At 64.3% G+C, this 111,887-nt stretch carries 105 protein-coding genes, 2 tRNA genes and 2 riboswitches (2 of these 109 only partly in view); of the genes, 36 read left to right on the forward strand and 71 right to left on the reverse strand.

Translation table 11 applies throughout. From position 1 onward, the window contains the following. From rnhB to rpsB, 15 genes are all read right to left on the reverse strand, one after another. Positions 1–92, reverse strand: partial view of a ribonuclease HII gene (gene rnhB / locus ACUJB0_RS04130; RefSeq protein ID WP_444844130.1) — the 5' portion only. The gene continues 550 nt to the left of window position 1, outside the view; only the first 92 of its 642 coding nucleotides appear in the window; it begins with the start codon at positions 90–92; its stop codon lies off the left edge, out of view. A 20-nt stretch (positions 93–112) separates the two neighbouring features. Beyond that, positions 113–1,291, reverse strand: a complete 1,179-nt coding sequence (lpxB, locus tag ACUJB0_RS04135; RefSeq protein WP_444844131.1) for a lipid-A-disaccharide synthase — start codon at positions 1,289–1,291, stop codon at positions 113–115. Further along, the gene (gene lpxA / locus ACUJB0_RS04140; RefSeq protein WP_117011316.1) at positions 1,275–2,063 is read right to left on the reverse strand and encodes an acyl-ACP--UDP-N-acetylglucosamine O-acyltransferase; all 789 of its coding nucleotides are present in this window, start codon (positions 2,061–2,063) and stop codon (positions 1,275–1,277) included. The genes lpxB and lpxA overlap by 17 nt, the downstream gene beginning before the upstream one ends. Before the next feature lie 2 nt (positions 2,064–2,065). Next, positions 2,066–2,578: a 3-hydroxyacyl-ACP dehydratase FabZ gene (fabZ, locus tag ACUJB0_RS04145; RefSeq protein ID WP_117011317.1), complete on the reverse strand. Its 513-nt coding sequence runs from the start codon at positions 2,576–2,578 to the stop codon at positions 2,066–2,068. Positions 2,579–2,582: 4 nt separating this feature from the next. Beyond that, positions 2,583–3,638, reverse strand: coding sequence for a UDP-3-O-(3-hydroxymyristoyl)glucosamine N-acyltransferase (gene lpxD / locus ACUJB0_RS04150; RefSeq protein ID WP_444844132.1), 1,056 nt, complete (start codon positions 3,636–3,638; stop codon positions 2,583–2,585). A gap of 24 nt (positions 3,639–3,662) precedes the next feature. After that, complete coding sequence (locus tag ACUJB0_RS04155) at positions 3,663–4,187, reverse strand: OmpH/Skp family outer membrane protein (protein WP_161084810.1); 525 nt, start codon at positions 4,185–4,187, stop codon at positions 3,663–3,665. A gap of 48 nt (positions 4,188–4,235) precedes the next feature. Next, entirely contained in the window at positions 4,236–6,572 is a 2,337-nt protein-coding gene (bamA, locus tag ACUJB0_RS04160) for an outer membrane protein assembly factor BamA (protein WP_444844133.1), read from the reverse strand. Between the two features lie 53 nt (positions 6,573–6,625). Then, on the reverse strand, positions 6,626–8,017 hold the full coding sequence (rseP, locus tag ACUJB0_RS04165; RefSeq protein WP_444844134.1) for an RIP metalloprotease RseP: 1,392 nt from the start codon (positions 8,015–8,017) through the stop codon (positions 6,626–6,628). Then, complete coding sequence (ispC, locus tag ACUJB0_RS04170; RefSeq protein WP_444844135.1) at positions 8,014–9,207, reverse strand: 1-deoxy-D-xylulose-5-phosphate reductoisomerase; 1,194 nt, start codon at positions 9,205–9,207, stop codon at positions 8,014–8,016. Before ispC ends, rseP begins: the two co-directional genes overlap by 4 nt. A gap of 10 nt (positions 9,208–9,217) precedes the next feature. Then, positions 9,218–10,057 carry a phosphatidate cytidylyltransferase gene (locus ACUJB0_RS04175; RefSeq protein ID WP_444844136.1) on the reverse strand — a complete coding sequence of 280 codons (840 nt, stop codon included), beginning with the start codon at positions 10,055–10,057 and terminating at the stop codon, positions 9,218–9,220. Then, a complete protein-coding gene (gene uppS, locus ACUJB0_RS04180) occupies positions 10,057–10,809 on the reverse strand; it encodes a polyprenyl diphosphate synthase (RefSeq protein WP_444844137.1) in 753 nt (250 codons plus the stop codon). The genes ACUJB0_RS04175 and uppS overlap by 1 nt, the downstream gene beginning before the upstream one ends. A gap of 109 nt (positions 10,810–10,918) precedes the next feature. Beyond that, a complete protein-coding gene (gene frr, locus ACUJB0_RS04185) occupies positions 10,919–11,479 on the reverse strand; it encodes a ribosome recycling factor (protein WP_161084804.1) in 561 nt (186 codons plus the stop codon). Between the two features lie 27 nt (positions 11,480–11,506). After that, positions 11,507–12,223, reverse strand: a complete 717-nt coding sequence (gene pyrH / locus ACUJB0_RS04190; RefSeq protein ID WP_161091779.1) for a UMP kinase — start codon at positions 12,221–12,223, stop codon at positions 11,507–11,509. Positions 12,224–12,376: 153 nt separating this feature from the next. Further along, complete coding sequence (tsf, locus tag ACUJB0_RS04195) at positions 12,377–13,288, reverse strand: translation elongation factor Ts (protein ID WP_444844138.1); 912 nt, start codon at positions 13,286–13,288, stop codon at positions 12,377–12,379. 117 nt (positions 13,289–13,405) lie between these two features. After that, on the reverse strand, positions 13,406–14,158 hold the full coding sequence (gene rpsB, locus ACUJB0_RS04200) for a 30S ribosomal protein S2 (RefSeq protein ID WP_161084803.1): 753 nt from the start codon (positions 14,156–14,158) through the stop codon (positions 13,406–13,408). 387 nt (positions 14,159–14,545) lie between these two features. Between rpsB and ACUJB0_RS04205 the strand changes: the two genes are divergently transcribed. From ACUJB0_RS04205 to ACUJB0_RS04235, 7 genes are all read left to right on the forward strand, one after another. Next, on the forward strand, positions 14,546–15,364 hold the full coding sequence (locus ACUJB0_RS04205) for an MHFG family PEP-CTERM protein (RefSeq protein WP_444844139.1): 819 nt from the start codon (positions 14,546–14,548) through the stop codon (positions 15,362–15,364). 173 nt (positions 15,365–15,537) lie between these two features. After that, positions 15,538–16,377, forward strand: coding sequence for a type I methionyl aminopeptidase (gene map / locus ACUJB0_RS04210; RefSeq protein ID WP_444844140.1), 840 nt, complete (start codon positions 15,538–15,540; stop codon positions 16,375–16,377). A gap of 22 nt (positions 16,378–16,399) precedes the next feature. Continuing rightward, on the forward strand, positions 16,400–18,967 hold the full coding sequence (locus ACUJB0_RS04215) for a [protein-PII] uridylyltransferase (RefSeq protein WP_444844141.1): 2,568 nt from the start codon (positions 16,400–16,402) through the stop codon (positions 18,965–18,967). 31 nt (positions 18,968–18,998) lie between these two features. Beyond that, entirely contained in the window at positions 18,999–19,748 is a 750-nt protein-coding gene (locus ACUJB0_RS04220; protein WP_008449305.1) for a pseudouridine synthase, read from the forward strand. A 226-nt stretch (positions 19,749–19,974) separates the two neighbouring features. Next, the gene (locus tag ACUJB0_RS04225; protein WP_444844142.1) at positions 19,975–20,646 is read left to right on the forward strand and encodes a flagellar brake protein; all 672 of its coding nucleotides are present in this window, start codon (positions 19,975–19,977) and stop codon (positions 20,644–20,646) included. A gap of 66 nt (positions 20,647–20,712) precedes the next feature. Further along, positions 20,713–24,123: a hybrid sensor histidine kinase/response regulator gene (locus ACUJB0_RS04230; protein WP_444844143.1), complete on the forward strand. Its 3,411-nt coding sequence runs from the start codon at positions 20,713–20,715 to the stop codon at positions 24,121–24,123. Beyond that, positions 24,107–25,060 (forward strand): response regulator, encoded by a 954-nt coding sequence (locus ACUJB0_RS04235; RefSeq protein WP_444844144.1) that lies wholly within the window; start codon positions 24,107–24,109, stop codon positions 25,058–25,060. Before ACUJB0_RS04230 ends, ACUJB0_RS04235 begins: the two co-directional genes overlap by 17 nt. On the opposite strand, the gene ACUJB0_RS04240 is transcribed toward ACUJB0_RS04235, so the two are convergent. The 8 genes from ACUJB0_RS04240 to ACUJB0_RS04275 form a co-directional block, all read right to left on the reverse strand. After that, complete coding sequence (locus ACUJB0_RS04240) at positions 25,002–25,610, reverse strand: trimeric intracellular cation channel family protein (RefSeq protein ID WP_444844145.1); 609 nt, start codon at positions 25,608–25,610, stop codon at positions 25,002–25,004. The genes ACUJB0_RS04235 and ACUJB0_RS04240 overlap by 59 nt on opposite strands. Before the next feature lie 80 nt (positions 25,611–25,690). Then, positions 25,691–26,389, reverse strand: a complete 699-nt coding sequence (urtE, locus tag ACUJB0_RS04245) for an urea ABC transporter ATP-binding subunit UrtE (protein ID WP_444844146.1) — start codon at positions 26,387–26,389, stop codon at positions 25,691–25,693. A gap of 5 nt (positions 26,390–26,394) precedes the next feature. Then, positions 26,395–27,204: an urea ABC transporter ATP-binding protein UrtD gene (urtD, locus tag ACUJB0_RS04250; protein ID WP_444844147.1), complete on the reverse strand. Its 810-nt coding sequence runs from the start codon at positions 27,202–27,204 to the stop codon at positions 26,395–26,397. Then, the gene (urtC, locus tag ACUJB0_RS04255) at positions 27,201–28,283 is read right to left on the reverse strand and encodes an urea ABC transporter permease subunit UrtC (protein ID WP_444844148.1); all 1,083 of its coding nucleotides are present in this window, start codon (positions 28,281–28,283) and stop codon (positions 27,201–27,203) included. The genes urtD and urtC overlap by 4 nt, the downstream gene beginning before the upstream one ends. Beyond that, a complete protein-coding gene (gene urtB / locus ACUJB0_RS04260; protein ID WP_444844149.1) occupies positions 28,280–29,854 on the reverse strand; it encodes an urea ABC transporter permease subunit UrtB in 1,575 nt (524 codons plus the stop codon). Before urtB ends, urtC begins: the two co-directional genes overlap by 4 nt. Before the next feature lie 66 nt (positions 29,855–29,920). Then, positions 29,921–31,120, reverse strand: a complete 1,200-nt coding sequence (urtA, locus tag ACUJB0_RS04265) for an urea ABC transporter substrate-binding protein (RefSeq protein ID WP_444844226.1) — start codon at positions 31,118–31,120, stop codon at positions 29,921–29,923. Positions 31,121–31,199: 79 nt separating this feature from the next. Beyond that, positions 31,200–32,321: a porin gene (locus ACUJB0_RS04270; protein WP_444844150.1), complete on the reverse strand. Its 1,122-nt coding sequence runs from the start codon at positions 32,319–32,321 to the stop codon at positions 31,200–31,202. A gap of 128 nt (positions 32,322–32,449) precedes the next feature. After that, positions 32,450–33,817, reverse strand: a complete 1,368-nt coding sequence (locus ACUJB0_RS04275) for a S41 family peptidase (RefSeq protein WP_444844151.1) — start codon at positions 33,815–33,817, stop codon at positions 32,450–32,452. A 118-nt stretch (positions 33,818–33,935) separates the two neighbouring features. On the opposite strand from ACUJB0_RS04275, the gene ACUJB0_RS04280 reads away from it, so the two are divergent. Both ACUJB0_RS04280 and ACUJB0_RS04285 read left to right on the forward strand, forming a co-directional pair. Next, the gene (locus tag ACUJB0_RS04280) at positions 33,936–34,163 is read left to right on the forward strand and encodes a hypothetical protein (protein ID WP_161084789.1); all 228 of its coding nucleotides are present in this window, start codon (positions 33,936–33,938) and stop codon (positions 34,161–34,163) included. Positions 34,164–34,251: 88 nt separating this feature from the next. Beyond that, entirely contained in the window at positions 34,252–35,358 is a 1,107-nt protein-coding gene (locus tag ACUJB0_RS04285) for a DNA topoisomerase IB (protein WP_444844152.1), read from the forward strand. Here the strand turns inward: ACUJB0_RS04285 and ACUJB0_RS04290 are convergent. Beyond that, positions 35,335–36,360, reverse strand: coding sequence for a hypothetical protein (locus tag ACUJB0_RS04290; RefSeq protein WP_444844153.1), 1,026 nt, complete (start codon positions 36,358–36,360; stop codon positions 35,335–35,337). The two genes, ACUJB0_RS04285 and ACUJB0_RS04290, sit on opposite strands and share 24 nt — an antisense overlap. A gap of 116 nt (positions 36,361–36,476) precedes the next feature. On the opposite strand from ACUJB0_RS04290, the gene ACUJB0_RS04295 reads away from it, so the two are divergent. Further along, complete coding sequence (locus ACUJB0_RS04295) at positions 36,477–36,899, forward strand: hypothetical protein (protein WP_444844154.1); 423 nt, start codon at positions 36,477–36,479, stop codon at positions 36,897–36,899. Here the strand turns inward: ACUJB0_RS04295 and ACUJB0_RS04300 are convergent. From ACUJB0_RS04300 to ACUJB0_RS04330, 7 genes are all read right to left on the reverse strand, one after another. Beyond that, positions 36,896–37,861, reverse strand: a complete 966-nt coding sequence (locus tag ACUJB0_RS04300) for an ion channel (RefSeq protein WP_444844155.1) — start codon at positions 37,859–37,861, stop codon at positions 36,896–36,898. The two genes, ACUJB0_RS04295 and ACUJB0_RS04300, sit on opposite strands and share 4 nt — an antisense overlap. A 12-nt stretch (positions 37,862–37,873) precedes the next feature. After that, positions 37,874–38,410: a peptide deformylase gene (def, locus tag ACUJB0_RS04305; RefSeq protein WP_161084784.1), complete on the reverse strand. Its 537-nt coding sequence runs from the start codon at positions 38,408–38,410 to the stop codon at positions 37,874–37,876. Beyond that, on the reverse strand, positions 38,407–39,306 hold the full coding sequence (galU, locus tag ACUJB0_RS04310) for a UTP--glucose-1-phosphate uridylyltransferase GalU (protein WP_444844156.1): 900 nt from the start codon (positions 39,304–39,306) through the stop codon (positions 38,407–38,409). The genes def and galU overlap by 4 nt, the downstream gene beginning before the upstream one ends. Positions 39,307–39,320: 14 nt before the next feature. Further along, positions 39,321–41,657, reverse strand: a complete 2,337-nt coding sequence (gene ligA, locus ACUJB0_RS04315; RefSeq protein ID WP_444844157.1) for an NAD-dependent DNA ligase LigA — start codon at positions 41,655–41,657, stop codon at positions 39,321–39,323. Between the two features lie 12 nt (positions 41,658–41,669). After that, positions 41,670–42,806, reverse strand: coding sequence for a cell division protein ZipA C-terminal FtsZ-binding domain-containing protein (locus tag ACUJB0_RS04320; RefSeq protein WP_444844158.1), 1,137 nt, complete (start codon positions 42,804–42,806; stop codon positions 41,670–41,672). Beyond that, a complete protein-coding gene (smc, locus tag ACUJB0_RS04325) occupies positions 42,803–46,330 on the reverse strand; it encodes a chromosome segregation protein SMC (protein WP_444844159.1) in 3,528 nt (1,175 codons plus the stop codon). Before smc ends, ACUJB0_RS04320 begins: the two co-directional genes overlap by 4 nt. Before the next feature lie 93 nt (positions 46,331–46,423). After that, positions 46,424–47,008 carry a phosphatase PAP2 family protein gene (locus ACUJB0_RS04330; protein WP_444844160.1) on the reverse strand — a complete coding sequence of 195 codons (585 nt, stop codon included), beginning with the start codon at positions 47,006–47,008 and terminating at the stop codon, positions 46,424–46,426. Positions 47,009–47,198: 190 nt separating this feature from the next. On the opposite strand from ACUJB0_RS04330, the gene ACUJB0_RS04335 reads away from it, so the two are divergent. Together ACUJB0_RS04335 and ACUJB0_RS04340 are read left to right on the forward strand one after the other, a co-directional pair. Then, on the forward strand, positions 47,199–47,822 hold the full coding sequence (locus ACUJB0_RS04335; protein WP_444844161.1) for a glutathione S-transferase family protein: 624 nt from the start codon (positions 47,199–47,201) through the stop codon (positions 47,820–47,822). Positions 47,823–47,846: 24 nt separating this feature from the next. After that, positions 47,847–48,503, forward strand: coding sequence for a LysE family translocator (locus tag ACUJB0_RS04340; protein WP_444844162.1), 657 nt, complete (start codon positions 47,847–47,849; stop codon positions 48,501–48,503). A 39-nt stretch (positions 48,504–48,542) separates the two neighbouring features. Here the strand turns inward: ACUJB0_RS04340 and ACUJB0_RS04345 are convergent, their stop codons facing one another. Continuing rightward, positions 48,543–51,236 carry a DUF1631 family protein gene (locus ACUJB0_RS04345; protein WP_444844163.1) on the reverse strand — a complete coding sequence of 898 codons (2,694 nt, stop codon included), beginning with the start codon at positions 51,234–51,236 and terminating at the stop codon, positions 48,543–48,545. 217 nt (positions 51,237–51,453) lie between these two features. Between ACUJB0_RS04345 and ACUJB0_RS04350 the strand changes: the two genes are divergently transcribed. Both ACUJB0_RS04350 and ACUJB0_RS04355 read left to right on the forward strand, forming a co-directional pair. Next, positions 51,454–53,235, forward strand: a complete 1,782-nt coding sequence (locus ACUJB0_RS04350) for a methyl-accepting chemotaxis protein (RefSeq protein WP_444844164.1) — start codon at positions 51,454–51,456, stop codon at positions 53,233–53,235. 157 nt (positions 53,236–53,392) lie between these two features. After that, entirely contained in the window at positions 53,393–53,590 is a 198-nt protein-coding gene (locus tag ACUJB0_RS04355) for a hypothetical protein (RefSeq protein ID WP_161086552.1), read from the forward strand. A gap of 48 nt (positions 53,591–53,638) precedes the next feature. Here ACUJB0_RS04355 and ACUJB0_RS04360 read toward each other — a convergent pair whose 3' ends face one another. Beyond that, positions 53,639–54,199 (reverse strand): ATP-dependent Clp protease proteolytic subunit, encoded by a 561-nt coding sequence (locus ACUJB0_RS04360; protein ID WP_444844165.1) that lies wholly within the window; start codon positions 54,197–54,199, stop codon positions 53,639–53,641. Positions 54,200–54,330: 131 nt separating this feature from the next. Further along, positions 54,331–54,417: riboswitch (glycine riboswitch) on the forward strand. Positions 54,418–54,446: 29 nt separating this feature from the next. Continuing rightward, positions 54,447–54,564: riboswitch (glycine riboswitch) on the forward strand. Between the two features lie 79 nt (positions 54,565–54,643). Between ACUJB0_RS04360 and gcvT the strand changes: the two genes are divergently transcribed. From gcvT to gcvP, 3 genes are all read left to right on the forward strand, one after another. Then, complete coding sequence (gene gcvT, locus ACUJB0_RS04365) at positions 54,644–55,765, forward strand: glycine cleavage system aminomethyltransferase GcvT (protein WP_444844166.1); 1,122 nt, start codon at positions 54,644–54,646, stop codon at positions 55,763–55,765. 35 nt (positions 55,766–55,800) lie between these two features. Beyond that, complete coding sequence (gcvH, locus tag ACUJB0_RS04370) at positions 55,801–56,181, forward strand: glycine cleavage system protein GcvH (protein ID WP_117011360.1); 381 nt, start codon at positions 55,801–55,803, stop codon at positions 56,179–56,181. A 101-nt stretch (positions 56,182–56,282) separates the two neighbouring features. After that, positions 56,283–59,177, forward strand: a complete 2,895-nt coding sequence (gene gcvP, locus ACUJB0_RS04375; protein ID WP_444844167.1) for an aminomethyl-transferring glycine dehydrogenase — start codon at positions 56,283–56,285, stop codon at positions 59,175–59,177. A gap of 84 nt (positions 59,178–59,261) precedes the next feature. On the opposite strand, the gene ACUJB0_RS04380 is transcribed toward gcvP, so the two are convergent. From ACUJB0_RS04380 to ACUJB0_RS04395, 4 genes are read right to left on the reverse strand one after another with little or no spacing between them, the layout of a single operon-like run. Then, complete coding sequence (locus ACUJB0_RS04380; protein ID WP_444844168.1) at positions 59,262–59,639, reverse strand: hypothetical protein; 378 nt, start codon at positions 59,637–59,639, stop codon at positions 59,262–59,264. 27 nt (positions 59,640–59,666) lie between these two features. After that, positions 59,667–60,011, reverse strand: coding sequence for a Fic/DOC family protein (locus ACUJB0_RS04385; protein ID WP_444844227.1), 345 nt, complete (start codon positions 60,009–60,011; stop codon positions 59,667–59,669). Beyond that, complete coding sequence (locus ACUJB0_RS04390; protein WP_444844169.1) at positions 59,945–60,133, reverse strand: hypothetical protein; 189 nt, start codon at positions 60,131–60,133, stop codon at positions 59,945–59,947. The genes ACUJB0_RS04385 and ACUJB0_RS04390 overlap by 67 nt, the downstream gene beginning before the upstream one ends. Beyond that, the gene (locus ACUJB0_RS04395; RefSeq protein WP_444844170.1) at positions 60,123–60,425 is read right to left on the reverse strand and encodes a YhfG family protein; all 303 of its coding nucleotides are present in this window, start codon (positions 60,423–60,425) and stop codon (positions 60,123–60,125) included. The genes ACUJB0_RS04390 and ACUJB0_RS04395 overlap by 11 nt, the downstream gene beginning before the upstream one ends. 104 nt (positions 60,426–60,529) lie before the next feature. On the opposite strand from ACUJB0_RS04395, the gene ACUJB0_RS04400 reads away from it, so the two are divergent. From ACUJB0_RS04400 to ACUJB0_RS04410, 3 genes are all read left to right on the forward strand, one after another. After that, entirely contained in the window at positions 60,530–60,862 is a 333-nt protein-coding gene (locus ACUJB0_RS04400; protein WP_444844171.1) for an ArsR/SmtB family transcription factor, read from the forward strand. 8 nt (positions 60,863–60,870) lie between these two features. Then, on the forward strand, positions 60,871–61,128 hold the full coding sequence (locus ACUJB0_RS04405; protein WP_147330529.1) for a hypothetical protein: 258 nt from the start codon (positions 60,871–60,873) through the stop codon (positions 61,126–61,128). Between the two features lie 68 nt (positions 61,129–61,196). Continuing rightward, a complete protein-coding gene (locus ACUJB0_RS04410) occupies positions 61,197–61,586 on the forward strand; it encodes a hypothetical protein (RefSeq protein ID WP_444844172.1) in 390 nt (129 codons plus the stop codon). A gap of 5 nt (positions 61,587–61,591) precedes the next feature. Here ACUJB0_RS04410 and ACUJB0_RS04415 read toward each other — a convergent pair whose 3' ends face one another. After that, entirely contained in the window at positions 61,592–63,223 is a 1,632-nt protein-coding gene (locus tag ACUJB0_RS04415; protein ID WP_444844173.1) for a methyl-accepting chemotaxis protein, read from the reverse strand. Positions 63,224–63,232: 9 nt separating this feature from the next. Beyond that, positions 63,233–63,670 (reverse strand): cache domain-containing protein, encoded by a 438-nt coding sequence (locus ACUJB0_RS04420; protein ID WP_444844174.1) that lies wholly within the window; start codon positions 63,668–63,670, stop codon positions 63,233–63,235. A gap of 88 nt (positions 63,671–63,758) precedes the next feature. Here ACUJB0_RS04420 and ACUJB0_RS04425 point away from each other — a divergent pair, with 88 nt between their 5' ends. Both ACUJB0_RS04425 and ACUJB0_RS04430 read left to right on the forward strand, forming a co-directional pair. Beyond that, positions 63,759–64,088 carry a hypothetical protein gene (locus ACUJB0_RS04425; protein WP_444844175.1) on the forward strand — a complete coding sequence of 110 codons (330 nt, stop codon included), beginning with the start codon at positions 63,759–63,761 and terminating at the stop codon, positions 64,086–64,088. 53 nt (positions 64,089–64,141) lie between these two features. Next, a complete protein-coding gene (locus tag ACUJB0_RS04430; RefSeq protein WP_444844176.1) occupies positions 64,142–64,552 on the forward strand; it encodes a cupin domain-containing protein in 411 nt (136 codons plus the stop codon). Between the two features lie 3 nt (positions 64,553–64,555). Here the strand turns inward: ACUJB0_RS04430 and ACUJB0_RS04435 are convergent, their stop codons facing one another. The 3 genes from ACUJB0_RS04435 to ACUJB0_RS04445 are packed head-to-tail and all read right to left on the reverse strand — an operon-like array spanning position 64,556 to position 67,250. Continuing rightward, positions 64,556–65,983: a hypothetical protein gene (locus ACUJB0_RS04435; protein ID WP_444844177.1), complete on the reverse strand. Its 1,428-nt coding sequence runs from the start codon at positions 65,981–65,983 to the stop codon at positions 64,556–64,558. Further along, the gene (locus tag ACUJB0_RS04440) at positions 65,980–66,855 is read right to left on the reverse strand and encodes an ABC transporter ATP-binding protein (protein WP_444844178.1); all 876 of its coding nucleotides are present in this window, start codon (positions 66,853–66,855) and stop codon (positions 65,980–65,982) included. The genes ACUJB0_RS04435 and ACUJB0_RS04440 overlap by 4 nt, the downstream gene beginning before the upstream one ends. Continuing rightward, a complete protein-coding gene (locus tag ACUJB0_RS04445) occupies positions 66,852–67,250 on the reverse strand; it encodes a GntR family transcriptional regulator (protein ID WP_161086567.1) in 399 nt (132 codons plus the stop codon). Before ACUJB0_RS04445 ends, ACUJB0_RS04440 begins: the two co-directional genes overlap by 4 nt. 127 nt (positions 67,251–67,377) lie before the next feature. Between ACUJB0_RS04445 and xth the strand changes: the two genes are divergently transcribed. Genes xth through ACUJB0_RS04460 form a run of 3 tightly spaced genes read left to right on the forward strand, consistent with a single transcriptional unit; the run spans position 67,378 to position 69,958 of the window. After that, positions 67,378–68,163 carry an exodeoxyribonuclease III gene (gene xth / locus ACUJB0_RS04450; RefSeq protein ID WP_444844179.1) on the forward strand — a complete coding sequence of 262 codons (786 nt, stop codon included), beginning with the start codon at positions 67,378–67,380 and terminating at the stop codon, positions 68,161–68,163. After that, a complete protein-coding gene (locus ACUJB0_RS04455) occupies positions 68,160–68,927 on the forward strand; it encodes a histidine phosphatase family protein (protein WP_161086568.1) in 768 nt (255 codons plus the stop codon). The genes xth and ACUJB0_RS04455 overlap by 4 nt, the downstream gene beginning before the upstream one ends. After that, positions 68,924–69,958 (forward strand): ADP-dependent NAD(P)H-hydrate dehydratase, encoded by a 1,035-nt coding sequence (locus ACUJB0_RS04460; RefSeq protein ID WP_444844180.1) that lies wholly within the window; start codon positions 68,924–68,926, stop codon positions 69,956–69,958. The genes ACUJB0_RS04455 and ACUJB0_RS04460 overlap by 4 nt, the downstream gene beginning before the upstream one ends. 13 nt (positions 69,959–69,971) lie before the next feature. Here ACUJB0_RS04460 and ACUJB0_RS04465 read toward each other — a convergent pair whose 3' ends face one another. The 9 genes from ACUJB0_RS04465 to ACUJB0_RS04505 all read right to left on the reverse strand — a co-directional run bounded on the left by ACUJB0_RS04465 (position 69,972) and on the right by ACUJB0_RS04505 (position 81,812). Continuing rightward, complete coding sequence (locus tag ACUJB0_RS04465; RefSeq protein WP_444844181.1) at positions 69,972–71,639, reverse strand: peptide chain release factor 3; 1,668 nt, start codon at positions 71,637–71,639, stop codon at positions 69,972–69,974. 81 nt (positions 71,640–71,720) lie between these two features. Next, positions 71,721–76,388, reverse strand: coding sequence for a PilC/PilY family type IV pilus protein (locus tag ACUJB0_RS04470; protein WP_444844182.1), 4,668 nt, complete (start codon positions 76,386–76,388; stop codon positions 71,721–71,723). Positions 76,389–76,417: 29 nt separating this feature from the next. Further along, positions 76,418–76,993, reverse strand: a complete 576-nt coding sequence (locus ACUJB0_RS04475) for a pilus assembly PilX family protein (protein WP_444844183.1) — start codon at positions 76,991–76,993, stop codon at positions 76,418–76,420. Further along, complete coding sequence (locus ACUJB0_RS04480) at positions 76,993–78,180, reverse strand: PilW family protein (protein ID WP_444844184.1); 1,188 nt, start codon at positions 78,178–78,180, stop codon at positions 76,993–76,995. Before ACUJB0_RS04480 ends, ACUJB0_RS04475 begins: the two co-directional genes overlap by 1 nt. A gap of 3 nt (positions 78,181–78,183) precedes the next feature. Continuing rightward, complete coding sequence (locus ACUJB0_RS04485) at positions 78,184–78,600, reverse strand: type IV pilus modification PilV family protein (RefSeq protein ID WP_444844185.1); 417 nt, start codon at positions 78,598–78,600, stop codon at positions 78,184–78,186. An 8-nt stretch (positions 78,601–78,608) separates the two neighbouring features. Beyond that, positions 78,609–79,250 (reverse strand): prepilin-type N-terminal cleavage/methylation domain-containing protein, encoded by a 642-nt coding sequence (locus ACUJB0_RS04490; protein WP_444844186.1) that lies wholly within the window; start codon positions 79,248–79,250, stop codon positions 78,609–78,611. After that, positions 79,238–79,663 (reverse strand): type IV pilin protein, encoded by a 426-nt coding sequence (locus ACUJB0_RS04495; RefSeq protein ID WP_444844187.1) that lies wholly within the window; start codon positions 79,661–79,663, stop codon positions 79,238–79,240. The genes ACUJB0_RS04490 and ACUJB0_RS04495 overlap by 13 nt, the downstream gene beginning before the upstream one ends. Before the next feature lie 98 nt (positions 79,664–79,761). Next, positions 79,762–81,132: a sensor histidine kinase gene (locus tag ACUJB0_RS04500; RefSeq protein WP_444844188.1), complete on the reverse strand. Its 1,371-nt coding sequence runs from the start codon at positions 81,130–81,132 to the stop codon at positions 79,762–79,764. Further along, a complete protein-coding gene (locus tag ACUJB0_RS04505) occupies positions 81,129–81,812 on the reverse strand; it encodes a response regulator transcription factor (protein ID WP_161085811.1) in 684 nt (227 codons plus the stop codon). The genes ACUJB0_RS04500 and ACUJB0_RS04505 overlap by 4 nt, the downstream gene beginning before the upstream one ends. A gap of 218 nt (positions 81,813–82,030) precedes the next feature. Between ACUJB0_RS04505 and ACUJB0_RS04510 the strand changes: the two genes are divergently transcribed. Further along, positions 82,031–82,837, forward strand: coding sequence for a Crp/Fnr family transcriptional regulator (locus ACUJB0_RS04510; protein WP_161085810.1), 807 nt, complete (start codon positions 82,031–82,033; stop codon positions 82,835–82,837). On the opposite strand, the gene ACUJB0_RS04515 is transcribed toward ACUJB0_RS04510, so the two are convergent. The 12 genes from ACUJB0_RS04515 to ACUJB0_RS04570 form a co-directional block, all read right to left on the reverse strand. Then, the gene (locus ACUJB0_RS04515; protein WP_444844189.1) at positions 82,734–84,284 is read right to left on the reverse strand and encodes a CHASE3 domain-containing protein; all 1,551 of its coding nucleotides are present in this window, start codon (positions 84,282–84,284) and stop codon (positions 82,734–82,736) included. The genes ACUJB0_RS04510 and ACUJB0_RS04515 overlap by 104 nt on opposite strands. A gap of 126 nt (positions 84,285–84,410) precedes the next feature. Then, complete coding sequence (locus ACUJB0_RS04520) at positions 84,411–85,043, reverse strand: response regulator (RefSeq protein ID WP_161085808.1); 633 nt, start codon at positions 85,041–85,043, stop codon at positions 84,411–84,413. Positions 85,044–85,184: 141 nt separating this feature from the next. Continuing rightward, entirely contained in the window at positions 85,185–85,601 is a 417-nt protein-coding gene (locus tag ACUJB0_RS04525; RefSeq protein ID WP_444844190.1) for a MerR family transcriptional regulator, read from the reverse strand. 17 nt (positions 85,602–85,618) lie between these two features. Next, positions 85,619–85,966: an integration host factor subunit alpha gene (locus ACUJB0_RS04530; RefSeq protein WP_019919772.1), complete on the reverse strand. Its 348-nt coding sequence runs from the start codon at positions 85,964–85,966 to the stop codon at positions 85,619–85,621. A gap of 141 nt (positions 85,967–86,107) precedes the next feature. Then, entirely contained in the window at positions 86,108–88,534 is a 2,427-nt protein-coding gene (gene pheT / locus ACUJB0_RS04535; RefSeq protein ID WP_444844191.1) for a phenylalanine--tRNA ligase subunit beta, read from the reverse strand. Positions 88,535–88,601: 67 nt separating this feature from the next. Continuing rightward, on the reverse strand, positions 88,602–89,621 hold the full coding sequence (gene pheS / locus ACUJB0_RS04540) for a phenylalanine--tRNA ligase subunit alpha (protein ID WP_161085805.1): 1,020 nt from the start codon (positions 89,619–89,621) through the stop codon (positions 88,602–88,604). Between the two features lie 104 nt (positions 89,622–89,725). Then, positions 89,726–90,085, reverse strand: a complete 360-nt coding sequence (gene rplT / locus ACUJB0_RS04545) for a 50S ribosomal protein L20 (RefSeq protein WP_008449404.1) — start codon at positions 90,083–90,085, stop codon at positions 89,726–89,728. A gap of 21 nt (positions 90,086–90,106) precedes the next feature. Continuing rightward, positions 90,107–90,304: a 50S ribosomal protein L35 gene (rpmI, locus tag ACUJB0_RS04550; RefSeq protein WP_008449407.1), complete on the reverse strand. Its 198-nt coding sequence runs from the start codon at positions 90,302–90,304 to the stop codon at positions 90,107–90,109. A gap of 211 nt (positions 90,305–90,515) precedes the next feature. Further along, a complete protein-coding gene (infC, locus tag ACUJB0_RS04555) occupies positions 90,516–91,055 on the reverse strand; it encodes a translation initiation factor IF-3 (protein ID WP_071658961.1) in 540 nt (179 codons plus the stop codon). A 19-nt stretch (positions 91,056–91,074) separates the two neighbouring features. Continuing rightward, complete coding sequence (gene thrS / locus ACUJB0_RS04560; protein WP_444844192.1) at positions 91,075–92,982, reverse strand: threonine--tRNA ligase; 1,908 nt, start codon at positions 92,980–92,982, stop codon at positions 91,075–91,077. 197 nt (positions 92,983–93,179) lie between these two features. After that, a tRNA-Val gene (locus tag ACUJB0_RS04565) sits at positions 93,180–93,256 on the reverse strand. A 46-nt stretch (positions 93,257–93,302) separates the two neighbouring features. After that, positions 93,303–93,379, reverse strand: a tRNA-Val gene (locus tag ACUJB0_RS04570). Between the two features lie 141 nt (positions 93,380–93,520). Here ACUJB0_RS04570 and ACUJB0_RS04575 point away from each other — a divergent pair. Both ACUJB0_RS04575 and ACUJB0_RS04580 read left to right on the forward strand, forming a co-directional pair. Then, on the forward strand, positions 93,521–94,474 hold the full coding sequence (locus ACUJB0_RS04575; RefSeq protein WP_444844193.1) for a cation diffusion facilitator family transporter: 954 nt from the start codon (positions 93,521–93,523) through the stop codon (positions 94,472–94,474). A 287-nt stretch (positions 94,475–94,761) separates the two neighbouring features. Further along, the gene (locus ACUJB0_RS04580) at positions 94,762–95,403 is read left to right on the forward strand and encodes a CatA-like O-acetyltransferase (RefSeq protein WP_444844194.1); all 642 of its coding nucleotides are present in this window, start codon (positions 94,762–94,764) and stop codon (positions 95,401–95,403) included. A gap of 178 nt (positions 95,404–95,581) precedes the next feature. Here ACUJB0_RS04580 and ACUJB0_RS04585 read toward each other — a convergent pair whose 3' ends face one another. Next, positions 95,582–96,445, reverse strand: coding sequence for a LysR family transcriptional regulator (locus tag ACUJB0_RS04585; protein ID WP_444844195.1), 864 nt, complete (start codon positions 96,443–96,445; stop codon positions 95,582–95,584). Positions 96,446–96,538: 93 nt separating this feature from the next. Between ACUJB0_RS04585 and gstA the strand changes: the two genes are divergently transcribed. Beyond that, positions 96,539–97,138 (forward strand): glutathione transferase GstA, encoded by a 600-nt coding sequence (gene gstA / locus ACUJB0_RS04590; RefSeq protein ID WP_444844196.1) that lies wholly within the window; start codon positions 96,539–96,541, stop codon positions 97,136–97,138. On the opposite strand, the gene ACUJB0_RS04595 is transcribed toward gstA, so the two are convergent. From ACUJB0_RS04595 to ACUJB0_RS04605, 3 genes are read right to left on the reverse strand one after another with little or no spacing between them, the layout of a single operon-like run. Further along, positions 97,135–99,387: a RelA/SpoT family protein gene (locus ACUJB0_RS04595; protein ID WP_444844197.1), complete on the reverse strand. Its 2,253-nt coding sequence runs from the start codon at positions 99,385–99,387 to the stop codon at positions 97,135–97,137. The two genes, gstA and ACUJB0_RS04595, sit on opposite strands and share 4 nt — an antisense overlap. Before the next feature lie 7 nt (positions 99,388–99,394). Continuing rightward, the gene (locus ACUJB0_RS04600) at positions 99,395–99,745 is read right to left on the reverse strand and encodes a RidA family protein (RefSeq protein ID WP_161085797.1); all 351 of its coding nucleotides are present in this window, start codon (positions 99,743–99,745) and stop codon (positions 99,395–99,397) included. 18 nt (positions 99,746–99,763) lie between these two features. Beyond that, entirely contained in the window at positions 99,764–100,642 is an 879-nt protein-coding gene (locus ACUJB0_RS04605; protein WP_444844198.1) for an alpha/beta fold hydrolase, read from the reverse strand. A gap of 134 nt (positions 100,643–100,776) precedes the next feature. On the opposite strand from ACUJB0_RS04605, the gene ACUJB0_RS04610 reads away from it, so the two are divergent. The 3 genes from ACUJB0_RS04610 to ACUJB0_RS04620 all read left to right on the forward strand — a co-directional run bounded on the left by ACUJB0_RS04610 (position 100,777) and on the right by ACUJB0_RS04620 (position 103,685). After that, on the forward strand, positions 100,777–101,571 hold the full coding sequence (locus ACUJB0_RS04610) for a 3-hydroxybutyrate dehydrogenase (RefSeq protein ID WP_444844199.1): 795 nt from the start codon (positions 100,777–100,779) through the stop codon (positions 101,569–101,571). 49 nt (positions 101,572–101,620) lie between these two features. Continuing rightward, entirely contained in the window at positions 101,621–102,979 is a 1,359-nt protein-coding gene (locus ACUJB0_RS04615) for a dicarboxylate/amino acid:cation symporter (protein WP_175001261.1), read from the forward strand. A gap of 73 nt (positions 102,980–103,052) precedes the next feature. Continuing rightward, complete coding sequence (locus ACUJB0_RS04620; protein WP_444844200.1) at positions 103,053–103,685, forward strand: M949_RS01915 family surface polysaccharide biosynthesis protein; 633 nt, start codon at positions 103,053–103,055, stop codon at positions 103,683–103,685. A 12-nt stretch (positions 103,686–103,697) separates the two neighbouring features. On the opposite strand, the gene ACUJB0_RS04625 is transcribed toward ACUJB0_RS04620, so the two are convergent. From ACUJB0_RS04625 to ACUJB0_RS04635, 3 genes are all read right to left on the reverse strand, one after another. Further along, positions 103,698–106,100 carry a DUF3857 domain-containing protein gene (locus tag ACUJB0_RS04625; RefSeq protein ID WP_444844201.1) on the reverse strand — a complete coding sequence of 801 codons (2,403 nt, stop codon included), beginning with the start codon at positions 106,098–106,100 and terminating at the stop codon, positions 103,698–103,700. 124 nt (positions 106,101–106,224) lie between these two features. Further along, positions 106,225–106,875 (reverse strand): CoA transferase subunit B, encoded by a 651-nt coding sequence (locus tag ACUJB0_RS04630; RefSeq protein ID WP_161091501.1) that lies wholly within the window; start codon positions 106,873–106,875, stop codon positions 106,225–106,227. A 21-nt stretch (positions 106,876–106,896) separates the two neighbouring features. Beyond that, positions 106,897–107,595, reverse strand: a complete 699-nt coding sequence (locus ACUJB0_RS04635; protein WP_176360930.1) for a CoA transferase subunit A — start codon at positions 107,593–107,595, stop codon at positions 106,897–106,899. Between the two features lie 141 nt (positions 107,596–107,736). Between ACUJB0_RS04635 and ACUJB0_RS04640 the strand changes: the two genes are divergently transcribed. Further along, on the forward strand, positions 107,737–108,297 hold the full coding sequence (locus ACUJB0_RS04640; RefSeq protein ID WP_444844202.1) for a LuxR C-terminal-related transcriptional regulator: 561 nt from the start codon (positions 107,737–107,739) through the stop codon (positions 108,295–108,297). Here the strand turns inward: ACUJB0_RS04640 and ACUJB0_RS04645 are convergent, their stop codons facing one another. Further along, complete coding sequence (locus ACUJB0_RS04645) at positions 108,298–109,074, reverse strand: SDR family oxidoreductase (protein ID WP_444844203.1); 777 nt, start codon at positions 109,072–109,074, stop codon at positions 108,298–108,300. A gap of 252 nt (positions 109,075–109,326) precedes the next feature. On the opposite strand from ACUJB0_RS04645, the gene ACUJB0_RS04650 reads away from it, so the two are divergent. The 3 genes in view from ACUJB0_RS04650 to ACUJB0_RS04660 are tightly spaced (at most 23 nt apart) and all read left to right on the forward strand, a layout consistent with a single transcriptional unit that may run on beyond the window. Next, positions 109,327–110,955, forward strand: coding sequence for an electron transfer flavoprotein-ubiquinone oxidoreductase (locus ACUJB0_RS04650; protein ID WP_161091504.1), 1,629 nt, complete (start codon positions 109,327–109,329; stop codon positions 110,953–110,955). Positions 110,956–110,970: 15 nt separating this feature from the next. After that, the gene (locus tag ACUJB0_RS04655; RefSeq protein WP_444844204.1) at positions 110,971–111,213 is read left to right on the forward strand and encodes a hypothetical protein; all 243 of its coding nucleotides are present in this window, start codon (positions 110,971–110,973) and stop codon (positions 111,211–111,213) included. Positions 111,214–111,236: 23 nt separating this feature from the next. Next, a protein-coding gene (locus ACUJB0_RS04660; RefSeq protein ID WP_444844205.1) for a flagellin N-terminal helical domain-containing protein crosses the window boundary here: on the forward strand, positions 111,237–111,887 show its 5' portion. Its footprint extends 255 nt past the window's final position; only the first 651 of its 906 coding nucleotides appear in the window; the start codon lies at positions 111,237–111,239; the stop codon falls past the right edge of the window.

Here is a 111,887-nt window from a genome sequence, read left to right on the forward strand (position 1 = left end):
AGCGGGCCACGGCCCGCCTCGTCGACGCCGCAAATGATTTCATCGGGCGAGTCGGGCAGGAAGTCGAACAGGCCGGGGGTTGGGTTTTTCACGTTGATTCTCGATGATACGGTTAAGCTTTGATGACCTTGAGCACAGCGGCCGCGCTCTCCACCGCGCTGTTGCGCAGCAGGCTGTGATGCATGTCGGTGAAACGCTCGACCAGCCGCTGGCGGTGCGGGGCGTCGCTCAGCTGCTTCCACATGGCTTGCGCCAGCGCTTCGGAATTGGCGGCGTTCTGCAGCAGCTCAGGCACCAGGAACTCGCGCGCCAGGATGTTCGGCATGCCGATCCACGGCTGGTAGTTGAAGTGGCGCAGGATCTGCCATTCCAATTCCGCCATCCGATAGGCTATCACCATCGGCTTCTTGAACAGCGCCACCTCCAGCGACGCCGTGCCCGACGCCACCAGCACCGCGTCCGCCGCGGCGATCGCGGTGTGCGACTGGCCGTCGAGCAGCTGCACTTCAACGTCCTGCAGGCCGGCCTGCGCCACCAGTTCGAGGAAGTACTTGCGCTGCCGTTCCCCCGCCATCGGCGCCACGAAACGCAGCGTACGGTCGCGCTGCTTGAGCAGGCGCGCCGCGCCGATGAAGGCCACCGTGTTGTACTTGATCTCGGACATGCGGCTGCCCGGCATGATGGCCACCACGTTGGCGTCCTCCGGCATGCCCAGCGCGCGCCGCGCGCCCGCCACGTCCGGCGCCATCGGGATGACTTCCGCCAGCGGATGGCCGACGTAACTCACCGGCACGCCGGCCTGGCGGTAAATCTCCTCTTCGAAAGGAAACACCACCAGCATGTGCGACACAGCCCGGATGATCTTCTTGATGCGTCCACCGCGCCAGGCCCAGATCTGCGGCCCGATGTAGTGTATGGTCGGAATCCCGGCCGCCTTGAGCTGCTCTTCCAGCCCGAGGTTAAAGCCCGGATAGTCGGCGCCAATGAAGGCGGCCGGCCGCTCGGCCAGCAGTTGGTCGCGCAGCTGGTTCTGGATCCCCTTGATCTCGCGGTAGCGCGGGATCACGGCCAGCAGGCCGCGCACGGTCAGCTTGTCCATCGGCCAGTGCGACTCGAAACCTTGCGCCATCATGTGCTCGCCGCCGATGCCATGGAAGCGCGCATCCGGCAGGTGCGGACGCAGGCCGGACAGCAGCCGCGCCGCCAGCAGGTCGCCCGACGGCTCGCCCGCCACCAGCGCCACCGACAATGGCGAAGGCGCGGCGGCCGTCAGGTCAGCGGACGATGCCACGGCTGGCGATGTTGAGGAATTCGCGCATGGAGCGGATCTGCTCCGCCGCAGCCGGCATCGCATCCTCTTCGGCCTGCAATGCGACCTTGGCCTCTTCCAGCGTCAGGCCGGAGCGGTAGATCAGCTTATACGCGGTGCGGATGCCGTTGATCTGCTCGCGCGTAAAGCCGCGCCGCTTCAGGCCCTCGATGTTGACGCCGTGCGCCTGCGCCGGATTGCCGTTCAACAGAACGAACGGCGGCACGTCCTGCGTCAGCGAGGTGCTCATGCCGACGAAGGCGTGCGCGCCGATCTTGCAGAACTGGTGCACGTTGGCGAAGCCGCTCATGATCACCCAGTCGCCGATTTCGACGTGGCCGGCGATCTGCGCGTTGTTCGAGAAGATCGTGTTGCTGCCGATCTGGCAGTCGTGCGCCAGGTGGACGTAGGCCGAGATCCAGTTGTCGTTGCCCAGCGAGGTCACGCCCTTGTCCTGCACCGTGCCGGTGTTGAAGGTGCAGAACTCGCGGATGGTGTTGCGGTCGCCGATGGTCAGGCGGGTAGGCTCGCCGTTCCACTTCTTGTCCTGCGGCGCGGCGCCGATCGACGAGAACTGGAAGAACTTGTTGTCGCTGCCGATGGTGGTGTTGCCCTCGATGACCACGTGCGGACCGACCACGGTGCGCGCGCCGATCACCACGTTCGGGCCGATCACCGAATACGGCCCGACTTCGACGGATTCGTCGAGCTGCGCTTTCGGATCGACGATGGCGGTGGCGTGAATCTTGGCCATGATTACTTCCCGGCTGGCTGGCTGGCGTCGGCCGCGCTGCGGATGGTGCACATCAGTTCCGCCTCGACCGCGGTCTGGCCGTCGACCGTGCCGACCGCCTTGTACTTCCAGATGCCGCGCGCGACGCGCAGGATCTCGACGTTCATCACCAGCTGGTCGCCCGGCTCCACCGGACGCTTGAAGCGCGCGTTGTCGATGCCGACGAAGTACACCACCGAATTCTCGTCCGGCTTGATGTCCATGGTCAGGAAGGACAGGATGGCGGCGGTTTGCGCCATCGCCTCGATCATCAGCACGCCCGGCATGACTGGCTTGTGCGGGAAGTGGCCGTTGAAGAATTCCTCATTGACGGTGACGTTCTTGATCGCCGTGATGGTCTTGCCCGACTCCCAGTCCAGCACGCGGTCCACCAGCAGCATGGGGTAGCGGTGCGGCAGGTACTGCTTGATGGCGTGGATATCCAGGCACTTCTTGGTGCAGGTGGATTCGGAGGTGACAGGGGTGGTTGTGGTCATGATTTTAGTTCTCGTCTTGATTCGTCAATGTTTTAATTGTTTTTTCCAGCGCGCGGATTTTATCGCGCATCGTCGACAGATTGCGGACGATGGCGGCAGATTTTTCCCACTCGCTGTTTTTGGCCAGCGGATAAAAGCCCGTGTACTGCCCCGGTTCCAGGATCGAGCGCGATACCATGCTGCCCGAACCCACGTGCACCTTGTCGACGATGGTCAAGTGGCCCAGCACCATGGCGGCGCCGCCAAAGGTGCAGTACTTGCCGATCTTCGCGCTGCCCGCCACGCCGACGCAGCCGGCCATCGCCGTGTGCGCGCCGATGTGGCAGTTGTGGCCGATCTGGATCTGGTTGTCCAGCTTTACGCCGTCCTCCAGGATCGTGTCGGCCAGCGCGCCGCGGTCGATGGTGGTGTTGGCGCCGATGTCCACATCGTCGCCGATCACCACCCGCCCGGTCTGCGGAATCTTGATGTAGACGCCGCCCTCGTTGGCGAATCCGAAGCCGTCGGTGCCGATCACGGCGCCGGAATGGATGATGCCGCGCTTGCCGATCACGCAGCGCGCCTGGAAGGTCACGTTGGCGAACAAATGCGTGTCCTCGCCGATGACCGCGTCGCGGCCGATGTAGCAGCCGGCGTCGATCACGGCGCGCGCGCCGATCGTGGCGCCGCTCTCGATCACCACGCGCGCGCCCACGTGGGCGCTGGCGTCGATGCGGGCGTCGTCCGCCACCACCGCGCTGGCGTGCACGCCGGGCGCCGGCACGATGGCCGTCAACGATTCGAAATACTGCGCCGCGCGGGCGAAATACACGTACGGATTATTGGTGACGATGCGCGCGCCGCCATAGCCGGCGGCGATAAAAGCGTCATCGGCGGCCGACACGATCAGTGCCGCCGCCTGGCTTTGCAGCGCTTGCGCGCGCAGTTTGCTATTGCTGAGAAAGCTGATGTGCGAAACGCCGGCGTCCGTCAGTGGCGCGATCCCGGTCACTTCCAGGTTCGCGTCCCCCACCAACTGCCCGCCGAGGCGTTCGACCAATTCCCCTAGTCGAGTGCCCATCGGGTGATCCAATCTTGATGTGTTTTACTTGTCTTTGTCCAGCGCGGCCAGCACTTTGTCGGTGATGTCGATGCGCGGGCTGGCCCAGACCGCATCCTGCAGCACGATGTCGAAGCCTTCCACCGCCGCCATCTGCTTGATGATCTTGGTGGCTTTTTCCGAGATCGCCTGGCGTTCCTCGTTGGTGCGCTGGTTCAGGTCTTCACGGAACTCGCGCTGGCGGCGCTGGTATTCCTTATCCAGCTCGAACACGTCGCGCTGGCGCTTGACGCGGTCGGTCTCGGCCAGCGCCGGCGCATCCTTCTCCAGCTTTTCCGACGCCGCCTTCAGGCGCGCGGCCATATCCTGCATGGCTTTCTCGCGGCTCTTGAACTCCTCCTGCAGCTTTTCGCCGGCCAGCTTGGCCAGCTTGGATTCGTTGTAGATGCGCTCAGGACTGAGCCAGGCGATGCGCGAGGCCGAGGTCTGGGCCTGCACCGGCGCCAATGCACACCAGCCCAGTGCAAGCACGGCGAGGGATTTGGTCAGGGTAGCGGACACAGTCTTCAACTTATTTCTCCGAGGTAAATATTAATACTCAATGGCATCAGGTCCGCCTTAGAAGCCGGTACCCATCTGGAACTGGAAGCGTTCCAGGCGGTCGCCCGGCTTGGCGTTCAAAGGCTTAGCATAACTCAAGCGCAGCGGACCGACCGGAGAAATCCAGCTGATGCCCAGGCCCGACGAGTAGCGCAGCTCGGAAGCGCGCATCTTCTGGCCTTCCTGGTAGACCTGGCCGCTGTCGACGAAACCGAACCAGCGCAGGCTGCGGTCCTGGCCCGAGCCGGGGAACGGCAGCTGCAGCTCGGCGCTGCCCAGCAGGCGCGAGGCGCCGCCCAGCGCATCGCCGTACACCTGGTCGACCGCGCCCAGCGAGGAGCTCAGGTAGCCGCGCACCGAACCGATGCCGCCGCCGTAGAAGTTCTTGAAGACCGGGTAGCTGCTGTCGCGCAGGCCGTGGCCGTAGTCGATCTCGCCGCGCAACGCCAGCGTGACCTTGGAGAACAGCGGCTTGTACCACTGGTGCTCGTACACCGCGCGGTAGTACTTCTGGCGGCCGATCAAATCCAGCTCCAGGTTGGCGCGCTGGTAGCGGCCCACGGTCGGCGTCAGCGCGGAGTCGCGGCTGTCGCGCGCCCACGCCGCCGTCAGCGGCACGGCGTTGGTGGTGGCGGTGCCGATGCCGTTGGTGTTGCCGGTGATGGTGGTGACGTAGTCCTTGAAGCGCACCGGCGAGGTGGCGTCGGTGGTGATGCGCGAGCGCTCCACGCCGATACCGAAGAACACCGTGTCCACTTCCGAGAACGGCACGCCGTAGCTGATGCGGCCACCCTGCTGGCGGATGGTGTAGCTGCCGATGTTGAGCGCCGGCGGCTGCTGCGTGCGCAGGTAGATTTCGTACGAGCGCGATACGCCGTCGTCGGTGTAGTAAGGGTCGGTCTGCGAGAACGACAGCGTGCGGCTGTACTTCGAGGTGTTGAACTCGATGCCGACGGTGGTGCCCGAACCGGCGAAGTTGGCCTGCTGGACCGCCGCCTGGAAGGTGAACTTCTCGGACTGCGAGAACGCGCCGCCGATCTGGAAGTTACCGGTCGGGCGTTCGACCACGGTCAGGTTGACGTCCACCTGGTCGGAGGTGCCCTGCGCTTCCGGCGTGTCGATGGTCACGTCCTTGAAGTAGCCCAGGCGGTCGACGCGGTCGCGCGAATACTTGATCTTGTTGGCGTCGTACCACGACGATTCGAACTGGCGGAACTCGCGGCGGATCACTTCGTCGCGGGTGGTGGTGTTGCCGGCGATGTTCATGTGGCGCACGTAGGCGCGCTTGCCCGGATCGATGAAGAAGGTAAACGCCACTTCGCGTTTCTTCTGGTCGATCTCCGGATTGGCGTTGACGTTGGCGAAGGCGTAGCCGAAGGTGCCCAGGCGGTCCGAAATCAGCTTGTTGGTGGCGGTCAGGCGCTCGCCCGAATAGGTTTCACCTGGGCGAAGCAGCACCAGCGAACGCAGTTCCTCTTCGCGGCCGAAGGTCTCGCCCTCGAACTTGATGCCGGAGACCTTGTACTTCTCGCCCTCGGTGATGTTGATCGTGATGTAGATGTCCTTCTTGTCCGGCGTGATCGAGACCTGGGTCGAGTCGATCTGCATCTCGATGTAGCCGCGGTTCAGGTAGTAGGACTTGAGCGACTCGATATCGCCGGTCAGCTTGGTCTTGGAATACTGGTCGGCCTTGGTGTACCAGCTGAACCAGCCGCCGGTGTTCAGTGCCAGCTGGTCCTTCAGTTCCTTGTCCGAGAAGACCTTGTTGCCGACGATGTTGATTTGCTTGATCTTGGCGACATCGCCCTCGTCCACCGCGAAGGTGATGTTGACGCGGTTACGCTCGATCGGCGTGACGGTGGTGACGATCTTCACGCCATACAGGCCGTGCGACAGGTACTGGCGCTTGAGCTCCTGCTCGGCGCGGTCGACCGAGGCCTTCTCGAAGGTCTTGGTCTCGCCGACGCCGATGTCCTTCAGCGCCTTGACCAGCATGTCTTTTTCAAATTCCTTGGTGCCGGTGAACTCCACCTTGGCGATGGCCGGGCGTTCCTCGACCAGCACCACCAGCACATTGCCGTCCGCTTCGAGCTTGACGTCCTTGAAGAAACCGGTGGCGTACAGCGCCTTGATGGCGGCGATCGATTTGTCGTCGTTGAAGGTCTCGCCCACACGCACCGGCAGGTAGCTGAAGACCGTACCGGCTTCCGTACGCTGGATCCCTTCGACGCGGATATCTTTGATGACGAAGGGCTCGATGGCCATGGCACTGCCGGCGCACAGCGCCAGGACAGCGGCGCCGATCAGGCTGCGGCGAAAGGAAGATGAAGTAATACGGTCAGAATATAATTTCATTGGGGTTATTCAATGGCTAAATCAACGAACTACTCATATACAAAGCGAACCTGCTACAGCAGCCGCGCGACGTCGTTAAACACCGCCAGCAGCATCAGCGTCAGTAACAAGCCTATGCCAAGGCGCTGAGCAATCTCTCCAAAACGCTCCGGCACAGAACGCCCAGTTAAAACTTCCAGCGAATAATACAGCAAATGCCCCCCATCTAGAACCGGAATCGGTAGCAAATTCATCACCCCTAAACTGATGCTGATGAAGGCGATGAAGCTCAGGTAGCTGGCCGCGCCCATGCGCGCGGTCTGCCCGGCGTAATCGGCGATGGTGATCGGGCCGGTGACGTTCTTCAGCGAGACCTCGCCGGTGATCATTTTGCCGATCATCTTGACCGACATGACGCTGGTGTCCCAGACCCGCGCCACCGCCTTGCCGACCGCCGCAACCGGGGACGATGGCACGGTGATCATATCCGGCTGCAGCGCGATGTAAGCGCCGATCTTACCGACTGTTACAGTTCCCTTACCGCTCTTTGCCTGCTCGGGCTGGGGCACCATGGCCAGCACCAGCGGCTGGCCGGCGCGGCGCACCGCCACCTGCACCGTCTTGCCGGCGGCTTTGCCGATAACCTCGATGAAGGCGATGCCGTCGGCCACCGGCACGCCGTCCACCGACAGCAGCAGGTCGCCCTTTTGCAGGCCGGCGCGCGCGGCGGGTCCGCCCGCGATCGCTTCCAGCACCACCGGCGCCGGACGGGACACGCCCAGACCCAGCTTGCCCGGCACGTCGCTGTCCAGGTCCTGTGCCGCCAGCACGGCGGCCGGCAGCACGGCGTTGAAGCGGCCCTGCCCCGCGCGTTCGACGGCGATGCGGGCTTCGGTCTTGTTGATGGCGGCCTGCATCAGGTTCCAGCGCAACTCCGACCAGACGGCCACCGGTTGTTCGTTGACAGCGGTGACCACGTCGCCGCTGCGCAAGCCGGCGCGCCACGCGGCCGATGGCGCCGCATTGCTTGCGCTGGCGGTGGCGATCTCCGTGGCGCGCACGCTGATTTTGCTGGTCGGCTCTTCCACGCCGTACAGGTACAGGCCCGCGTATAGCAGGATGGCGAGCAGGAAGTTGGCCAGCGGGCCGGCGGCCACGATGGCGATGCGCTTCCACACGTTCTGGCGCGTGAACTCGCGCTTCAGGTCTTCGGCCGGCAGGTCGCCCAGGTCACCCTCGCGGGCGTCCAGCATTTTCACGTAGCCGCCCAAAGGCAGCGCCGATACCGCCCATTCGGTCTGGTCGCGGCCGAAACGGCGCGACCACACCACCTTGCCCATGCCGACCGAGAAGCGCAGCACCTTCACCCCGCACCAGCGCGCCACCAGATAATGTCCCAGTTCGTGGAAGATGATCAGGGAGCCCAGGCAGACGGCGAAGGCCAGCGCGGTTTGGAGGAAGTTCATTTTGCCAGTCCGGCGATATAGGCTTCAGCGGCGGCGCGGGCGGCGGCATCCTGCGCCATCACGGCGGCGATGCTGTCGGCGTCGCCGTGCGGCAGCGCCTCCATCACGTGCGCGATCACGCGGTCGATCTGGCGGAAGCCGATCTTCAAATCGAGGAAGGCCTGCACCGCGATCTCGTTGGCCGCGTTCAGCAGCGCCGGCGCGGTGCCGCCGGCCTTGAGCGCGTCGAAGGCCAGCGCCAGGCAGGGGAAGCGTTTGAAGTCGGGACGCTCGAACTGCAGCGTGGCGATCTGCGTCAGGTCCAGCTGCGCCACGCCGGAGGCGATGCGCTCCGGGTAGGCCAGCGCGTGGGCGATCGGCGTGCGCATGTCGGGGTTGCCCAGCTGCGCCAGCACGGAGCCGTCCATGTACGACACCATCGAATGGATCACCGATTGCGGATGGATGACCACCTCGATGCGCTCGGCCGGCGCGCCGAACAGCCAGTGCGCCTCGATCACTTCCAGGCCCTTGTTCATCATCGTGGCCGAATCGACCGAGATCTTGCGGCCCATCGACCAATTGGGGTGCTTGCAGGCCTGCTCCGGCGTCACCGCGTCCAGCGTGGCGACGTCGCGCGTCAGGAACGGGCCACCGGATGCGGTCAGCAGGATCTTGGCGATGCCGGCCGCCTCGTCGCGCACCGCCGGCATGCGGCCGCCGAACTGCGGCATGCACTGGAAGATCGCATTGTGCTCGCTGTCGATCGGCAGCAGCACCGCACCGGCCTGCTGGGCGGCGTCGATGAACAGCTGGCCGGACATCACCAGCGCTTCCTTGTTGGCCAGCAGGACCTTCTTGCCGGCGCGGGCCGCGGCCAGCGTGGGCGCCAGGCCGGCCGCGCCGACGATGGCCGCCATCACGCTGTCGACTTCGGGCGCGCTGGCGATGCCGCACAGGGCCGCCTCGCCATATTCCACTTCGGTGTTGACGCCGGCGGCGCGCAGCAATGCGCTCAGCTGGCTGGCGCCGGCCGCCGTGCCGACCACCGCGCGCGCGGGACGGAACTGGATGCACTGGGCCGCCAGTTCGTCGACGCGGCTATGCGCCGACAGCGCGTACACGCCGTAGCGCTCGGGATGGCGTGCCAGCACGTCCAGCGTGGACACGCCGATCGAACCGGTGGCGCCAAGGATGGTGATGCGTTGCATAGTCACTCTTTCAGAACCAGGAGCCGATCAGCGCGGCCAGCGGCAGGACCGGGATCAAGGCGTCAATACGGTCAAGCACGCCGCCGTGGCCCGGCAGCAGGTTGCTGCTGTCCTTGATGGCGGCGCGGCGCTTGAGTTGGGATTCGAACAGGTCGCCGATCACCGACGCGGCGACGATCAGCAGCAGCACCAGCAAGGCCAGCGGCCAGCCGAAGCGCGCCTGCAATTGGACGGCGAAGGTGTCGCGCAGCCAGGGCTGGCCGGCGGCCAGCAGCACGCTCGCCGACGAGATCGCCAGCACGGCGATGCCGCCGCCGATGGCGCCCTCCCACGATTTGCCCGGCGAGATCGACGGCGCCAGCTTGCGCTTGCCGAAGGCCTTGCCGGAGAAGTAGGCGCCGATGTCGGCGATCCACACCAGCACCATCACCGACAGCAAATACAGCGCGGAGTGCTGGTACAGGCCGACGATGGCGAAGAAGCAGGCGAAGATGGCGAAGCTGAAGGTGATCGCCAGCGACCAGTTGGCCGCGCCGGCCAGCGGCGGCAGGCCCAGGCCCAGCGACGGCGCATAGCGGATCAGCCACAGCAGGCTGGCCGCGCCGTACAGCGCGGTCAGCGCGCCCGGCTTGCCCGAGTGCTGCAGCAGGAACACGAACAGCACGGCGCCGGCGATGCCGATCACGCGCGCGCGCATGGCGGACAGGCCGAACAGGCGGGCGGCCTCCCACATCGCGGCGCCCAGGAACAGCGTGGCGACGACGGCAAACGCTGGGAAATAGTTGAAGAACAGGACCGGCAGCAGCACCGCCAGCAAGACCACAGCGGTAATAATCCTAGTTTTCAGCATCAGCTTTTCTTTTCTGCCAGTTGCGCGCCGGTGCGGCCGAAGCGCCGCTCCCGATGCTGGTAGGAGGCGATCGCCTCGTCGAGGCTCTCGATCGAAAAATCGGGCCAGTAGGTGTCGGTGAAGAACAGCTCGGTATAGGCAAGCTGCCACAACAGGAAATTGGAGATGCGCTGCTCGCCGCCGGTGCGGATGAACAGGTCGGGCTCGGGCGCGTAGGCCATCGCCAGGTGCGGCGCCAGCTGCTCTTCCGTGAAATTGGCGGCGCCGGGATGGGCGGCCACCATCTGGCCGACCGCCTGCATGATGTCCCAGCGGCCGCCGTAGTTGGCGCACACGGTCACGGTCATGCGGGTGTTGTTGGCGGTCTTGCGCTCGGCGCTGGCGATCATGCCTTGCAGCTTGTCGTCGAAGCGGGACAGGTCGCCCACCACCTTGAGACGGATGTTATTGGCGTGCAGCTTGGAGACTTCGCGGTCCAGCGCCGTGACGAACAGGCGCATCAGCAGGGACACTTCCTCTTCCGGGCGGCGCCAGTTTTCGGAGCTGAAGGCGAACAGGGTCAGGTACTCTACGCCGCGGCGGGCGCAGGCCTCGACCACGGTGCGCACCGCGTCCACGCCCTTGACGTGGCCAGCCACGCGCGGCAGGAAACGCTTGGTCGCCCAGCGGCCATTGCCATCCATGATGATCGCGACATGGCGCGGCACGGAAGGCGCGTCTGGAACCTCAGTAGTCGAACTCGTATATTTCATGAAAACTTTGGTGCCAAAGTGTAAAGTATTGCAGGTGTGACGCAAAAAAACAAGACGCCAGGGCGGCCCTCGGACGAGTCCGCGGACCGGCAGCTGGCGTCCGCGGGTGTTAAACCGTCAGAACTTCTTTTTCCTTCTCGGCGACCATCTTGTCGATGTCGACGATGAACTTGTCGGTCAGCTTCTGCACTTCGTCGGTGCCGCGGCGCTCGTCGTCTTCCGAGATCGCCTTGTCCTTGACCAGCTTCTTCATGCCTTCATTGGCGTCGCGGCGGATGTTGCGGACGGCGATCTTCGCGTCTTCCGCTTCGCTCTTGACCAGCTTGACCATCTCCTTGCGGCGTTCCTCGGTCAGCGGCGGGGTCGGCACACGGATCATGTCGCCCTGCGCCGATGGGTTCAGGCCCAGGTCGGCGTCGCGGATGGCTTTCTCGATGGTCGCGGCCATCTTCTTCTCGAACGGCTGCACACCGATGGTGCGGGCGTCGATCAGGGTCACGTTGGCGACCTGGCTCAGCGCGGTCGGCGAACCGTAGTACTCGACCTGGACGTGGTCCAGGATGCCGGTGTGGGCGCGGCCGGTGCGAACCTTGGCCAGATCGGCGCGCAAGGTTTCCAGCGATTTGGTCATGCGTTCTTGCGCATTCTTTTTAACGTCAGCTACGGACATTGCTGCTCTCCTGTAATCGGGATATGTTTAAACGTGAACCAGTGTACCCTCATCCTCGCCCATGACAACGCGCATCAGCGCGCCCGGCTTGGTGATGGAGAACACTTTGATCGGCAGTTTCTGGTCGCGGCACAGCGCGAAGGCGGTGGCGTCCATGACTTGCAGATGCTTGGCGATGGCTTCGTCGAAGGTGATGGAGCTGTACAGCGTGGCGTTCGGGTCTTTCTTCGGATCGGCGGTGTAGACACCGTCGACCTTGGTGGCCTTGAGCACGATCTCCGCGCTCATCTCCGAGCCGCGCAGCGCCGCCGCGGTGTCGGTGGTGAAGAACGGGTTGCCGGTGCCGGCCGCGAACACCACGACCTTGCCTTCCTCCAGATACTGCAAGGCTTTCGGGCGCACGTACGGCTCGACCACCTGTTCGATGCCGATCGCCGACATCACGCGGGCGGTGATGCCGACATGGCGCATCGCGTCGGCCAGCGCCAGCGCGTTCATGACGGTGGCCAGCATGCCCATGTAGTCGGCGGTGGCGCGGTCCATGCCTTGCGCACCGGGGGCGACGCCACGGAAGATGTTGCCGCCGCCAATGACGATCGCCAGTTCCACGCCCAGTTTCGCGACCTCTGCCACATCGGCGACCATCCGTTCGATCGTGCCGCGGTTGATGCCGTAAGGATCATCGCCCATCAGGGCTTCGCCGGACAATTTGAGGAGGACGCGCTTGTAGGCTGGTTTTGACATGAGACGGGGCTCCTAAGTTGGGTTTATTCGGGTAAGGCTGCCGGCGCCTATGATACCTTGGTCGGCGCCGGGAACGACTGAATGACTACGGTGCTACGGGTAAAACTTTGGTCAGGCTAAAAAAACGGGCCTCTCGGCCCGTTTTCTTTGGTATTACGCTCCTTTGGAAGCAGCCATCTGTGCGGCTACCTCGGCGGCGAAGTCGTCCACTTTCTTCTCGATGCCCTCGCCTACCACGTACATGGTGAAGGCTTTGACGGTGGTGGCTTTCTCTTTCAGCATCTGCTCGATCGATTGCTTGTCGTTCTTCACGAAAGCCTGGTTCAGCAGCGACACTTCTTTCAGGAACTTCTGTACCGAGCCTTCCAGGCGCTTGGCCAGGATTTCCGGCGATTGCGCTGGCTTGCCTTCGGCGGCGGTCTTGGCTACGTCTTCTTCAGCTTTCAGTTTTGCAACCGAACGCTCTTTTTCGATCAGTTCCGCTGGAACCTGTTCCGACGACAGCGACACTGGCTTCATCGCGGCGATGTGCATGGCCACGTCTTTACCAACTTGCTCGTCGGCGCCTTCGAAGTCGACGATTACGCCGATGCGCGAGCCGTGCAGGTAGGAAGCCAGCTTGCCGGTGGTTTCGAAACGCTGGAAGCGGCGGATCGACATGTTTTCGCCGATTTTACCGATCAGCGCAGCGCGCACTTCGTCCAGGGTCTTGCCGTCCAGCGGCAGTGCCAGCAGGGCAGCGACGTCGGCTGGGTTGTGCTCGACAACCAGGCGTGCCGCGTTGTTGGCCAGGGCCAGGAAGTCGTCGTTCTTGGCGACGAAGTCGGTTTCGGAGTTGACTTCAACCAGCGCGCCTACGCCGCCGGAGATGAAGGTTGCCACAACGCCTTCGGCGGTGATGCGTGCCGATGCTTTCGATGCCTTGCCGCCCAGCTTGACGCGCAGGATCTCTTCCGCACGACCCATGTCGCCTTCGGCTTCGGTCAGTGCTTTTTTGCATTCCATCATAGGCGCGTCAGTCTTCGCGCGCAGTTCGCCTACCATTGCTGCAGTAATAGCTGCCATGTGATTCTCCTGTATTCGGTGTTCGGGTGGGATGGTGAGCGCAGCTCTAACCATTTACGTTAAAAAAAAGGGGGAGCTGTTGGCCACCCCTTTTTCCTTACAGCTTGTTACGAACGATTAAGCCTGTTCGGAAACTTCGACGAATTCGTCGCCAGCTGCAGCTTTAACCATTTCAACTACTTCGTTACCGGCAGCAGCACGGCCTTCCAGGATCGCATCTGCGACGCCGCGGGCGTACAGAGTGATGGCTTTCGACGAGTCGTCGTTGCCTGGAATGACGAACTGAACGCCTTCTGGCGAGTGGTTGGTATCGACCACGCCGATAACTGGGATGCCCAGTTTTGCAGCTTCGGTGATGGCGCCTTTATGGTAGCCAACGTCAACGACGAAGATTGCGTCAGGAACGCCGCCCATGTCCTTGATGCCGCCGATCGATTTTTGCAGCTTGACCATTTCGCGTTGGAACATCAGCGCTTCTTTTTTCGACAGCTTCTCAACCGAACCGTCTTCGATCGAGGCTTCCATGTCTTTCAGGCGCTTGATCGAGGTCTTGATGGTCTTGAAGTTGGTCAGCATGCCGCCCAGCCAACGCTGGTCGACGAAAGGAACGCCTGCGCGTGCCGCTTCAGCAGCGATGATCTCGCGGGCTTGACGCTTGGTGCCGACCATCAGGATGGTGCCACGGTTCGAAGCGACCTGTTTCACGTGCTTCATCGCTTCTTGATACATACCCATCGTCTTTTCCAAGTTGATGATATGGATCTTGTTGCGGTGACCGAAGATGAACGGAGCCATCTTTGGGTTCCAGAAACGGGTTTGGTGACCGAAGTGGACACCGGCTTCCAGCATTTCGCGCATAGTTACGGACATATTAAACTCCAGGGTTGGGTCTGGAATCCGATCAGTCACCATAGAGGCACCCTTGTCGACCGGATTCGCGTTTATTAATAAAAATTAACAACTTGATTTTGCAACATTGCTCAAACCGAATTCAAGCAACCCGAGATTCTACCCTGAAAACAGCCACTTAGGCAAGCACCGCACGCCTATGCCACGCCCGCGCCCCAACTTGGTGCGCCGCCCGGATTTCGCACCCGCTATTCGCACCCATTTCGCACCCATTTGTTGCAGCAAATAAAAAAGTTATTTTTTTAGGCATGAGTAACGATTTTGTAATATGATTGCGAAAATTAAAATTACATCTCAACAATAGATATTGATTTGCAAGACACAAATCCTTGGTAAAGGCACAACCTTATGTCCATCCTGTTAGCCATGACGCTTGCCGCGGCTTCCACTGTCCAGCCTAGCTGCTCCTGGGACCATCCAGGCGTCAACCCCTACACCGGCAAGACCTCGGCCGCCATCGACCGCTACACTGACATCCCCGAAGCCGTGCGCAGCACGCTCAAGCGCCGCATGGAGGAAGGCCAGTCCGACGACAAGGTCACCATCACCCGCGACGGCATCGCCGGCAAGAACCAGTACGACCCGGCCATCCGCGACATGCACTTCGGCGCCGCCTCGGTATGCGCCACCGTCACCCGCAGCAAATGGAGTCCGCAGCGCCAGGAGCCGGGCGCGGTCTACTGCGTCGACCAGCACTGCATCCTGGTGCCCAAGATCTGCGGCAACGTCAGCCGCATCAACCGCAAGCCGGACGCGGTGGCCAAGGCACCGGCCGCGCCGCCTGCGGTCGCCAAACTGGGCAACAAGGTGGGCGGCAAGGACCTGGGCCTGGCCGATGCCGAGCCCGTCGAGCCGGAAGACTTGACCGACAAGGAACTGGCCGACCGCGCCATCCAACGCCAGGCGGCCATGGACGCTGCCAGGAAGCCGGCCGGCGTGGAAGAGTTCAATGTGCCGGAAAAGTTTGAGTTCGAGCTCGATCCCGAAGGCAATCTGGTCGTCATCGACCCCAGCCCGCTGACGCCCCGCCTGCCGCACGACGGCGACGACGGCGTCCCGCCGAGTCCCACTGCCGTGCCGGAAGCCGACACCTGGGCCATGCTGCTGGCCGGCCTGGGCATCCTGGGCGTGGCCGCGCGCCGCCGCCAGCGCCGCCAGCCGGGCTGAGTCCCCCCGTACCCGGCTGTGGCGCCCGCGCGCCACACCGGGCACCATCCTTGCATTCCCGAGCGGGGCCGCCCCGCGTCGTTTATAATTTCAACATATTTGCACGCCGCGAGCCGATCCGATCCGCTCGCCGCCTGCGTTTTTACCGTTTACTTTGCTGATTGCGATCCACTATGTCTATTTCCATTAAATCCGCCGAAGATATCGCCGGCATGCGCGTGGCCGGCCGCCTGGGCTCCGAAGTGCTGGACTACATCACGCCCTTCGTCAAGGCAGGCGTGACCACCGGCGAACTGGATCGCCTCTGCCACGAATACATGGTCAACGTGCAGGGCACCATCCCGGCGCCGCTGAACTACTGCCCGCCGGGCTACACGCCCTACCCCAAGGCCATCTGCACCTCGGTCAACGACGTCATCTGCCACGGCATCCCCGGCGACAAGGTGCTCAAGAACGGCGACGTGGTCAACCTCGACATCACCGTCATCAAGAACGGCTACCACGGCGACAACAGCCGCATGTTCTTCATCGGCGAACCCTCGATCCTGGCCAAGCGCCTGTCCGACATCACCTACGAATGCATGTGGCTGGGCATTTCCAAGGTCAAGCCGGGCGCCCACCTGGGCGACATCGGCCACGTGATCCAGCAGCACGCGGAAAAAGCCGGCTACAGCGTGGTGCGCGAGTTCTGCGGCCACGGCATCGGCAAGATCTTCCACGAAGAGCCGCAGGTGCTGCACTACGGCCGCCCCGGCACGCTCGACGAGCTGCAGCCGGGCATGATCTTCACCATCGAGCCGATGATCAACGCCGGCAAGCGCGAGATCCGCGAAATGGGCGACGGCTGGACCATCAAAACCAAGGACCGCAGCCTGTCGGCCCAGTGGGAACACACCATCCTGGTCACCGAGACCGGCTACGAAGTGCTGACGCTGTCGGCCGGCAGCCCGCCGCCGCCGGCGTTTATCACTGGCGCGGTGCCAGGCGCGTCGGCCACCGCCGTCGCGGCGTAAGCACGGGATGCCAGCCGCGGCGATGAAGAAGGAACTGCGCGAACAACTCAAGCGCCAGCTGAAGGCCGACCGCCAAGTCGTCATCGCCGGCTTCCAGGCGGACGGCATGCCGGAAAAGCTGCTACGCAGCCTGCGCCAGAGCGTGGACGCGGTGCTGACCACGGCCTGGCACGAGGCCCGGCTGCCGGCCAACACCGCGCTGGTCGGCGTGGGCGGCTACGGCCGCGGCGAGCTGTTCCCCTATTCCGATGTCGACCTGCTGATCCTGCTGGAGCGCGCGCCCGACGCCGACACCACGGGCAAGCTGGAGGAGCTGGTGCAGCTGCTGTGGGACCTGGGCCTGGAGATCGGCCACAGCATCCGCACGGTGGACGAGTGCCTGAGCGAATCGGCGGCCGACATCACCGTGCAGACCAGCCTGCTGGAAGCGCGCCTGATCGTCGGCGACGAGCCGTTGTTCCAGCAACTGCAGCAGCGCTACCAGGCGGCGATGGACCCGCGCGCCTTCTTCCACGCCAAGGTGCTGGAAATGCGCCAGCGCCACGCCAAGTACGAGGACACCGCCTTCAGCCTGGAGCCGAACTGCAAGGAAAGCCCGGGCGGCCTGCGCGACCTGCAGGTGATCCTGTGGATGGTCAAGGCCGCCGGCCTGGCCAACTCCTGGCGCACCTTGGCCACCAGCGGCCTGATCACGCAGACCGAGGCCAAGCAGCTGATGGAGAAGGAACGCGCCTTCAAGGACATCCGCGTGCGCCTTCACCTGCACGCCGGCCGCCGCGAGGACCGGCTGGTGTTCGACGTCCAGACCGCGATCGCCGAATCGCTGGGCCTGCAGGCCACCGGCAGCGGCGTCAACATGCGCCGCGCCAGCGAGTACCTGATGCAGCGCTACTACTGGGCCGCCAAGACCGTCACGCAACTGAACACCATCCTGCTGCAGAACATCGAAGAGCGTCTGTTCCCCAAGTCGGGCGAGGCGGTGCGCATCAACGAACGCTTCAACGACGTCAACGGCCTGATCGACATGCGCGACGACGACACCTTCGCCACCACGCCGTCGGCGATGCTGGAGATCTTCGTGCTGATGACCGAGCGCCCCTCGCTGCAAGGGATGACCTCGCGCACCATGCGCGCGCTGTGGCACGAGCGCTTCAAGATCGACGCCGCCTTCCGCGCCGATCCGGTCAACCGCGCGCTGTTCCTGCGCATCATGCAGGCGCCGGTGGGCATCATCCACGCGCTGCGCCGCATGAACGACCTGTCCATCCTGGGCCGCTACCTGCCCAACTTCCGCAAGATCGTCGGCCAGATGCAGCACGACCTGTTCCACGTCTACACGGTGGACCAGCACATCCTGATGGTGGTGCGTAACATGCGCCGCTTCACGATGGCCGAGCACGCGCACGAATACCCGTTCTGCAGCCAGCTGATGGCCAACTTCCCGCAGCCGTGGCTGCTGTACCTGGGCGCGCTGTTCCACGACATCGCCAAGGGCCGCGGCGGCGACCACTCCAAGCTGGGCACGGTCGACGCCGAACAGTTCTGCGTCGAGCACGGCCTGAGCGCCGAGGACACCGAACTGGTGGTGTTCCTGGTCGAGAACCACCTGACCATGTCGCAGGTGGCGCAGAAGCAGGACCTGTCGGACCCGGACGTCATCGCCGCCTTCGCCAAGGTGGTCAAGGACGAGCGCCACCTGACCGCGCTGTACCTGCTGACGGTGGCCGACATCCGCGGCACCAGCCCCAAGGTGTGGAACGCGTGGAAGGCCAAGCTGCTCGAGGACCTGTACCGCATCACGCTGCGCGTGCTGGGCGGCGAGCCGCACAGCGCCGACCACGAGCTGAAGAACCGCCAGCAGGAGGCGCTGGCCACCTTGCGGCTGTACGGCCTGCCGCCGGACGCGCACGAGCCGTTCTGGAAGCAGCTCGACGTCGCCTACTTCCTGCGCCACGACGCCTCCGACATCGCCTGGCAGACGCGCGCGCTGTACGACCGCTTCACCAGCGACCGGCCGGTGGTCAAGTGCCGCCTGGCGCCGATCGGCGAAGGCTTGCAGATCGCGGTCTACATCAAGGACCAGCCCGACCTGTTCGCGCGCATCTGCAGCTACTTCGACCGCAAGAACTTCAGCATCCTGGACGCCAAGATCCACACCACGCGCCACGGCTACGCGCTGGACACCTTCCTGGTGACCGAGCAGAACTTCGCCAAGAGCTACCGCGACATCATCAGCCTGATCGAGCACGAGCTGTGCGCGCTGCTGACCAACCCGGAACCGCTGCCGGCGCCCGGCAAGGGCCGGCTGTCGCGGCTGTCGCGCACCTTCCCGATCCAGCCGACGGTGGACCTGCGCCCGGACGAGCGCGGCCAGTACTACCTGCTGTCGGTGGCCGCCAACGACCGCACCGGCCTGCTGTACTCGATCGCCAACGTGCTCACCAAGTACAAGATCAACCTGCACACCGCCAAGGTGATGACGCTGGGCGAGCGCGTGGAGGACGTGTTCCTCATCGACGGCGCCACACTCAACAACGCCCGCAGCCAGATCCAGCTCGAAACCGACCTGCTGGACGCGATCAAGGTATAAACTTAGCTTCACCTTTCATAGAAAACGCATCATGTCCGAAGAATTATTACGCCTGTCCAAACGCATGTCCGAACTGGGCCTGTGCTCGCGCCGCGAGGCCGACGAGTGGATAGCGCGCGGCTGGGTACGGGTGGACGGCCAGGTCGTCTCCGAACTCGGCACCAAGATCTATCCGAGCCAGCGCGTCACCGTCGAGCGCCAGGCCGCCGCCGAGCAGTCCAAGCGCGTCACCGTGCTGATCAACAAGCCGATGGGCTACGTCAGCGGCCAGGCCGAGGACGGCTACCAGCCGGCCGTGGTGCTGGTCAAGCCGGAAAACCGCTGGCCGGACGATCCGTCGCCGGAAATCTTCCATCCCACGCAGCTGCGCTCGCTGGTGCCGGCTGGCCGCCTGGACATCGACTCGGTCGGCCTGCTGGTGCTGACCCAGGACGGCCGCGTGGCCAAGCACCTGATCGGCGAAACCACCGACGTCGACAAGGAATACCTGGTGCGGGTCGAATACACCAAGCCGGGCAAGCTGCCGGACAGCGACCTGAAAAAGCTCAACCACGGGCTGTGGATGGACGGCAAGCCGCTGCTGCCGGCCAAGGTGCGCTGGCAGAACGACGACCAGCTCAGCTTCACGCTGCGCGAAGGCAAGAAGCGCCAGATCCGCCGCATGTGCGACATGGTCGGACTCAAGGTTGTCGGTTTGAAACGTGTGCGTATTGGCAAGGTCAAGCTGGGCGACCTGCCGGTGGGCCAATGGCGCTATCTGCGCCCCGAAGAACAGTTCTGATCAGGCCGGCGTGGACCAGAACGCACAGTGAGCCAAATATTCTTGCCATTTAGCAAGCCAAGAGCGCGAATAGATTGTAAACTGTGTGGATCGACCTCGCATCGTAGAGTCATTACCAAAGAGATATGCCGTCGTGAACGATCCTATACCAAATGAATTTCGCCGCGGCCCGCCCAGCCTAAAAGATGCTGTGGAACCCATACCGGCGGGTTCGAAACCGCACGACATGACCGATGAGCATGACATCGGTGATTCGCTGACCCTGCTCGCCGACAACGGCGACCCGATCTCGATTTATCCAGCCAGCACCACCAACGTGGTGATGGCGCGCATCAAGTCGGTCGATCCCGAGAATCCGTACTTTGTGCTGGAGCTGAACGAGGGCGAGTTCCTGCCGCCCGGCGACGCCATCTTCGTGGCCTGGCTGCGCTCGGCCAAGATCCAGTTCAAGCTCACATCGCCGGACTGGGCCTGCACGCCCGGCGAGCCGACGCTGATCCCGCTGGAATTCCCGCTCAAGTGCCAGGTGCTGAACCGCCGCGCCTCGACCCGGCTGGAAACCCCGCTCGGCATTTACTACATGGCCTCGTTTGTCCTGAACGGCAAGCCGTATGAACTGCAGCTGTACGACTTCTCGGCCGGCGGCGTCGGCATGCGGGCGCCGCCGCGCGATTGCGTCGGCCTGTACGTCGGCCGCAAGCTGCAGCGCGTGCGGCTGGAGCTGGGCCCGGATTCGGTGATGATCGCCGACCTGGAGATCCGCCTGTCGCGCACCTTCCGCTCCTTCCTGCTGGGCGAGCAGGTGCAGATCGGCTGCCAGTTCCTCAACCTGTCGCCGTCGATGCAGGAAGAACTGTCCCGCCTGCTGGACAAACTCAACAGCAGCAAACAGCGCTGAACTTGCCGGGCATGCAACTTGCTTAAAAAAATCAGCTTAGACAGCTGCTTTTTTTATGGGCCCGGCATGACAACGACAGAGACCGAACCGACGCAACGCATCGTCAAGATCCGCCGCGACTACAACACCTGGGTGGCCAGCGAAACCATCGAGGACTACGCGCTGCGTTACACGCCGCGCGCGTTCCGCAAATGGTCGGTGTTCCGGGTCTCGAACACGGCCTTCGGCGCGATCTCCTTCCTGGTGCTGGAGGCGATCGGCGGCACCATCACCGTCAACTACGGCTTCATCAACGCGCTGTGGGCCATCATGGCGGTGGGACTGATCATCTTCCTCACCGGCCTGCCGATCAGCTACTACGCCGCCACCTACGGCGTCGACATGGACCTGCTGACGCGCGGCGCCGGCTTCGGCTACATCGGCTCGACGATATCGTCCTTCGTCTACGCCTCGTTCACCTTCATCCTGTTCGCGCTGGAGGCGGCCATCATGGCCTACGCGCTGGAGCTGTACTTCCACCTGCCGCTCTACCTCGGCTACATGGTCAGCGCCTTGATCGTGATCCCGCTGGTGACGCACGGCGTCACGCTGATCAGCCGCATCCAGATGCTGACGCAGCCGGTGTGGCTGGTGCTCATGGCCCTGCCCTTCATCGCCATCCTGCGCAAGCAGCCGGAGTTGCTGCCGCAGCTGCTGCACTACGCCGGCCGCTCCGGCGAGAACGGCCACTTCAACGTGTTGATGTTCGGCGCCGCCACGGCGGTCGGCGTGGCGCTGATCACGCAGATCGGCGAGCAGGTCGACTTCCTGCGCTTCATGCCGCAGAAGACCGCCGCCAACCGCTTCCGCTGGCATATGGGCGTGTTGATCGCGGGGCCGGGCTGGATCCTGCTCGGCATCGCCAAGATGCTGGGCGGCGCGTTGCTGGCCTTCCTGGCGGTCAGCAGCGCGGTGCCGCTGGCGCAAGCCGTCAACCCGACGCAGATGTACCTGGCCGGCTTCGGCCAGGTGTTCGCCACCCCGTCGACGGCGCTGCTGGCGACCGCGCTGCTGGTGGTGATCTCGCAGGTCAAGATCAACATGACCAACGCCTATGCCGGCTCGCTGGCCTGGTCCAACTTCTTCGCGCGGCTCACGCACAGCCATCCGGGGCGCGTGGTGTGGGCCGTGTTCAACGCGCTGATCGCCGTGCTGCTGATGGAGCTGGACGTGTTCCAGGCGCTCGACCAGGTGCTTGGCCTGTACTCCAACATCGCCATCTCGTGGATCACGGCGGTGGTGGCGGACCTGGTGGTCAACAAGCCGCTGGGCCTGAGCCCCAAGGGCATCGAGTTCCGCCGCGCCTACCTGTACGACATCAACCCGGTCGGCGTTGGCGCCATGCTGCTGGCGTCCGCGTTGTCGGTGGCGGCGTTCATGGGATTGTTCGGCCACCAGGCGCAGGCCTTCTCCGCCTTCATCGCGCTGCTGACGGCCTTCGTGGCCTCGCCGCTGATCGCCATCGCCACCAAGGGCAGGTACTACACCGCCCGCAAACCGGTGCACGTGCACAGCAAGACCTGCGTGATCTGCGAAAAGGAGTACGAGTCCGAGGACATGGCGCACTGCCCCGCCTATCAAGGCTCGATCTGTTCCCTGTGCTGCTGCCTGGACGCGCGCTGCAACGACGTCTGCAAGCCGCACGCGAAGGTGTCGTCGCAATGGCAGGCGGCGATGCAGGCGCTGCTGCCCAAATCCCTGTGGCGCTACCTGAGCAGCGGCCTGGGACACTACCTGCTGCTGATGATCGTGACGGTGCTGTTCTTTGGCGCCCTGCTTGGACTGATCTACTACCACGAACAATCGGTGCTGCCGGCCGGCGACGCCGCGCTGCTGCCGCAACTGCGGCTGGTGTTCTTCAAGATCTTCGCTGCGCTGCTGCTCACCAGCGGCATCGTCGCCTGGTGGCTGGTGCTGACCAGCGAGAGCCGGCGCGTGGCGCAGGAGGAATCGAACCGCCAAACCGGCCTGCTGACGCGCGAGATCGAACTGCACAGCCAGACCGACGCCCAGCTGCAGCAAGCCAAGAAGACCGCCGACCTGGCCAACCAGGCCAAGAGCCGCTACATCGCCGGCATCAGCCACGAGATCCGCACGCCGCTCAACTCCATCCTCGGCTACGCGCAGCTGCTGGACAACGACCCGTCGATACCGGAGCACCGCCAGCAGGCGATTCGCGTGATCCGGGGCAGCGGCGAGCATCTGCTGTCGCTGATCGAGGGCACGCTGGACATCGCCCGCATCGAGGGCGGCAAATTCAACTTCGACATGAAGGAGTTGAACTTCCCCGACTTCATCGGCCAGATCGTGCGCATGTTCGAACTGCAGGCGGCTAACAAGGGCCTGGCCTTCCGCTACGAGCTGACCGGCGTGCTGCCGCGCATCGTGCGCGCCGACCGCAAGCGCTTGGGGCAGATCCTCATCAACATCCTCGGCAACGCGGTCAAGTTCACCAGCAGCGGCGGCATCGTGCTGCGGCTGCAGTATGCGCGCGAGATGGCGTCGTTCGAAGTCGAGGACACCGGCCCCGGCATCCTGCAGGAGGAGATCGACCATATCTTCGAACCCTTCTCACGTGGCAGCGCCAGCGCGCACGCCAACGCCAGCGGCACCGGCCTTGGCCTGCCGATCTCCAAAATGCTGACGCAGCTGATGGGCGGCGAACTGAATATCCGCAGCACGCCCAAGCAAGGCAGCGTGTTCCACATCCGCCTGTTCCTGCCCAGCGTGCACGCCACCGCGCGCGAACTGCGACGGCTGGAGCAGCCGTCGGCGCAGCGCGTCGGCTATCACGGTACGCGTCGCCGCATCCTGGTGGTCGACAACGAGCGCGTGGACCGCGAGATGCTGCTCAACATCCTGCAGCCGCTGGGCTTCGAAGTGGCGCTGGCCGAATCCGGCCTGGAATGCCTGGACCTGCACGCCTCCTTCCAGCCGCACCTGATCCTGATGGACCTGGCCATGCCGGCGATGGACGGCTGGGAGGCCAGCTACATCCTGCGCCGCCGCCAGCTGTCGCAGGTGCCGATCGCCATCGTCTCCGCCAACGCCTTCGACAAGGGCATGGAAAACGCGGCCGGCATCACGGCGGCGGACTTCATCGTCAAGCCGGTCAACGTGGCCGAGCTGCTGGACTGGATAGGCCAGCGCCTGGCGCTGGAGTGGATCACGCAGCCCGCCATCAGCATCGAGGTGGCGGCGGCCGCGCCGGAACTGAAACAATTGATACTGCCGCCCGCCGCCTACCTGGAAGCTTTGAATGAACTGGTACGCATCGGCTATGTGCGCGGCATCCAGAACAAGCTCGATGAAATCAGCGCGCTCGATGCGCGCTACCTGCACTTCACGCAGACCATGCGCAACTACGCCGCCCGCTTCCAACTGGACGCGATGGCCGACTTCCTCCGAAAGAACCAAGACGATGAACTTCAACACTGACCGCGCCGTGGTGCTGGTGGTGGACGACGTGCCGGAAAACCTGGCCGTGCTGCACGACGCGCTGGACGAATCGGGCTACACCGTGCTGGTGGCGAACAACGGCGAAACGGCCTTGCAGCGCGCCGCCGAGGCGCAGCCGGACGTCATCCTGCTGGACGCCGTCATGCCCGGCATGGACGGCTTCGAAACCTGCCGCCACCTGAAGGCCAGCCTGGCCACGCGCCACATCCCGGTGGTGTTCATGACCGGGCTGACGGAGGCGGAGCATGTGGTGGCGGCCTTCGCCGCCGGCGGCAACGATTATGTCAGCAAGCCGGTGCGCACCAGCGAGGTGCTGGTGCGGATCGCCGCCCACATGCAGACGGCGCGCCTGATGGACCAGGCCCGCAGCGCACTGGACGCCTTCGGCAACGCGGTGATCGCAATGACCCCGGGCGACGGCAAGATCGTCTGGCAAACGCCGCTGGCGCGCACGCTGATGCAGGGCTACGCGGTCGATACGGAGCTAACGGCGTGGCTTGCGGCGACGCAGCTGGCGCACAGCCAGGGTCAATCGCATCCGCCGTTGACGCTGCAGAGGGCCAGCCGCCGCCTGATCTTCTCGGCGGCGGAGTTCAGCGAGAACGAGCAGTGGATGATCGTGCTGCGCGAGGAATCGGACAGCGCGCAGATCGAGAAGCTGATGGCGTCCTTCAAACTGACGCAGCGCGAATCGGAGGTGCTGAACTGGGTCATCAAGGGCAAGACCAACCGCGACATCGGCGACATCCTCGGCACCAGCCCGCGCACCGTGAACAAGCACCTGGAACACGTGTTCGTCAAACTGGGCGTGGAAACGCGCACCTCCGCGGCGGCGGTCGCGATGGGCAAGCTGCGGATCAGAACGACGGCAGACGCAAGCCCAGTTGAATCGCCAGCAGGCGCACCACCACGATAGAAGCCAGGCCGGCGCCAAACGCCCAACGCGGCGGCATGCCGGCCTTCTTCAGCAGGATGTACAACAGGATGCCGGCGATGGCGGCGGTCGCGTAGATGTCCTTGCGCAGTATCAGCGGCACCTTGACGGACAGGATGTCGCGCACCAAACCGCCGCCGACGCCGGTCAGTGTGCCCATCAGGATGACGATCAGCGCGCGACAGCCCTGCGCCTCCGCCACCTTGGCACCGGACATGGCGAACAGCGCCAGCCCCAATGCGTCGGCGATCAGCAAGGCGTCGGTCGGTATCGGCAGCACCTGTACCCAGAGGATGGTGAACAGCGCCGAGCCGACGATCACCAGCAGCGGCTTGGGGTCTTCGATCCAGAACACCGGATGGCGGTTCAGCAGCAAGTCGCGCACGGTGCCGCCGCCGATGGCAGTCATCGCGGCCAGCACCATCACTCCCAGCAGATCCAGATGGGAAGCCATCGCCGCCAGCGTACCACTGGCGGCGAAGACGGCCACCCCGATCAGATCGAGGATATAAAAAATTAAACGCAACTCCACGGGAAACCTGACAAATAAAAGAGGACCGTTACTTTATCAGTTATCGTGGAAGCGGCCAAATTACTGGCCTCCGCGTCCGCCTACACGGCCAGGTGGCGCTTGACTTCCGGGTCGTTCATCGCCGCCTGTGGGCCGGATGCCACCACCTCGCCGCGCGACAGCACGATGAACTGGTCGGCCAGTTCATGGGCGAAATCGAAGTACTGCTCGCACAGCAGGATGGCCATGTCTCCGCGCTGGCGCAGCAGCCGGATCACGTTGCCGATGTCCTTGATGATGGAAGGCTGGATGCCTTCGGTCGGCTCGTCGAGGATGATCAGCTTGGGCTCCGCCAGCAGCGCCCGCGCGATCGCCAGTTGCTGCTGCTGGCCGCCGGACAGGTCGCCGCCGCGACGGTGCAGCATGTCCTTCAGCACCGGGAACAGCTCATAGACTTCGCCCTTGATGGTGGAAGCCTTCCTGCCGCTGTGCGTGGCGAGGCCCATCAGCAGGTTCTCCTCCACCGTCAGCCTGGCGAAGATCTCCCGTCCTTGCGGCACGTAGGCGATGCCGGCCCGCGCGCGCTGGTGCGGCGCCATGCGCGTGATGTCGCGCCCTTCCAGCCTGACCGCACCGGCCGATACCGGCAACACGCCCATCAGGCATTTGAGCAGCGTGGTCTTGCCAACGCCGTTGCGGCCCAACAGCGCCATGCACTTGCCCCGCTCCAGTTCCAGCGACACGCCGCGCAGCGTGTGCGAGGAGCCGTAGTACTGGTTGATTTTTTCGACTTGCAGCATATTCGTCAGCGCCCCAGATAAACTTCAATCACCCGCTCGTCGGACTGCACTTGCGCCATCGTCCCTTGCGCCAGTACCGAGCCTTCGTGCAGCACCGTCACCACGCCCTGCTGCGCGATCTCCGTCACGAACGCCATGTCGTGCTCCACCACCATGATCGAATGCTTGCCGCGCAACTCGTTGAGCAGTTCCGCCGTGCGCGCCGTTTCGGCATCGGACATGCCGGCCACCGGTTCATCCAGCAGGATCAGTTGCGGCTCCTGCATCAGCAGCATGCCGATCTCCAGCCACTGCTTCTGCCCATGCGACAGCAGGCCGGCCGGCCGCAGTTCGCTGCCGTTCAGGCGTATCAGCTTGAGGATCTCGTCGATCTTGCCGCGCTGTTCGGACGACAGGCGCGCGAACAGGGTTGGCCGCACGCGCTTGTCGGTCTTCATCGCCAGCTCCAGGTTTTCAAACACCGTGTGCTGCTCGAAGATGGTCGGGCGCTGGAACTTGCGGCCGATGCCCGCGTGGGCGATCTGGTATTCCGTCATGCGGCTCAGGTCCATGGTCTGGCCGAAGAAGGCCGTGCCGGAGGTGGGCCGTGTCTTGCCGGTGATGACGTCCATCATCGTGGTCTTGCCCGCGCCGTTAGGGCCGATGATGCATCGCAGCTCGCCCACCGAAATATCCAGGCTCAGTTTATTCAATGCGCGGAAGCCGTCGAACGACACAGTGATCTCCTCCAGGTACAGGATGGCGCCATGCGTGGTGTCCAGCCCTTCGCCGGCCACGCGGCCCGACGAGATGTTCAAATGTTCGTTGGCGCTCATGGCTGCTCCTTGCACAGGCGCGCGGCCAGTCCGGCTATGCCCTGCGGCAGGTAGCGTGTCACCAGGATGAAGATCAAGCCAAGCGCGAACAGCCACAGGTTCGGGAAGGCGCCGGTGAACCAGCTCTTCAAACCATTGACCGAGAACGCGCCGATGATGGGTCCCAGCAGCGTGCCCCTGCCGCCCACCGCCGCCCAGATCACCATCTCGATCGAATTCGCCGGCGACATCTCGGACGGGTTGATGATGCCGACCTGTGGCACATACAGCGCGCCCGCGATCCCGCACAGCACCGCAGACAGCGTCCACACGAACAGCTTGAACCACAGAGGGTTATAACCGATGAACATCAGCCGCGATTCCGAATCGCGTACCGCCTGCAGCACGCGTCCCAGCTTGGACTTGACGATCCAGCGGCACAGCAGCAGCGAGCCGACCAGCATCGCCAGCGTGACCAGGTACAGCGTGGCCTTGGTGGCGGGTGCGCTGATCGGATAGCCCAGTATCCGCTTGAAGTCCGTGAAGCCGTTGTTCCCGCCAAAGCCGGTGTTATTACGGAAGAAAAGCAGCATGAAGGCGTACGTCATGGCCTGCGTGATGATCGAGAAGTACACGCCCTTGATGCGCGAGCGGAAGGCGAAGAAGCCGAACACGAAGGCCAGCACGCCCGGCACCAGCACCACCAGCGCCAGGCAGTACCAGAAGCTGTCGGTGGCGGTCCAATACCAGGGATAGGTTTTCCAGTCGAGGAAGACCATGAAGTCCGGGAGGTCGCTCTGGTACACGCCCTCCCTGCCGATGGCGCGCATCAGGTACATGCCGTGCGCGTAGGCGCCCAGCGCAAAGAACACGCCATGGCCCAGCGACAGGATGCCGGCATAGCCCCACACCATGTCGAGCGCCAGCGCGGCCAGCGCGTAGCACATGAATTTTCCGACCAAGCTAACCATGTAGCTGGGCACATGCAGCGGATGGCCGTCCGCAAAGGCCAGGTTCAGCACCGGCAGCGTGGCCAGCACCACGCAGCAGGCGGCGATGCCGCTCCACGCCCGGTGCGAAAAGAGAGAGGGTTGGTTCATTCTGCGCTCCTGCCTTTCATGGCGAACAGGCCCTGCGGCCGCTTCTGGATGAACATGATGATGAAGACCAGGATGGCGATCTTGGCCAGCACCGCGCCCGCCACCGGTTCCAGGAATTTGTTCGCTTCGCCCAGCCCCAGCGCAGCGATGATGGTGCCCGCCAGTTGGCCAACGCCACCCAGCACCACCACCATGAAGGAATCCACGATGTAGCTCTGGCCCAGGTCCGGCCCCACGTTACCCAGCTGCGACAGCGCCACGCCGCCCAGCCCCGCGATGCCGGAGCCGAGGCCGAAGGTCATCATGTCGATCTTCGCGGTGGACACGCCGACGCAGCCAGCCATGCGGCGGTTCTGCATCACGGCGCGGACGAAGAGGCCAAGCCGCGTCTTGTTCAGTATCAGCCAGACGCCGGCCACCACCAGGAGCGCGAACACGATGATGACGATGCGGTTATACGCCAGCACCAGCGAGCCAAGCACCGTCACGCCGCCCGACATCCACGAGGGATTCGCCACTTCGACGTTCTGCGCGCCGAAGATGGTGCGCACCGCCTGCATCAGTATCAGGCTAATGCCCCAGGTGGCAAGCAGCGTTTCGAGCGGACGCCCGTAGAGCCAGCGGATCACCGTGCGCTCAAGCGCGATGCCGACGGCTGCCGTGACCAGGAAGGCGGCCGGCAGCGCGGCGATCAGGTAGCAGTCCACCGCCGATGGGAAGTAGTTTCGGAAGCCGAGCTGGCACAGGTAGGTGGTGTAGGCGCCTATCATCAGCAACTCACCGTGGGCCATGTTGATGATGCCCATCAGGCCGAAGGTGATGGCCAGGCCCAGTGCCGTCAGCAGCAGCACGCTGGCCAGCGAGATGCCATAGAAGACGTTGCCGATAAATTCGGTGCGCGCGAGGCGGCTGTCCAGTGCCTGCAAGGTGTGGGCGGCGGCCACGCGCACCGCCTGGTCGGGTTCTTTATCGCCCTGCATCGCTTGCAGCAGCGGGCGCAGATTGGCGTTGCTGCTGTCGGCCAGCGCTTCGACGGCGGCCTTGCGCTTGGCGGCGTCGGGCGATTGCAGGTTGGCGGTGCCGGCGACCAGCTGCAGCATGGTGCGGATGTTCGGGTCCTGTTCCTTCGCCAGCGCTTTTTCGATCAGCGGGGCTTGTGCCAGCGTCACGCTCTTTTGCAGTTCGGTGGCGGCGGCAAGGCGTTGCGCGCGATCCGGCGAGAACAGCTTGAGCGCGGACAGGGCGTCGTCGACGGCGCCGCGCAGGCGATTGTTGACCATCACGCCCTCCAGGCCTTCGGGCAGAGGGCCTGTTTCGCCGGTGGCCGGGTTGTAGGCCTTGTCGTCGGTGACGATGAAGATGCGGCCGTCCGGCGTGGCGTATAGCGCGTCGGACTTGAGGGCCGTCAGCAAGCGGGTGGCGTCATCGTTGGCCAGTGCGCCGATCTTGACGATGGCGTCGACGCGGGCATCGGGATCATCGCCGGCCAGGGGCGCCAGCAGCGCGCTGTCGATGGCGGCATGCGCCGCGCAGGACAGCAGCAGGCAGGCCAGGAGCAGGAGTTTTTTCAAGATGCATTCCTTGTGTGATATTCCATGGATCCCCGCCTGCGCGGGGATCCATACTCGGCTACCGGGTTACAGCTTCTGCTTACCCTCGTTACCCGGAATGTACGGGCTCCATGGATTCGCACGCACCGGACCAGGCGTCTTCCACACGACGCTGAACTGGCCGTCCGGGCGGATCTCGCCGATGAACACCGGCTTGTGCAAGTGGTGGTTGGTCGGGTCCATCGTCAACGTAAAGCCCGACGGCGCCTTGAAGGTCTGCCCGGCCATCGCCGCGATAACCTTGTCAGTGTCGGTCGACTTGGCCTTCTCCACCGCCTGCGCCCACATGTGGATGCCGACGTAGGTCGCTTCCATCGGATCGTTGGTCACGACCGTGTTCGCGTTCGGCAGCTTCTTCGCGACCGCGTAGGCCTTCCACTTCTTGATGAATTCCGTATTCACCGGATTCTTCACCGACTCGAAGTAGTTCCACGCCGCCAAGTGGCCCAGCAGCGGCTTGGTATCGACGCCGCGCAACTCCTCCTCGCCCACCGAGAACGCCACCACCGGCACATCGGTCGCCTTCAGGCCTGCATTGCCCAGCTCTTTGTAGAACGGCACATTCGAATCCCCGTTGATGGTGGAGATCACCGCCGTCTTGCCGCCGGCCGAGAACTTCTTGATGTTGGCGACGATGGTCTGGTAGTCCGAGTGGCCGAACGGCGTGTACACCTCGTCGATGTCGCTGTCCTTCACGCCCTTGCTCTTCAGGTAGGCGCGCAGGATCTTGTTGGTGGTGCGCGGATAAACGTAATCGGTCCCCAGCAGCACGAAGCGTTTGGCGCCACCGCCCTCCTTGCTCATCAGGTATTCCACTGCGGGGATGGCCTGCTGGTTGGGCGCCGCGCCGGTGTAGAAGACGTTCTTCTCCAGTTCCTCGCCCTCGTACTGCACCGGGTAGAACAGCAGGCTATTGAGCTCCTTGAACACCGGCAGCACCGACTTGCGCGACACCGACGTCCAGCAGCCAAATACCACGGACACCTTGTCCTGCGCGATCAGGCTGCGCGCCTTCTCGGCGAACAGCGGCCAGTTGGAGGCCGGGTCGACCACCACGGCCTCCAGCTTCTTGCCCATCACGCCGCCCTTGGCGTTGATTTCGTCGATGGTCATCAAGGCCACGTCCTTCAGCGACGTTTCGGAAATGGCCATCGTGCCGGACAGCGAGTGCAGGATGCCGACCTTGATGGTGTCGGCGGCGTAGGCTTGTGCCCCGGCGGCCAGCATGGCGGTGGCGGCGGCGATGCGGCTCAGGGAGGCGATGAAATTGCGGCGATTTTGCATGAGATAGCTCCGTGTGGTGGAATTAGAATTGCAGCTGCAAGGTGACAGAGAACTTGTCCGTATCGGCGGCATTGGTCACCTTCGTCTTCGAGTACACGGCGCTGACCTGCGCGTTGTAGCCGTCGATGATGTAGTTCACGCCCGCGTCATACTGTTTGGTGTCGATGTCGGTGTCGGCGGCGAACTTCTGCCAGCGCACGAAGGGCTGGAACTTGCCCCAGCCGGCCTTCTCCTCGAAGATCCAGGAAGCGCCGGCCGAATAGGCCTTGCCCTGCTCGGACTTGATGATGTCGTCGGTGTTGTAGTCGTACCATGCCGCTTCCAGCGCGAATGCGCCGGAGCCCTTGACCCGCTTCTCCATCAGGAAGTCGACGTTGTAGGAGCTGTACTTGCCGCTCTTGGCGACGGTGAGGATGCCGTCCTTCTGGTAGCGTCCCGCCGCGCCGATGGAGAGGATGTCGGCGGCGCCGAGGTAGTTGCCGGTGCCGTAGTAGCCCGGCTCCGCGTCCCAGAAGTCGTACTGCAAACGGCCTGCGTACATCAGCGAGTCGTCGGCCTTGACGCCTGCAGCCTTGGCCTGCGACTGCGTCATCGAGCCGATGCCGAAGGTGTGGCCTTCGAAGGCGCCGAAGGAGTAACCCAGCTTGCCCTCGGCGGCATTGCCCCACACGACCACGCCGTCGTCGCGGCCACGGAAGATGCCGCCGTTGTAGCCGTAGCGCGAGGCCACGCCGGCCCAGTAGCCGCCGCCCAGCGAGTAGTACGGCCCGGCCATGTTGGCGCGGTCGCTCGGCGACAGCAGGCGGCCCGCCCAGATGTTCAGCTCAGGCGAAATGGCGAACTGGCCGGCGGCGTCCAGGATGCGGATCTTGTCGCCGTCCCATTCGGTGTTCAGCATGCCCTTGATGTTCTTGTTCAGCGAAGCGCCGAAGAACAGCCGTGCCGAATCCAGGTTGAAATCGCTGGAGCGGTCGGTGCCATCGGGCGCGCCGTTCTTGGCGCTGGTGTAGCTCTCGCGCATGCCGAAGCCGACGCTGACCGACTTGTCGTCGCCAAAATTGATCGTGGCGCCGGCGCACGCATTGCCGGCCACCGCTGCTGTTGCTGCCGCCACCGCCAGCAGCACTCCCCGTTTCACACCCATCGCATTCCCCTTTTTGGTTTTGGATGCTGCAAGATTAGCCAGCAGACAAGCCGTGAGGAATACGTCGAATGACGTAGTGGTATCGGAGGGACAGGAGGAAGCGCCGCCGCAGGGCGGCGCAGGAAGGCTTACTGTTTGCGCAGTTCGGCGACGGCGCGGTCAAGCACCGGATCGGCACCGGAGCGCAGAGAGGCCACGGTGGGGTGTACCTCGACGTCGGGCGCTATGCCCTTGCCGACAAACGCGGTACCGTCGAGGAAGACGTCGCGCTTGACACAGATGCGCGCCTTGCCACCGCCCGGCAAGTCGAGGAACAAAGGCTGGCCGGTGCTGCCGCCGGTGGCCTCGCCGACAATGATCCCGCGCTTCAGCATCTTGAAGGAGACCGTGAAGTCCTCCGCCGCCGAGAAGGTTTGTGCGCCGGTGAGCACCGCCACCGGGCCGTTGAACACATCCTTGTGCTGCGCCTTGTACGTCTCGCCGTTGCTCCTCACCGGGGTCCAAATGACGGCCGGACTGCCTTGCGCGCGCATGTAGACATCATCGTCGCGCCGGTACGAATAGGCGCTGCCGATGGGCTGCCGGCTCAACCACGACAATATCCGCTCGCCGTATTCGCTCGAACCTCCGCCGTTGCGGCGAACGTCGATCACCAGCCCTTTCGCCTTAAGGATGTCGGGGATCGCCTTCTCGAAGGCCTTCACGCTTTCATCGCTCTCGAAATGATCGATGGAGATATACGCTATATCGCCCGGCAGCGTCTTGAAGACAAAACGCGGAGGCCCCTGGTAATTGCCGGAACGGTTCACCACTTCGTCGCGCTCGGCGCCGTCCGCAGCGCGCACGCGCAGCTTGACCGGCTTGCTGGCGGCGCCCATCAGCAATTCGTACGAATAGGTCCGCATCGCCCGGTCCTGCGGCGTGGACGCGCTGACGAAAGGCTCGATATGCTTCCGCCCATATTCCAGCGCCGGTTCGCCGTCGATGGCGACGACCTCCTCGCCGGCATGCAGGCGGACCTTCAAGTTTGGATTGCCCACCCACTCTACCAGCACCCTGCCCTCGACCAGCGCGGTGCGCATCGGCGGGCGGGCATAAATCTCGTCGCTCAGCTCCTGGGGCGGATAGACATTGGTATGGCCATCCTGCAGCAACGGCGCCAACCGCATCATGATCCGATAATAATCGCGCGTGGTCGGTGCGGCGATCACCTTGGACAGGTAGTCCATGTAGACCTGATCCCACGCCAGCTCGGGCACGTGGTCGAAATGAACGAAGCTGCTGCGCACCTCGGCCCAGAACAAGGACAGGCCCGCGACTTTTTCCTCCACCGTCAACACCGGCTTGTACGGCGTGGCGATGGCGGGCGCCTTGTACAGCCGCTCCGAAAGCGCCGATGTCTGTGGCTCGGCTTTAAAGCGCGGAACTTCGGCGGCATACACACTCGGCGCGGCCAGCGCGAGCATCGTCAGCATGGCTAAGGGTCTGATTTGCATGGGGTCCTGCTTGGGTTGCGGAAGTGCCTGCGATGTTGACATAAAAGCACGCCCGCCACAATCGCCGGCTGGCCGGATTTGGTGGCACAATAACGGCTTCATTTTTGGGAGTACCACCATGACTATTTTTGCCGCCTCCGTTTTCGACGCCACCGTGATCTACGAAGGCAATGAGCTCTTCAAGGGCCAGGGCGCGGCGCGCGGCTGGGCCGAAAAGCTGGCCAAGGAACTGGAGTGCGAGATTGGCGTCGAGAAGATCGGCACCGGCTGGGTGCTGACCGGCACCGTGGACGGCGAAGCCTGCAAATGGAGCATCGTCGGCCAGCGCCTAAAGCGCATGGACTAAAACGCATGGACTAAAGCGTGCGTTAGCGCACAACATCGCCAGTCCTTGCCGGGTACGATTTCCGATAATCTGCCCACCAACGATAGCGATGAAACGCGATACGCCCGCGGCGACCGGCGAAGCCGCCCTGTCCGACCCCACTGCCGCCGCCAGGTTGGCCGGCCTGTGTTATGTGCACGACTACCAGCCCGGCATCGCCCGCCGCAAGCGCGGCAAGCACTTTCATTACGTCGCCGCCGACGGCCAGACCATCAAGGACGCCGACACGCTGGCGCGCATCAAATCGCTGGCGATCCCTCCCGCGTGGACCGACGTCTGGATCTGCGCTCACCCGCGCGGCCACCTGCAAGCGACAGGGCGCGACGCGCGCGGCCGCAAGCAGTACCGCTATCACCCGCGCTGGCGCAGCCACCGCGACGAATCCAAGTACGACCGCATCCTCGGCTTCGGCAAGGCCCTCCCCGCGATACGCCGTGCGGTCGGCGCCGCGCTCCAGCTGCCAGGCCTGCCGCGCGAGAAGGTGCTTGCGACCATCGTCTACCTGCTGGAGGCGACCATGATGAGGATAGGGAACGAGGAGTACGCGCGCGCGAACAAATCCTTCGGCCTGACCACGCTGCACGACCGCCACGTGCGGCTCGATGGCAGCAAGGTTGAATTCCGCTTCCGGGGCAAGAGCGGCGTGCATCACGCCGTCGCGGTCGAGGACCGGCGGCTGGCCAACATCATCCGCCGCATCCGCGACCTGCCCGGCCAGGAGCTGTTCCAGTACATCGGCGACGACGGTCTTCCGCACGCCATCGGTTCGTCGGACGTGAACGAATACCTGCACACCATCGCCGGCGAGGACTATACCGCCAAGGACTTCCGCACCTGGTCCGGGACGGTGCTGGCGGCGGTGGCGCTGCGCGAATATGAGAAGTTCGATTCCGAAGCCCAGGCCAAAAGGAACGCGGTGCAGGCCATCGAAGCGGTGGCGAAAAAACTGGGCAATACGCCCACCATCTGCCGCAAATGCTATGTGCATCCGAGCGTGATCGAATGCTACCTGGACGGCACGATGTTGAAGGCGGCGCGCAGCCGCGCGAAGCAGCAGCTACAGGATGGCCTGCACGCGCTGCGGCCGGAAGAGGCGGCGGTGCTGGCGTTGTTGCAGCACCGCCTGCAGGCCTCAGCGGCCAGCGACCGGCGGTGACGCCTCGGCGCGCAGGATGATCACGGCGGTGGCGATATCCTCATGGCGATTGCGCGCCGGCGAATTGACCGTCATGTAAACCTTCACCGCCGCCAGCGAAGCGTGGTCGCCGAAAAACGCACCCTCTGCATCGTAGCGCTCCCGGAAGTTCTCGTTATTCAGCGGACAGGCCAGCGATTCATTCTTCGCGCGGTTCGGGCGCTCTTCGCACCGGGTGTAGCTGTCGCCGTTGACGGCGGCGGCGATCAGATGGTCGGTGCGCTGATCCAGCATCACTGGAAAACTGAAGCGGCGCGCAACCCCGTCCACCTTCATCTCGAAACTGAGCACGCCCTTGTAGGCCGGCAGGTTTTCCAGCTTGAGTTTTGCGTCCGATATTTTTCCGGGCGGGATAAAGCCGTCGCCCCCCAACCCGCCACGGAACGTCGCGTCGGTACCGCCGATCTGGCGATACTCCATGCTGCGATGGATGAATAGCAGATTGTCATAGGCCGATTGCGGAATCGGCTTGTTGGCCGCCATCGCCTGGGCCTGGGCCACTATCGCCAGCATGCGCGCCTGCCGTTCCACCGGGCCAGGCACAGGCCCGCGGCCAGCCTCCACATTCAGGCGCACCTTCGACTCCTGGCCGACAAACAGATGCATATTGTCGCGCCGGCCCCACCACAACTCGCCAACCGGGCCACTGCTGCCGGACTGCTCCCAACCGGCGGGGTCGTAGGTATCCTTGGGCGCCGGATCCTCGCGGCCCAGATCCGGATTGCGAAGACCTGCAAGCTTGCCGTCCTTGCTGAACGCCGCCATCTTGTACGAGCCACCGTAATTGACGGCGCCGACGCCGCCATTGGACGCGTATTGCGAACAGGCGTTCTGGCTGGCGCCAGGGGGCAGCCATGGCTTCACCGTCGGTGGGCAGCGCTCCAGCGTTTCCGGGCCGGCGACGGCGGGCAGCGTGACCCACAGCGCGGCGAACAGCGGCAGCATCGAGTACATATTTTTCATGACACGTCGGTTTGAATTTAAAAAAATATTATATATACAATAATAATTTGGTGCCGCACGACGTGGGGTTCGGGGTAGAATTTAGCTCCCCCGTGTTGTCGCCGAGCCGTTTCGCCATGCCTGAAGCACTGCCCTTCCAGATTCGAAAAGAATGCCCGCCGGGCGCCTGCGAATGCCGGCGCGACGAGCTGCTGGAGCAATGGGACAAGGCGCCCGACGATACCGACATTCGCATCCTGCGCCTCACCCGCGAGCAGGAGAAGCTGCTGATCGCCCGCATCGAGAGCATCGCCAGCTACGAAGAACTGGGCCGCATCGAACAACGCATGCAGGAACAGCTGGGCATGCGCCTGACCATCACGCCCAGCGCGAACGGCGTGCGTACCGTGATGGGCCTTCAGATCCGCCTGGCGGAGCAGCCAGGCCTGTGTCGCCGCACGCGTGAGCAGGTGCCGGCGGCGGTGCGCCGCTGCCTGAACAAGCATCCCGATATCGTTTACGCGCTGCTGAATGCGCGCGACCTGCTGGGCGCCGGTTAGCCGGGGTGCGCCAGCGCGGCGCCGGGCATGCTGCCGCCGGTCGATCCGTCCGGGTAGATGTCGTGGAATTTGCTGTAGTCCAGTATCCGCACGTTGCCATCCAGCTTGTCCGACATGATGTCGGCGAAGTGGTGGTTGAAGAAGATATGCTCGGCCGCGTAGGTCTGGCGGGCGTGGACGAAATCGTTGAGCGTGTCATCGGTGCCGGAGACCGCCACCGACAGCGTGGCGCCCTCCTTCTGCAGGTCTTCCTTGGTCTTGCCCCAGAACGGGCTCGATTCGTCGATCTTGTGCAGGATGGTCCACGTGAGCGCGAACACGCCGGAGCGCTCGCGTTCCAGCTCCAGGTCGTAGAAGCGCGTGAAGATCTGCCCTTCCAGCGTCATCTCGCGGCGGATCAGCGTGGCGCGCACCGAGGCTTCGAGTATCAGGTTGCCGCGTTCATTCCCGGTCCTCAGCATCAGCGTCGGCACACCGTTGAATGGCGTGATCACGGCGACGTCGGAGAACATGATGCGAGAAGTCGGCCGCGAGAAGCGCGCGAACAGCAGGCCCGTGACCGTCGCCACCTCCACCATGCCGAGCAGGATCTCAGTCGAGGCGACGATGTGGCCGTAGGTGGAGCCGGGGTTCATGTAGCCGTAACCGACGGTGGCCAGCGTTTCGATCGAAAAGAAGAAGGTGTCAAGGAAGGAGCCTGGCCGCGCGTTGGAGACCGAGCCTGGAACCAGATAGAACGCCAGCGCGAACGCCACGTTGGTGACCATGTACAGCACACCGACCAGCAGGAAGAAGCGCGGCCAGCTCAGGGTCAGCATCCAGTGGTAGATGTCGCCCCAGTACCTGCGCCCCAAGCCCACGCGCTTGATCTGCGAAGTCCCCATCTGGAACACGCCGCGGTCGTTGCCCACCCGTGGGCGGATAACCTTTTGCGCCGGCTGGCGCACCGGACCTTCAGTCATGATAGACCTGCCTTAGTCGTCGTCGTTGGGATCGAGGCCGGGGAACATCACCTCGGTGTAGCCGAACTTGGAGAAGTCGGCGATGCGCATCGGGTACAGCACGCCGAGCAGATGGTCGACTTCATGCTGCACCACGCGCGCGTGGAAGCCGTCGACGTCGCGGCGGATCGGCTGCTGGAACTGGTCCACGCCCTCGTAACGCAGCTGGGTGAAGCGCGGCACGCTGCCGCGCAGGCCGGGCACCGAGAGGCAGCCTTCGAAGCCCTCTTCCTTTTCGTCCGACAGCGGCGTGAGGACGGGATTGATCAATACCGTTTCCGGCACCTGCGGCGCGTCGGGATAGCGGGCGTTCTGCTTGAAGCCGAAGATCACCAGCTGCAGGTTGACGCCGATCTGCGGCGCCGCCAGGCCGGCGCCATTGGCCGCGTGCATGGTGTCGAACATGTCGGCGATCAGCTCGCGCATGGCCGGGGTATCGAACTCGGTCACCGGTTCGGCCACGCGCAGCAGGCGCGGGTCGCCCATCTTCAGGATTTCGCGCACCGTCATTTGCCGCCTCCTTCGATCTGGCAATGCATATCGCGCAGGAACTGGCAGTATTCGGCGCCGGTCTCCGGGTGCTTGAGGCCCATGGCGGTCATCGCCTTCAGGTAGCCCAGCTTGGAGCCGCAGTCGTAGCGCTGGCCGTCGTAGCGGTAGGCCAGCACGCGTTCGTCCTTCATCAGCGCGGCGATGCCGTCGGTCAGCTGGATCTCGCCGCCGGTGCCGGTGCCGAGGTTCTCCAGGTACTGGAAGATGCGGCCGGACAGCACATAGCGGCCCACCACCGCCAGCGTGGACGGCGCCACGTCCGGCGACGGCTTCTCGACGATGCCATGCACCAGTTCCAGCTTGGGCTGGTAGGCCGAGGCGCTGACGATGCCGTACTGGCGCGTGGCCGCGCGCGGCACTTCCTGCACCGCCAGGATGCTGCAGCGTTCATAGGCATACAGGTCGGTCATCTGCGCCAGCACCGGCTTGACGCCGTCGGCGGTGTCCATGAAGTCGTCGGCCAGCAGCACGGCGAACGGTTCGTCGCCGATGACGGGGCGCGCGCACAGCACCGCGTGGCCCAGGCCCAGCGGCTCGGACTGGCGAATGTAGATGCAGTTGACGTTTTTCGGAATGACGTTCTGCACCAGCTCCAGCAAGGCTTTCTTGTCGGCCGCCTCCAGTTCCGCTTCCAGCTCGTAGGCCTTGTCGAAGTGGTCTTCGATGGCGCGCTTGTTACGGCCGGTGATGAACACCATTTCCGTGATGCCGGCGGCGACCGCCTCCTCCACCGCGTACTGGATCAGCGGCTTGTCGACGATGGGCAGCATTTCCTTCGGCTGCGCCTTGGTCGCGGGAAGAAAACGGCTGCCAAGACCGGCGACCGGGAATACTGCTTTTCTGATTTTGGACATGATATCTATCTTTTTTATCTGGCTTCCAGCAGCGCCAGCAGGCCCGCCTCGTCCAGTATGGTGACTTCAAGTTCCTGGGCCTTGGCCAGCTTGCTGCCGGCGTCGGCCCCTGCAACCAGGTAATGCGTTTTCTTCGATACCGAACCGGATACCTTGCCGCCCTGTGCTTCGATCATGGCGCCCGCCTGGTCGCGGCTCAGGTTCGGCAGAGTGCCCGTCAATACAAAGGTCTTGCCGGTCAGCGGACCTTCGGCCGCCTGCTCCGGCAGCTGCGCCAGCAGATCGTTGCGCAGCTGGTCCAGCGCCTGCAGCTGTTCGCGATGGCCCGGCTCGGCCATCCACGCTTCCAGCGACTCGGCCACGTTGGCCGGCAAGCCGAACACCGTGAATACCTTCAGGTGCGCCAGCACTTCCAGCGTCACCTCCTGTTCGACCAGCTGCTTGCTGCGCGGTTCCGTCAACTTCGGAATGCCCAGTGCGGCCATCAGCTTGACGGTGTCGAGCTTTTCGCGCAGCTTGGCGCTGGGCGGATGCTCGCCGGTCGGCGCGACGCCTGCCGCCAGCAAGGCATCGATGGCTTCCTGGTTTTTCGGTTCGGCGAAGAAGTCGGCGATCGACTCGGCCACGATGCCGCCGATGTCCGGCAGCACGCGCAGCAGCGCGGCCGGGACGCGGCGCACCAGGTCGAAACGGCCCAGCCATTCGGCCAGCGTCTTGGCGGTCGATTCGCCCACATGGCGGATCCCGAGCGCGAACAGCAGGCGCTCCAGCGGCGGGTTCTTGCTGGCGGCGATGGCTTCCAGCAGGTTGTCCGCCCACTTGGTGGCGATCTTGCCCTGCGCGACAGTCTCCGGCGTCGTGCCTTCGCGCTCGTCGGCGAGGCGCTTCATTTCAAGCAGGTCTTCCAGCTTGAGCGCATACAGGTCGGCGACCCGCTGCACCAGGCCATGTTCGACCAGATTGTCGATGTAGCGGTCGCCCAGGCCTTCGATGTCCATCATGCGGCGGCCGGCGAAGTGACGAATCGCCTCCTTGCGCTGGGCGGAGCAGAACAAGCCACCGGAGCAGCGCGCGATGGCCTCGCCCTCTTCGCGCACGACGTGCGAGCCGCACACCGGGCAGGTCTTCGGCAGCACGTAGGCTTCCGGCTCCGGCGATGGCCGGCGCTCCAGCACCACGGACAGCACTTCGGGAATCACGTCGCCGGCGCGGCGCACAATGACGGTGTCGCCGACGCGCACGTCCTTGCGGCGCACTTCATCTTCGTTATGCAGCGTGGCGTTGGTGACGTTGACGCCGCCGACGAACACGGACGCCAGCCGCGCCACCGGCGTGATGGCGCCGGTACGGCCGACCTGCACCTCGATCGCCTGCACGGTGGTCAGCGCTTCCTCGGCCGGGAACTTGTGCGCCAGCGCGAAACGCGGCGCGCGCGAGACAAAGCCCAGCGTGCGCTGGTCCTGTAGCAGGTTGGCCTTGTAGACCACGCCGTCGATTTCGTATGGCATGGTCGGGCGGGCCTCGCCGATCCGTTTGTAGTAGGCCATCAGGCCGTCGTAGCCGCGCACCACGTCCGCCTCTTTCGCCACCGGCAGGCCCATGCCGCGATACCAGTCCAGCAGCGCGGAATGCGACAGCGGCATCTCCGCGCCTTCCAGCGCGCCCACGCCATAGGCGAAGAAACTCAGCTTGCGCGACGCGGTGATGCGCGAATCGAGCTGGCGCAGGCTGCCAGCCGCCGCGTTGCGCGGATTGACGAACTCCTTCAGGCCGGCCTCGCGCTGGCGCGCGTTCATCGCCTCGAAATCGCTCTTGAACATCAACACCTCGCCGCGCACGTCGAGGACGGCCGGCGGCGTTGGAGTGTTCAGGCGCAGCGGGATCGAGCGGATGGTGCGGATATTGGTGGTGACATCCTCGCCGGTATAGCCGTCGCCGCGCGTGGCGGCTTGCACCAGCAGGCCGTCGACGTAACGCAGGTTGATGGCGAGGCCGTCGTATTTGACTTCGGCCGCGTATTCGACGGCGGCCGCCGCGTCGAGGCCTTCACGCACGCGGCGGTCGAAGTTCTCGATATCCTCGTCGGTGAAGCCGTTATTCAGCGACAGCATCGGCACCGTGTGGGTGACCTGGTCGAACTGCGGCAGCGGTGCAGCGCCCACGCGCTTGGTGGGCGAATCGGGCAGCGCGAACTGCGGGTGGGCCTCTTCCAGCTTTTGCAGTTCGATGAACAGCTTGTCGTACTCCGCGTCCGGGATGGTGGGCGCGTCTTCAACGTGATAGGCGTGCAGGTGCTTGTTGAGCTCCGCGCTCAACGACTCGATGCGCGCCTTGTAATCCACTTCAGTCATTACCACTTCCTGCTAGCTAAACAAACGCAACGCGCGGATCGAACCGGCCGGAATGTCGGCGTCGTTCATCTCGGCGTAGAAATCCTGTACCTGGCCGGCGATCTCCGCCAGCGAGGCGTCCGACAGCGGCTGGTTGTAATCGTCGACGATGGTCGCGTCCAGGCGGCCCACCAGCGACTTGGCGCAGGCGACCATGGCGCCGAAGCCGTCGCGGGACGGCGCCACGCATGGCACGTCCAGCAGCAGCGTCAGGCGCGGCGTGGTTTCCTCGGCCAGCGTGACGTTGGTCGACAGCGAGAACAGGTGGCCGCCCTCGCCGTCCGGCATCACGTAGCGGCCATCGGGACGCACGTCGAAGCCCTGCTTCTCCAATGCGCCCAGCAGCGTGGTGATGGCCCACGGCGCGCCGTTGGTCTGCAGGTTGACACCCAGCTGCGCGTCGTGGCCGGCGACGAAGCGGTGCAGGTTGCGCGCCTCGGCCATCACTTCGATCATGTCCGGGATTTCCGGCTCGGCGCCGATTTCGTCGGCCATCGCGCGCAGGCGCGTGACCAGTTCCGAGTATTCCAGTTCGTTCAGCGCGGTGCTGCGGCTGGCCAGCTGCACGCCGCCCTGCAGCTTGGTGTAAACGCCGCCGTGCACGATGGGCTCCCATTCGCCGCTGACGGCCAGGCCGATGTAGTGCACCGGCTTGTTGCCGACCATGCGCAGCGTCTGCAGCACCGGCAGCAGCTTGTCGCCGCGCGCCGGGCCTTCCAGCGCCAGCGGCAGCAGGCAATCGATCAGCGGATCGACCAGCGCGGTGGCCTGTTCGGCGGCCGGCGTCACGCCGCTGGCGTGCGGCGCGGCCGGTGCCGCGGTTGGATCGGCGGGATCGGTTTCGAATTCGGCGGCGACGGCGGCCAGCGCAGCGGCGGCGGCGGAGGCTTCGCCACCAGCCACACCGGGCGCCGCGCTGTCGAGCGAGAAGCTCGGCTCGTGGCGCGCGGCTGGTGCATCGCCGGTGCGCATCAGCACATCGTCATGGTCGGTCGAGAAGGCGCGTTCCACGCTCTTCTTGGCTTTGTATTCCTGGATCTTGTTGTAGCCGAAAACGCCGGCGACGAATACGCCGGCGATCCCGATCAAACTCATTTGTAGGTCTGTCATGCTGCTTGTGCCTCGGAAGCGAAGTTTGCGGCGGATTCCATATCCACCGCCACGATGCGCGATACGCCCTGCTCTTGCATCGTCACACCGATCAGTTGATTGGCCATCTCCATCGCAATCTTGTTGTGCGAGATGAAGAGGAATTGGGTGTGGTCAGACATACGTTTGACCATCCGGCAGAATCGTTCGGTATTGGCGTCGTCCAGCGGCGCGTCCACCTCGTCGAGCAGGCAGAATGGCGCCGGGTTGAGCCGGAACATCGAGAACACCAGCGCCGTTGCGGTCAGCGCTTTTTCACCGCCGGACAACAGGTGAATGGTGGCGTTCTTTTTGCCCGGCGGCTGGGCCATGACCTGCACACCGGAGTCGAGGATTTCGTCGCCGGTCATGATCAGCTTTGCCTGGCCGCCGCCGAACAGGATCGGGAACAGTTCGGAGAAGTGGCCGTTGACGCGGTCGAAGGTGTCTTGCAGCAGATCGCGCGTCTCCTTGTCGATGCGCGTGATCGCGTCTTCCAGCGTGTTGATCGCCTCATTCAAGTCGGCGTTCTGCGCATCGAGGAAGTTCTTGCGTTCGGAGGCCGTCGCCAGTTCGTCCAGCGCCGCCAGGTTGACCGCGCCAAGCATCGAGATCGCGTTGGTCAGGCGCGTGACCTCGCCCTGCAGGTAGGACGCCTTCATATCGGGATGCAGCTTCTCGGCCAGCGCCGTCTCGTCGGCCTGCACTTCGGCCAGCTGCGCCGCGAACTGCTCCTGGTTCAGGCGCGCGGCCTGCTCCTTCAGCTGCATCTCCATGATCTTGTCGCGTTGCGGCTGCAGCGCGCGTTCGGTCGACATGCGGCCTTCCTCGAACATGCGCAGCTGCTGCGCGATCTGGTCGAGTTCATGGCGGGCGTCGGACAGCGCCTTTTCCTGGCTGGTGCGGCGGTCAAGCAGCTCCTGCAGGCCATCGTTGGCCTGGCCGGATTCCAGGCTGGCCAGTTCGTTCTGGCCCGCTTCCAGGCTATGCGTGACCTGCACCACCTGCGCGTTCGCGGTGGCGATGGAACGGCGGAATTCCTCGATCTTGCTGCGCTGGGACTTCTCAGCGAACTGCGCTTCCTGCGCTGCGCGTTCCAGGTCGCGCAACGCTTCGCGGGCGTCGGCCAGGCGCTGCTCTTTTTCGAGGAACAGGGTCTGGCCTTCCTCGTGGTCGCCCTGCAGGTTGCCGAGCTCCATATCGAGCTGCTCGAACTTCTCCTCGGACTCCATCTTGACCTGGGTTTGTTCCTCTTCCTGCGCGGCGATTTCGGCCAGGTCGGCTTCGATCTGGTTGCTGCGCTGGTTGAAGCGCGCTTCGATCTCCGACAGTTTGACCACGTCCAGCTGCAAGGTGTGCACCGACTGCTGCAGGCTTTGCAGCTTGGCGCGGTACTCGGTCAGGCGGCGCGTGAGTTCGGAGACGGCGGCATCGGCGCGCACCGAACGGGCGCGCGCCTCGTCGGCCAGCATCTGCTGCGCGCGCAGCTGCTTGGTGATGTTGTCGATTTCCTGCTGGCGGCCCAGCATGCCGTCCTGCTCCGAGTCGGCGGCGTAGAAACGCACGCTGCCCTGCGTGACGGCGTGGCCCTGGCGCGTGACGAAGCAGCCGCCGGCCGGCAGCCTGGCGCGTTCGGCGAAGGCTTCGGCCGTGTCTTCGGCGATGTAGACGTTGTGCAGCCAATCCTGCAGCAGGCCGCGCAGGCCCGGGTCGTTCAGCTTGAGCAGGTTGAGGAACGGCTTCAGGCCGGGCACTTCCACCGGCGCCGGCGGCACCGCGGTCGACGGAGCGAACAGCGCCAGCTTGGCCGGCGGCGCATCGCCGAAGAAGGCCTTGGCCCACTCGATGTTCGACATCTGCAGCGCCGAGGTGCGCTCGCGCAGCACGGATTCCAGCGCGGTCTCCCAGCCGGATTCGATATTCAGCTTTTGCCACAGGCGCGGCAGCGTATCCAGCTCGTGCTTTTGCAGCCATGGCGTGACTTTGCCTTGCGTCTGCACGCGCTCCTGCAACTGGCGCAGCGCGTTCAGGCGCGCTTCCAGTTGGGCGTTGGCGGCGGTCTCCGTGTTGACCTGCTGCTGCGCCGCCTGGCGTTCTTCTTCCAGCTTGGGCTGCTGCTCCAGCGCCTCCTCGAGCAGGAAGCCTTGCTCTTCCAGCGCCTGCTGCTTTTCCTCCAGCTGCATGCGCAGGTTGTTCAGGTGCGCGCTGTCCGGCAGATTGAGGCCGCTCTTTTCCTGCTGCAGACGCTCGCGCCGCACGGCCAGGCCGTTGAGGATGTTGTTGGCGTTGCGCTGGTGCGCCGATTCCAGTTCCAGCTGCTGCTGCGCCTGCATGATGCGGGCGCGCGATTCGGTGCTCCTGGTCTGCGCCTCGCGCCACACCTGCTCCAGCATCGGCAGCGACTCGGCCTTTTGCTCGGCCATCATCTGCGACTGTTCGACCTTGGCCGACAGCTCTTCCAGCGTGAATTCGGCTTCCTCGATCTGGCCGCCGTATTCGCTGGCCTGCTGCTGCCATTGGTCGCGCTGCGCGGTCAACGCGGCCAGCTGCGCCTGCAGGCGGCTGCGCGACTCGATGACAAACTTGATCTGCGCTTCCAGGCTGCCGATTTCGGCGTTGGTTTGATACAGGCTGCCCTGCGCCGTGTGCAGACGGTCGCCGGCCGCGAAGTGCGCCTGGCGCATCTGCTCCAGCGACAGCTCGACGTTGCGCAGCTTGGCGGTCTGCTCTTCCAGGTCGTTCTGCGCCTGCTCCATCTCGCGGAAGTATTTTTTCTGCTCGTTCTCGGCTTCGATCTTGCGCAGCAGCCAAAGCAGTTTTTGCTTCTCTTCCTGGTCCGATTGCAGCTGATGGAACTTGGTGGCGACGGCGGCCTGGCCTTCGAGCTTCTCCAGATTCGAGTTCAGTTCGCGCAGGATGTCTTCCACCCGCAGCAGGTTCTCGCGGGTGTCGTGCAGGCGGTTCTCGGTTTCGCGGCGGCGCTCCTTGTACTTCGAGACGCCGGCCGCCTCCTCCAGGAACACGCGCAGTTCTTCCGGCCGCGATTCGATGATGCGGCTGATCATGCCCTGGCCGATGATCGCGTAGGCGCGCGGACCGAGGCCGGTGCCGAGGAAGATGTCCTGGATGTCGCGCCGGCGCACCGGCTGGCCGTTGATGTAGTAGGTCGAGGTGCCGTCGCGCGTGAGCGTGCGCTTGACGGCGATTTCCGCATACTGGCCCCACTGGCCGGAGGCCTTGCCTTCGTTGTTGTCAAACACCAGCTCGACCGAGGCGCGTCCGGCCGGCTTGCGGTGCGTCGAGCCGTTGAAGATGACGTCCTGCATCGACTCGCCGCGCAGCTCGGAAGCCTTGGATTCGCCCAGCACCCAGCGCACGGCGTCGATGATATTCGACTTGCCGCAACCGTTGGGACCCACCACGCCGACCAACTGACCCGGCACCTGGAAATTGGTGGGATCAACGAAAGACTTAAATCCCGACAATTTGATGGAAGATAGACGCACGTTGTTATCTGGGCAATGGGCTGGAAAAGTTCACAATAATACCATTTTGCGCTTCAAATCAGGCCGAAAACGCGTCATGGAGGGTGAGTTCACCTATCGTAGCGGGGATTTGGGTTCGCGCCAAATGGCGCGGGTGTACGGTTTGTCGTGGCCCGACAACCAGAGCGCCGCCTCGGTGATCCAGGTTTCGGCCGGAATCGGCTCCACGCGCGGCGCGATCAGCATGATGGGAAGGCAAAACACCATCAGCAGGCGGCCCAGCGCCAGGTGATGCTCGGTGCTGGCGTACCAGATGAAGATGGCCGCCACCGCCAGGCCAAGCAGGCTGCCGGTCACCGACTCGGACACCGAGTGCGCCTGCACATAGACGCGGGAAATGGCGATCAACACGGCCAGCAGCACGCCCAGCAAGGTGCCCAGCACCCGCCACGGCGTCGGCGCCGAGCGGAACGCCAGGAAGAATGCCACCGGGAACACGGCGGCGGCGCGCATCGCGTGGCCGCTGAAGCCGGCGAATTCCACCGACTCGACGCCGATGCCCCAGCCAAGGAACGCCATCTTGGTGGCGACGACCAGAGCCATGCCGACGCCGAACAGGACGCACCATGCCGCCGTCAGGCGCCAGGACTTGCCGGCCAGCAGCCACACTGCAATCGCCACACCGATCGGCCCGGTCACCGCCAAGCTCCCCGCCACACTCAAACCATGCCACCACATCATCATCTAAAAAGCCCTATCGTTGTTTTTTGCACCGCGTCATTTAAACACATGCGGGCGCATTGTATCGAGAATTACTTAAGGGCAACAGTGCGCAGTGAAAATCGGCGGCGGCCGACGCGGTTTGGTGGGGCGTGGCATACTGCCACGCATGCTTACCATTCTTGGAAAATCCTCCTCCATCAACGTCCGCAAAGTGCTGTGGACCTGCGCGGAAATCGGCCTCGATTACCGCTTGGAGCAATACGGCAGCGGCTTCCTCCCCACCACCACGCCGGAATTCCTGCGCATGAATCCAAACGGCATGGTGCCGGTCATTATTGACGACGGCCACAGCCTGTGGGAATCGAACACCATCTGCCGCTATCTGGCCGGCAAGCACGGCCGCATCGACTTGTTACCGGCGGAACCGATGGCGCGCGCGCACGTGGAAAAATGGATGGACTGGCAGGCCTCCGAATTGAACAGCGCCTGGCGGTATGCCTTCATGGCCATGATAAGACAGAGTCCGGCGCATGGCGACGCGGGAGCGCTGGCCGCCAGCGTGTCCGAATGGAACCGGCTGATGGGCTTGCTGGACGCGCATCTGGCCGGCGGCGGCCCATTCGTCTGCGGCGGCTCCATGACGCTGGCCGATATCGTGCTTGGCTTGTCGGCCAACCGCTGGCGCTCGATGCCGATGGCGCGGCCCGCGCTGACCTCGGTCGACGCCTGGTTTGCCCGCTTGAACGAACGCGAAGGTTTTCGCACCCACGGCTGTAACGGCCTCCCCTGACACTAACTTTTCTGGAGTTTTGCAATGACTTTATCGACTTGGCTGTTGTTCTTATCGGTTTCGCTTGCGGCTGCGTTCAGTCCCGGCCCGGGCGTGCTGATGGCCATCTCGACCGCGACCACCATGGGCGCGCGGCGGGCGCTCTACAGTTCGGCCGGCAATGCGCTGGGCGTGTTCATCGTGGCGACCACGGCGGTGGCCGGCCTTGGCCTGTTGCTGAAGACGTCGGCGCTGGCGTTCGGCGCGTTGAAGGTGGCCGGCGCGGCCTACCTGATCTACCTGGGTATCAAGGCATGGCGCCATGCCAGCCTGGTCACTGAAACGGCCGAGGTTGCCGCGACGGCGGCGCCGGTGGCGAACGCACCCGTAGCCAGCCGCCTGAGCACGTTCCGCAGCGGCCTGCTGGTCGCGGTGAGCAATCCCAAGGCGATCCTGTTCTTCACCGCCGTGTTCCCGCAGTTCATGCCGCCCGACCATGTGGATCCGGTGCGCTTCCTGCTGTTGACGTCGACGTTCACCAGCTGCACCTTGCTGTCGCACTTTTTCTATGTGGCGTGCGCGTCGTGGTTGAAGCGCAGCGTCAAGCAGAGCATCGCCCGCACCCGCCTGGCCAAGCGCACCACCGGCGTGATCTTCGTCGGCATGGGCGGCGCCTTGCTGACGTTGACGAACTCGAAGTAAGCCGCCGGCAAATCAGGAAGCCAGATCAAGCCTGGACTATCAGCCGAAGGCCGAGGCTGGCGGGTCGATGTTGGCGTCGTTGTCGGCGCCGCGGGCCAGGGCTTGCGACAGGGCGACGGCGACCACGCCTTCGCTGCGTACCACCTGCACCGTCTGCTCCAGGAAGCGTTTGGCCAGCTGCTCGCCGGACATCGAGAACGCTTCCTGCCGCGCCGCCGTCGAGAAGATGTACAAGGTGCGCAATGGACTGATCCACGCCAACTTGACCTTGCGGCTGCCGCCATCCTCCTGCTCGAATTCCAGCCACATGCCGCGCGTCAGGCTGTCCACTTCGATGGCGGCGTCTTCCTCTTCGGGCGCGGGCTGCTGCGCTGCGCGCGCTTCGGCCTCGGCCTTCTCGGCCGCTTCGGCTTTGGCTTGCAGCTCCAGGCGCCGTTCGGCGGCCTGCTGCGCCACCTGCATGGAAATTTCCAGCTGGCGTTCCGGTGAAATCTCCAACGGCGCGCGCACGATGGAGGCGTGGCATTCGGCCAGCTCGGCAAAGAATTGCAGACGGTCGGCGTCCTGCCACTTGATGATGTCCAGCCATTTGTTCAGCGTGGACAACAGCACCGGCAGCTTGGTGATCAGCTGCTTGCGGTCGTCCGCGTTGAGCTTGGGACGTACGCTCCAGATCAGGTCGTCCATGGTCTTGGTGGCGTTGTTGACGGCGCCGGGCTTGTCGTCCTCGATGCTGTAGGCGATGGTCAGCACCGATACCCAGCGCTGTTCGAGGAAGGCTTCCACCACGGCGATCACTTCGCCGGTGCCGATGCGCAGTGCGACCGCGTTTTTGGCCAGCTTGCTGGACTCGGCCATCTTCTCCTGCTTCAGCGCGGCCGCGATGGGCTCGGCGATGGCGGCCGCGGCGGCGCGCTCCTCGGCCTGGATCGACGCTTCCAGTTCGTTGACGGCTTCGGTGAAGACCGACAGTTCATGGTCGTAGTCGCGGCCGACGCGGTCCACGCTGCGTTGCATCGCCTGGAACAGCGGGTCTTCCGGCCCTTTGCGCTGCTCCCAGCCCATGCGCGACAGCAGGTCGATCAGGCGGCGCGCGGGATGGGCTTCCTGGAAGAAGAAGTTCTTGTCGACCAGCGCGGCCTTCAGCACCGGGATTTGCAGGAAGCGGATCAGGTCGCGGATTTCCTGCGAGATGTTCTGGTCGCGGAAGACGGTGTCGAAGATCGCCGACAGCAGGTCGATGGTGCTTTCGTCGGTGCGCGACAGGCTGCCTTGCGGCATGCTGGCCTTGATGTTCGGCAGGTAGAAGACGTTGCCGCCGGCCGCTGCCGGTGCCGCGCCTGTATCGGCGGGCGCGGACGGCGACGGCATGGCGGCCATGCCGGCCACCGCGCCCAGCGATCCGATGGATTCGTAAGGCACCGCTTTTTGCAGCTGCGCCAGATACGCCAGCAGCGGCTGCTTGGCGCCGATCTGCGACAGGCGTTGCGCGTCTTCGTTGCTCAAGGCGCCGGGCATGAGGCCTTGTGCCGGACCTTGCACCCAGACGCCGCCCTGCCCTGCGCCCGCCGGCAGGAATCCGCCACCAGCGGCGGCCGGTGCGCCTGCCGTGCCGGCGGCAAAGCCGGGAGCCATCAACACGCTACCCGGCGTGCCGGCTGCGGTGGGCACGAAGCCGCGCGCCGCATCATCCGATCCCACGGGTGCCGCCACGCCATGCGCGACAACGCCTGCCGCTCCAGCCACACCCGCGCCGCCCACACCGGCGCCGGCAGCCCTCGATCCGGGCGCGCCGACCCCAGCGTGTCCGGCGGCCTGAGCGGCGGCGGCATTCGGCACCCACACGGCGCCAGAATTCAACGCCGACATCGGCAGATCGGGAATGCTGAGGTCCACGCCCTGCATCAAGCCGTCGGCGATGTTGTCGACGATCTCGCCCGCTGCCGAACCGGCCACGTCGCTGGATGCGAAGAACTGCCGCAACTGCTGCGCCAGCGCCGCCTGGTTGCCACGCACGCGCGACGGCGCGGCCGCCTTCGGCTTGTCCGTCTTGCGGCCCTTGAATCCGTCCACCGAGCCCGGCAGCACACCCTTGCTCTGCAGGGCCAGGTTCAACGCATCCAGCATCGGCCCCAGTTCGATGAACATGCCCGGCTTGATCAAGGGCTGCAACAGCGGCGCGGCCTCGGCCTCGGTATCGAACTCGGTCCAGGCCTGCTGCAAGGCGACCAGGAACACCTCCGGCCGGAACGGGTTCTGGCTGACTCGCAGGATATCGCGATCCAGCAGGAAGGCCAGCCGCACGTTCAAGGTTTGCAGCTGGTCGGAATACAGGCTCTCGAACGGCTTGCTGACACCACTTAGCGCCACCTTGTTATCCATCTCCTCGAACGGCACCAGCGACAGCGGCTGTTCGCTCTCGCGCGGCTTGCCCTTGACCGCCGGCGACAACTCGGCGATCTCGCGCCGCAGCGCCTTCTCCAGCGTGCTGGTGGCCAGGTGCAGGAAGGCGAAATTGCGGTTGCGCAGCTGGTTGCCGGCCCGTATGCGCTGCTGCACGGTGCGCGGGTCGCCACCGGTGGCGTCGATCAGCGCGCCGGCCAGCTTGGTCGCCAGGTCCAGGTACTGGTCGCCCGCATGCTTGGTGGCGATGCCGATCAGGTCCTCCAACAAGGCATGCCGCGGCGAGACCGTCTTTTTCGGCAGCGGGGGCGTTGTGGAGGATGCAACCATGATGTGACCTGTGTAGCGTGAGATATCGATTTACCACATTCTTGCACATTCTTTCCACATGGCAATACCCAAAAGGAAAGACTGTGCAATATTTCGTGTATTTTTGCGTTTCCCCACAGATTTAAGACCGCGAAACCCAGCATTGACGGGGCGCAAAGGACAAGGTTGAAGTTTCCCTAACATAACAATTTCCTGCCGTCGCCTCCGAGGATCCGTCATGAAATTCCTGCATAACCTGGAAACGTCCAGCAAGCTGCTGGCCTCCTTCGCCGTCCTGCTCGGCCTGACGTTGCTGCTGGGCCTGAGCGATCTGTCGCGCATGGCCCGCATCGACGACGCCTCCTCCGAATTGTCCGACAAATGGCTGCCGCAGACCATAGCTGTGCTGTCCCTGCGCAACGATTTGCTGGAGGTGCGCAAGCTGGAGCATGTGGTGGTGGGCGACAAGGACAGCATCGCCGATGCCGACCGCAAGCTGGGCATCGCCTACACGGCGCTGCGCAGCCACACCGGCCATCTGGCGCAGGTGCTGGCCGAAACGCCGGTGAAGCTGCCGGCCGCCGAGATGCTGCGCCTGGCAGCCGACTATGGCGCCGAACACGAACGCATGATGGCCCTCGCCGCCGAGGGTAAAAAGGACGAGGCCGCCGCCGCGCTGAAAGGCCGCTCGCAGCAGACGATGGACGCGCTGAACGGCCAGCTCGACAAGCTGCTGGCGGCGCAAAAGGCCGGCAGCCAGCAAGCGGCACATGCGGCCGACGACCTGTACGATGGCGCGCGCATCGTCGCGGTGAGCACGCTGGCCATGGCCGTCTTCGGCGGCGCCTTGCTGGCGCTGTGGCTGGCCCGCTCGATCTCGGCGCCGCTGCAGCGGGCGATGCTGGTGGCGCAGCGCATCGCCAATGGCGACCTGAGCACACGCGTCGGCGAGACCGCCAACAACGATACCGGCCGGCTGCTGCAGGCCATGCAGCACATGAACGACAGCCTGCTGGCCATCATCGGCCAGGTGCAGCAAGGCGCGCGCGCCATCGACGGCGCGGCGCGCGAGATCGCCGAGGGCAACCTGGACCTGTCGACCCGCACCGAACAGCAGGCCGCGTCGCTGGAGGAGACCGCATCCTCGATGGAGCAGCTGACCGCCACCGTCAAGCAGAACGCCGACCACGCGATGCAGGCCAACAAGCTGGCGCTGTCGGCGTCGGCCGTGGCGCAGCGCGGCGGCGCCGACGTCGAGCAAGTGGTGGGCACAATGGCGTCGATCGACGACAGCTCGAAAAAGATCGCCGAGATCATCGGCGTCATCGACGGCATCGCGTTCCAGACCAATATCCTGGCGCTGAACGCGGCCGTGGAAGCGGCCCGCGCAGGTGAACAAGGACGCGGCTTCGCGGTGGTGGCGTCGGAGGTGCGCAACCTGGCGCAGCGTAGCGCGGGCGCCGCCAGGGAGATCAAGGAGCTGATCGCCGATTCGGTCGACAAGGTGGCCCGCGGCACGCAGCTGGCCGACCAGGCGCGCACCACGATGGATGAGGTGGTGGGCAGCGTCCAGCGCGTGACCGGCCTGATCGGCGAGATCGCCGACGCCAGCGCCGAGCAGACCGCCGGGCTGGAGCAGGTGAACCAGGCCGTGGCGGAAATGGACCAGGCCACGCAGCAGAACGCGGCGCTGGTCGAACAGGCCGCCGCCGCGACCGCCGCGATGCAGGACGAGACAGGCAAGCTGAACGAGGCGATCGGCGTGTTCTCCGTCGCGCGCGAGCCGGCGGCGTCCCCTGCCCTCGTGGCCGGGCTCGCGCCGCAGATCGTCCACGCCGTGCCGGCCTCGAGCCGCGCGATCAACTCCACGCCGGCGACGGGCCGCGCTGTCAAGCCCACAGCGCCAGCCACGCGGCCAGCGCGGACGCCGCCCAGCCCGGCACGGCGCAAGCCCGCGCCCGCACCGCGCACCGCATCAGGCGGACACAGCAGCAAAGAAGTCGAGTGGGAAGAATTTTAAACAGGCGGCAAGGCATGCTCCTACATGCCACCAAGAGAAATTCCGATAGCGATCAGTGGATCGAGCCCGCATCATTGCGATACCAAAAACACGCCGGCATGCAAGCTCCGGCGTGGTTCTGGCGAGTACGCTCTTTCACTTTTACAAAGGAATTGACATGAACTCGAATCAAAAAGGCAGCAGCAGCAAGCAGGGCTCGACTTCCGGAAGCAGCAAGCAGTCGGGCGACCAGGGTTCGTCCAGCGGTTCGCGTGGCAGCGGCACCCAGGGCGGCACCCATGAGCAGCACGTGGAAGCCGGCCGTCAAAGCCACAAGAACGACGCCAACAAGCAGTCCGGCAAGAAAGACCGTTAAGTAGGCCAGCGCGGTCGATGCGGCGTCACGAAGGCGCCGCATACCCCATCAGATGTTCGCCACCCGCTGTCCGCGCGGCGGCACGAAATCCTTCACCGCATTGATCATTCCCACTTTCAAGCTCTCGGTCGCCGTCAGGTGCAGGTCCGAATACTCGTGCGTGCGCCAGTGCTCGTCCGTCAGCTGCACATGGTCGCGCAGGATCTGCTCGGTGCGCGCGTCGTCGGCCTGCAGGCCTTCGACGATGATGCGCAGCGCGTCCGGCCGGGCGCCGTGCGGCGCGCTGGCGTGCGACTTGTGCACCATGAAGCGCGCCGTCTCGCTGGCGTAGCGCTCGGAGCCGGCCAGGAACAGGATCACCGCGATCGACGCGACCGCGCCGGCGTTGTAGGTGACGATCTTGATCGGCAGCTTGCTCAGGTAGTTGTACAGGCAGATGCCGTCGCTGACGTAGCCGCCGTTGGACTGGATCAGGATGTGGGCGGTGGTGATGCGGTCTTCCGTCATGTCGGCAACGGCATCGAAGACACGGCGCACCATGTCGCTATTGACGTCGCCGGACAGGGTGAACCACGCGTGGCCCTCGTAAGTAGTGGAATCTTGGCTCATGGCTGGGCTCTTGAATAAGTGTGATCTATTCTAGCAAATAGTTGTTTTTCAGGCTTCATTATGGCATTTCATTCGTGCGCGCGGAAAACAGGCTTCAGATTGACAACACGATACTTCTGACATATATTCCCGAGTCTTGATCGGGAGAGGGCAAACCAGCGTTGCCGCCGAAGGGGCACTACCCAAAAACTCTCAGGCAAAAGGACCGATCAAGGGACCAGCGCGACCGTATCGACGGGACGCCAACTGGACCAACTCTGGAGAGCGGCCGCGGCGCAAGCCGGCGGCCCACCGAAGGGGCGCACGGGAATCAGGAGTCACCCTCCTCCCGTAATCTCTCAGGTACCAAGGACAGAGGGGTCTGCGATCATTGTGGAATCAGCTTGTTTTTTGGCGTTTCCTTGTATGTTCTGTTAACCCCTATTCGATTTGGACCGAGGACTTATGACGCTCAAAGCTACCCCACTCAACAATGCCCACCGCGCCGCCGGCGCCAAGATGGTCGACTTCGGCGGCTGGGACATGCCGGTCAACTACGGCTCCCAGATCGAAGAGCACAACGCCGTGCGCACCGACGTCGGCATGTTCGACGTGGCCCACATGTGCGTGGTCGACATCAAGGGCGACAACGTGCGCGCCTTCCTGCGCGGCCTGCTGGCCAACAACGTCGACAAGCTGCAGGTGTCCGGCAAGGCGCTGTACTCGTGCATGCTGAACCCGCAAGGCTTCGTCATCGACGACCTGATCGTCTACTTCATCAACGAAAGCTGGTTCCGCCTGGTGGTCAACGCCGGCACCGCTGAAAAAGACGTGGCCTGGATGCAGCAGCAGAACACCGCCACCAACAGCGGCCTGACCATCACCCAGCGCCGCGATGGCGCCAACGCCATGGCGCTGATCGCCGTGCAGGGCCCGAACGCCCGCGCCAAGGTATGGCAAGTCATCCCTGAATCGAAAGAAGGCACGGCCGACATGAAGCCGTTCAACGTCGCCTTCGCGCAAAGCCCAATCTTCGGCGAGGCGATGATCGCCCGCACCGGCTACACCGGCGAGGACGGCTTTGAAATCGGCGTGGCCGCCGAGCAGGCCGAAAACCTGTGGAACGCGCTGGCCGCTGCGGGCGTCAAGCCGGCCGGCCTGGGCGCGCGCGACACGCTGCGCCTGGAAGCCGGCATGAACTTGTACGGCCAGGACATGGACGAAACCGTCAACCCGCTGGACGCCGGCCTGGCATGGACCATCGACCTGGTCTCCGAGCGCGACTTCATCGGCAAGGCGGCGCTGCAGGCCATGGGCCAGAACGCCCAGTTCGTCGGCCTGATCCTGCGCGAAAAAGGCGGCGTGCTGCGCGCCCACCAGAAGGTGATCGTGGCCGGCACCGACGCCACCGGCGAGATCACCAGCGGCACCTTCAGCCCGACCATGCAGCAGGCGATCGCCCTGGCGCGCGTGCCGAACGGCGTGGCCGTCGGCGACACCGTGCACGTCGAGATCCGCGACAAGAAACTGGCCGCGTCGGTGGTCAAGCTGCCGTTCGTGCGCAACGGTAAAATCCTCGCTGTTTAAACTAGTACCCTGACACCTACCATCTGGAGCTTTACATGAACATCCCTGCAGACCTGAAGTACACCGAATCCCACGAATGGGTACGCGCTGAAGCTGACGGCACCGTCACCGTCGGCATCACCGAGTTCGCGCAGGACGCGCTGGGCGATATCGTCTTCGTCGAACTGCCGAAAGTCGGCGCGACCTACGGCGCCGGCGACGACGCCGCCGTGGTGGAATCGGTCAAGGCCGCCAGCGACATCTACGCGCCAGTGGCCGGCGAAGTCATCGCCGTCAACGACGACGTGGTCAACGCGCCAGAGTCGATCAACAGCGACGCCTACGCCGCCTGGCTGTTCAAGATCAAGCCGGCCGACGCCGCGGCGATCAACGGCCTGCTGGACGCCGCCGCTTACGGCAAGACCACCGAAGCGTAATTCCGCCAGAGGGCCAGCAGCACGCTGGCCCTTCGCGTTTTTACCCATCTTAGCCCGCGCGCCGCGCCGGCAATCCGCATCCTTATTGGCCCTGACAAATCATGACCCGCACCAGCCTGACCCAACTCGAAGCCCGCGACGCCTTCATCGCCCGCCACATCGGCCCTGACGCCGCAGAACAGGAAGCCATGTTGTCGGTACTCGGCTACGCCTCGCGCGCAGCCCTGATCGACGCCCTGGTTCCCGCCAACATCCGCAACAAAGGCGCACTGCCGCTGGGCGCATACGCGCAGCCGATGCCGGAACAGGAAGCGCTGTCCAAGCTGAAGAAGATCGCCTCCAAGAACAAGGTGCTCAAGTCGCTGATCGGCCAGGGCTACTACAACACCGTCACGCCTGGCGTGGTACTGCGTAACATCTTCGAAAACCCGGCCTGGTACACCGCCTACACCCCGTACCAGCCGGAGATCTCGCAAGGCCGCCTGGAAGCGATCCTGAACTTCCAGCAGACCATCACCGACCTGACCGGCATGGGCATCGCCAACGCGTCGATGCTGGACGAAGGCACGGCCGCCGCTGAAGCGATGACGCTGATCCAGCGCGTGGGCAAGTCGAAGTCGAACGTGTTCTACGTCGCCGAAGACGTGCTGCCGCAAACCCGCGAAGTGGTCGAGACCCGCGCCAAGCCGCTGGGCATCGAAGTGAAGACCTTCCACCCGGCCGAACTGTCGGCGGTGGGCGATTGCTTCGGCGTGCTGCTGCAGTACCCTGGCGTGAACGGCACGGTGCGCGACTACAAGGCCGACGTGGAAACCGTCAAGGCCAAAGGCGCGATGGTGGTTGTCGCCGCCGATCTGCTGGCGCTGACCATGCTCACGCCTCCAGGCGAATGGGGCGCGGACGTGGTGGTCGGTAACAGCCAGCGCTTCGGCGTGCCGCTGGGCTTCGGCGGTCCGCACGCGGGCTACCTGTCGACCCGCGATGAATTCAAGCGCAGCATGTCGGGCCGCCTGGTCGGCGTCACCATCGACGCCCAGGGCAACAAGGCCTACCGCCTGGCGCTGCAAACCCGCGAGCAGCACATCCGCCGGGAAAAAGCCACCTCGAACATCTGCACCGCGCAGGTGCTGCTGGCGGTGATGGCGTCGATGTACGCCGTCTACCACGGCCCGAAAGGCCTGCAGCAGATCGCCCAGCGCGTGCACCGCTACACCGGCGTGCTGGCCGCTAACCTGAAGACGCTGGGTTACACCGTCACCAACGACACCTTCTTCGATACGCTGACCGTCGCCGTCAAGAGCGCCGAGCAGCTGCACGCGTCGGCCCACTCGCACGGCGTGAACCTGCGCGTGATCGACGCCACCCATGTCGGCGTGTCGCTGGACGAAACCACCAGCCGCGAAGACATCGCGCTGCTGTGGACCGTGTTCGCACATCCTGTCGGCGGCCCGGCCCATGGCCCGGACTTCGACACCGTGGAAGCCGCCGTTGCACAAGCCTTCCCGGCATCGCTGTCGCGCACCAGCGACTACCTGACCCACCCGGTCTTCAACCGCTACCACTCCGAAACCGAAATGCTGCGCTACCTCCGCAGCCTGGCGGACAAGGACCTGGCGCTGGATCGCACCATGATCCCGCTGGGTTCGTGCACCATGAAGCTGAACGCGACGTCCGAGATGATCCCGGTCACCTGGCCCGAGTTCTCGAACATCCACCCGTTCGCGCCGGACGCGCAGACGGTCGGCTATCGCGAAATGATCTCGCAGCTGGAAGAGATGCTGTGCGCGCTGACCGGCTACGCCGCCGTGTCGCTGCAGCCTAACGCCGGCTCGCAGGGCGAATACGCCGGCCTGCTGGTGATCCAGGCTTACCACCAGTCGCGTGGCGAAGGCCATCGCAACATCTGCCTGATTCCATCGTCGGCGCACGGCACCAACCCGGCATCGGCCAACATGGTCGGCATGCAGGTAGTCGTTACCGCCTGCGACGCCAGCGGCAACGTCGACCTGGCCGATTTGAAGGCCAAGGCTGAACTGCACTCGAAAAACCTGGCCTGCGTGATGGTGACCTACCCATCGACCCACGGCGTGTTCGAGGAAGGCATCCAGGAACTGTGCGAGATCGTTCATGGCCACGGCGGCCAGGTCTACATCGACGGCGCCAACATGAACGCGCTGGTCGGCGTGGCGGCTCCGGGCTCGTTCGGCGGCGACGTCTCGCACCTGAACCTGCACAAGACCTTCTGCATTCCTCACGGTGGTGGCGGCCCAGGCGTCGGTCCTATCGGCGTGGGCGCGCACCTGGCCAAGTTCCTGCCTAACCAGCGTTCGAACGGCTACATCCGCGACAACGCCGGCATCGGTTCGGTCAGCGCCGCGCCGTTCGGTTCGGCCAGCATCCTGCCAATTTCGTGGATGTACATCGCGATGATGGGCGCGGAAGGCCTGACCGCCGCCACCGAGACCGCGATCCTGAACGCCAACTACATCGCGCGCCGTCTGTCGCCGCACTTCCCAGTGCTGTACTCGGGCCACGACGGCCTGGTGGCACACGAGTGCATCATCGACCTGCGTCCGCTGCAGGATGCCACCGGCATCAGCAACGAAGACGTGGCCAAGCGCCTGATGGACTTCGGCTTCCACGCGCCGACCATGAGCTTCCCGGTACCGGGCACGCTGATGATCGAACCGACCGAGAGCGAATCGAAGGCCGAGATGGACCGCTTCATCGACGCGATGATCGCCATCCGCGGCGAGATCGCCAAGGTCGAAAGCGGCGAGTTCGATAAGCTGGACAACCCGTTGAAGTTCGCGCCGCACACGGCCGAGGTGCTGACCGCCGACAAGTGGGAACGCAAGTACAGCCGCGAAGTGGCAGCCTATCCTGTGCCGTCGCTGCGCAAGCAGAAGTACTGGCCGCCGGTCGGCCGCGCCGACAACGTCTACGGCGACCGCAACCTGTTCTGCGGCTGCGCGCCGATGAGCGACTACGAGTAATTGAGAGGAAGCGCGGTTCGCCGCGCCAACCGCACAACGCAGGCGAGCCACCCGGCCCGGCCTGCGTTTTTTTATGCCTGCGTTTTATACCTGCGCGGCGCGCGCCAGCGCGATGACGCCGATGGTGAGCAAGACGATCCAGGACGGATGCCTGCCGCGCGTGAACACCAGTGGCAGCACGCCAGCGGCGATCAGGGTCCAGCCCATGGCCTGCGCCGTGGAGGCGGCGCTCAGCCGCCCCTCGGCCAGTTGAAGCAGCAGCGCGGCGAAGCCAAACAGCGCCACCGTCACCTCATGCCAGACGAAGCGCAGCGTGCCGGTGGTGAACGCGGTACCGCCCAGCAGCTGCGGCAGGTTATCGCGCCGGAAAAGGCGGATCAGGATGTAGCGCTCCCCCAGTATGGAGTGCGCCAGGCCGACAACGACTGCAAGCAATGCGGAAAAATAGAGTAGCGCCGTCATGGCCTGTTCTTTATGGTTGATCCCGCACTACAGGATAATTTCAGTCACGGCCGCGTCGAACAAATCCTTGAGGTTATCAAGCCGTCCCCAGAACGCCTCAACATTGGCAGGAATCCATAATGATGGATCGATCGGCTGCCATCGAATTTCAAACCCAGCGTTAATTGCGATACTTTCGAACAAGAGCCTCTGCGCCCTACCATTGCCTTCACGAAAAGGGTGAATGACATTGAGTTCGCAAAAATAGTGCGCCATCCTGGCGATAAAGTTCTTCCGGACCAGACCTTTCAAGTAGCGTTCATTCCTTAACTGTTCAAAAAGCTTTTGAGCTTCTGGCTCAATGCGATCACAAGTGGCGAAACGAGTGCTAATCTGGTGAACTCCACCTCAGCTTGATTCAGCGATGCGCTATCGATAATGCCAAGTAAGTTGATCAGTACGTCGGAACCGGGATAGCAATACCAATCCTGGCCCTCGCCGTATTTATCGGGCATATTTGCTCCGTAGCGCTTCGAGCGTTAGCGGGGCTGCGTCCGAGCGCACGTCGAATCCCTCAAGGCGCAGGCTTGCCAAATAATTTTCCTCTCGCAACTTGATGAAGACTTGCCGCTTCATTTCGTCCGTAAGTTTTGTCGCTGCGTCTATGTCCGAGCGAAACGCCGCCGCCCTGTCAATTTCCTGTTGAAATGCCAAAGCCTTTTCAGTATGCCGCTGAGATTCAGAACCGCTTGCGGCCGTCTGCTGCTGGCCACGCAACTTCTTCAACTTACCCATCTTGGCGCTCATTTATTTTCTCCTGCTTCAGCCATGAGGTAATTGTACGTCATTGGCGGCCCGATTCTTCTGCATATGTGCTTGACGCGGTTTCATATGTCAGATATTCTTTACACATGAAATCGAAAACGCCTACTCCTGGCGGAGATCAGCTGCTGAGCATGCTTGCGGCGCTGTCCAACCCGCACCGCCTGCGCATCATCGCGATGCTGCAGTCGGGTGGCCGCAATTATGTGAGCCAGCTGGCGCGCGAGCTGGGCATCAGCCGGCCCTTGCTGCACCTTCATCTGCAGAAGCTGGAGGATGCCGGCCTGGTCACCAGCCAAATGGAGCTGTCGCAGGATGGCAAGGCGCTGAACTATTTTGATGTGAGCGATTTCGACTTCGAACTGACACCGGCCTTGATCGCCGAGGCGGTCAAGTCCTTGTCCACCAACCCTGAACAATAGAGGCAATTATGGCTGAGCATGTATACCTTTTGACGATAGGCCTGCCGCTGCTGGCCATCGTGGTGATCGCGGCGATGCGGCATTTCTCCGCCATCCAGCAGGCCAAGCTGCGCTTCTCCCATGAGGAAGCGTATCGCGCGATCGCCGAAAAGGCCGTCGCCGCGCATACCGAGGCCGCCGCCGCGCTCACGTCCATGGACGCCTCGCTGGCGGACCTGAAGGCGCGCGTGTCGGCGATCGAGAAGATTTTGAAGGAAGTCGAGTAATCCCAATCACCACCAGGAGCCACCAAATGAACGAAGTATCGTTAGTGCGTCTGTATATGCTGAGAGCCGTGTATCTGATTATCGCTGTGGGACTGGGCCTGGTGGTGTGGCCCGGCGTGCTCCATCACGACAAGCCGTGGAGCCTGATGGGTGGCGTGGTCAATTGCATGCTGGCGGCGTTCGGCCTGTTGTGCGCGGTGGGTGTGCGCTATCCGCTGCAGATGCTGCCCGTGCTGCTGTGGGAGCTGACGTGGAAAATCATCTGGACGCTGGTGGTTGTCCTGCCGGCGTGGCGTTCGGGCACGTTGGACGCCGATACCATGGAAATCTTCGCGCAGTGCGTGGTGGTGGTGATCATCCCGATCGCCATGCCCTGGGGTTACGTCTTCAAGAAGTACCTGCAACAGTCAGGTGACCGCTGGTCCCGCGCCGCTCCGGCCGGCCGCCAGGGCGCCTGACCCACTCAGTTGCGCACCGACGCCAGGCGCAGGCGGACCACGCGCGGCGAGCCGGCGGGGAGCCTGGATGGCGGCGGCTCCATCCCCTCGTCCAGTTTGAACATCGCCACCGCCTCCGATAAATTGACCGCCTGCCGCTGCAAGCCCGATGCCGCGCTGGCGGCTTGTTCGACCAGCGCCAGCTTCTGCTGCGTCACCTGATCCATCTCGACGATGGCCTGGTGCATGCCCTGCAGCCCCTGCGCCTGCACCGCGCTGGCGGCGCTGACCTGGTCGATGATATCCCCCACCTGCTGCACCGACGCGACAATCTCCGCCATGCTGGTGCCGGCTTCCTCCACCGAGCGGCTACCGCCCTCGATCTCGGCCACCGACTCGGCGATCAGCTGCTTGATCTCGTGCGCCGCCGTGGCCGAGCGTTCCGCCAGCGTGCGCACCTCGCCCGCCACCACCGCGAAGCCCTCGCCATGCGCGCCCGCGCGCGCCGCCTCCACCGCCGCGTTCAAGGCCAGCAGATTGGTCTGGAAGGCGATGCCGTCGATGACGCTGACGATCTCCACCACCTTGCGCGAGCTGCCACGGATCGCCGCCATCGTCACCACCAGCCGCTGCACCACGCTGCCGCCGCGCACCGCGAAGTTGGTGGCGCAGCGCGCCAGGTGATTGGCCAGTTGCGCGTTATTGGCGGTCTGCGTGACGGTGTCGCTAAGCTCCTTCATCGAGCTGCTGGCCTCTTCCAGCGTGGAGGCTTGGGCCTCGGTGCGCTGCGTCAGGTCGACATTGCCCTTGGCGATCTCGCGCGAGGCCGTGTCGATCGACTGCGCCGACGCCAGGATGGTCTTCAAGGTGGTGTTCAGGTTGCGGATGCTGGTGTCGAGCGCGCGCGAGGTCTCGGCGATTTCGTCCTTGCCGTAGACGCGGTTCTTCACCGTCAGGTTGCCCTCGGCCAGGTCGATCGCGGCCGCGCCGATTTCGCTCACGTCCTTCAGCATGGCCCGCCGCACGGCCATCGTCACCAGCAGCGACAGCGTGATCGACAGCACCACCAGCACCGGCATCAAGATCGACAAGGTCCTGAACTCGCCCTCGGCGTCATTGTAGGCGCGCGTGCTGAGCGTCGCCTCCAGCCGCGACAACTCGTCGAGCCGGCGCGCCACCACGTCGAACGCCCGCTCGGCGGTCGACATGGCGTTGGCCGCCATCGACTGGTCGGCCATGCTCAATTCGACCACATCGCCGATGGCCTTGACGTACAACGCGTGCGCCGCCTGCGACTGGACGACGAAGCGGCGTTCGGCCGGATTGGCCTGGGTCGCCATCTCCAGCTGCGCGTACTGACGGTCCAGCGCGGCGTGGCGGGCGTGGATGTCGCGCACCAGCGCGTCGATGCGCGCCGGCGAGAAGCTGGCGTTGATCCAGGTGAGCAGCTGGTAGATCTCGGTGTGCGCGCGGTTGGCGCCGGCCACCAGGTCGGCCGCCGCCTTGAGCCGCACGGCGCGCTGCTGCACCATGTCCTCCAGCCGATGGTTCTGCCGCACCAGCCCGGCGAAGGCGCCGACCGACAGCACGATCAGCAGGATCAGCACCACGCCCGGCGCCAGCAGCAGCTTGGGCCCTATCCGCAGTTTGCTGAGCATGTCCACGGCTCAGTGTTTGTAGATGCCGGCTTCCAGCGTCACGTCCTCGACCCGCAGCACGTAGGTGCTCTTGGCCTCCACCTTGCCGGTCTGCGGATTGCGGAACTTGTAGTCGACCCAGCCCGAGCCCTTGCCCTTGGCCAGCGCCAGCATCTCCTGGCGGAAGGGCTTGCCGTCGGCGTCCGGCACGTCCAGCAGGTTCTTGCCGATCAGCGCGTTGGTCGGGTGGGCGACGGTGATGCCGTTCAGGTCGCGCATGGCCAGGTACAAGGGGCCCTGGTTGAATTCCGGGTCCTTGCGGTTGATGCGGGCGATCATCTCGGCCTTCCCGTGCGCGCGCACGAACTGCGCGCCCTTCTCGGCCAAGGCGATCGCATCCTTCTCGTTGGGGGCGGCGTGCACACACACGGAGCACAGCAACAGGACGATACCGAATATAGCGCGCATGATTCTCTCCCGCATGTAAGATGTCGTACTCTAAGCCGCTTGCTGCGGCGCAATTTTGCGTTTGGTCAAAGTCCTCCTCAGGAGCAACATGAAAGCATCGATCAAGGCGGCGCTGATTTCGGCGTTGGTATTTCCCGGCCTCGGCCACCTGGTGCTGCGGCGCGGCGCGCGCGGGCTGCTGTTCCTCGTCCCGACGCTGCTGGCGGGCGGCTACCTGCTGCGCGCCACGCTGACCCTGGCCGGCACGCTGATGGATGAAGTCAACAGCGGCAGGCTGCCGCCCGATCCGCTGCTGGTGCTGGAGCGTGTGCATAACTCGGGCATCGACAACCCGCTCACCAACGGCGCGGCGCTGGTCTGCATCGTCTGCTGGATAGCTTCGGTGGCCGACGCGCTGTGGCTGGGGCGACACCGCTAACGGCGCACGGCGGCGTACAATCGGGCGATTCCCCTCACCCGAAAGGATGCGCCATGCCACTCGCCATGCCTGCCCGTCATCTCCTGCCCGCCATCGGCGCCCTGCTGCTTGCCTTGTCGGCCGGCGCTGTGCACGCCCAGGCTTCCGCCATCCACCGCACAGTAGTCACCAAGGCCGACGTTTCGGTGCCGGGCCGCGAGGCGGTGGTCGCCAGGGTCGAGGTGGATGTGGGCGGCATCGCCGGCCGGCATTCGCATCCGGGCGACGAGATCAGCTACGTGCTGGAGGGCGAAGGCGAGTTGCGCATCGATGGCGAGGACCCGCGCCGCGTCAAGGCCGGCGATGCCTTTGTGATCCCGGCGGGCGTCGTCCACGACGCGCTCAATGTCGGCAAGGTGCCGCTCAAGCTGGTCGGCGTGTACGTGGTCGACAAGGGCAAGCCACTGGCCACGCCGGGCAAATAACGCTCACTCCAACAGGCGCCCTGCCGGCAGCACGGCGGGCAACGCCGTAAACCGCCGCCACCGCAGGCCCAGCGCCAGCAGGGACGCCGTCACCATCGCCGCGCAGACCCAGAACAAAGGGAACGCCGGCCACCTGCGCTCGATGCCGAACATGACCAGATAAGCGAAGATGGTAATGAAGGACGCGATCAGCATGGCGGTCTGGTTGGTCGACGCCGGCATCTTCGCGTAATCGCGCAGCAGCGTGCAGGCAAGCGGCAGCATCAGCGCCGACAACACACAGGTCGAGGCGGACAAGCGCGGCGCGCCAAGCATCACCATGTCGATGGTGGCTGCACACGCCACCGTCACCATCCACACGCGCAGGAACCGTTTCAACAGCGCCGCGCCCAGCAGGCGATTGATCTGCGCAGCCGCCGGAGCGCCCGGCGTCAACAAGTACAAAGCCTGCTCGGCGCCGTGGCGCACTACACTTTTCTGCAACTCGGCCGCGTAGATCGCCACGCCCGCCAGCACGCTGGCCTGCAGCAGCGAGGTACGCACCATCTGCCGCAGCAATTCGCCATCGCCGAATCCGCGCAGCACCAGCACCGCCAGCAAAATCAGCAGCGCGCCGCCGTGGTAGCCGCCTTCATGCGCGGCCGGGCCGAAGGTGTGCGACAGCATGCGGCCCGGCGCGGCGCCGCCACGGCTGTCGCGCCGCAAGCTGGCGCGGTAGCCGATCCGCAGGGGCATGGTCCAGCGGCTCCAGTTGGCGGCGTCGCCGGGCTTGGGCGCGGCACCCTGTGCCCTGCGCAGTGTCGCCGCACGGCGCGCATGCCAGCTCCAGTGGCTGTCGCCCCCGCGCGGGAACGCCGCCCGCATGCCGAAGCCGCCCAGCACCGACACTGCAATCAGGCCGATGCCGGTCAATGCCGGCTCCCCCATCCAGCCTATCGCGTCCCACGCGGCGTGCAAGGGTTCCTTGAGCAACGACACCGACAGGACGATCAGCATCGACGGCAGGATCGCCAGCACCGGGTAGCGCTGCGCGTAGAGGATGAAGCTGTAGAAAAGACCAGCGCCGACCAGCGCATAGCCGAAGTGCCCGAACACCGCGCCGGTCATCGCCGCGATCAGCACAGTCATCGTCCCGTACAACATCAAGGTCAGCACGATCAGCCGGTGGCGCAGCCCCGGCACCAGGCAGGCGTTGGCCGGCTGGTTCTGCTGCACGGCGCTCTTCAACAAGGAGCCGCCCCAGGACAGGACGATGAACGACAACGTGCCGACCAATATGCCCCGGCCCAGTTGCGGGCGCTCGATGTAATTCCCGAACACCAGCCCGGCCACGCCCACCAGCAGAACCAGGCCGCTGATACGCAGCAGCGTGCGGCTGGCGCAGCGGTCGCGCACCACTTGCAGCAGCAATTGCGAGTAGGCCGCGTTCATTTGGTCACCTCGACGAACAGGTCTTCCAGGCTGAGGTTTTCCACCCGCAGGTCCGGGCCGGCGCGCAGGTCGGCAGCCTCCTGCCCGTTCAAGCGCGCCACGATGCTGACACCGCCGCTGCGGTCCTGCTGGCGGCGGATTTCGTCGCGCAGGTTCAGGCGCGCCAGCGCCGCCGCCGAGCCGGTGATGCGGTGCGCGCTTTCCAGCAGCTCGTCCAGCGGCGCCTGCAGCGTGATCTTGCCGCCCTGGAGGAAGGCCACGTCCAGCGCCACCCGCTCCAGGTCCGACAGGATGTGGGTCGAGAAGATCACCGTGGTATCGCGCTCGATCACGCCGTCCACCAGCTCGTGCAGGAAGTCGCGGCGACCGACCGGATCGAGACTGGCGACCGGTTCGTCCAGCACCAGCAATTTGGGGTCGTGCGCCAGCGCGCGGATGATCGACAGGCGCTGCTTCTCGCCGCCGGACAGGCGGCCTATCTGCTTGCCACGCGCGTCGCCGGCGAAGCCCCAGCGCTCCAGCAGGCTGTCCACCTTGCCGGCGTTCCAGCGCGGGTACAGGGCCTTGAAGTAGTCCAGCATCTGCACCGGCGTGAGCCACTCGAACAGGTCCGACTTCTGCGGCACGTAGCCGATCCAGGCGCGCACCTCGTCGCCCAGCTGCGTGGACGGGTGGCCGAACAGCGTGCAGCCACCGGCATCGGCTTCGCGCAGGCCAAGCAGGCATTCGAGCAGCGTCGATTTTCCGGCGCCGTTGCGGCCCAGCAGGCCGACCACCTGGCCAGGCGCGATGTCCCAGTTCACGCCCTGCAGCACCTGTTGGCCGCCGAACGATTTATGCAGGTTGGCGACATTGACGACGGATGGTTTCATGGTTCTTCCTTGAGGATTTTATTGAACAGGGCAAGTACGGCATCGGGATCGAGTTCCAGCTGGCGCGCCTCTTCGGCGGCCCGCTCCAGCGTGGGCCGCAGCAGGGCCTCGCGTTCACGGATGTTGTGCGCGTGGGCCTTGCGCTCGGCCACCAGCATGCCGATGCCGCGGCTACGCGTGAGCAGGCCTTCGGTCTCCATCATGTTGTAGGCCTTGGAGACGGTCATCGGATTGACGGCCAGCGCCAGCGCGACGTCGCGCACGGACGGCAGCACGTCGCCCGGCGCCAGCACGCGGGCGGCCAGCAGGCGGCGGGTCTGCTCGATCAGCTGCCGGTAGATCGGCTCCGACGAACCGGTCGCGATCGAGAACAGGGAGGCTGTATGGGAGGTCATTTTTTCGTATCGGTGTATTAGTTGACTAATACATTAATCCTGAAAACGCAGCTTGTCAAACAAAATCGCGATGGGTTATGTGCGCAGTCGCACGGTAGGCGCCGGCGCGGCTGCGCATACTGGAGGCATGCGTATCGCCACTTTCAACGTCAACGGCATCACGAGCCGCCTCCCCGCCCTGCTACAGTGGCTGGACGAGACCCGGCCGGACGTCGTTTGCCTGCAGGAGTTGAAGGCGCCGCAGGAAAAATTCCCCGAGGCGGCCATCAACGATGCGGGCTACCAGGCGATCTGGCACGGGCAAAAGAGCTGGAACGGCGTCGCCATCCTGGCGCGCGGGCAGCTGCCGATCGAAACGGGACGCGGCCTGCCCGGCGACCCGGACGACGCGCAAAGCCGCTACATCGAGGCGGTGGTCAATGGCGTGCTGGTGGCCGGCCTGTACCTACCGAATGGCAATCCGGCGCCCGGCCCCAAGTTCGACTACAAGCTGAAATGGTTCGAGCGGCTGATCGTCCACGCGGCGGAGCTGATCGACAGCGGCGCAGACACCGTGCTGGCGGGCGATTTCAACGTCATGCCGACCGAGCTAGATGTCTACAAGCCGGAGCGTTGGGTGGACGACGCGCTGTTCCGGCCCGAGGTGCGCGCCGCCTTCCACCGGCTGCTGGCGCAGGGCTGGTGCGACGCCCTGCGCACCATGCATCCGGACGAAACGATTTATACCTTTTGGGATTACTTCCGCAACGCCTACGGCCGCAACGCCGGCCTGCGGATCGACCACCTGCTGCTCAGCCCAAGCCTGGCGCCGGCGCTGAAGGCGGCCGAGGTGGACCGCGATGTGCGCGGCCGCGAAAAGCCCAGCGACCATGCGCCGGTGTGGATAGAACTGGACCTGGAGGGACGGCCATGACGGAACAGAAATGGCCGCAGCAACTGTGGCTGGCGCGGCACGGCCAGAGCGCCGGCAACGTGGCGCGCGACGCCGCCGAAGCCGCCTCGCAACTGCTGATCGATATCGCCGGGCGCGATGTCGATGTGCCGCTGTCGCCGCTGGGCCAGCGCCAGGCGCGCGCGATGAGCGACTGGTTCGGCGCGCTGCCGGCCGAGTCCCGCCCCAGCGTCGTGCTGTTCTCGCCCTACGCCCGCGCGCGCGCCACCGCGCAGGCGGTGCTGGACGCGCTCGATCGCCGCGAACTGCTCGCCGTGGTGGCCGACGAGCGCCTGCGCGAAAAGGAGTTCGGCATCCTGGACCGCCTGACGCCGCTGGGCATCCGCGACAAATATCCCGAACTGGCCGAGCAGCGCCAGCACGTGGGCAAGTTCTATTTCCGCCCGCCGGGCGGCGAAAGCTGGTGCGATGTCATCCTGCGCCTGCGCAGCACACTCGACACCCTGACCCGCGAATACCGCGGCGAGCGGGTGCTGATCGTCGCGCACCAAGTCATCGTCAACTGCTTCCGCTACCTGCTGGAGCGGATGGACGAGGATGCGATCCTGGCGATCGACCGCGCCGGCGACGTGCCCAATTGCGGCATCACCGAGTATCGCTTCGATCCGCAGGCGGGCAAGCACGGCAAGCTGGCGCTGGTGCAGGCCAACTTCGTCGCGCCGTTGGAGCAAACGGGCACGCCGGTCACCCATCAGCCGGACATGCCGGCCGCGCCGAAATCATGAACGGCCCGCCGGATACCAGCGCGGAAGCCACCGACATCAACGCCGGCATGCTGCGCGACTGGCCGCTACCCATGCCCGACGGCGACGCCGACAAGGAAGTGCGCGGCCACCTGCTGATCGTCGCCGGCTCGCGCGAGATGCCGGGTGCGGTGCTGCTGGCCGCCACCGCGGCGCTGCGCGCGGGCGCCGGCAAGCTGACCATCGCGACGGCGGCCAGCGCGGCGGTGGCGCTGGGCGTGGCGTTGCCCGAGGCGCGCGTGATCGGCCTCCAGGAGACGCCGGACGGCGGCCTGCGGATCGATGGCGACGGTCTGGTGGGCGCTGGCGGCGGCTTGCTCGATGATCGCGCCGGCCTGCTGGACGATGACACCGGCCTGCTGGAAGACCGCGGCGGCTTGCTGCACGAAGGCGGAGGCTTGCTGCACGAAAGCGGTGATGGCGCGGCTCTGCGGGAAGCCTGCCAGTGCGCCAGCGCGGTGCTGATCGGCCCCGGCATGCAGGACGATGCGGCCAGCGCGGCGCTGGTGGGCGCGCTGCTGCCGCATTGCGCGCATGCGCCGCTGATACTCGACGCGGCCGGCATGCGGATCGCGGCGACCGACGGCCACCGCTTCGACAGCCCGGTGCTATTGACGCCGCACGCCGGCGAACTGGCCAGCCTGACCGGAGCGGACAAGCAGGACATCGCCAGCCAACCGGAAGCGGCCGCGCGCCAGGCGGCGCAGCGCTGGCACGCCTGGGTGGCGCTGAAAGGCGCGACCACCGCCATCGCCACGCCACAGGGAGCGTTATGGCGCCACAAGGGCGGCAATACGGGCTTGGCGATCTCGGGATCGGGCGATGCGTTGGCGGGATTGATCGCGGGCCTGGCGGCGCGCGGCGCCGCGCTGGAGCAGGCGGCGTCGTGGGGCGTGGCCTTGCACGCGATGGCCGGGGAGCAGCTGTCGCTGCGCCACGGCCCGCTGGGCTATCTGGCGCGCGAGATCAGTGCCGAAGTGCCGGCCCTGCTGCGCGCCCTGTCCACGCATTAGCGATGCTCAATGCTCAGACCAGTTTGGCCGAGTGCTCGCGGGTGGCGTGGAACTGCAGCTTCGGCCAGCGTTCCTGCGTCAGGCGCAGGTTGACGCTGGACGTGGCCAGGTAGGCCAGGTTGCCGGCGGCGTCGTAGGCGACGTTGTGGCCCAGCGCATCCTCGAAGTCCGACAACGCTTTCTTGTCGTCGCTGGAGACCCAGCGCGCGCTGCTGATGCTGGTGCCTTCGAACACGGCGTCGACGCCGTACTCGTTCATCAAACGGCTGGCGACCACCTCGAACTGCAGCACACCGACCGCGCCCAGCACCAGCTCACCGCCCTGCACCGGCTTGAAGACCTGCACCGCGCCCTCCTCGCCCAGCTGCTGCAAGCCTTTGTGCAGCTGCTTGATCTTCAGCGGATTGCGGATGCGCACCGAGCGGAAGAAGTCCGGCGCGAAGTACGGGATGCCGGTGAAGGTCAGCATCTCGCCTTCGGAGAAGGAATCGCCGATCTGCATGTTGCCGTGGTTGGGCAGGCCGATGATGTCGCCGGCGTACGCCTCTTCCACCTGCTCGCGCGAGGACGCCATGAACGTCACCACCGACGACACCTTGATCTCGCGCCCCAGGCGCAGGTGCTTGACCTTCATGCCGCGCTCGAAACGGCCGGAGCACACGCGCAGGAAGGCGATGCGGTCGCGGTGGGCTGGGTCCATATTGGCCTGGATCTTGAACACGAAGCCGGTGAACGGCTCTTCCTTCGGATCGACCGAACGCACGGTGGCGTCGCGCTCGCGCGGGGCCGGGGCCCAGTCCACCAGCGCCGACAGGATCTCGCGCACGCCGAAGTTGTTGATCGCGGAGCCGAAGAACACCGGCGTCTGCACGCCGGCCAGGAACTGCTCCAGGTCGAACGGATGCGAGGCGCCGTGCACCAGCTCCACTTCCATCTTCAGCTGGTCCATCTCCAGCGGGAACATCTCCATCAGGCGCGGATTGTCGATGCCCTTGATGATCTCGAAGGCGCCGTCGGCCTTTTCCTCGCCGGCCTTGAACAGCATGATGGTGTCGTTGAGCAGGTGGTACACGCCGCGGAAGTTCTTGCCCATGCCGATAGGCCAGGTCACCGGCGCGCACTGGATCTTCAGCACCGATTCCAGCTCGTCGAGCAGTTCCAGCGGATCGCGGGTCTCGCGGTCCATCTTGTTCATGAAGGTGACGATCGGCGTGTTGCGCATGCGGCAGACGTCGAGCAGCTTGATGGTCTGCGCTTCCACACCCTTGGCGGCGTCGATCACCATCAGCGCCGAGTCGACCGCCGTCAGCACGCGGTAGGTGTCTTCCGAGAAGTCCTGGTGGCCGGGGGTGTCGAGCAGGTTGACCACGTGGTCGCGGAACTCGAACTGCATCACCGACGAGGCCACCGAAATGCCGCGCTGCTTCTCGATTTCCATCCAGTCGGAGGTGGCGTGGCGGCCGCTCTTGCGCGCCTTGACCGTGCCGGCCATCTGGATCGCGCCCGAGAACAGCAGCAGTTTTTCCGTCAGCGTGGTCTTACCGGCGTCGGGGTGGGAAATGATGCCGAAGGTGCGGCGGCGCTGGACTTCGCGCGCAATCAGCGCTGGCGTGCGGGCGCTGGCCGTGACCGGGGCGTCGTCGTTATTCTCGGGTATTGCGTTTTCGATATCGTTGACCATTTGTTCGCGATCTGAGGCGGGGCTGCAAAACCCTCGATTTTACCGATAGTTGGCCCCGCCGTGTGAACTGTTTGCCCCCGCTCACTCCCCTTTCACCCTGCGCCAGCCCGTGCGGTGGGCGTCGGGCGAGGTCTGCTCCGACAGCGGCGAGGTCTTGTTGGTGCCGTCGGCCAGCGTGGTGATCATCTTCAGCTGGCCGTTCGGCAGGCGGATGATGATGAAGCCGACCGCCGCCGAGGTGTTCGACAGCGTCGCGCCGACCGGATGGCTGCCGATCGCCTGGCCGTTGCAGACGTTGACCTGGTACAGGTTGCTGGAGCCGCCCACCGAGCACGACGACGACGAGGTCGGCAGGTTGGTCACCACGTTGGCCACGCCGCTGACGATCTGCGGATCCAGGTTCATGCGCTCGCCGGCGTTGACCGACCAGTCGAAGTACCAGCCGTCCTTCTGCGTCAGGTCGACCGCGTTGGCGGTGATCTGGTAGGTGTTGACGTTGCTGCTGGAGCCGAGCAGGCTCAGCGTCTGCTTGACCATGGTCGCGCCACGGATGTCGCCGATCAGGCTGCCGCTGTCCTTGAGCAGGTACAGGCTCTGGATCGAGGTATCGGTGGTGTCCGGCACGTCCAGCAGGCGGCCGGTGCCGAACAGCACCACCCGCACGCCGCCCGTGGTGGTGGTCGGCACGCCGGCGATCACCGAGGTGACCTGCACCGCGCAGGTGGTCACGTCCGGCCGCGTGGTGATCGGCTTGGAGGTGCCGGCGTTGCCCATCAGGTTGACCGTGATCGCGCCCGAGGCCGCGCTCAGGTCGAAGCGCCACATCTGGCCCTGGTTGTCGCCGCCGTAGATGTACTGGATGCGCGGGTCGGCGCCGGGATCGTTGCTGACGGCCGAGATCTTGGCCAGGCCGGACGGCGTGGTGGTGTCGCCCGAGTTGTTGCCGATCTTGTTGAGCAGCTCGCCGGTGTAGGCGTCCAGCACGTACAGGAAGCCCTTGCCGGTGCCGGTGCCGACGCCGTCGGTGCCGGGCACGTTGTTGTAGCCCGAGGTCAGGAACACCACCCAGCGGCCGTTGGCCAGGGTGCCGAACTGCGGGTTGCCGAAGGTCAGGCCGAGGTCGCCGTCGCTGAGCGCGCAGACGGCGGAGTCGGCGCAGAATTCCCACAACTGCTTGGGATGGGCGGTGTCGGTGATGTCCAGCGCGTAGTAGCCGCGGCCGCCGCCGTTCAGGCCGGCCACCAGCACGGTGCGCCAGCCCACCGCGGCCTTGATGTCGGCCACCTCCGGCGAGCCGTCGGTGGTGAACTGGTGGTTGGTGCCGTAGGTGGTGCCGGCCAGCGCGTACAGCTTCTTCATCGTGATGCGCGGTACGTAGGCCCACAGCTCGCCGCCGGTGGCCGAGTCGAAGGCGTGCAGCATGCCGTCGTTGGCGGCGGTGAACACGGTGCCGCTGCGGTGCTGGGCGCTGTTCGGGTTGCCGTAGGTGTCCTTGAAGGTGGCGTAGTCCGGGTCCGGGTAGTCGTTGCGCGGGTCGCGCACGAACGCCGGCTTGGACGAGGCGATGTCGCCCAACACGATCGGGATCGGGCCGGAGGCGCCGGCCGGCGTGTTGAGCGTCAGCGTGTAGGCGCGGAACAGGCTGTCGTCGGCGTACTGCTGCTGGCCGCGCAGGTAGTTGACCATGTTGTTGCCGTCGTTGACGATGGCCTTGTCGGCCGCCGACAGCAGCACGCATTGCGACAGCGACGCGCACTTGTTGGCGAACCAGCCGGGCGCCGCCCCCGTCATGTTGGCGTAGCGGAATTCGCTCGGCGTGCCGGCATTGCCCCCGGCCGTGTCGAACATGTAGATGGTGCGGGTGTCGCTGCTGTTGCCGACCTTCTTGCCCAGGGTGTCGCTGGTGGTCCAGGTGGCGCTGTTGCCGACGCTGCCGTCGGTGCTGTCGATCTTCTTGTCGGACAGCTCGCCGTACCACTTCACGGTGGTGAAGGTGTCGGAGAAGATGTCGTTGTCGGTCAGCGTGATGTTCGGGGTCGAGGTGGCGGCCGCGGCGGCCGCGCCCACGTGCACCTGCATGTTCGACAGCGCCTCGCTCAGCCCGCCCACCACGTCTTTCGGATCCTGGGCGCTGAAGTACTTGCCGTGGCCGTTGATGGCCGCGTGCCACAGGTCGTCGACCCGCTCCTGCACGGTGCTGGCCGTGTTGGTGACGTCCGGGTTGGGCCAGACATAGGCGCCGTTGGCGTTCCACGGGCAGCCGCTGGCGGCGGCGGTGATCAGGTTGTAGAAGTCGCCGCCGGTCTTGGGCGCGGTGTCGTAGTTCGGCTCATAGGTCATCACGCCGTCCACGCCCAGGCCCAGCGTGTAGGTGTTCATGTGCAGGTGGGTGTTCTCGCCGCCGGCCGCCGGCACCGAACCGGGATGGCTCATGTCCGGCTCCAGCGACGGCCGCAGCGACACCGTGGTGGTGCTGGAGCCGCCGTTGTACCAGTGCAGCGCCACGTCCGAGATCGACGGCTGCGACTGCGCCCGGGTGTCGACGCAGCCGCGCGCCTGGGTACAGAAGCGGTCCGGGTTCTCGACGTTGTCGTTGTTGACCACGTTGGCGGTGGAGCTGCCGTTCCAGTAACCGTCGGTGGTCAGTATCATGAAGTTTTGCTGGCACGGGTACTGCACCACTTCCTGCCCGGCCGCGTAGTTGTACGGCGTGAGGTTGGAGAACATGCGGCCGACGTTGTCCATCGCGGTGCGGATCGGCGTCGAGCCCGAGGTGGTGGTGTTGTACAGCGTGGTGTACCAGCTGGCGCGGGCGCCGCCGGTGAAGTCGGCCGGCTTGAGGTCGATGGCGGCGCCGGCGCCGGCGTTCGACAGCTTGACGTAGCCGACCTTGTAGTTGGCGGTGATGGCCGAGAACGCGATGCCGATCGAGCTCTTCATCATTTGCAGCCGGCTCTTGTAGTACACATACCAGTTGGCGAAGTTGTTCATCTCCTCGGCGTAGGTGCAGGTGGTGCCGGCGCAGTCGGTGCGGTCGGTGCCCTTCGGATAGGTCTGGCCGCTGACGATGTTCACCCGCGCGAAGGGGTTGGGCGCGCTGGAGCCGGCCGACAGCGCCGTGGTGCTGGTCGGGATGGTGTCGTTGACGGCCGCCACATAGCCGTTGGAAGCGGTGCTGGCCCAGCTGATCGAGCCCTGGTTGTCCATCGTGAAGGCGCTGATGGTGCCGGTGTTGTCGGTGGCGCCCCAGTTCAGCAGGCAGACGCTGGCGGCGGTGTAGCCGGCCGGGCAGTTGCTGTTGTTGCCCAGGTAGGCCTTGATGGTGCCGGCGGTGCCGATCTTGGTGACCAGCGCCGAGGCGATCTGCGACGGCGTCCAGCTCTTGCCCAGGGTCAGGTAGGTGGGCGAGCTGGTGGAGGTGCCGCCCACCAGCATGGTGCCGGCATAGCCGAGGCTTCTGAGGATGGCGGTCTGCGACGACGAGGTGGCGGTGCCGGCGAAGGTGACCACCGCGCGGGCCGGCGCATAGGCCGTCACCACGACGGTTGGCGACGTGACCGCGATGCCCCAGCCGGCGCGCGAGCTGTCCGAGACGGTCACGCAGTTGTTGACGGTGACGCTGCCGGTGCAGCTGACCGGCAGCACCGCCACCACGTTGTCGGAACTGAGGGTGATGCCGAACACGCTGCAGGCGGGCACGGTGGCCTGGCCGGTCGGCGTCTTGACGCAGGCGTAGTACAGGCTGGTGGAGGCGGCGCCCCGGCCGACCGAGGTGGCGATGATGTTGGCGGCCAGCGCGCTGGCCAGCGTCTGCTGCTTGATCAGGCTGTTGGTGCCGGTGGCGGCGTTGACCGCCGCGTTGGTGATGGTGATGCTGCCGTTGACCACCACGCTGCTGATGCTGAGCGCGCTGGCGGTGGCCGAGGCGCCGATGGCGATGGTGCCGTAGGACGCGGTGGCGCCGGCCGGCATCGAATAGCCGGGGTAGATGAAGGCCCCCACCCGCTTGCCCTGGCACTGGGTCAGCAGCTTGTCGCTGCACCAGCGCACCTTGACCGGCACCGGATAGCCGGCCGGCGCCGCCGCGCCGACCGCGGTCGAGACGCAGGTCTTCATGGTGTCGTCGGTGCAGTACTGGCCGACGCCGATGGTGTAGTAGTACGGGCCGGTGGTGATGGCGGTGGCGGTCTGGTAGTTGGCGTCCGGGTAGGTGTAGCTGGCGGTGTTGAACTGGCACACGCCGCTGCCGTTGCACCACTTCAGGTCGGGAAAGCCGGTCACCAGGTTGATGTTGGAGCTCACCGTGTTGCCGAACAGGTCGGCCTTGTGGGCGCCGAAGCCGTCGCCGCTGACCGAGGTCCAGTTGCTGGTGTTGGCGGCGTTCTGCTCGGGATAGTAGCTGCCGTCGGACTTGATCGGCACCAGGTAGCGGATCTTGGGGTTGTAGTACTGCTTGTTGAAGTCCGGGCTCATGAACGGCGGATGGCCGACCGCGCACGCGGTGATGCCGGCCTGCAGCGTGGCGGCGCTGCGGCACAGGTTGTCGTTGACGTAGTCCGGCGTGTAGGTCTGGTCCATCGAGCCGGAGTTATCGAACAGCAGCATCAGGTTGGGCTTGACGGTGCCGGTGCCGGTGATGTTGAGCAGCGGCACCTGGGCGATCTGGGTGGCCGCGGCCATGGCCGCCTGCGGGGCGCACAGCGCTGCGCCAAGCAGCAGTCCGGCCAGCGTCGAAGAGAACTTGTTCATGATGGCTTCCATTCAAAAAGACTGCGGCCTCACGGCCCTTTCATGACGACCGCCTGCGTGATCACATTGCCGCCGCGCGCGCCGACGATGCGCGCCGTGACCACGTAGTGCAGCTGCGGCTGGTCCTGGTAGTTGGGGCTGTCCGCGCGGTTGCTCTTGCCGTAGGGCGTGGGCGACTTGGAATTCGGCCGCGCCGAGGTCAGCAGGCAGCGGTTGGGCGGGTTGTAGGGGCCGGCGAAGTCGCACAGGCGGTGGATCACGTACTCGACCCGGTTGCCGGCCGCGTCGGCCGGCAAGGTGACCGAGCCGTTCCAGAAGGCCGGGGTGCTGACGGTCCAGGTCGGCGTCAGCGTGGCGACGTAGCCGTTGGCCGGCTGGTTGTTTTCCAGCTGAGACGAGGCCGGTATCGAGCGCAGGTAGGCGAACGCCGTGTGGATGCCGAGGTCGGCCGACTTGCTCAGCGCCGCGTCATAGGCCAGGTTGGCCGTGGTCAGCGTGGTCGAGGTGCTGGACTTGAGCAGGTAGATGCTGCTGACCAGCATCACCGTCAGCATGATCAGCATGATGGGCAGCGCGATGCCGCGTTGTCGGGAAGGCAGGCGCATCACGGCCTCCATTGGGAATTACGGATCTGCACGATGGTCTCGAACACGCGGTAGCGGTAGCACTGCCACGCCACCGGGTCGTTGGCCACCGCCACGTTGACCTGTACCGGCACCGCCGCCACGCCTTGCGGCACGCTGGTGGCGAACACGGTCGGCAGCACCGTCGTGGCGCCGCACTGCCCCGCCGAGTTCGGCTTCTCGGTGTTCTTGCTGCGCGCGACCACGGCGATCCGCACCGCCGCGATGCGCTGGTAGTCGCCGGGACTGCCGACCACGCCGTCGCTGTCGGCGTCCACCATGGTGGCGCTCCACTTGGTGACCTGCATGCCGTCGGCACCGGGGTTGGGGTCGTAGGCTTTGGGGCCGGGCGGGCGCGAGTCGAAGCCGTACTGGGCCTTGATGCTGACCACGTTGTCGGTCACCGACACGCCGGCCTGCTCGGCGCCGGCCAGCTCGGCGGCGCGCAACAGCAGCACGCCGTTGGCCACCGCCCAGGTGTGGAAGTGCAGTTGTGCCGGCGCGCCGAGGTTGTAGATGTAGGCCAGGTTCTGCTTGTAGGGCAAGGGCAGGCCGGCGATCGGATTGAAGCGGTAGCGCCCGCCGGTGTTGACCAGGATGGTGCTGTTGGTCCCGGCGCCGAATCCGGACAGCTGGAACAAGGTGCATTGACCGCTGCCGGGCGTCAACGGCGCCACCACCATCACATCGCCGTCGTTGAAGGCGTAGGGGTTGCGGTTGTCGATGGTGAGCGTGTTGCCGACCGTGTAGTCGGCGAACAGCTTGACCGAGCCGGCGCCCGCCTGCGAGGTGCCGCTGTTGAAGGAGATCACGTCCGGGTCCTGGCCGTTGGACTGGATCACCGCCGCCGCCAGCGGCGTGATGTTGGCGCCGCCGCGCTGCATGACCGGCAGCGCGTAGCCGTTGGCGTCGGAGAACACGGTGTCGCAGCCGGCCAGCATCGGATCGTTCAGCCCCCAGCCCGCCTCGGTGGCGTCGCTGCTGAGCGAGAACAGCGCCAGCATGCCGTTCTGCATGCTGTCCGACCCGCCGACGGCGGCATCCTTGTTCTGCTCGCCGCTGACCACCAGGCGGGTGGCGAACAGCAGCGCCAGCAGGCCGATCACCACGCTGACCATCAGTTCCACCAGCGAGAAGCCGCCGCGGCGGCGTGACAGGGAAAGGTTCATGGCTCAGATCGCAATATAGGAAGTGACCAGATGCTGGTTGGTGACGCCGCCGGCCTTGCGCTTCCACTTGATGGAAATGTCGACCTGGACCCGCAGCTGCTGCGGCGTGACGGTGACGGCGATGATGGCGCCCGGGATCGCGGCCTGGGTCTCGTCCACCCACGGCTTGGTGGCGGGCGTGACGGCGCCGCCCTCGACGACGCCGTAGTTCAGCACGTTGTTACTGTCGGCGTTCATCACCCCCAGCAGTTTTTCGCCGGCCAGCGTGGCCTCGGCGCGCAGGCTGGCGTCCGACAGCGCCGAGTAGGCGCGCGCCTGCAGGCCTATGGTGCCGAGCAGGCCGATGCCGAGGATGACGATGGCCAGCATCGCCTCCAGCAGCGCGATGCCGCCCTGGCGGCGGGAAGGACGGGGATGCATGGTCGGTTTCATGGCGGACAGGCCCTGGTGTCGCTGGCGGGGACGCGCGGATCGCACTTGCTGGCCATGCCGGCCAGCGTGACCACCAGCGCCACCGCCGGCACTTCGTTGGCGTATTTGGCGGCCGGATCCAGGCGCAGGCTGGTCAGGCGCTGGGCGAAGCGGGTGTCGACCCAGCCGATCGGGGTGTAGTAGACCTGCGAGCTGCCCTCCGGCTGGGTGCTCGGCAGCAGGACTTCCGAGTTCGGCAGCGAGTCGGCCGCGCGGTACACCGACCTGTAGCCGGCCGCGCCCTCGGGATCGTTGTCGGCCGGGGTGTTGACCGTCGACCAGCCGGTTTCGGTCGCGCCGCACTGGGTGGCCGGCGAGACGAAGCAGATGTCGACCTGCCAGTCCATCTGCCCGCTGTTGACGTTGGGCGACAGAGAGATGCGGCTGAAGCTGTTGTGCATGACAGCCTGGCGGCGCGCCAGGCTGAAGCCGTCGGCGTAGAACTCGCTGGCGCTGCGCGCGCGGTTGCTCAGCAGCCAGTTGCTGGCGTTCGGGATGCCGATCGCCAGCATGAACGCGAAGATGGTCAGCGTCAGCAGCAGCTCCAGCAGCGTGAGGCCACGCTGGCGGCGCCGGGCTGGCGGCGTCAGTTGGAACATGCGCCACCCTTGTGGTCCACCCAGCACGAGGTGCTCACGCCCCAGCCGGTCGGGCTGCCGGTGGTGGCGTGGGTGCCGTTCTGGTCGATGGTGTAGACGAAGCCGGTCATCTTGCCGATGCCGGTGGCCGTCAGCGTGTAGCTCGAGGCGGTGGCCGCGCTGAGCGCGTAGCTGAAGTTGGCGGTGGCGGGCGGGAAGGTGCTGACGGCGTCAAAGCCGACATAGGTGCGGTTGTTGGACCAGAACTGTTCGGCCGCCGGCTGGGCGCCGCCGAGCGCGGTGAACGCTTCGCTGAGGCGGCCGCGGGTCACGTAATCGCTGTAGGCCGGGATCGCCACCGCCATCAGGATGCCGACGATGGCCACCGACACCATAATCTCGATCAAGGTAAAGCCCTGTTGGACACGCTTCATGGCCCGCTCCCGGTGACTGTTCACATGCCTGGAGTGTAGCGGGCCCAGCTTGCATTACCCTGAGGAAATGCTGACAAATTCCTGACAAGGGCAAATATTCAGGGAAAATGGACGGAAAACAGCGCGCCCCGGCCGCCGGCGCCGTCGGCGATGGCCAGGCTGGCGCCGTGCACGGTGGCGATGTCGCGCACGATGGCCAGGCCCAGGCCGCTGCCGGTGGTCTTGTCGTCCAGCCGCACGTAGCGGCTGAACACCTGCTCGCGCCGGGCCGGCGGGATGCCGGGGCCGTTGTCCTCGACCGTCAGCCAGCCGCCCTCGCCGTCCGGCCGGCAGGCCACCGTCACCGTGCCATGGGGCGGCGTGTAGCGGATGGCGTTGTCGATCAGGTTGTCGATCAGGTCGCGCAGCAGGAAGCGGTCGCCCGTGACGGTCAGCGGCCGCAGGTCGAAGCCGAGGTCGATGGACTTGAGCGTGGCGCGGTCGACGAAGGACTGGACCGCCTCCTCCACCAGCGCGTTCAGCGCCACCGGTTCGAGCCGGGTCTTTTCGAAATGGCCGGGCTCGGCGCGCGCCAGCGCCAGCAGCTGGTTGGTCTGGCGGATCATGCGCTCGGTGGCCGACAGCATCAGCTTGACCGACTGCGCGGTCTCCGGCTCGGCGTGGCGCGCGCCCAGCCATTCGAGCTGGGTCTTGAGGCCGGCCAGCGGCGTGCGCAGCTGGTGCGCCACGTTGGCCAGGAACTCCTGGCGCGCCCGCGCGCCCTCGCCGACCTTGTCCAGCAAGCCGTTGAAGGCCGACACCACCGGCTCCAGCTCGTACGGCACTTGCGTGGCCGCGATCGGTTCGAGGTCGTCGCCGTCGCGGGCGTTGAGGCCGGCGCGCAGGCGGTTCAGCGGCAGCAGGCCGTTGCTGACCGAGAACCAGATCAGGCCGACGCAGGCCAGCGCGAACAGCGATTCCAGCAGCACCAGCGCCCGCACCACGGCGTGGCGGATCTGGGTGCGCTTGCGCAGCGTCTTGGCCACGCCGATGTCGGCCTGGACCGGAGCGCCCGAGGCGTCGGGCAGGCTCAGGCGCAGCGCCACGCCGCGCACCGCCTCGCCGCGCTGGCTGGCGTCGAAGGACACGGCGCGCCGGGCCGCCTGTTCCGGCGCGGCGCCTGGCAGCGGCGGGAAATCGGCGTCGCCGGCGATGGCGCGGCCGGCCGCGTCGCGCACCACGAAGTAGACGGCGTCGGCGTCGTCGGTGCGCAGCACCTGCTCGGCCTGGCGCGGCAGGTCGATGCGCAGCTGGCCGCCGTCGGCGCCCAGGCGCGCACCCAGCGCGGCGGCGGCGTCGGACAGGCTCTGGTCGAAGGCTTGCTGGGCCGGCAGCCAGGCCAGCATGTAGGTCAGCGCGCCGCCGGCCAGGTTGATCAGCAGGATCGGGCCGATCAGCCATTTCAGCAGCCGCAGCCGGATGCTATTCATTCTTCATGGGCTGCCGGAGCCTGCTCCAGCATGTAGCCGAAGCCGCGGATGGTGCGGATCGAGACGCCGGCGTCGGCGATCTTCAGGCGCAGGCGCGAGATGTAGACTTCCACCGCGTTCAGGGTCAGGTCGTCGCCCCAGGGCAGGATGGCGTCGATGATCTGCTGCTTGGACACCACGCGCGCGCCGTGCTGCAGCAGGTATTCCAGCACCGCCCACTCGCGCACCGACAGCTCGATGGTCTTGTCGCGCACGCGGGCCCGCTTGGCCGACAGGTCCAGCGCCAGGTCGCCCAGCGCCAGCACGGCCGGCTTGGGGGTGTTACGCCGCGCCAGCGCCCGCAGCCGCGCCACCAGCTCGGCGGTGGCGAAGGGCTTGACCAGGTAATCGTCGGCGCCCAGCTCCAGGCCGCGCACCCGGTCCTCGATGGCGTCGCGCGCGGTCAGCAGCAGCACCGGCACCTGGCTGCCGCGCGCCCGCAGGCGCCGCACCACCTCGAAGCCGTCGATGCCGGGCAGGCCGATGTCGAGCACCACCACCTCGGTATGCTCGGCCCGCTGCAGCAGCGCGTCGGCCTGGGTGCCGTTGCCGACCACCTCGACCGCCATGCCGTGGCCGCTCAACACGCGGCTCAGGCCATCGGCCAATACCGCGTCGTCCTCCACCACAAGTACATGCATGATCTGTGCGCCACTTGATTTGAATTTGTGCATTATGCACGCGCGCTGCGGAGAAAAATAGAGCTCGTGTAGGACCAGGACTACAAAGTGCCATGTTGCAAGCCTACACGGGGGCGTCCCCTCCTCTTATGTTCGCAATTTAACAAAGACCTCAAAATTATGGCAACACTGAAGCACGCCTTTGGTGCTCCTGTATAGCCAGATTGTGAGGAAAAAAAATGAACAACACCCAAATTAACGCAACCGACAAAACCGCAGCGCCACGCATGACGGTGAACTCGAAAGAATTCAACGTTGCGTCACGGCCTGTTGTCAGCATCAGCGGCGCCCAGCAGAACGAGTTGCTGGCCGCGCTGCCCCGCGACGTGCTGGAATCGTTGTTTGAGCACCTGGAACTGGTGACCCTGCCCTTCGGCAAAGAATTGTTCGAGTTCGGCGGCGCGATGGACTACGTCCACTTCCCGACCACCGCCATCGTGTCGCTGCTGTACGTGATGGAAGACGGCGCCACCACCGAGATCGCCGTGGTCGGCCATGAAGGCGTGGTCGGCGTCTCGCTGTTCGAGGGCGAGCGCGCCATGTGCAGCGCCGTGGTGCAGGCAGCCGGCTACGGCTACCGCATGAAGGCCCAGCACCTGCGCGACGCCTTCAACCAGGGCGGCGCCCTGCCCGCCCTGCTGATGCGCTACAACACCGCGCTGTTCGCGCAGATGGCGCAGAACGCCGTCGGCGGCCGCCACAGTTCGATCGAACAAAAGCTGTGCCGCTGGCTGCTGGACCGCCTGGACCGCTCGCCATCGAACGAACTGAAGGTGACGCAGGAAATGATTTCCATCATGCTGGGCGTGCGCCGCGAAAGCATCACCGCCGCCGCCGGCAAGCTGCAGGACGAAGGCTTGATCGCCTACCGCCGCGGCAACATCACTGTGCTTGATCGGTCAGGCTTGGAGGCGTATGCGGGTGAGTGTTACAAGGTGGCTCGGACGGAATATGAGCGTCTGCTGGTGGATGTAGCACGCTGCTAAGCACGCTGCTGATGGCCGGTGGCAGCGTCGTCGTGTCGGCGCGGCGCTCCTCCGCCGGCGGTCGGTTGCGCAAGGGAATAGAGACTTCGATACAAGTGCCGGCATCATTGCGGCCACGGCGGATGGTCAGCGTACCGCCCAACAGCAAGGCGCGTTCGCGCATGCCCAGCAGTCCATGCGACATGGGCTTGACGATGTTGTTGGCGGCGATGCCGATACCGTCGTCGATAATGCGCAGCATCAGCCCGCCCTGGTTGCGGCTCAACGTGACGGTCACGCGGCTGGCCTTGGCGTACTTGCGAATATTGGTCAACGATTCCTGCACGATGCGGAACAAGGCGATCGACAAATCGCCCGACTGGCGCGCGGCACTTTCAATTTCAGCGGCCACATCGCAGTCGCAACGGACCTGGGCCAGTCGGCTGAACTCGTTGCAATAGCTTTCGATGGCGGCGCACAGGCCCAGGTTGTCGAGCAGGCTCGGACGCAGGTTCTCGACGATGCGGCGCTTCATTTCCACGGTCTCCACCAGCGTGGCGCGGGCGCGCTTGAGCTGGGTCGCCAGTTCGGGATCGGTCTTCTGCAATTGCTGGGTGACGGCGGCGATGTCCATGCTGATCGAGGTCAGGTTGGCGCCCATCTCGTCATGCAGCTCGCGCGACAGGCGGACTTTTTCTTCCTCGCTGATGCTGATCAGGTGGCGCGACAACACCGACAACTGCTCGGTACGCTGCTCGACCTGCGATTCCAGGTTTTCGTTGGCGCTTTGCAGCGCGTGCTCGACCTGCGCGCGGTTGGCGAAGCTGCGCCGCACCAGCTGGTAGAACATGACCAGCACAAAGATGGCCAGCGCGTTGATACCCATGCCCAGCAACACGGCTTTCTGGTATTCCTGGTAGAAGGTGGCGCTGCGCGTGACCAGCGTCTCGTTCTGCTCCTGCTCCATGATGACCACCTGCAGGCGGATCTCGTCCATGCTGGCGCGGCCGTCGCTGAGCTTGGCGATCTTGACGATCTCGTCCAGCCCGCCCTCGCGGTAGACGTCGATGGCCTGGCTCATGATGGAGAGGCGGCGGCGCACCAGCGTGTGCAGCTGCGCCAGGTTCTTCAGCTGCGACGGGCTATCGGCCAGCAGCTTTTCCAGTTCCTTGAATTCGATTTCGGTCTCGGCCAGCGCGGTCTTGGTCGGCCCCAGGTAGGCGTCGCGCCCGGACAGGAAGTAGCCGCGCATGCTGCTCTCGGCGTCGAGCACCAGCACGTTGAGGTATTGCAGGCGATCGGCCACCCGGGCGGTCTGGCCCAGCTGCACCTGCGCCCCGCGCAACGCTTGCAAATTGTGGAACAGGCTGAATCCGTTGACGATCAACAGGAGCGCACAGGTCACGCACAAGACGGTCTTGTACAGCGGCAGGCGGTGATGCGGCGCTGTTTCGACGGTGAAATACATCCTGACGAGTTTCCTTCACAAGGGTTAATCCGGGGCGGACAAATGCCACACTAGCCGGATTATAGTCCGATGGGGAACAGGATGCTGAATGGGGCTGCAGCAACAGTGCGCGCCCCAGCAAGCTTGCTAATCCAGTAAGTTATTTTTCATGGCGTAGTAGGTCAGGTCGGAATTCGACTGCATGCCCATTTTTTCCATGATGCGGGTGCGGTAGGTGCTGACGGTCTTGATGCTCAGCGACAGCGCCACGCCGATGTCGGACACGGTGGCCCCGCGCGCCAGGCGCAGGAAGACCTGGAACTCGCGGTCCGACAACTCGGTGTGCAGCGCGGTGTTCGGATCGCGGTCAAAGCTTTGCGCCAGCAGTTCGCCGACGGTCGAGCTGACATAGCGGCGGCCCTGGTACACGGTGCGCACGGCGGACATCAGCTCGTCGGCCTCGCATTCCTTGTTCAGGTAGCCGTTGGCGCCCATCTTGAACAGGTTCAGCGCGTACTGCTGCGCCGGATAACCGGACAGGATCAGCACCGGCAAATCCGGCTGGCCCTGGCGGATAGTGCGCAAGGTATCGATGCCGCTCTGGTCGGGCATGGCGATATCGAGCAGCAGCACGTCGCAAATCTCGCGCCGCGCGATTTCCAGCGCCTCACGGCCGGTACCGGCTTCCGCCACCACGTCGAAATCGTCCGCGGACGAAAAAATCTGTTTGAATCCTGCTCTTACTATCTGATGGTCGTCACAAATGGCAACGCGTATCATTGTTTCCCCTCGTCTTGTCCGGCTGTCGCGCCATGGGCCCCACCGGACTTCACGCCACCGTCTATCAGCGTCGCTGATGTGAATAATGTTGAAATTATAGCAGCAATCATTCCGCCAGCCGCACTTCACGGCAGTAGTGCGCTAGGGCTGCTTAAGCATCGCCAGTATCGCCAGCAGTTCGCCGCGTATCATGTCGCGGTCCAGCGGAGCAGGAACGTCCGCCGGCGGCTGGCCGTTGACAGCCAAGCCACCATCATACTCCGCCGCGGCGGCATCGTACGCGCGGCTGTCGAGCTTATTGCGGGCGCCGCTGATGGTGAAGCCCTGCTCGTACAGGAGTTCACGGATGCGGCGTATCAACAGCACCTCGTGGTGCTGGTAGTAGCGGCGGTTGCCGCGCCGTTTGACCGGCTTGAGCTGCGTGAACTCCTGCTCCCAGTAGCGCAGCACGTGCGGCTTCACGCCGCACAGCTCGCTCACTTCACCGATCGTGAAATAGCGCTTGGCCGGGATCGGCGGCAGCACAACCAGTTCGGATTTGGCGAGGCGGTCATTCATCACGGCTCAGTCCCGGCTCAGGCGGCGCGCGCCATAGGATTGCTCTCTTCGACCATGCCCTTGAGTTTTTGGCTGGCATGGAAGGTCACCACGCGGCGCGCGGTGATCGGGATTTCCTCGCCGGTCTTGGGATTGCGGCCCGGACGCTGCGGCTTGTCGCGCAGCTGGAAATTGCCGAAACCGGACAGCTTGACGGCCTCGCCGCGCTCGAGCGCGTTGCGGATCTCATCGAAGAAGGTTTCCACCATGTCCTTGGCCTCGCGCTTGTTCAGGCCGACCTGTTCGAACAACAGCTCGGCCAGCTCCGCCTTGGTCAGCGTAGGCAAATCTTTTTCTGCATCCTGGCGTACCTTGGCCACCTGCATGGCCCGATGCAAATCGGCAGCCAATGCGGATTGGAGTACGGCGGAATCGACGTCGTTATTATTAATTTTCCTGCCCTGCCTTATCTAAGAACGAATGAGTCCGGCACAGGCCGGACTCCCAGATGATCAAAAAAGTCGCTATCAAGTACGCAGACGGGCGCCGTGTTTTTGCGTGGCGGCTTCGCCGACCGCGCTCATCACCGCTTCCACCACATCGTCCTGCAGCGTATTTTGAGTATCTTGCAAGCTAAAGCGGAAAGCAAGCGATTTTTCGTCCGCCTCCAGTCCTTTGCCACGATATTCATCAAACAAAACAATGGCTTGCACGATCTTGCCCTGTGGACTTAATTGCACAGCTGCATTAAACGCGTCCAGCAGGTCTTGCGCTGGAACATGCTGCTTGACCACCACGGCCAGGTCGCGCGTGGCGCCCGGGAACTTGGAGATCTCGGCGTATTCCGGCACGGTACGTTGCTGAAGAGCAACGGCATCGACCTCGAACACCACCGGCGCGTGCGGCAGCTCGTATTTCTGCAGCCAGCGCGGGTGCAGTTCGCCGATGAAGCCGACGACCTTGCCATCCAGCAGCACGTGCGCCGAGCGGCCCGGGTGCAGCGCCGGGTGTTCAGCCTTGACGAAGCGCAGCGGCAGCGGTGCGAACAGGTGCTCCAGGTCGGCCTTGAGGTCGAAGAAATCGACCGCGCGGTTGTCCTGGCCCCACTGCTCGTCGGCCACGTTACCGTAGGCCATGGCGGCCACGCGCTTAGGCTGGTGGTAGCCGGCCACGGTCAGCGGGCCGTCGGCCACGCTGTCGTCGCGCAGGTAGACCGCGCCGATTTCAAACAGGCGCACGCGGCTGGTCTTGCGGTTCAGGTTGTAGCGCACGTTGGCCACCAGGCTGCCGATCAGCGTCGAGCGCATCACGCTCATCTGGCTGGCGATCGGGTTCTGCAGCTTGATCGGGTTGGCGTTGCCGCCGAAGTCCTGCTCCCAGGCCGCTTCCACAAAGCTCATGTTGACCACTTCCTGGAAGCCCAGGTCGGCCAGCTGGTGGCGCACGGCGAACAGCGAGCGGGTGTTTTCCGGCGCGATGATCATCGTGTTGGCAGCCACCGGCGCCACGGTCGGGATGTTCTCGAAACCGTAGACGCGCGCGACTTCCTCGATCAGGTCTTCCTCGATTTCGATGTCGAAGCGGTACGACGGGGCGGTCACCGAGAACACACCATCAGCCAGCGTGAACGGCAGCGCCAGGCGGGTGAAGATGTCGGCGATGGTCTTGTCGTCCAGCGCCACGCCGATCACCTTCTGGGCGCGGGCGGTGCGCATCCGCACCGGCGCGCGCTGCGGCACGTTGACGATCTGGTCGTCGACCGGGCCCACTTGCGTGCTTGCCGTGCCGCAGATTTCGATCAGCAGCGAGGTGATGCGCTCGATGTGCTCGACCGTGGTCGCGTAGTCGACGCCGCGCTCGAAGCGGTGCGCCGCGTCGGTCGAGAAGTTGTACTTGCGGGCGCGGCCCTGGATGGCGTTCGGCCACCAGAACGCCGCTTCCAGGTAAATCGATTCGGTCTCCAGCGAGACGGCCGTGGCGTCGCCGCCCATGATGCCGGCCAGCGATTCGATTTCCTTGTCGTCCGAGATCACACCAACCCATTCGTCGACGGTGACGGTGTTGCCGTTCAGGAGCTTGAGCGTCTCGCCGGCCTTGCCCCAGCGGACATTGAGGCCGCCATGGATCTTGGACAGGTCGAACACGTGGGTGGGACGGCCCAGCTCGAGCATCACGTAGTTGGAGATGTCCACCAGCGCCGACACCGAGCGCTGGCCGCTGCGCTCGAGGCGCTGCTTCATCCAGTCCGGCGTGGCGGCCTTGGCGTTCAGGTTGCGGATCACGCGGCCCGAGAAACGGCCGCACAGGTCCGGCGCGGAGATTTTCACCGGCAGCACTTCGGCGCTGTTGACGGCGACCGGACGGAACGACGGCACATGCAGCGCCACGCCGGTCAGCGCCGACACTTCGCGCGCCACGCCCAGCACCGACAGGCAGTCCGCCTTGTTCGGGGTCAGCTTGATGGTGAACTTGAGGTCGTTGAGCGCGTAGTAGTCGCGGAAGTTCTGGCCGACCGGCGCGTCGTCCGGCAGCTCCAGCAGGCCGCTGCCCTCTTCCGACAGCTTCAGTTCCTTGGCCGAGCACAGCATGCCCTGCGACTCGACGCCGCGCAGCTGACCAACCTTGATTTCAAACGGCTTGCCATCGGCGCCGGGCGGCAGGATGGCGCCGGCCATCGCGCACACGACCTTCAGGCCGGGACGCACATTGGGCGCGCCGCAGACGATGTTGAGCAAGGTGCCCGTGCCGACATCGACCTGGCAGACGTTCAGGCGGTCCGCGTTCGGATGCTTGGCCATCTCGCGCACGTGGCCGACGACCACGTTGGAGAACGGCGGCGCCACCGCTTCGACTTCTTCCACTTCCAGGCCGGACATCGTCAGCAGATGGGCCAGCTCGTCCGAAGTCATCTTCGGATCGACCATGGTACGGAGCCAGTTTTCGGAGAATTGCATAATCAAGCCTTCAAAGATAGTCCGACGGGAGCGCGCACCTCGGCGGCGCTCGACCGTTTCGTTATTGTTAGTTGAACTGCTTCAGGAAGCGCAGGTCGCCTTCGTAGAACAGGCGCAGGTCGTTGACGCCGTAACGCAGCATCGTCAGGCGTTCCAGGCCGGAGCCGAACGCGAAGCCGATGTACTTTTCCGGGTCGAGGCCGAAGTTGCGCACCACCGATGGATGCACCTGGCCCGAGCCGGAAATCTCCAGCCAGCGGCCTTTCAGTGGACCGGAACCGAAGGCGATATCGATCTCGGCCGATGGTTCGGTGAACGGGAAATACGACGGACGGAAGCGCACCTGCAGGTCGTCGGTCTCGAAGAAGGCCTTGACGAAGTTCAGGTACACGCCCTTGAGGTCGGCGAAGCTGATGTTCTCGGCGATCCACAGGCCCTCGACCTGGTGGAACATCGGCGAGTGGGTGGCGTCGCTGTCGACGCGGTAGGTGCGGCCGGGCGCGATCACCTTGATCGGCGGCGTGTGGCTGCGGGCGTAGCGCACCTGCATCGGGCTGGTGTGCGTGCGCAGCAGCAGCGGCTTGCCTTCGCTGTCGTTGCCCTCGATGTAGAAGGTGTCCTGCATCGAGCGGGCTGGATGGTTTTCCGGGCTGTTGAGCGCGGTGAAGTTGGTCCAGTCGTTTTCGATCTCGGGGCCGTCGGCCACGTCGAAACCGATGGAGCGGAAGATGGCTTCCACACGTTCCCAGGTCCGCATCACCGGATGGATGCCGCCGCCGGCGCGTCCGCGGCCAGGCAGCGAGACATCGATGGCCTCGGCGTTCAAGCGGGCTTGCATCTGGGCGTCGGCCAGCGCGTCGCGCCGGGCCGTCAGCGCCGCTTCAATCTGCCCCTTGGCAGCATTGATCAGGGCGCCCTGCGCCTTGCGCGCTTCAGGGTCGAGCTTGCCCAACCCCTTCATCAATTCGGTGATCTGGCCGGTCTTGCCCAGATATTTGGCTTTGGCATTTTCCAGTGCGGCGGCGTCATCTTTGACCGCGTCGAAATCCTGCACTGCTGAGGCGACGAGTTGTTCCAGGGAGTCCATGCGTTTTTCTTATCCTCAATCAAAAACGGGGCACAGGTTTCAACCTTTGCCCCGTTCTCAGTCGCAGCCCCGTTGCCGGGACCACGCGTCCAAATCAATGCGTATTAAGCAGCGATTTTTGCTTTCACAGCGTTGACAATCGCAGCGAACGCTGGCTTGTCCATCACTGCCATATCGGCCAGGACTTTACGGTCCAGTTCGATCGAAGCTTTCTTCAGACCATTCATGAAGACGCTGTAGGTAACGCCATGCTCACGGGAAGCGGCGTTGATACGAGCGATCCACAGACGGCGGAAGACGCGCTTCTTGTTACGACGGTCGCGGTAAGCGTACTGGCCAGCGCGCATCACTGCTTGCTTGGCAATACGGTATACCTTGCTGCGACGACCGCGGTAACCCTTGGCCAGGTTTAATACTTTTTTATGACGGGCACGAGCTGTAACCCCACGTTTTACTCTAGGCATAGTAACTCCTTAGTTGTGAGATTAAGCGGTTGGCATCATACGCATGACGGACGTGACGTCCGAAGCGTTGATGTTACGGGTGCCGCGCAGCTGACGCTTGTTCTTGGTGGTCTTCTTGGTCAGGATGTGGCGTTTGAAGGCCATACCCGATTTAACAGTACCACCCGGACGCACGCGAAAACGTTTTTTCGCGGAGCTTTTGGTTTTCATTTTTGGCATAGCAATCTACCCTCTTGGGTAGCTCCATATCAAACAGGATTGCAGGTGGCGACACTACGTCACACTTAGATGCCTGCTTTCACTTGTTTTTGCAGCAGATGCGAGTCCACTACATTTACAACAGCCGGCAATTATAGACCAGATGCTGCAATTCTGCACCACAAATTATAAGAGGCGCCTGAGCGCCCCTTATATTGCCGTTAAAGCAGGATTACTTCTTTTTCTTAGGCGAAAGGACCATGATCATCTGGCGGCCTTCCATCTTCGGGAACTGCTCGACCTGGCCGTATGGCTCCAGGTCGGCTTTCAGGCGTTCCAGCATACGGAAGCCAATATCCTGGTGCGCCATTTCACGGCCGCGGAAGCGCAGCGTGATCTTGGTTTTGTCGCCTTCATCCAGGAACTTGATGAGGTTACGCAGCTTGATATTGTAGTCGCCGTCATCGGTGCCCGGACGGAATTTGACTTCCTTCACGGCGATGATCTTCTGCTTCAATTTCGCTTCGTGAGCCTTCTTCTGCTCCGAATACTTGAATTTACCGTAATCCATCAAACGGCAGACCGGCGGGACCGCGGTAGGCGCGATCTCGACCAGGTCGACGTTTGCTTCTTCCGCCAGGCGGAAGGCTTCGGCCAAACTCACGATACCGAGAGGCTCGTTATCGACCCCACTTAAACGCATTTCAGGGGCAGTGATTTCGCCATTGATGCGATGCGACTTGTCAGTAGCTATGGTGATTCCTTTTAAAATCTAATGAAGGACTGCGCGATCAGGCTTTGTTGGCGACGTCTTGCTGGAGTCGCTCGATCAGGGCATCGACGGACATGACGCCCAGATCGACATTGCCCCGTGCCCGCACAGCCACGGTATTGGCATCCCGCTCTTTATCGCCAACCACAAGAATGTAGGGCAGTTTTTGGACGGAATGTTCACGTATTTTATAGGTTATTTTCTCGTTGCGCAAATCGGTCTGCACGCGGAACCCGCTCCGGCGCAGCTTTTCAGCCACTTGCGCCACATATTCGGCCTGCGCGTCGGAGATGTTCAGCACCGATACCTGCACCGGTGCCAGCCACGCCGGCAAGGCGCCCGCGTAGTTCTCGATCAGGATGCCGATGAAGCGCTCCATCGAGCCGACGATCGCACGGTGCAGCATGACCGGCACCTGGCGGCTGTTGTCGGCCGCCACGTATTCGGCGCCCAGGCGCTCCGGCATGAAAAAGTCGACCTGCATCGTGCCGACCTGCCATGGACGGCCCAGCGAATCCTTCAGATGGTACTCGATCTTCGGACCGTAGAACGCGCCCTCGCCCGGCAATTCGGTCCAGGTCACGCCGCAGGCGCGCAGCCCCGAACGCAGCGCGTCCTCGGCCTCGTCCCACACCTCGTCGGTGCCGATGCGGTTGTCCGGACGCAGCGCCAGCTTGACTTCGATGTTGTTGAAGTCGAAGTCCTTGTAGACTTCCATCGCCTGCGTGTGGAAGGCCACCACTTCCGGCTCGATCTGCTCTTCGGCGCAGAAGATGTGGCCATCATCCTGGGTGAAGCCGCGCACGCGCATGATGCCGTGCAGCGCGCCCGAAGGCTCGTTGCGGTGGCACTGGCCGAACTCGCCGTAGCGCAGCGGCAGGTCGCGGTATGAACGCATATTGCTGTTGAAGATCTGCACGTGGCCCGGGCAGTTCATCGGCTTCAGCGCGTAGGAGCGGTTTTCCGACTCCGTCACGAACATGTTTTCGCGGTAGTTGTCCCAGTGGCCGGTCTTGCCCCACAGGCTGGAGTCCAGGATCTGCGGCGCCTTCACTTCCTGGTAGCCGTTGACCTGGTACTTGTTGCGCATGTATTGCTCAACCTGCTGCCAGATGGTCCAGCCCTTCGGATGCCAGAACACCAGGCCTGGCGCCTCGTCCTGGAAGTGGAAGAAGTCCAGCTGCTTGCCCAGCTTGCGGTGGTCGCGCTTTTCCGCCTCTTCCAATTGGAACAGGTACTGCTCCTGGTCTTCCTTCTTGGTCCAGGCGGTGCCGTAGACACGCTGCAGCATTTCATTCTTGCTGTCGCCGCGCCAGTAGGCGCCGGCCAGCTTCATCAGCTTGAACACTTTCAGCTTGCCGGTCGATGGCACGTGCGGGCCGCGGCACAAGTCGGTGAAGCTGCCTTCGGTGTACAGCGACACATCCTGGTCGGCGGGAATCGACGAGATGATCTCGGCCTTGTAGGCTTCGCCGATGGACTTGAAGTAGGCGACGGCCTCGTCGCGCGGCAGCACCTTGCGGGTGACCGGCTCATCCCTCTTGGCCAGCTCGGCCATTTTCTTTTCGATGGCGACCAGGTCGTCGGGCGTGAACGGACGCTTGTACGAGAAGTCGTAGTAGAAACCGTTTTCGATGACCGGACCGATGGTCACTTGCGCGTCGGGGAACAGCTCCTTCACCGCGTAGGCCAGCAAGTGGGCGGTCGAGTGGCGGATCACGTCCAGGCCTTCAGGGTCCTTGTCGGTGATGATGGCCAGGTCGGAATCTTTCTCGATCAGGAAAGAGGTATCCACCACTTTGCCATCCACCTTGCCGGCCAGCGCGGCCTTGCCCAGACTGGTTGCAATGCTGGACGCCACTTGTGCAACGGTGACTGGGCCGTCAAATTCACGGGCAGAACCATCAGGAAGGCGAACTGAAAGCATAGTGATCTCCATTTTCGGCACACGGGCCAGGTAGTGGTACAACGAATAATAAAAAACGCGGACGAAAAAAAACGCGGACTAGCCGCGTTTTCTCTTTTTTTGAGCAAAAAGAATCCCGATCGACTAGCGTCACTCCCAAAGCTTGGTAGTAGTTCGCGGTGTCATAACCGGATTGCCTTTCTCGCTCTTACATGTTCTGGTGGGCGGTGCAGAATTCGAATCTGCGACCCCTTGGATGTCGACCAAGTATTCTAACCAGCTGAACTAACCGCCCGTGGTACTACTATTTTACTGCGCTTTTACTGCTTTGCTACGTAATCTGGTGGGCGGTGCAGAATTCGAATCTGCGACCCCTTGGATGTCGACCAAGTATTCTAACCAGCTGAACTAACCGCCCGAAGACCAGCATTATAGAGAGCGATCCGGAGAAAAACAAGGGCATTATTCGGAAACATTTACAAATTGCACTATGAGGATGCCATACGCGGGTCATCGACATCCTTTAAACTATGGGGGTTCTCACTACAACAAGAAGCCGATGCAAGCCGAAACCCGCGCCAACACTAGCGTAGAGCTGCCACCCTCCCCGTCCGCCCACCTGCACGAACACCGCGACGGCGACGCCCAACATGCGCACTTCAATGTGCAGCGCAGCCAATCGGTGCTGGCGTGGTCGCTGGCGCTGACCTTGGGATTCGCCGTGGTTGAAGTCGTGACCGGCTTCATGTCCAACTCGCTGGCGCTGATTTCCGACGCCGGCCACATGGTCACCGACGCCGCCGCGCTGGGCCTGGCCTTGCTGGCGCAGCTGATCGCCAAGCGTCCGCCGTCGGCGCGCCACTCGTTCGGCTTCGGCCGCGCCGAGGCGCTGGCGGCTTTCGTCAACAGCCTGGTGCTGTTGCTGCTGGTCGGCTGGATCGTGTTCGAGGCGGTGCAGCGCTTCTCCAAGCCGGAGCAGGTGCAAGGGGGCACCGTGTTCATCGTGGCCGGCATTGGCCTGCTGATCAATCTGGTGCTGGCCTACATGCTGTCGCGCGGCGACAGCAATATGAACACGCGCGCCGCGCTGGTCAACGTGATCGGCGATCTGCTGGGCTCGGTGGCCGCGCTGATCGCCGGCGCCGTCATCTACTACACCGGCTGGATGCAGATCGATCCGCTGCTGTCGATCTTTGTCGCGCTGCTGATTTTGAAATCCACCATCGACGTACTGCGCGAGTCGTATCACTTCCTGATGGGCGGCGTGCCGGAGCAGATCGACTATCTGAGTGTCGGCGCCGACCTGGGGAAGATAGACGGCGTCTGCTCGGTGCATGACCTGCATGTGTGGGACATGTCGCCAGGCCATCCAGCGCTGATCGGCCATGTCGAAGTCACCGACCTCGCCTGCTGGCCTGAGATCCTGCTCAACATCAAGTCCATGCTGCTGGAAAAGCATGGCATCGATCATATTACGCTGCAAGCGGAAGTCGCGTCGCCGGAGCAGGCGTAAGTCGGCTTGCAATGTGTACGCGCTTCCCTACACTGCTATCAGTGATATCACTCTATGAGGCATACCATGTCGCAAGCGGAAGCCAACGGACGCAGTGCGAAAGCCACATTCCCGAAGAGGCGCTCATTCAAGGAAGCGCTGGCCGAAATGCCTTACTTCGACGATGACGGACTCTTTAACATCAGACAGTCGCGGGGTTCATTGCTCTACAGCGATGAGAGATCCCAATACGATCGACAAGTAAATCGTAGCCATCCCATTGATACACATATTCAACCCGATCCTACATGCATAATTTTGAAAAACGTCGCGACCGATACAACGCCTTTGCCTCCTTTGAAAATCCGCTGGTCAATCTGAGCTTCGAACTGGAGGTGCCGGACTTCCGGCCTTTCTGCAAGGAACACAAGCTACCGCCGTTCCACGTCTTCCTGTATTGCGTGCTGAACTCGCTCAAGGAGAACGACAACTTCATGTACCGCGTCCACGAAGGCGAGGTCATCAAGATCGATGACTTCATGGCTTCGTACACGGTGCTTAATCGCGACAACAACCTGAACTTCGCGCGCTTCACGCGCTCGTCGGACCTGCACGAGTTCGTTGAGCGCAGCGTCGCGGCGAAGAAGATCGCCGAAGCCAGCGACGTGCTGGTCAACACCACCGAAGCGCTGAGCCCGCTCGACAAGAAGCGCAACGTCCACATCACGTGCATGCCGTGGCTGAAGCTGGTCGCGATCGAGCATCCGATTTACTGCCACAAGAATTACGACATCCCGTCATTGGCATGGGGCCGCTTCAGCGACCCGCGTGCCGACGGCAAGCTGACGATGACGATGTCGGTGCTGGCCCACCACGGCTTCGTCGACGGCTACCACATCCACCTGCTGGCTAAAGCTATCGAAGCACGCGTCGCGAAAATCATTGCTTAAACCCTGTGGGGTCAAGTCTGACATTCGGACACGAGCTCTTCAAAACCGGTGGGGTCAAGTCTGGCATTCGGACACGAGCTCTTCCGTAGCACGGCCGCTACGGAAGAGTTCGTGTCTGAATGTCAGACTTGACCCCGAAGTTGCAGCGGCCCGCTACGGCGGAGGCCGTGTCCGAATGTCAGACTTGACCCCAAAGTTTTTGGGCGGCGGCGGAGGCGCGGCCGGCTTGCGAACGGAGCAGGCCGAATTCGCGATACAGGCGCGGCTGTAGCTGCATGATGCGCAGTCCGCGCCGGTCTTCCGGCAATGCCGATTCGGGAATGATGGCCACACCTAGTCCTTCCCTGACCAGCACGGCGGCGCTGCCGAGGTCGCGCACCGTGACGCGGATATCGGTCAGCGTGACGCCGGCTTGTTCGGCCAGGCTCTGCGCATGCACCGTGCAGCCGCCGGTCGCCAGCACGAACGGCTCACCGGCCAACTCGGCCAACGTGATGCCCTGCTCGCTTGAGCGCCGCCCCAACCGATGATGGGTCGGCACCACCGCCACCCAGGCATCGCGGCCGATGATGACCGCCTCCCGTCCCGGCGCGGGATTCAGCACTACACCCAACTCGACCGTGTCGTCCGCCAGCCACTGCTCCACCTCGTCATCCGTGCCTTCCAGCGCCACAACGTCGATGCCGGGATGGCGGCGCTTGAACGCCTGCAGCAACGGCGGCAGCACGGTGGTCATCACGGATGGGAAGCCGGCCACCCGGATGCGGCCGGCATGCAAGCCTTGCGCGGCATGGGCAAGCGAACGGATCGCGTCGAACTCCACCAGCATCGCGCGGGCATGCGCGACGACCTGCTCCCCGAACGCGGTAACGCTGACTTCACGCCGCTCGCGTATCAACAACTGCGCGCCCAGCGAGACCTCCATCTGCGCGATCGCCTGGCTGGCGCCGGATTGAGTGATGCCGACCTGCTCCGCAGCCCGCGAGATGTTGCGTGTATCGGCGGCTGCAACCAGCAGGCGCCAATGGGCCAAATTCATCATTAGAAAACCTAATACCTAGATTATGGAGCATTAATTTTACAGCCAAGAGCCCGATGCCTACAGTGAAGCCTCATCTTTCTTATGGAATCCGATATGAAGCTATATTTCGCACCGCATACCTGCTCGTTCTCGCCGCACATCGTATTGCAGGAGCTGGGCCTGCCTTATGAGCTGGTACGCGTCGATAACCAGACCAAGCTGACCGCCGACGGCAGGGACTTCCGCAGCATCAACCCAAAAGGGTATGTCGCCGCGCTGGAATTGGAGAACGGAGATGTGCTAACCGAAGGCGTGGCCATCGTTCAATATCTGGCGGACCTGAAACCGTCTGCCGGACTGGCGCCGCCGCCAGGCAGCTGGCAGCGCGTGCGTTTGCAGGAGTGGCTGAATTTCATCGGCAGCGAAATCCACGCCGGCGTGGCGCCGCTGTTCAATCGCGAGATGCCGGAAGCCGCCACCGCCATCTTCCGCGACAAGCTGGAGAAGCGCATGACGTTCCTGCAGCACACGCTACAACAACAGGTCTATCTGATGGGCGATCAGTTCACTGTGGCCGATGCCTACCTGTACACGGTGCTGGGCTGGTTTGCCTTCTTCGATATCAGCCTGGACAACTGGCCTACCGTGGCGGCTTATTCAAACCGCATCGCAGCCCGCCCCTCGGTGCAGGCCGCGATGCAGGCCGAAGCCTAGGCGCGCCGCGCTTCCTGGACGCCGGTCACTTCGGCGATGGCGTTCAGGGCCTTCTGCAATTGCGCGGTGGCGCCAATCTCAGCCGTGAAGGTCATGCGCGCGAAGCCCTTGGCGCTTTGCGTGTTGACGCCGATGACGTTGATCTTCTCGCGCGAGAAGATCTCCGAAATATCGCGCAGCAGGCCCTGACGGTCACCCGCCAGGATGAAGATGTCGACCGGGTAGACGGTGTCCGATCCGGCCCGCCCCCACTCGGTCACGATCACCCGCTCCGGCGCCTTGGCGCGCATCTCGGCGAAGTTCTTGCACGTGGCGCGGTGGATCGACACGCCCTTGCCGCGCGTGACGAAGCCGACGATGCCATCCGGCGGCGCCGGCTTGCAGCACTTGGCCAGTTGCGTCATCAAGCCGTCTGTGCCGACCACCAGCACGCCCGACTTGGCGCCTTGGTCGACGCTGGACGCCTTGCTCTTGCCCAGCACTACGGCATCTTCCGGCTCGACCGGTTCGCCGGTGTCGTGCAGCGCCTGCTCGACGTGGCGCAGGCTGAATTCGTCCTTGCCCACCGACAGGAACAGATCGTCCACCTTGGCGAAGCCCAGCTTGTTTGCCAAGGCTTCCAGGTTGACCGCCGTCTTGCCTTCGCGTTGCAGGGATTTCTCCACCATCGCGCGGCCGTGCGACAGCGTTTCCTGCATGTCGATGGCGTGGAACCAGGCGCGGATCTTGGAACGCGTGCGCGTGGACACCGTGTATTCGTCGCTGAGCCAGTCGCGTGATGGCCCCGCCGTGCCGGGCGCGCCCTTGGCGGTGATGATCTCGCAGGTCTGGCCGTTCTTCAGCGGCGTGTTCAGCGGCACCATGACGCCGTCCACGCGCGCGCCGCGGCAACGATGGCCGACGTCGCTGTGCAGGTGGTAGGCGAAGTCCACCGGCGTGGCGCCGACCGGCAGTTCCAGCACGCGCGCCTGCGGCGTCAGCACGAAGATGCGGTCGTCCAGCGCGGCGGACTTGAGCTTCTCGACCCACTCGCGCTGCTGCTCTTCCTGCCCGACCACGGCGTCGGCGACGTCGGTCTTCCACGCCAGCAGCTGGCGCAGCCATGCGATTTTTTCATCGTACTTCTGGCCGGCGAAGTTGGAGCCGCCCTCTTCCTTGTAGCGCCAGTGCGCCGCCACGCCGTACTCGGCGAAGCTGTGCATCTCCTGCGTGCGGATCTGCACTTCCAGCGGACGGCCATCCTCGGCCGTCACCACCGTGTGCAGCGACTGGTAGCCGTTCGATTTCGGCCGCGAGATGTAGTCGTCGAATTCCTTCGGGATCGGGGTCCAGATATTGTGCACCACGCCCAGCACCGTGTAGCAGGTCTTGACGTCGGCCACGATCACGCGGAAGGCGCGCACGTCGTACAGGTCGGTGAAGTCGAGCTCCTTGCCCTTCATCTTGCTCCAGATGGAGTAGATGTGCTTGGGCCGCCCGAACACTTCGGCCCGGATGCCGGCCGCCGACATTTCCGATTGCAGCCGCGCGATCGACGAGGTGACGAAGCCTTCGCGCATCATGCGCTTTTCTTCGAGCATCTTGGCGATGCGCTTGTACGCCTCCGGCTCGATGAAGCGGAACGACAGGTCCTCCAGCTCCCACTTGAGCTGCCAGATCCCCAGCCGGTTGGCCAGCGGCGCGTACAGGTCCAGCGTTTCGCGGCCGTAGGCGCAGGTCATGTCGTTGAACAGCTTGATGTCGGCGAAGTAGCGCAAGGTCGTCACGCAGGACGCCAGCCGCACCAGCACCACGCGCATGTCCGAGGCCATAGCCAGCAGCATCTTGCGCAGCGTTTCGACCTGCGCCACCGCCATCTGCGCGGCGTTGCGGCCGCGCGCGACGGCGCCCTGCGGGCCCTGAGTCTGCGTCAGTTCGCGCAGGCGGATCAGCTGGCGCACGCCGGCCACCAGGTCGCTGACCTCCTGGCCGAAGCGCGGTTCGATGATGGGGGCCTGCGCCGTGTCGAGCAAAGTCAGCTCGAACATCAGGCCGGCGATGCGGGTCTCGACGTCGGTGCGCATGAAGGCCAGCGTGCCGGCCACGCCGACCGCGAAGTCGATGGCGGCCTGGCCGCTGGCGCAGACCTTGTCGCCGTAGGCGCCGCTGGCGAAGTCCAGCGCCGCCAGCATGCGCGCGCTGTCGTCCGGCGACAACCCTTGGACCAGTTGCTCCGACGTTGCGCTGGTGAGCGCGGTGATGGAAACCATGATGCCCCTAGCGCTGCGCGGCGACGACGATGATCTCCACGCGCCATGCCGGATCGGCCAGCTTCGCTTCCACGGTGGCGCGCGGCGGCGTGTGGCCGCTCGGCACCCAGGCGTCCCACTCCTCGTTCATGCCGGCGAAGTCGGCCAGGTCGGCGATGTAGATGGTGGTGCTGAGGATGCAGGTCTTGTCGCTGCCGGCTTCGGCCAGCAGGCGGTCGATGTGGCCCAGTACTTCGCGGGTCTGGCCGCGGATGTCCTGTGTCTTGTCGTCGGCGATCTGGCCCGCCAGATACACGGTGCCATTGTGGATTGCCACTTCGGACAAGCGTTTGCCTACATGCAGTCGTTTAATTTCCATACTTTTTTCTTCTTTACATTAACCCAACAGGAATTGCTTGACGATGGCGATCTGGTCGTCGTGAATAAAGGTCGGCGCGTGGCCGACGTTCGGGATTTCCACCAGCGCCGGTTTGGGGCCGCGCTGCACCATCAGCGCCGCGGTCTCGGCGGTCAGCAGGTCGGACTCGGCGCCGCGCACCAGCAGCGTCGGGCAGCGGATCGCGTCGTAGGCCGCCCACAGCATCGCCTCGTCGGCCGCGGCCGATTCCGGCGTGGCCGAGCGGAATGGCAAGGCCAGCCCCATATCGTAGTGGCGTATCCACTTGCCGTCCTTGTCCTGGCGCAGCACGTCGCTCGCCAGTTTATGCCATTCGGCCTCGGTGTGCTGGCCGAAGGTCAAGGAGACGTCGCGGATGAACTTGGCGGCCTCGTCGAAAGTGTCGAAGCGCAGGTCCTGGCCGATGTAGTCGCCGATGCGCTGCAGCGCCACCGGGGCCAGCACCGGGCCGATGTCGTTGAGGATCAGCTTGCGCACCGGGTTGTCCGGCAGCGAGGCCAGGCCCAGGCCGATCAGGCCGCCCATCGAGGTGCCGAACCAGTCGACGGTCGATTGCTCGCCGGCCGGCAGCACGCGCGCCAGCAGGGTGACGATGTCGCTGACATATTGCGGAATACGGTACAGCTGCGGATTTTTCAGCCAGCCGGAGCGGCCGCGGCCGACGATGTCCGGGCAGATCACGCGGTAGTCGTTGGCCAGCGCGCGCGCCATGTTGTCGAAGTCGTCGCCGACGCGGGTGACGCCGTGCACACACAGCAGCACGTTCGGGTTGTTCTCATCGCCCCATTCCTTGTACGACATGCGGTGCAAACCAGCCAGAGACAGACATTGAACAGACTTTATTTTTGCTTCGAACATGCGACTTCCTTGGTGGTTTTTATAGTGATTTGTGCAATGCTGTTTAGAAATACCATTTTACCGGGCGTTACGCTTAAAATCCTACCGAAGTGTAGCGCAGCACGACTTTAATCTCCAACCCCACTGAGGACACTATGGCAAACAAGACTTTGAGCGGCAAGACGGCATTGGTGACCGGCTCCACCTCCGGCATCGGCCTGGGCATTGCCCGCACCCTGGCGGCGGAAGGCGCCAACGTGCTGCTGAACGGCTTCGGCGACGCCGCCGAGATCGCCCAGCTGCAGATCGACCTGGCGAAGGAATTCGACGTCCAGGTGGCGTACCATAATGCCGACATGTCCAAGCCGGCCGAGATCGAAAACATGATCGCCTTCGCCGGCGACAAGTTCGGCGGCGTCGACATCCTGGTCAACAACGCCGGCATCCAGCACGTGGCCAACGTCGAGGACTTCCCGGTCGAGAAGTGGGACGCCATCATCGCCATCAATTTGACCTCGGCCTTCCACACCTCGCGCCTGGTGCTGCCGCGCATGCGCGCCAACAACTGGGGGCGCATCATCAACCTGGCCTCCACGCACGGACTGGTGGCGTCGGCCGGCAAGTCGGCCTATGTCGCCGCCAAGCACGGGCTGATCGGGCTGACCAAGGCCAGCGCGCTGGAGACCGCCACCACCGGCGTGACCGTCAATGCGATCTGCCCCGGCTTCGTGCTGACGCCACTGGTGCAGAAGCAGGTCGACGCCCGCGCCGCCAAGGACAGCATCAGCAACGAGGACGCCAAGAAGGCGCTGCTGGCCGACAAGCAGCCGTCCGGCGAGTTCGTCACGCCGGAGGAGCTGGGCGCGCTGGCCGTATTCCTGTGCAGCGACGCGGCCAAGCAAGTCCGCGGCGTGGCATGGAATATGGACGGCGGCTGGGTAGCCCAGTAATCTTGCATAAGGGATATCACTGTTGTGAATGCGGTTAACCACAATGGTGATGTCTCTTATTTTGTCGGATGATGAACTCCTCACAAGAACGCGAGGAGACCCCGTGAAAAAGCCGTTTTATAAAGTTCTATACGTCCAGGTATTGTTCGCCATCGCATGCGGCATCCTGCTAGGCGCTTTCTATCCATCCGACGCGGTCGCCATGAAACCGCTCGGCGACGGCTTTATCAAATTGATCAAGATGATCATCGCTCCGGTGATCTTCTGCACCGTGGTCTCCGGCATCGCCGGCATGCAGGACATCAAGAAAATCGGCCGCGTCGGCGGCAAGGCGCTGTTGTATTTCGAGGTCATCTCCACCTTCGCGCTGGTGATCGGCCTGTTCGTCGCCAACATCGTGCGTCCAGGCGCCGGCTTCAACGCCGACCCTGCCACGCTCGACACCAAGGCCATCGCCGAATTCACCGAGAAAGCCAAGCACCAGTCGACCATCGACTTCGTGATGAACATCATCCCGAACACCGTGGTGGACGCCTTCGCCAAGGGCGACATCCTGCAGGTGCTGCTGATCGCCATCCTGTTCGGCTTCTCGCTGTCGCTGCTGGGTGAGCGTGGCAAGCCGGTCACCAAGCTGATCGACGACCTGTCGTCGGCCATCTTCGGCGTGGTCGGCATCGTCATGAAGGTCGCCCCGCTGGGCGCGTTCGGCGCGATGGCCTTCACCATCGGCAAATACGGCATCGCCTCCCTCAAGCCGCTGGCCACGCTGATGGGCTGCTTCTACCTGACCTGCGGCCTGTTCGTGGTGGTGGTGCTGGGCACCGTGGCACGCCTGACCGGCTTCTCGATCTTCAAGTTCATCAACTACATCAAGGAAGAACTGCTGATCGTGCTGGGCACCAGCTCGTCGGAAAGCGCCCTGCCTTCGCTGATGACCAAGCTGGAACGCCTGGGCTGCTCCAAGTCCGTGGTGGGCCTGGTGGTTCCGACCGGCTACTCGTTCAACCTGGACGGCACCAACATCTATATGACCATGGCGGCCCTGTTCGTGGCGCAGGCCACCAACACCGACCTGACCTTGACGCAGGAACTGACCATCCTCGGCGTGGCGATGCTGACTTCGAAAGGCGCGTCCGGCATCACCGGCGCCGGCTTCATCACGCTGGCGGCGACGCTGGCTGTGGTGCCGACCATTCCGGTGGCCGGCATGGCGCTGATCCTGGGCATCGACCGCTTCATGAGCGAATGCCGCGCGCTGACCAACTTCGTCGGCAACGGCGTCGCATCGGTGGTGGTGTCGCACTGGGAGAAAGAGCTGAACCACGACACGCTGCACAAGGAGCTGAACAATCCTGGCTCGACCGTGACCGACCCGGACCTGCAACCGCTGACCCGCCACGCGCACTGATCAGCCTTTGCCCGGCCAACGCCCCGCACGCTGCATGACGGCCTGCGGGGCGTTTTTCGTATATATTCCGGGCATGACTACCTCATCCAACTACGCCGCCGCCCTCGCGCTGTGGCTGGCCGCCGCCGGCTGCGCCGCCGAACCCGCTCCCAAGATCGACGCGGTGTACCTGGCCGCGCGCCACATTGGCTACGCCGGCACGCTGGTCGGCGCCAAGCGTGTCGAGGACCGCGAGGGCGAACACCTTCTGGTGTTGAGCCGCAAGGCCGGCCGCTCGCAGATGGCCAATTCCAGCAGCGACGAAGACTACCTCGAACTGGCCGCCACCTACTACGGCCGCAAGGATAACCGCTGGGTGACCGAGTGGACGGTGCGCGACTCGGTCGACTGCCCGATCCTGGACCACGTGGCGGAATTCTTCCCTTCCGCCGTGCGCATCACCGACCTGAACCACGACGGCCGCAGCGAAGTCACCATACCATATCGATTGTTTTGCAGCGGCGGCGTGGACTACTCGACCGTCAAGGTGATCCTGCGCGAAGGCGCGACCAAGCTGGCCATACGCGGCGAGCTGGAATTCCACGACACCGGACCCGCGCTGCAAGGCAAGCGCCAATACGACGCCGCCCTGCTGCAACCAATCAACGCTGCCTACAAAAAACATATGGACGCTGTCTGGAAAACCGTGGTGTACCACCACGATTAACGCCGGGTTTGTCTAGCGGCTCAGCACCTGGGCCGCGTAGCTGCCCAGCATGAACCAGCCCAGCAACGGCGGCAGTTTGCGGGCCAGCGACCACAAGGCCATCGTCACCGGATCGTTCCTCAAGTTGTAGCAGCGACGGGCCCAGCGATAGGCGGGATGGGTGGCCGGCACCAGCGGCACGCCCTCCCACAGATATTTCGCCAGCATGGCCAGCACGACGGCCGCCACCGGCAACGAATACCGCAGCGGGATCGCCGTCAGGCCGATCAACGCGAACATCGCTCCCAGCAGACTCGCCGCCAGCGTCAGGCGACGGTTCACTTCGCGGTGTTCGGGGGCGGCGCGCCCCGCAGGCAGCAGCACCCGCCGCATCCCTACCATGGTCAGTGCGGCCAGCCCCAACAGCCACCCAGGCGCCCCCAGACCGGTGCCGGATGCGGCTGGCGCCTCGCCAGCCACGCGCTCGCCCGGAGCGTCGGTATAAAGCCGATAGCCCACCATCTCACGCGCCTTCTTCAAGTGGGCGGCGTAATTGCCCATGTCGCCAGGATCGACGTGATCGCTCAGCGCGCGGTAGTTCGCCGTGATACGCACGCTCTTTCCATCGGCGGCCGGCGCCACCTCGTAGGAGAACTCGAAGGCCGCATCGTGCACCTCGGCTTTCTCGCTTTTCAAATTCCAGCGCTCGGGCAGGCGCACCTCGGTCACTTCGCTGATGTTGTTCGGATATTCCAGCCGCAGCGGCGCGTTGCGGCCGATCGCATCCGGCGCCTTCAACGGCCCCGTGACGTCCGATGCCTCGATATTGGCCTCCAGCCGGCCGCGCTTTCCGCTGCGTTCCCAGAAACCCGCGATGCGGTAGGACTCCACCAGCGTCAGCGCGTTGGCGGGCGCATTGTCCTGCACCTTCAGCTCGCCGTCGGCGCGGATGCCGGCATAGCTGCGCGCGTAAAAATTCTGGTACTGCGTGACCAGTTCGGCCTTGTTGCTGACCAGCTGGTCGCGCAGGCTGTCGGCGCCGCGCCCCTCGAATGTGGTGGTCACCGTGTAGCCGACCGGCTGCGCGAGGCCGGCGCTGGCGTCGAACAGCGCGTGCACGGTTTTGCGCGGCGCGGCACGGCCCGCCATCGGCGACAAGCCTGCGGCGCCCGGCTCCAGCACCAGCGCATAGCCGTAGTCCGGCTGATACAAGTGCTCCAGGTCGCCTTGCTGCAGCGACCGCGTCGGGTCCAGCCAGTACAGCTTGCCGCCCGTGCGCACCCGCACCAGCACGTGGTTGAAAGCGGTCGGCGTCGGCGCCCAGGTCGCCACCTCGCGCGCGATGGCGGTGTTAACCAGCGCCGGCGCGGCGTCGATGCCCAGCGCGTCCAGCATCGTCACCATCAGCAGCGCCTTGTCCTTGCAGTCGCCAAAGCGGCGCTGGAACACCGTGGACGGCGCGGTCGGCGCATGCGATCCGGGCCCGACCTCGATGCCCAGGTAGCGGATGTCGCGCTGCACCAGCTTGAGCACCTCGGCCACGCGGCCGGCAGGGTCCGCATGTTCACTGGCGATCCGCTCGCCCTCGCGGCGCAGCGCCTCGCTCATGTCGCGCTGCGGCCGGTACAACGGCAGGGCCCATCGCACCACCTCGGCCCAGTCGCGGAACTCGGTCCACTGCACCGACGCGTAGGGGTCGTACCACTCGGGCGCGCCGCTGTCGACGCGCAACTCCGGCACGTTGTGCTGTTCCCAGCGGTAGTCGCGGTAATCGTCCGCTTCCAGCAACTGCGGCTTCAGCTTGCTGTGGCGCGGCGCGATCCAGACCGGACGGCTGGATGGCACCAGCAGCCGCACGAAGGCGTGCTCCACCGGCACCGCCCACTCGAGGTCAGCCTTGCCCGTCACCTTGTTCTGGAACACCGGGTTGCTGCCGTCCACGCTGTACGCGTATTCAACGATGTCGCCGATGCGGACGTCGTCCAGCATGACGCTGGCGGTCATGCTGCCGTCGTAGATCTGGGAATCCAGTTCGGTCTCGCGCTGCAATACGTGCACCTTGGCGCTGGCCAGCCGGAGCGTCAGCTTGCCGTCGCGGATCACGTTGATCGCATGCAGCGTCAAGCTCTGGTAGGTGGGATCAAAAGTGATGCTGATCGAGGCGACCTTCTCCACTCCGCTGCTGTCGAGCGCCCGCTTGGCCACGTGCAAATACGTCACCTTTCCGCGCTGGTCGACGCGGGTCTGGTAGTCCTGCAGCAGATAGGCCACGCCGCCGCGCGGAGGCAGCGGCGTCGCGGCCGGCGGGTGCAGCGGCGATACCGGCACCACCCATGGCGCGGCGGCGCCGGTCTTGTAGTCGTCCGGCTTGGCCCAGGCCGGGACGCAGAACACACAGGCCAGGAAATACAGTACCGCACATCGGATCGATTTCATTGAGAAATAAGATAGTTATTTTTCTAACAGTCTATCCACTGAATTTCTCAAATGCAAGTTTGTGACGGCCGGCGGGCATAAAAAAAGGCACGCCGAAGCGTGCCTTGCTGTGTGCCGGAGGCGCTTAGACGGCCGACATGTCCAGCGGCACCCCGGTGGCGGCCTGGATCTGATCCTTGGTGACGCCGGGCGCCAGTTCGGTCAGCTTCAAGCCCTTGGCCGTCACCTCCATCACGCCGAGATCGGTCACGATCAGGTCCACCACGCCGACGCCGGTCAGCGGCAAGTCGCATTTCTTCAGCAGCTTGTGCGAGGTCGAACCGTCCTTGGCGGTGGCGACGTGCTCCATCAGCACCACCACGCGCTTGACGCCGGCCACCAGGTCCATCGCGCCACCCATGCCCTTGACCATTTTGCCCGGGATCATCCAGTTAGCCAGGTCGCCCTGCTCCGACACCTGCATCGCGCCCAGGATCGCCAGGTTGATCTTGCCGCCCCGGATCATGCCGAACGAGTCAGCCGAGCTGAAGTAGGCCGCGCCCGGCAGCGCCGTCACGGTCTGCTTGCCGGCGTTGATCAGGTCGGCGTCGACCTCGTCGTCGGTCGGGAACGGGCCGATGCCCAGCAAGCCGTTTTCCGATTGCAGGAACACTTCCATGCCCGCCGGGACGTAATTCGCCACCAAGGTCGGCAAGCCGATGCCGAGGTTGACGTAGTAACCGTCCTGCAATTCCTTCGCCGCGCGCGCGGCCATTTCGTCACGAGTCCATGCCATGATATTTGCTCTCCGATATTCTTAGTTGGCGCGCACGGTGCGCTGCTCGATGCGTTTTTCCGGCGTGGCGTTGACCACGATGCGGTGCACGAAAATGCTCGGCAGGTGCACTGCGTCCGGGTCGATCTCGCCGATTTCCACCAGCTGCTCGACTTCGACGATGGTGACCTTGCCGGCCATCGCGGCGTTCGGGTTGAAGTTGCGGGCGGTCTTGCGGAACACCAGGTTGCCGGCCTTGTCGGCCTTCCAGGCCTTGACCAGCGCCACGTCGGCCACCAGGCTGCGTTCCATCACGTACTGCTCGCCGTCGAATTCGCGGATTTCCTTGCCCTCGGCGACGATGGTGCCGACGCCGGTCTTGGTGAAGAAGGCCGGAATACCGGCGCCGCCGGCGCGCAGCTTCTCGGCCAGCGTGCCTTGCGGCGTGAATTCCAGCTCCAGCTCGCCGGCCAGGTACTGGCGCGCGAACTCCTTGTTTTCACCCACGTAGGAGGCGATCATCTTTTTGATCTGCCGGGTTTCCAGCAACTGGCCGAGGCCGAAGCCGTCCACGCCGGCGTTGTTGGAGATCGCGGTCAATCCCGTGACGCCGGAATCGCGCAGCGCGGCGATCAGCGCCTCAGGGATGCCGCACAGTCCGAACCCGCCGACGGCGATGGTTTGACCGTTTTGTACGACGCCGGCCAGCGCTGCGGCGGCGTCAGGATAGATCTTGTTCATGGGTGTCCCTTATCTTATTTGCTCAACACGTGTTGCTAAATACGTTGCTAACATTGTTAAATGCGCTAGCGACGAGGCGTCTCAGCATAGAATACGCACATCAAAAGCACAATACCGTAGAACTACCTGCCGCCCCCACACATGAACAAAGCTCCGGTCATCGACTACGAATCCATTTTCCTGCACGCGCCGGTCGGCATGTGCATCTCGGAGAACCGCGTCATCCAGTCCTGCAACGAGGCGCTGGCGGCGATGTTCGGCTATCCCCGCACGCAACTGCAGGGCTTGTCCTTCGTGGTGCTGTATCCGACCATGGACGAGTTCCTGCGCACCGGCGACCGCATCATTCCCATCATGAACGCCAAGGGCCGCTATTCGGACGAGCGCATCATGCGCCGCGCGAACGGCGAGCTGTTCTGGTGCCACGTCACCGGCCATTCGATGAAGGCGTCCGAGCCGCTGGGGCCCGGCATCTGGACCTTCGAGGACGTCAGCGAAAAACGTCCGGTGACGGCCGAGCTGACGCCGCGCGAGCGGGAAATCGCCGCCCTGCTGGTCGAAGGCAAGACCAGCAAGACCATCGCCCGCCAGATCGACCTCAGCCCGCGCACGGTGGAAATGCACCGCGCCAAGCTGATGCGCAAATTCTCGGCCGCCACCTCGTCGGAGCTGGTCCACAAGCTGGTCGGCCTGCAGCTCTGATTACGTCGCGGTCATGCCGTCGTCTGCCGAGATGATGGCGCCGTTGATGAAGTTGGAGTCCTCCCCGGCCAGCAGCAACAGCAGCCCGTCCAGATCCTCCGGCGTGCCCGGGCGCTTGCGCGGCAGCATGTTGATCAGCTTCTGCCCCTGCTCGCTGGCGAAGTACTCCTCGTTGATCTCGGTCGAGATATAGCCGGGGCAGATGGCGTTGGTGTTGATGCCGTACTTGCCCCACTCCACCGCCATGGCCTTGGTCATCTGCACCACGCCGGCCTTGCTCATGCAATACACGCCGATCTGCGGCAGCACCCGCAACCCCGCCACCGAGGCGATGTTGATGATGCGGTGCTTCTTGGTCGGGTCGCCCTTGGCGCGCGCGATCATGCGCTTGGCGGTCTGCTGGGCAACGAAGAAGGCGCCGCGCAGGTTGGTGTCCATGACGAAGGCATAGTCCTCCGGCGTCACGTCGACCAGCCGCTGCGTGGTCGACACGCCCGAGTTGTTGACCAGGATGTCGATCGGCCCGGCCTCGGTCTCGGCATGGGCGATGGCCGACTTGATGCTGGCGTAGTCGGTCACGTCCAGGCTGACCACATGGGCGGCGCCGCCGTCCGCCTCGATTTCGGCGCGCAGCTCCTTCAGGCGCTCGGTGCGGCGCGAGGCCAGCACCACCTGGGCGCCGGCCTGGGCCAGCACTTTGGCAAACCGGGCTCCGAGACCGCTGGAGGCGCCGGTGATCAGCGCAATTTTTCCCTCAAAGTTGACTTCTATGCCCACGAGCTACTCCTAGTATTTGGTAATGGTGATGAATTTCCGACAGCGTAGACTGTCGAATCGTTATGATTACACAAATCGCCAGTATTAGATTGCAGTGTCTAATAATGTCCCTCAAAATGGCGCCCACATTGCAATCCGGACGAAAAAGAAGCACACTCGTGCTTAAATTTTCCTCCACCTCATAGACCACGATAAGAACAGACCATGACACAGCCACAAAATCTAGTAGAACAGTACGGCCCGCGCGACGCGATGGAGTATGACGTCGTGATCGTCGGCGGCGGCCCTGCGGGCTTGTCGGCGGCCATCAAGATCAAGCAGCTGGCCGCCGAAAAAGGCCAGGAAGTGTCGGTCGTCGTGCTGGAAAAAGGCGGCGAACTGGGCGCCCACATCCTGTCCGGCGCCGTGATGGACCCGAAGGCGCTGACCGAACTGATCCCCGACTGGAAGGAAAAAGGCGCGCCGCTGAACACCGCCGTCACCGAAGACCGCGTGCTGTTCCTGACCGAAACCAAGGCCATCAAGACCCCGAACTTCCTGCTGCCGGCCTGCTTCGAGAACCACGGCAACTACGTGATTTCGCTGGGTAACGTCGTGCGCTGGCTGGGCCAGCAGGCCGAGGCGCTGGGCGTGGAGATCTTCCCCGGCTTCCCCGCCGCCGAGATCCTGTACAACGACGACGGCTCGGTCAAGGGCGTCGCCACCGGCAACATGGGCGTCAAGCGCGACGGCGAAGCCGGCTCGGACTTCCAGCTGGGCATGGAATTGCACGGCAAGTACACGCTGTTCGCCGAGGGCGCGCGCGGCCACCTGGGCAAGCAGCTGATGGCCAAGTACGACCTGAACAAGGGCAAGGACCCGCAATCGTACGGCATCGGCATCAAGGAACTGTGGGAAATCGACCCGGCCAAGCACCAGCCGGGCCTGGTGGTGCACACCACCGGCTGGCCGCTCGACAGCAAGACCTACGGCGGCTCCTTCCTGTACCACCTGGAAAACAACCAGGTCATGGTCGGCTACGTGGTCGGCCTGAACTACGAGAACCCCTACCTGTCGCCGTACGAGGAATTCCAGCGCTACAAGACCCACCCGGCCATCAAGACCTTCTTCGAAGGCGGCAAGCGCATTTCCTACGGCGCCCGCGCGATCACCGCCGGCGGCCTGCAGTCGCTGCCGAAGCTGGTGTTCCCGGGCGGCGCGCTGATCGGCTGCGACGCCGGCTTCCTCAATATGAGCCGCATCAAGGGCAGCCACGCCGCCATCAAGTCCGGCATGCTGGCCGCCGAGTCCGTGTTCGAGGCGCTGGGCGCCAGCCGCCAGCACGACGAGCTGGCCTCCTACCCGGTCGCGTTCGAGAAATCCTGGCTGCACGAGGAACTGCACGTGGCGCGCAACGTCAAGCCATGGCTGAACAAGGGGCTGTACCTGGGCTCGCTGATGACCGGCATCGACCAGCTGGTGTTCCGCGGCAAGGCGCCGTGGACGCTGCACCACACCCACGCCGACCACGAATGCCTGAAACCGGCCTCGCAATGCACGCCGATCAGCTATCCGAAGCCGGACGGCAAGCTGACCTTCGACCGCCTGTCGTCGGTGTTCATTTCCAACACCAACCACGCCGAAGACCAGCCGATCCACCTGACCTTGAAGAACCCGAGCGTGCCGGTGGACGTCAACCTGGCCCAGTACGCCGGTCCGGAGGCGCGCTACTGCCCGGCCGGCGTGTATGAGTTCGTCAAGACCGACGAGGGCGCGGACCGCCTGCAGATCAACGCCCAGAACTGCGTGCACTGCAAGACCTGCGATATCAAGGATCCAACCCAGAACATCGTCTGGATAACGCCGGAAGGCGGCGGCGGCCCGAACTATCCGAATATGTAAGCCAAAAAAGCAACAATGCTGAAGCAGCGCGTCCTTGGTGGCGCGCTGTTTTTTTATTCCGGGAACGATTTATTGCACCTCCCCCGGCAAAACCGTCTCATAATCGAGCGGTGGAGGACCGGCGCGGCAGGCCGCAACAGCGCTAATTCAGCCTTCATGGAAAAATATTTTAGAAATTTCCGCAAAGCATTTAATGTCCTTCCAGATACGGTCGTCTTGTACTTGGGAGAGCACAAAGGATCCGTTGCTCCGAACTGAATCCACCTACCAGGAGTTATTTCATGCTGAGCCTTCACACTAACGCTGCGGCCCTTTCCGCACAGAACTCGATCTCCCGCACCCAGATGTCCCTGTCGACTTCGCAGACCCGCCTGAGCACCGGTTTCCGTGTCAATTCGGCCATGGACGATGCTGCCGGCCTGCAGATTGCAACCCGTCTGAAAGCACAATCGAGCGGTATGGCCATGGCCATGCGCAACACCCAGAACTCGATCTCGATGCTGCAAACCGCCGAAGGCGCGTTTGACGAAGTCACCACCATGCTGACCCGCATGAAAGATCTGGCCACCCAGGCAGCCGATGCCTCGTCGACCGCAAAAGACCAGGCTGCTCTGCAGTCCGAGTTCGACGCGCTGGGTAGCGAACTGAACAACGTAATGAAAAACACCACCTTCGGCGGCGCCAAGCTGCTGGACGGCGGCACCATCTCTTCGGCCATGACCTTCCAGATCGGCGCCACCAAGAGCGAAACCATGTCGATCGACCTGTCGGCCGCGATGACCACCCTGACCGGCACCGGCCTGGCCAACGTTTCCGCTCGCTACGCAGCAGGCGGCTCGGCAGTCGGCACCGAGATCTCGGACGGCACCGACGGTACCGCCTCGGCCAGCAACGCAGCCGGCCAGACCGCGGCCAACAACGCCATCGACACC

Origin of the sequence: Duganella caerulea, assembly GCF_040362985.1 — a bacterium.
Classification (GTDB): Bacteria; Pseudomonadota; Gammaproteobacteria; order Burkholderiales; family Burkholderiaceae_D; genus Rugamonas; species Rugamonas vulcania.

Coding starts and splice junctions, on each gene's coding strand:
- ACUJB0_RS04290 (WP_444844153.1), bottom strand. CDS start 36,360: ATGAAAAATATGTACTCGATGCTGCCGCTGTTCGCCGCGCTGTGGGTC.
- ACUJB0_RS04525 (WP_444844190.1), bottom strand. CDS start 85,601: ATGAATGACCGCCTCGCCAAATCCGAACTGGTTGTGCTGCCGCCGATC.
- ACUJB0_RS04425 (WP_444844175.1), top strand. CDS start 63,759: ATGAAAGCATCGATCAAGGCGGCGCTGATTTCGGCGTTGGTATTTCCC.
- lpxA (WP_117011316.1), bottom strand. CDS start 2,063: ATGGCCAAGATTCACGCCACCGCCATCGTCGATCCGAAAGCGCAGCTC.
- ACUJB0_RS04335 (WP_444844161.1), top strand. CDS start 47,199: ATGCTTACCATTCTTGGAAAATCCTCCTCCATCAACGTCCGCAAAGTG.
- ACUJB0_RS04420 (WP_444844174.1), bottom strand. CDS start 63,670: ATGCGCGCTATATTCGGTATCGTCCTGTTGCTGTGCTCCGTGTGTGTG.
- ACUJB0_RS04475 (WP_444844183.1), bottom strand. CDS start 76,993: ATGCGCCTGCCTTCCCGACAACGCGGCATCGCGCTGCCCATCATGCTG.
- ACUJB0_RS04230 (WP_444844143.1), top strand. CDS start 20,713: ATGACAACGACAGAGACCGAACCGACGCAACGCATCGTCAAGATCCGC.
- ACUJB0_RS04505 (WP_161085811.1), bottom strand. CDS start 81,812: ATGCATGTACTTGTGGTGGAGGACGACGCGGTATTGGCCGATGGCCTG.
- rpmI (WP_008449407.1), bottom strand. CDS start 90,304: ATGCCAAAAATGAAAACCAAAAGCTCCGCGAAAAAACGTTTTCGCGTG.
- pheS (WP_161085805.1), bottom strand. CDS start 89,621: ATGGACTCCCTGGAACAACTCGTCGCCTCAGCAGTGCAGGATTTCGAC.
- ACUJB0_RS04215 (WP_444844141.1), top strand. CDS start 16,400: ATGAAGAAGGAACTGCGCGAACAACTCAAGCGCCAGCTGAAGGCCGAC.
- ACUJB0_RS04440 (WP_444844178.1), bottom strand. CDS start 66,855: ATGAAACCATCCGTCGTCAATGTCGCCAACCTGCATAAATCGTTCGGC.
- ACUJB0_RS04270 (WP_444844150.1), bottom strand. CDS start 32,321: ATGGGTGTGAAACGGGGAGTGCTGCTGGCGGTGGCGGCAGCAACAGCA.
- ACUJB0_RS04340 (WP_444844162.1), top strand. CDS start 47,847: ATGACTTTATCGACTTGGCTGTTGTTCTTATCGGTTTCGCTTGCGGCT.
- gstA (WP_444844196.1), top strand. CDS start 96,539: ATGAAGCTATATTTCGCACCGCATACCTGCTCGTTCTCGCCGCACATC.
- ACUJB0_RS04355 (WP_161086552.1), top strand. CDS start 53,393: ATGAACTCGAATCAAAAAGGCAGCAGCAGCAAGCAGGGCTCGACTTCC.
- ACUJB0_RS04470 (WP_444844182.1), bottom strand. CDS start 76,388: ATGAACAAGTTCTCTTCGACGCTGGCCGGACTGCTGCTTGGCGCAGCG.
- ACUJB0_RS04635 (WP_176360930.1), bottom strand. CDS start 107,595: ATGAACAAGATCTATCCTGACGCCGCCGCAGCGCTGGCCGGCGTCGTA.
- fabZ (WP_117011317.1), bottom strand. CDS start 2,578: ATGACCACAACCACCCCTGTCACCTCCGAATCCACCTGCACCAAGAAG.
- xth (WP_444844179.1), top strand. CDS start 67,378: ATGCGTATCGCCACTTTCAACGTCAACGGCATCACGAGCCGCCTCCCC.
- ACUJB0_RS04530 (WP_019919772.1), bottom strand. CDS start 85,966: ATGCAGGTGGCCAAGGTACGCCAGGATGCAGAAAAAGATTTGCCTACG.
- gcvH (WP_117011360.1), top strand. CDS start 55,801: ATGAACATCCCTGCAGACCTGAAGTACACCGAATCCCACGAATGGGTA.
- ACUJB0_RS04295 (WP_444844154.1), top strand. CDS start 36,477: ATGCCTGAAGCACTGCCCTTCCAGATTCGAAAAGAATGCCCGCCGGGC.
- ACUJB0_RS04285 (WP_444844152.1), top strand. CDS start 34,252: ATGAAACGCGATACGCCCGCGGCGACCGGCGAAGCCGCCCTGTCCGAC.
- ACUJB0_RS04500 (WP_444844188.1), bottom strand. CDS start 81,132: ATGAATAGCATCCGGCTGCGGCTGCTGAAATGGCTGATCGGCCCGATC.
- urtE (WP_444844146.1), bottom strand. CDS start 26,389: ATGCTGCAAGTCGAAAAAATCAACCAGTACTACGGCTCCTCGCACACG.
- lpxD (WP_444844132.1), bottom strand. CDS start 3,638: ATGGGCACTCGACTAGGGGAATTGGTCGAACGCCTCGGCGGGCAGTTG.
- tsf (WP_444844138.1), bottom strand. CDS start 13,288: ATGGCAGCTATTACTGCAGCAATGGTAGGCGAACTGCGCGCGAAGACT.
- ACUJB0_RS04320 (WP_444844158.1), bottom strand. CDS start 42,806: ATGACAGACCTACAAATGAGTTTGATCGGGATCGCCGGCGTATTCGTC.
- ACUJB0_RS04605 (WP_444844198.1), bottom strand. CDS start 100,642: ATGTTCGAAGCAAAAATAAAGTCTGTTCAATGTCTGTCTCTGGCTGGT.
- pheT (WP_444844191.1), bottom strand. CDS start 88,534: ATGCAATTCTCCGAAAACTGGCTCCGTACCATGGTCGATCCGAAGATG.
- ACUJB0_RS04600 (WP_161085797.1), bottom strand. CDS start 99,745: ATGGAAATTAAACGACTGCATGTAGGCAAACGCTTGTCCGAAGTGGCA.
- uppS (WP_444844137.1), bottom strand. CDS start 10,809: ATGAAATATACGAGTTCGACTACTGAGGTTCCAGACGCGCCTTCCGTG.
- rpsB (WP_161084803.1), bottom strand. CDS start 14,158: ATGTCCGTAACTATGCGCGAAATGCTGGAAGCCGGTGTCCACTTCGGT.
- ACUJB0_RS04445 (WP_161086567.1), bottom strand. CDS start 67,250: ATGACCTCCCATACAGCCTCCCTGTTCTCGATCGCGACCGGTTCGTCG.
- ACUJB0_RS04205 (WP_444844139.1), top strand. CDS start 14,546: ATGTCCATCCTGTTAGCCATGACGCTTGCCGCGGCTTCCACTGTCCAG.
- ACUJB0_RS04465 (WP_444844181.1), bottom strand. CDS start 71,639: ATGGTCAACGATATCGAAAACGCAATACCCGAGAATAACGACGACGCC.
- ACUJB0_RS04485 (WP_444844185.1), bottom strand. CDS start 78,600: ATGCATCCCCGTCCTTCCCGCCGCCAGGGCGGCATCGCGCTGCTGGAG.
- ACUJB0_RS04395 (WP_444844170.1), bottom strand. CDS start 60,425: ATGAGCGCCAAGATGGGTAAGTTGAAGAAGTTGCGTGGCCAGCAGCAG.
- ACUJB0_RS04345 (WP_444844163.1), bottom strand. CDS start 51,236: ATGGTTGCATCCTCCACAACGCCCCCGCTGCCGAAAAAGACGGTCTCG.
- rplT (WP_008449404.1), bottom strand. CDS start 90,085: ATGCCTAGAGTAAAACGTGGGGTTACAGCTCGTGCCCGTCATAAAAAA.
- ACUJB0_RS04435 (WP_444844177.1), bottom strand. CDS start 65,983: ATGAACGCGGCCTACTCGCAATTGCTGCTGCAAGTGGTGCGCGACCGC.
- def (WP_161084784.1), bottom strand. CDS start 38,410: ATGACGGTGCGCGAAATCCTGAAGATGGGCGACCCGCGCCTGCTGCGC.
- ligA (WP_444844157.1), bottom strand. CDS start 41,657: ATGACTGAAGTGGATTACAAGGCGCGCATCGAGTCGTTGAGCGCGGAG.
- urtD (WP_444844147.1), bottom strand. CDS start 27,204: ATGAGCGCCAACGAACATTTGAACATCTCGTCGGGCCGCGTGGCCGGC.
- ACUJB0_RS04390 (WP_444844169.1), bottom strand. CDS start 60,133: ATGCCCGATAAATACGGCGAGGGCCAGGATTGGTATTGCTATCCCGGT.
- ACUJB0_RS04235 (WP_444844144.1), top strand. CDS start 24,107: ATGAACTTCAACACTGACCGCGCCGTGGTGCTGGTGGTGGACGACGTG.
- ACUJB0_RS04460 (WP_444844180.1), top strand. CDS start 68,924: ATGAACGGCCCGCCGGATACCAGCGCGGAAGCCACCGACATCAACGCC.
- ACUJB0_RS04495 (WP_444844187.1), bottom strand. CDS start 79,663: ATGAAGCGTGTCCAACAGGGCTTTACCTTGATCGAGATTATGGTGTCG.
- ACUJB0_RS04650 (WP_161091504.1), top strand. CDS start 109,327: ATGGAGTATGACGTCGTGATCGTCGGCGGCGGCCCTGCGGGCTTGTCG.
- ACUJB0_RS04220 (WP_008449305.1), top strand. CDS start 18,999: ATGTCCGAAGAATTATTACGCCTGTCCAAACGCATGTCCGAACTGGGC.
- ACUJB0_RS04455 (WP_161086568.1), top strand. CDS start 68,160: ATGACGGAACAGAAATGGCCGCAGCAACTGTGGCTGGCGCGGCACGGC.
- ACUJB0_RS04595 (WP_444844197.1), bottom strand. CDS start 99,387: ATGGTTTCCATCACCGCGCTCACCAGCGCAACGTCGGAGCAACTGGTC.
- ACUJB0_RS04585 (WP_444844195.1), bottom strand. CDS start 96,445: ATGATGAATTTGGCCCATTGGCGCCTGCTGGTTGCAGCCGCCGATACA.
- ACUJB0_RS04640 (WP_444844202.1), top strand. CDS start 107,737: ATGAACAAAGCTCCGGTCATCGACTACGAATCCATTTTCCTGCACGCG.
- ACUJB0_RS04515 (WP_444844189.1), bottom strand. CDS start 84,284: ATGTATTTCACCGTCGAAACAGCGCCGCATCACCGCCTGCCGCTGTAC.
- ACUJB0_RS04300 (WP_444844155.1), bottom strand. CDS start 37,861: ATGACTGAAGGTCCGGTGCGCCAGCCGGCGCAAAAGGTTATCCGCCCA.
- ACUJB0_RS04510 (WP_161085810.1), top strand. CDS start 82,031: ATGAACAACACCCAAATTAACGCAACCGACAAAACCGCAGCGCCACGC.
- ispC (WP_444844135.1), bottom strand. CDS start 9,207: ATGCAACGCATCACCATCCTTGGCGCCACCGGTTCGATCGGCGTGTCC.
- ACUJB0_RS04575 (WP_444844193.1), top strand. CDS start 93,521: ATGCAAGCCGAAACCCGCGCCAACACTAGCGTAGAGCTGCCACCCTCC.
- ACUJB0_RS04380 (WP_444844168.1), bottom strand. CDS start 59,639: ATGACGGCGCTACTCTATTTTTCCGCATTGCTTGCAGTCGTTGTCGGC.
- gcvP (WP_444844167.1), top strand. CDS start 56,283: ATGACCCGCACCAGCCTGACCCAACTCGAAGCCCGCGACGCCTTCATC.
- ACUJB0_RS04625 (WP_444844201.1), bottom strand. CDS start 106,100: ATGAAATCGATCCGATGTGCGGTACTGTATTTCCTGGCCTGTGTGTTC.
- ACUJB0_RS04175 (WP_444844136.1), bottom strand. CDS start 10,057: ATGCTGAAAACTAGGATTATTACCGCTGTGGTCTTGCTGGCGGTGCTG.
- ACUJB0_RS04580 (WP_444844194.1), top strand. CDS start 94,762: ATGCATAATTTTGAAAAACGTCGCGACCGATACAACGCCTTTGCCTCC.
- thrS (WP_444844192.1), bottom strand. CDS start 92,982: ATGCTTTCAGTTCGCCTTCCTGATGGTTCTGCCCGTGAATTTGACGGC.
- ACUJB0_RS04430 (WP_444844176.1), top strand. CDS start 64,142: ATGCCACTCGCCATGCCTGCCCGTCATCTCCTGCCCGCCATCGGCGCC.
- frr (WP_161084804.1), bottom strand. CDS start 11,479: ATGTCCGTAGCTGACGTTAAAAAGAATGCGCAAGAACGCATGACCAAA.
- ACUJB0_RS04655 (WP_444844204.1), top strand. CDS start 110,971: ATGCTGAAGCAGCGCGTCCTTGGTGGCGCGCTGTTTTTTTATTCCGGG.
- ACUJB0_RS04400 (WP_444844171.1), top strand. CDS start 60,530: ATGAAATCGAAAACGCCTACTCCTGGCGGAGATCAGCTGCTGAGCATG.
- gcvT (WP_444844166.1), top strand. CDS start 54,644: ATGACGCTCAAAGCTACCCCACTCAACAATGCCCACCGCGCCGCCGGC.
- ACUJB0_RS04280 (WP_161084789.1), top strand. CDS start 33,936: ATGACTATTTTTGCCGCCTCCGTTTTCGACGCCACCGTGATCTACGAA.
- bamA (WP_444844133.1), bottom strand. CDS start 6,572: ATGAAATTATATTCTGACCGTATTACTTCATCTTCCTTTCGCCGCAGC.
- ACUJB0_RS04360 (WP_444844165.1), bottom strand. CDS start 54,199: ATGAGCCAAGATTCCACTACTTACGAGGGCCACGCGTGGTTCACCCTG.
- ACUJB0_RS04415 (WP_444844173.1), bottom strand. CDS start 63,223: ATGCTCAGCAAACTGCGGATAGGGCCCAAGCTGCTGCTGGCGCCGGGC.
- galU (WP_444844156.1), bottom strand. CDS start 39,306: ATGTCCAAAATCAGAAAAGCAGTATTCCCGGTCGCCGGTCTTGGCAGC.
- ACUJB0_RS04480 (WP_444844184.1), bottom strand. CDS start 78,180: ATGAACCTTTCCCTGTCACGCCGCCGCGGCGGCTTCTCGCTGGTGGAA.
- ACUJB0_RS04630 (WP_161091501.1), bottom strand. CDS start 106,875: ATGGCATGGACTCGTGACGAAATGGCCGCGCGCGCGGCGAAGGAATTG.
- map (WP_444844140.1), top strand. CDS start 15,538: ATGTCTATTTCCATTAAATCCGCCGAAGATATCGCCGGCATGCGCGTG.
- rseP (WP_444844134.1), bottom strand. CDS start 8,017: ATGAACTTCCTCCAAACCGCGCTGGCCTTCGCCGTCTGCCTGGGCTCC.
- ACUJB0_RS04275 (WP_444844151.1), bottom strand. CDS start 33,817: ATGCAAATCAGACCCTTAGCCATGCTGACGATGCTCGCGCTGGCCGCG.
- ACUJB0_RS04620 (WP_444844200.1), top strand. CDS start 103,053: ATGACTACCTCATCCAACTACGCCGCCGCCCTCGCGCTGTGGCTGGCC.
- ACUJB0_RS04350 (WP_444844164.1), top strand. CDS start 51,454: ATGAAATTCCTGCATAACCTGGAAACGTCCAGCAAGCTGCTGGCCTCC.
- ACUJB0_RS04490 (WP_444844186.1), bottom strand. CDS start 79,250: ATGTTCCAACTGACGCCGCCAGCCCGGCGCCGCCAGCGTGGCCTCACG.
- ACUJB0_RS04610 (WP_444844199.1), top strand. CDS start 100,777: ATGGCAAACAAGACTTTGAGCGGCAAGACGGCATTGGTGACCGGCTCC.
- pyrH (WP_161091779.1), bottom strand. CDS start 12,223: ATGTCAAAACCAGCCTACAAGCGCGTCCTCCTCAAATTGTCCGGCGAA.
- ACUJB0_RS04225 (WP_444844142.1), top strand. CDS start 19,975: ATGACCGATGAGCATGACATCGGTGATTCGCTGACCCTGCTCGCCGAC.
- ACUJB0_RS04405 (WP_147330529.1), top strand. CDS start 60,871: ATGGCTGAGCATGTATACCTTTTGACGATAGGCCTGCCGCTGCTGGCC.
- ACUJB0_RS04615 (WP_175001261.1), top strand. CDS start 101,621: ATGTCTCTTATTTTGTCGGATGATGAACTCCTCACAAGAACGCGAGGA.
- urtA (WP_444844226.1), bottom strand. CDS start 31,120: ATGCTGGCCGCCGGGGCACAAGCCTACGCCGCCGACACCATCAAGGTC.
- urtC (WP_444844148.1), bottom strand. CDS start 28,283: ATGAACCAACCCTCTCTCTTTTCGCACCGGGCGTGGAGCGGCATCGCC.
- ACUJB0_RS04520 (WP_161085808.1), bottom strand. CDS start 85,043: ATGATACGCGTTGCCATTTGTGACGACCATCAGATAGTAAGAGCAGGA.